General features: G+C 62.8%; 92 protein-coding genes and 4 pseudogenes. 40 read left to right on the forward strand and 56 right to left on the reverse strand.

The window, feature by feature from the left end; all coding sequences use genetic code 11:
• The first annotated feature begins 619 nt into the window (after positions 1-619).
• The 3 genes from JQ624_RS29285 to JQ624_RS29295 all read left to right on the forward strand — a co-directional run bounded on the left by JQ624_RS29285 (position 620) and on the right by JQ624_RS29295 (position 2200).
• Complete coding sequence (locus tag JQ624_RS29285; protein ID WP_212422380.1) at positions 620-910, forward strand: hypothetical protein; 291 nt, start codon at positions 620-622, stop codon at positions 908-910.
• 217 nt (positions 911-1127) lie between these two features.
• Positions 1128-1559, forward strand: coding sequence for a hypothetical protein (locus tag JQ624_RS29290; RefSeq protein WP_212422381.1), 432 nt, complete (start codon positions 1128-1130; stop codon positions 1557-1559).
• 419 nt (positions 1560-1978) lie between these two features.
• Entirely contained in the window at positions 1979-2200 is a 222-nt protein-coding gene (locus JQ624_RS29295) for a hypothetical protein (RefSeq protein ID WP_212422382.1), read from the forward strand.
• A gap of 8 nt (positions 2201-2208) precedes the next feature.
• Here the strand turns inward: JQ624_RS29295 and JQ624_RS29300 are convergent, their stop codons facing one another.
• Both JQ624_RS29300 and JQ624_RS29305 read right to left on the reverse strand, forming a co-directional pair.
• Positions 2209-2403, reverse strand: a complete 195-nt coding sequence (locus JQ624_RS29300) for a hypothetical protein (protein ID WP_212422383.1) — start codon at positions 2401-2403, stop codon at positions 2209-2211.
• Positions 2404-3080: 677 nt separating this feature from the next.
• The gene (locus JQ624_RS29305; protein ID WP_212422384.1) at positions 3081-3590 is read right to left on the reverse strand and encodes a hypothetical protein; all 510 of its coding nucleotides are present in this window, start codon (positions 3588-3590) and stop codon (positions 3081-3083) included.
• A gap of 125 nt (positions 3591-3715) precedes the next feature.
• Here JQ624_RS29305 and JQ624_RS29310 point away from each other — a divergent pair, with 125 nt between their 5' ends.
• Positions 3716-4198, forward strand: coding sequence for a hypothetical protein (locus JQ624_RS29310; RefSeq protein ID WP_212422385.1), 483 nt, complete (start codon positions 3716-3718; stop codon positions 4196-4198).
• Between the two features lie 8 nt (positions 4199-4206).
• Here the strand turns inward: JQ624_RS29310 and JQ624_RS29315 are convergent, their stop codons facing one another.
• Positions 4207-4548 carry a hypothetical protein gene (locus JQ624_RS29315; RefSeq protein WP_212422386.1) on the reverse strand — a complete coding sequence of 114 codons (342 nt, stop codon included), beginning with the start codon at positions 4546-4548 and terminating at the stop codon, positions 4207-4209.
• Positions 4549-5658: 1110 nt separating this feature from the next.
• On the opposite strand from JQ624_RS29315, the pseudogene JQ624_RS39760 reads away from it, so the two are divergent.
• The 3 genes and pseudogenes from JQ624_RS39760 to JQ624_RS29330 form a co-directional block, all read left to right on the forward strand.
• Positions 5659-5793: pseudogene (locus JQ624_RS39760) on the forward strand (PEPxxWA-CTERM sorting domain-containing protein); the annotation flags it as partial.
• A 294-nt stretch (positions 5794-6087) separates the two neighbouring features.
• The gene (locus tag JQ624_RS29325) at positions 6088-6480 is read left to right on the forward strand and encodes a hypothetical protein (RefSeq protein ID WP_212422388.1); all 393 of its coding nucleotides are present in this window, start codon (positions 6088-6090) and stop codon (positions 6478-6480) included.
• Between the two features lie 217 nt (positions 6481-6697).
• Positions 6698-7087 carry a hypothetical protein gene (locus tag JQ624_RS29330; protein ID WP_212422389.1) on the forward strand — a complete coding sequence of 130 codons (390 nt, stop codon included), beginning with the start codon at positions 6698-6700 and terminating at the stop codon, positions 7085-7087.
• A 45-nt stretch (positions 7088-7132) separates the two neighbouring features.
• On the opposite strand, the gene JQ624_RS29335 is transcribed toward JQ624_RS29330, so the two are convergent.
• The 3 genes from JQ624_RS29335 to JQ624_RS29345 form a co-directional block, all read right to left on the reverse strand.
• Positions 7133-7525: a response regulator gene (locus tag JQ624_RS29335; protein ID WP_249130163.1), complete on the reverse strand. Its 393-nt coding sequence runs from the start codon at positions 7523-7525 to the stop codon at positions 7133-7135.
• 95 nt (positions 7526-7620) lie between these two features.
• The gene (locus JQ624_RS29340; RefSeq protein WP_249130164.1) at positions 7621-9954 is read right to left on the reverse strand and encodes a PAS domain S-box protein; all 2334 of its coding nucleotides are present in this window, start codon (positions 9952-9954) and stop codon (positions 7621-7623) included.
• A gap of 170 nt (positions 9955-10124) precedes the next feature.
• On the reverse strand, positions 10125-10526 hold the full coding sequence (locus tag JQ624_RS29345; protein ID WP_212422391.1) for a hypothetical protein: 402 nt from the start codon (positions 10524-10526) through the stop codon (positions 10125-10127).
• Between the two features lie 164 nt (positions 10527-10690).
• On the opposite strand from JQ624_RS29345, the gene JQ624_RS29350 reads away from it, so the two are divergent.
• The gene (locus JQ624_RS29350) at positions 10691-10936 is read left to right on the forward strand and encodes a hypothetical protein (protein WP_212422392.1); all 246 of its coding nucleotides are present in this window, start codon (positions 10691-10693) and stop codon (positions 10934-10936) included.
• Here the strand turns inward: JQ624_RS29350 and JQ624_RS29355 are convergent.
• Positions 10928-11332: a DUF5413 family protein gene (locus JQ624_RS29355; RefSeq protein ID WP_212422393.1), complete on the reverse strand. Its 405-nt coding sequence runs from the start codon at positions 11330-11332 to the stop codon at positions 10928-10930. The two genes, JQ624_RS29350 and JQ624_RS29355, sit on opposite strands and share 9 nt — an antisense overlap.
• A gap of 458 nt (positions 11333-11790) precedes the next feature.
• On the opposite strand from JQ624_RS29355, the gene JQ624_RS29360 reads away from it, so the two are divergent.
• The 3 genes from JQ624_RS29360 to JQ624_RS29370 all read left to right on the forward strand — a co-directional run bounded on the left by JQ624_RS29360 (position 11791) and on the right by JQ624_RS29370 (position 13448).
• The gene (locus JQ624_RS29360) at positions 11791-12390 is read left to right on the forward strand and encodes a formyltransferase family protein (RefSeq protein WP_212422394.1); all 600 of its coding nucleotides are present in this window, start codon (positions 11791-11793) and stop codon (positions 12388-12390) included.
• A 205-nt stretch (positions 12391-12595) separates the two neighbouring features.
• Positions 12596-12949: a hypothetical protein gene (locus JQ624_RS29365; RefSeq protein WP_212422395.1), complete on the forward strand. Its 354-nt coding sequence runs from the start codon at positions 12596-12598 to the stop codon at positions 12947-12949.
• Entirely contained in the window at positions 12894-13448 is a 555-nt protein-coding gene (locus tag JQ624_RS29370) for a hypothetical protein (RefSeq protein WP_212422396.1), read from the forward strand. Before JQ624_RS29365 ends, JQ624_RS29370 begins: the two co-directional genes overlap by 56 nt.
• Before the next feature lie 85 nt (positions 13449-13533).
• On the opposite strand, the gene JQ624_RS29375 is transcribed toward JQ624_RS29370, so the two are convergent.
• On the reverse strand, positions 13534-13734 hold the full coding sequence (locus JQ624_RS29375) for a hypothetical protein (RefSeq protein WP_212422397.1): 201 nt from the start codon (positions 13732-13734) through the stop codon (positions 13534-13536).
• A 95-nt stretch (positions 13735-13829) separates the two neighbouring features.
• The gene (locus JQ624_RS29380; RefSeq protein ID WP_212422398.1) at positions 13830-14228 is read right to left on the reverse strand and encodes a RidA family protein; all 399 of its coding nucleotides are present in this window, start codon (positions 14226-14228) and stop codon (positions 13830-13832) included.
• A 160-nt stretch (positions 14229-14388) separates the two neighbouring features.
• Here JQ624_RS29380 and JQ624_RS29385 point away from each other — a divergent pair, with 160 nt between their 5' ends.
• Complete coding sequence (locus tag JQ624_RS29385; RefSeq protein WP_212422399.1) at positions 14389-15267, forward strand: DMT family transporter; 879 nt, start codon at positions 14389-14391, stop codon at positions 15265-15267.
• Positions 15268-15443: 176 nt separating this feature from the next.
• Entirely contained in the window at positions 15444-16868 is a 1425-nt protein-coding gene (locus JQ624_RS29390; protein WP_212422400.1) for a caspase family protein, read from the forward strand.
• A gap of 92 nt (positions 16869-16960) precedes the next feature.
• On the opposite strand, the gene JQ624_RS29395 is transcribed toward JQ624_RS29390, so the two are convergent.
• Positions 16961-17200: a BrnA antitoxin family protein gene (locus tag JQ624_RS29395; protein ID WP_212422401.1), complete on the reverse strand. Its 240-nt coding sequence runs from the start codon at positions 17198-17200 to the stop codon at positions 16961-16963.
• A 2-nt stretch (positions 17201-17202) separates the two neighbouring features.
• Complete coding sequence (cysK, locus tag JQ624_RS29400) at positions 17203-18180, reverse strand: cysteine synthase A (protein WP_212422402.1); 978 nt, start codon at positions 18178-18180, stop codon at positions 17203-17205.
• Positions 18181-18414: 234 nt separating this feature from the next.
• Here cysK and JQ624_RS38830 point away from each other — a divergent pair, with 234 nt between their 5' ends.
• A complete protein-coding gene (locus tag JQ624_RS38830) occupies positions 18415-18630 on the forward strand; it encodes a hypothetical protein (protein WP_249130165.1) in 216 nt (71 codons plus the stop codon).
• Positions 18631-18700: 70 nt separating this feature from the next.
• On the opposite strand, the gene JQ624_RS39765 is transcribed toward JQ624_RS38830, so the two are convergent.
• Both JQ624_RS39765 and JQ624_RS39770 read right to left on the reverse strand, forming a co-directional pair.
• Positions 18701-19024 (reverse strand): helix-turn-helix domain-containing protein, encoded by a 324-nt coding sequence (locus tag JQ624_RS39765; protein WP_409334386.1) that lies wholly within the window; start codon positions 19022-19024, stop codon positions 18701-18703.
• Positions 19025-19069: 45 nt separating this feature from the next.
• Positions 19070-19315: pseudogene (locus JQ624_RS39770) on the reverse strand (Ada metal-binding domain-containing protein); the annotation flags it as partial.
• Between the two features lie 55 nt (positions 19316-19370).
• Between JQ624_RS39770 and JQ624_RS29410 the strand changes: the two are divergent.
• Entirely contained in the window at positions 19371-20600 is a 1230-nt protein-coding gene (locus tag JQ624_RS29410; protein WP_212422404.1) for an MFS transporter, read from the forward strand.
• Here the strand turns inward: JQ624_RS29410 and tgt are convergent.
• Complete coding sequence (gene tgt / locus JQ624_RS29415) at positions 20597-21730, reverse strand: tRNA guanosine(34) transglycosylase Tgt (RefSeq protein WP_212422405.1); 1134 nt, start codon at positions 21728-21730, stop codon at positions 20597-20599. The two genes, JQ624_RS29410 and tgt, sit on opposite strands and share 4 nt — an antisense overlap.
• 277 nt (positions 21731-22007) lie before the next feature.
• Here tgt and JQ624_RS29420 point away from each other — a divergent pair, with 277 nt between their 5' ends.
• Positions 22008-23033: an aspartate-semialdehyde dehydrogenase gene (locus JQ624_RS29420; protein WP_212422406.1), complete on the forward strand. Its 1026-nt coding sequence runs from the start codon at positions 22008-22010 to the stop codon at positions 23031-23033.
• Positions 23034-23218: 185 nt separating this feature from the next.
• Here the strand turns inward: JQ624_RS29420 and JQ624_RS29425 are convergent, their stop codons facing one another.
• The 6 genes from JQ624_RS29425 to coaD all read right to left on the reverse strand — a co-directional run bounded on the left by JQ624_RS29425 (position 23219) and on the right by coaD (position 28013).
• Positions 23219-24520, reverse strand: coding sequence for a sorbosone dehydrogenase family protein (locus JQ624_RS29425; protein ID WP_212422407.1), 1302 nt, complete (start codon positions 24518-24520; stop codon positions 23219-23221).
• A gap of 296 nt (positions 24521-24816) precedes the next feature.
• Positions 24817-25893 carry a tRNA preQ1(34) S-adenosylmethionine ribosyltransferase-isomerase QueA gene (gene queA, locus JQ624_RS29430; protein WP_212422408.1) on the reverse strand — a complete coding sequence of 359 codons (1077 nt, stop codon included), beginning with the start codon at positions 25891-25893 and terminating at the stop codon, positions 24817-24819.
• A gap of 142 nt (positions 25894-26035) precedes the next feature.
• The gene (locus tag JQ624_RS29435) at positions 26036-26500 is read right to left on the reverse strand and encodes a peptidylprolyl isomerase (protein WP_212422409.1); all 465 of its coding nucleotides are present in this window, start codon (positions 26498-26500) and stop codon (positions 26036-26038) included.
• Positions 26476-26916 (reverse strand): hypothetical protein, encoded by a 441-nt coding sequence (locus JQ624_RS29440; RefSeq protein WP_212422410.1) that lies wholly within the window; start codon positions 26914-26916, stop codon positions 26476-26478. The genes JQ624_RS29435 and JQ624_RS29440 overlap by 25 nt, the downstream gene beginning before the upstream one ends.
• A 4-nt stretch (positions 26917-26920) precedes the next feature.
• Positions 26921-27463: a peptidylprolyl isomerase gene (locus JQ624_RS29445; protein ID WP_212422411.1), complete on the reverse strand. Its 543-nt coding sequence runs from the start codon at positions 27461-27463 to the stop codon at positions 26921-26923.
• Positions 27464-27515: 52 nt separating this feature from the next.
• Positions 27516-28013 (reverse strand): pantetheine-phosphate adenylyltransferase, encoded by a 498-nt coding sequence (gene coaD, locus JQ624_RS29450; RefSeq protein ID WP_212422412.1) that lies wholly within the window; start codon positions 28011-28013, stop codon positions 27516-27518.
• Positions 28014-28289: 276 nt separating this feature from the next.
• Here coaD and JQ624_RS29455 point away from each other — a divergent pair, with 276 nt between their 5' ends.
• Positions 28290-28547 carry a hypothetical protein gene (locus JQ624_RS29455; RefSeq protein ID WP_212422413.1) on the forward strand — a complete coding sequence of 86 codons (258 nt, stop codon included), beginning with the start codon at positions 28290-28292 and terminating at the stop codon, positions 28545-28547.
• 118 nt (positions 28548-28665) lie between these two features.
• Here the strand turns inward: JQ624_RS29455 and JQ624_RS29460 are convergent, their stop codons facing one another.
• Entirely contained in the window at positions 28666-29448 is a 783-nt protein-coding gene (locus tag JQ624_RS29460) for a GntR family transcriptional regulator (protein WP_212422414.1), read from the reverse strand.
• A gap of 124 nt (positions 29449-29572) precedes the next feature.
• On the opposite strand from JQ624_RS29460, the gene pcaB reads away from it, so the two are divergent.
• From pcaB to JQ624_RS29475, 3 genes are all read left to right on the forward strand, one after another.
• Positions 29573-30922 carry a 3-carboxy-cis,cis-muconate cycloisomerase gene (pcaB, locus tag JQ624_RS29465; RefSeq protein ID WP_212422415.1) on the forward strand — a complete coding sequence of 450 codons (1350 nt, stop codon included), beginning with the start codon at positions 29573-29575 and terminating at the stop codon, positions 30920-30922.
• A 45-nt stretch (positions 30923-30967) separates the two neighbouring features.
• Positions 30968-31963 carry a tripartite tricarboxylate transporter substrate binding protein gene (locus JQ624_RS29470; RefSeq protein ID WP_212422416.1) on the forward strand — a complete coding sequence of 332 codons (996 nt, stop codon included), beginning with the start codon at positions 30968-30970 and terminating at the stop codon, positions 31961-31963.
• A gap of 170 nt (positions 31964-32133) precedes the next feature.
• Positions 32134-32625, forward strand: coding sequence for a YHS domain-containing (seleno)protein (locus JQ624_RS29475; protein ID WP_212422417.1), 492 nt, complete (start codon positions 32134-32136; stop codon positions 32623-32625).
• 6 nt (positions 32626-32631) lie between these two features.
• Here JQ624_RS29475 and JQ624_RS29480 read toward each other — a convergent pair whose 3' ends face one another.
• Positions 32632-33909, reverse strand: a complete 1278-nt coding sequence (locus JQ624_RS29480) for a tetratricopeptide repeat protein (RefSeq protein WP_249130166.1) — start codon at positions 33907-33909, stop codon at positions 32632-32634.
• Between the two features lie 108 nt (positions 33910-34017).
• A pseudogene (locus tag JQ624_RS39775) lies at positions 34018-34518 on the reverse strand (adenylate/guanylate cyclase domain-containing protein); the annotation flags it as partial.
• A 292-nt stretch (positions 34519-34810) separates the two neighbouring features.
• Here JQ624_RS39775 and JQ624_RS39780 point away from each other — a divergent pair.
• Entirely contained in the window at positions 34811-36292 is a 1482-nt protein-coding gene (locus tag JQ624_RS39780) for an ATP-binding protein (RefSeq protein ID WP_409334383.1), read from the forward strand.
• 234 nt (positions 36293-36526) lie between these two features.
• Here the strand turns inward: JQ624_RS39780 and JQ624_RS29490 are convergent, their stop codons facing one another.
• Positions 36527-36775, reverse strand: coding sequence for an Ig-like domain-containing protein (locus JQ624_RS29490; protein ID WP_249130167.1), 249 nt, complete (start codon positions 36773-36775; stop codon positions 36527-36529).
• 94 nt (positions 36776-36869) lie between these two features.
• On the opposite strand from JQ624_RS29490, the gene JQ624_RS29495 reads away from it, so the two are divergent.
• Positions 36870-37031, forward strand: a complete 162-nt coding sequence (locus JQ624_RS29495; protein ID WP_212422468.1) for a hypothetical protein — start codon at positions 36870-36872, stop codon at positions 37029-37031.
• A gap of 587 nt (positions 37032-37618) precedes the next feature.
• Here the strand turns inward: JQ624_RS29495 and gyrA are convergent.
• The 3 genes from gyrA to JQ624_RS29510 all read right to left on the reverse strand — a co-directional run bounded on the left by gyrA (position 37619) and on the right by JQ624_RS29510 (position 41684).
• Positions 37619-40348 (reverse strand): DNA gyrase subunit A, encoded by a 2730-nt coding sequence (gene gyrA, locus JQ624_RS29500; protein WP_212422419.1) that lies wholly within the window; start codon positions 40346-40348, stop codon positions 37619-37621.
• 203 nt (positions 40349-40551) lie between these two features.
• Complete coding sequence (locus JQ624_RS29505; RefSeq protein ID WP_212422420.1) at positions 40552-40950, reverse strand: DUF2306 domain-containing protein; 399 nt, start codon at positions 40948-40950, stop codon at positions 40552-40554.
• Between the two features lie 242 nt (positions 40951-41192).
• A complete protein-coding gene (locus JQ624_RS29510; protein ID WP_212422421.1) occupies positions 41193-41684 on the reverse strand; it encodes a single-stranded DNA-binding protein in 492 nt (163 codons plus the stop codon).
• 512 nt (positions 41685-42196) lie between these two features.
• On the opposite strand from JQ624_RS29510, the gene JQ624_RS29515 reads away from it, so the two are divergent.
• From JQ624_RS29515 to JQ624_RS29530, 4 genes are all read left to right on the forward strand, one after another.
• Entirely contained in the window at positions 42197-42946 is a 750-nt protein-coding gene (locus tag JQ624_RS29515; protein ID WP_212422422.1) for an outer membrane protein, read from the forward strand.
• 226 nt (positions 42947-43172) lie between these two features.
• On the forward strand, positions 43173-43826 hold the full coding sequence (locus tag JQ624_RS29520; protein WP_212422423.1) for an outer membrane protein: 654 nt from the start codon (positions 43173-43175) through the stop codon (positions 43824-43826).
• 336 nt (positions 43827-44162) lie between these two features.
• On the forward strand, positions 44163-47147 hold the full coding sequence (gene uvrA, locus JQ624_RS29525; protein ID WP_212422424.1) for an excinuclease ABC subunit UvrA: 2985 nt from the start codon (positions 44163-44165) through the stop codon (positions 47145-47147).
• Positions 47148-47663: 516 nt separating this feature from the next.
• A complete protein-coding gene (locus JQ624_RS29530; RefSeq protein ID WP_212422425.1) occupies positions 47664-48215 on the forward strand; it encodes a hypothetical protein in 552 nt (183 codons plus the stop codon).
• Between the two features lie 314 nt (positions 48216-48529).
• On the opposite strand, the gene JQ624_RS29535 is transcribed toward JQ624_RS29530, so the two are convergent.
• Positions 48530-48856 carry a PRC-barrel domain-containing protein gene (locus tag JQ624_RS29535; protein ID WP_212422426.1) on the reverse strand — a complete coding sequence of 109 codons (327 nt, stop codon included), beginning with the start codon at positions 48854-48856 and terminating at the stop codon, positions 48530-48532.
• A gap of 186 nt (positions 48857-49042) precedes the next feature.
• On the opposite strand from JQ624_RS29535, the gene JQ624_RS29540 reads away from it, so the two are divergent.
• A complete protein-coding gene (locus JQ624_RS29540) occupies positions 49043-49606 on the forward strand; it encodes a hemerythrin domain-containing protein (protein ID WP_212422427.1) in 564 nt (187 codons plus the stop codon).
• 44 nt (positions 49607-49650) lie between these two features.
• On the opposite strand, the gene JQ624_RS29545 is transcribed toward JQ624_RS29540, so the two are convergent.
• Complete coding sequence (locus JQ624_RS29545; RefSeq protein ID WP_212422428.1) at positions 49651-50421, reverse strand: AAA family ATPase; 771 nt, start codon at positions 50419-50421, stop codon at positions 49651-49653.
• An 88-nt stretch (positions 50422-50509) separates the two neighbouring features.
• On the opposite strand from JQ624_RS29545, the gene JQ624_RS29550 reads away from it, so the two are divergent.
• Complete coding sequence (locus JQ624_RS29550) at positions 50510-50848, forward strand: hypothetical protein (protein WP_212422429.1); 339 nt, start codon at positions 50510-50512, stop codon at positions 50846-50848.
• Positions 50849-50852: 4 nt separating this feature from the next.
• On the opposite strand, the gene JQ624_RS39405 is transcribed toward JQ624_RS29550, so the two are convergent.
• Positions 50853-50984 carry a hypothetical protein gene (locus tag JQ624_RS39405; protein ID WP_283816976.1) on the reverse strand — a complete coding sequence of 44 codons (132 nt, stop codon included), beginning with the start codon at positions 50982-50984 and terminating at the stop codon, positions 50853-50855.
• 452 nt (positions 50985-51436) lie between these two features.
• Between JQ624_RS39405 and JQ624_RS29555 the strand changes: the two genes are divergently transcribed.
• Complete coding sequence (locus JQ624_RS29555) at positions 51437-52099, forward strand: outer membrane protein (protein ID WP_212422430.1); 663 nt, start codon at positions 51437-51439, stop codon at positions 52097-52099.
• A 125-nt stretch (positions 52100-52224) separates the two neighbouring features.
• Here the strand turns inward: JQ624_RS29555 and JQ624_RS29560 are convergent, their stop codons facing one another.
• The 3 genes from JQ624_RS29560 to JQ624_RS39410 form a co-directional block, all read right to left on the reverse strand.
• The gene (locus JQ624_RS29560) at positions 52225-53082 is read right to left on the reverse strand and encodes a PCC domain-containing protein (RefSeq protein WP_212422431.1); all 858 of its coding nucleotides are present in this window, start codon (positions 53080-53082) and stop codon (positions 52225-52227) included.
• A gap of 4 nt (positions 53083-53086) precedes the next feature.
• Positions 53087-54784 carry an acyl-CoA synthetase gene (locus JQ624_RS29565; RefSeq protein WP_409334384.1) on the reverse strand — a complete coding sequence of 566 codons (1698 nt, stop codon included), beginning with the start codon at positions 54782-54784 and terminating at the stop codon, positions 53087-53089.
• A gap of 97 nt (positions 54785-54881) precedes the next feature.
• Positions 54882-55010 carry a hypothetical protein gene (locus JQ624_RS39410; RefSeq protein ID WP_283816977.1) on the reverse strand — a complete coding sequence of 43 codons (129 nt, stop codon included), beginning with the start codon at positions 55008-55010 and terminating at the stop codon, positions 54882-54884.
• 89 nt (positions 55011-55099) lie between these two features.
• Between JQ624_RS39410 and JQ624_RS29570 the strand changes: the two genes are divergently transcribed.
• On the forward strand, positions 55100-55624 hold the full coding sequence (locus JQ624_RS29570; RefSeq protein ID WP_212422432.1) for a DUF3828 domain-containing protein: 525 nt from the start codon (positions 55100-55102) through the stop codon (positions 55622-55624).
• 54 nt (positions 55625-55678) lie between these two features.
• On the opposite strand, the gene JQ624_RS29575 is transcribed toward JQ624_RS29570, so the two are convergent.
• The gene (locus tag JQ624_RS29575) at positions 55679-56080 is read right to left on the reverse strand and encodes an SPW repeat protein (RefSeq protein WP_212422433.1); all 402 of its coding nucleotides are present in this window, start codon (positions 56078-56080) and stop codon (positions 55679-55681) included.
• A gap of 182 nt (positions 56081-56262) precedes the next feature.
• Entirely contained in the window at positions 56263-57207 is a 945-nt protein-coding gene (locus JQ624_RS29580) for a tetratricopeptide repeat protein (RefSeq protein ID WP_212422434.1), read from the reverse strand.
• 100 nt (positions 57208-57307) lie between these two features.
• Here JQ624_RS29580 and JQ624_RS29585 point away from each other — a divergent pair, with 100 nt between their 5' ends.
• On the forward strand, positions 57308-57580 hold the full coding sequence (locus JQ624_RS29585; RefSeq protein ID WP_212422435.1) for a GNAT family N-acetyltransferase: 273 nt from the start codon (positions 57308-57310) through the stop codon (positions 57578-57580).
• 43 nt (positions 57581-57623) lie between these two features.
• Here the strand turns inward: JQ624_RS29585 and JQ624_RS29590 are convergent, their stop codons facing one another.
• Both JQ624_RS29590 and JQ624_RS29595 read right to left on the reverse strand, forming a co-directional pair.
• On the reverse strand, positions 57624-58415 hold the full coding sequence (locus JQ624_RS29590; protein WP_212422436.1) for a fumarylacetoacetate hydrolase family protein: 792 nt from the start codon (positions 58413-58415) through the stop codon (positions 57624-57626).
• 157 nt (positions 58416-58572) lie between these two features.
• On the reverse strand, positions 58573-58950 hold the full coding sequence (locus JQ624_RS29595) for a DUF3597 domain-containing protein (RefSeq protein ID WP_212422437.1): 378 nt from the start codon (positions 58948-58950) through the stop codon (positions 58573-58575).
• 291 nt (positions 58951-59241) lie between these two features.
• Here JQ624_RS29595 and JQ624_RS29600 point away from each other — a divergent pair, with 291 nt between their 5' ends.
• From JQ624_RS29600 to JQ624_RS29620, 5 genes are all read left to right on the forward strand, one after another.
• Positions 59242-60153, forward strand: a complete 912-nt coding sequence (locus JQ624_RS29600) for a DUF2189 domain-containing protein (protein ID WP_212422438.1) — start codon at positions 59242-59244, stop codon at positions 60151-60153.
• Positions 60154-60362: 209 nt separating this feature from the next.
• Positions 60363-61178, forward strand: a complete 816-nt coding sequence (locus JQ624_RS29605; RefSeq protein WP_212422439.1) for a lytic transglycosylase domain-containing protein — start codon at positions 60363-60365, stop codon at positions 61176-61178.
• A gap of 565 nt (positions 61179-61743) precedes the next feature.
• Positions 61744-61896 (forward strand): DUF1127 domain-containing protein, encoded by a 153-nt coding sequence (locus tag JQ624_RS29610; protein WP_212422440.1) that lies wholly within the window; start codon positions 61744-61746, stop codon positions 61894-61896.
• Positions 61897-62084: 188 nt separating this feature from the next.
• On the forward strand, positions 62085-63518 hold the full coding sequence (gene trmFO / locus JQ624_RS29615) for a methylenetetrahydrofolate--tRNA-(uracil(54)-C(5))-methyltransferase (FADH(2)-oxidizing) TrmFO (protein WP_212422441.1): 1434 nt from the start codon (positions 62085-62087) through the stop codon (positions 63516-63518).
• Positions 63519-63522: 4 nt separating this feature from the next.
• The gene (locus tag JQ624_RS29620) at positions 63523-64626 is read left to right on the forward strand and encodes a serine/threonine protein kinase (RefSeq protein WP_212422442.1); all 1104 of its coding nucleotides are present in this window, start codon (positions 63523-63525) and stop codon (positions 64624-64626) included.
• 128 nt (positions 64627-64754) lie between these two features.
• Here the strand turns inward: JQ624_RS29620 and JQ624_RS29625 are convergent, their stop codons facing one another.
• From JQ624_RS29625 to yajC, 5 genes are read right to left on the reverse strand one after another with little or no spacing between them, the layout of a single operon-like run.
• Entirely contained in the window at positions 64755-65618 is an 864-nt protein-coding gene (locus JQ624_RS29625; RefSeq protein WP_212422443.1) for a phytoene/squalene synthase family protein, read from the reverse strand.
• On the reverse strand, positions 65615-66010 hold the full coding sequence (locus JQ624_RS29630) for an Mth938-like domain-containing protein (protein ID WP_212422444.1): 396 nt from the start codon (positions 66008-66010) through the stop codon (positions 65615-65617). The genes JQ624_RS29625 and JQ624_RS29630 overlap by 4 nt, the downstream gene beginning before the upstream one ends.
• A gap of 45 nt (positions 66011-66055) precedes the next feature.
• Positions 66056-67057, reverse strand: a complete 1002-nt coding sequence (gene secF / locus JQ624_RS29635) for a protein translocase subunit SecF (protein WP_212422445.1) — start codon at positions 67055-67057, stop codon at positions 66056-66058.
• A gap of 11 nt (positions 67058-67068) precedes the next feature.
• Positions 67069-68667, reverse strand: a complete 1599-nt coding sequence (gene secD, locus JQ624_RS29640) for a protein translocase subunit SecD (RefSeq protein ID WP_212422446.1) — start codon at positions 68665-68667, stop codon at positions 67069-67071.
• Between the two features lie 54 nt (positions 68668-68721).
• Positions 68722-69084 (reverse strand): preprotein translocase subunit YajC, encoded by a 363-nt coding sequence (gene yajC / locus JQ624_RS29645; RefSeq protein ID WP_057855867.1) that lies wholly within the window; start codon positions 69082-69084, stop codon positions 68722-68724.
• A 194-nt stretch (positions 69085-69278) separates the two neighbouring features.
• On the opposite strand from yajC, the gene JQ624_RS29650 reads away from it, so the two are divergent.
• Positions 69279-70250 carry an ATP-binding protein gene (locus JQ624_RS29650; RefSeq protein WP_212422447.1) on the forward strand — a complete coding sequence of 324 codons (972 nt, stop codon included), beginning with the start codon at positions 69279-69281 and terminating at the stop codon, positions 70248-70250.
• Between the two features lie 174 nt (positions 70251-70424).
• Here the strand turns inward: JQ624_RS29650 and JQ624_RS29655 are convergent, their stop codons facing one another.
• Positions 70425-71786, reverse strand: coding sequence for a peptidoglycan DD-metalloendopeptidase family protein (locus JQ624_RS29655; protein ID WP_212422448.1), 1362 nt, complete (start codon positions 71784-71786; stop codon positions 70425-70427).
• 109 nt (positions 71787-71895) lie between these two features.
• Complete coding sequence (locus JQ624_RS29660; RefSeq protein ID WP_409334385.1) at positions 71896-72540, reverse strand: protein-L-isoaspartate(D-aspartate) O-methyltransferase; 645 nt, start codon at positions 72538-72540, stop codon at positions 71896-71898.
• Between the two features lie 238 nt (positions 72541-72778).
• On the opposite strand from JQ624_RS29660, the gene JQ624_RS29665 reads away from it, so the two are divergent.
• Entirely contained in the window at positions 72779-73156 is a 378-nt protein-coding gene (locus tag JQ624_RS29665; protein ID WP_212422449.1) for a response regulator, read from the forward strand.
• Positions 73157-73239: 83 nt separating this feature from the next.
• Positions 73240-73533, forward strand: a pseudogene (locus JQ624_RS38840) (GIY-YIG nuclease family protein); the annotation flags it as partial.
• Between the two features lie 110 nt (positions 73534-73643).
• On the opposite strand, the gene surE reads toward JQ624_RS38840, so the two are convergent.
• From surE to JQ624_RS29730, 12 genes are all read right to left on the reverse strand, one after another.
• Positions 73644-74411 carry a 5'/3'-nucleotidase SurE gene (gene surE / locus JQ624_RS29675; protein WP_212422450.1) on the reverse strand — a complete coding sequence of 256 codons (768 nt, stop codon included), beginning with the start codon at positions 74409-74411 and terminating at the stop codon, positions 73644-73646.
• 96 nt (positions 74412-74507) lie between these two features.
• Positions 74508-74903, reverse strand: coding sequence for a hypothetical protein (locus JQ624_RS29680; RefSeq protein ID WP_312014517.1), 396 nt, complete (start codon positions 74901-74903; stop codon positions 74508-74510).
• 71 nt (positions 74904-74974) lie between these two features.
• Entirely contained in the window at positions 74975-76306 is a 1332-nt protein-coding gene (serS, locus tag JQ624_RS29685) for a serine--tRNA ligase (RefSeq protein ID WP_212422452.1), read from the reverse strand.
• Between the two features lie 175 nt (positions 76307-76481).
• Complete coding sequence (gene tatC / locus JQ624_RS29690; protein WP_212422453.1) at positions 76482-77303, reverse strand: twin-arginine translocase subunit TatC; 822 nt, start codon at positions 77301-77303, stop codon at positions 76482-76484.
• Complete coding sequence (gene tatB / locus JQ624_RS29695) at positions 77300-77815, reverse strand: Sec-independent protein translocase protein TatB (RefSeq protein ID WP_212422454.1); 516 nt, start codon at positions 77813-77815, stop codon at positions 77300-77302. The genes tatC and tatB overlap by 4 nt, the downstream gene beginning before the upstream one ends.
• Positions 77816-77934: 119 nt before the next feature.
• Positions 77935-78180, reverse strand: a complete 246-nt coding sequence (locus JQ624_RS29700; RefSeq protein WP_212422455.1) for a twin-arginine translocase TatA/TatE family subunit — start codon at positions 78178-78180, stop codon at positions 77935-77937.
• A 146-nt stretch (positions 78181-78326) separates the two neighbouring features.
• Complete coding sequence (scpB, locus tag JQ624_RS29705) at positions 78327-79079, reverse strand: SMC-Scp complex subunit ScpB (protein WP_212422456.1); 753 nt, start codon at positions 79077-79079, stop codon at positions 78327-78329.
• A gap of 17 nt (positions 79080-79096) precedes the next feature.
• Positions 79097-79924, reverse strand: a complete 828-nt coding sequence (locus JQ624_RS29710) for a ScpA family protein (RefSeq protein ID WP_212422457.1) — start codon at positions 79922-79924, stop codon at positions 79097-79099.
• Positions 79921-80943 carry a beta-N-acetylhexosaminidase gene (gene nagZ, locus JQ624_RS29715; RefSeq protein ID WP_212422458.1) on the reverse strand — a complete coding sequence of 341 codons (1023 nt, stop codon included), beginning with the start codon at positions 80941-80943 and terminating at the stop codon, positions 79921-79923. The genes JQ624_RS29710 and nagZ overlap by 4 nt, the downstream gene beginning before the upstream one ends.
• A gap of 54 nt (positions 80944-80997) precedes the next feature.
• A complete protein-coding gene (locus tag JQ624_RS29720) occupies positions 80998-82467 on the reverse strand; it encodes an SPOR domain-containing protein (RefSeq protein ID WP_212422459.1) in 1470 nt (489 codons plus the stop codon).
• A gap of 119 nt (positions 82468-82586) precedes the next feature.
• A complete protein-coding gene (argS, locus tag JQ624_RS29725; RefSeq protein WP_212422460.1) occupies positions 82587-84380 on the reverse strand; it encodes an arginine--tRNA ligase in 1794 nt (597 codons plus the stop codon).
• A gap of 9 nt (positions 84381-84389) precedes the next feature.
• A complete protein-coding gene (locus JQ624_RS29730; RefSeq protein WP_212422461.1) occupies positions 84390-85598 on the reverse strand; it encodes a deoxyguanosinetriphosphate triphosphohydrolase in 1209 nt (402 codons plus the stop codon).
• Between the two features lie 103 nt (positions 85599-85701).
• Here JQ624_RS29730 and erpA point away from each other — a divergent pair, with 103 nt between their 5' ends.
• Positions 85702-86031 carry an iron-sulfur cluster insertion protein ErpA gene (gene erpA, locus JQ624_RS29735; protein ID WP_212422462.1) on the forward strand — a complete coding sequence of 110 codons (330 nt, stop codon included), beginning with the start codon at positions 85702-85704 and terminating at the stop codon, positions 86029-86031.
• Positions 86032-86172 lie beyond the last annotated feature (141 nt).

The raw sequence follows: 86172 nt of genomic DNA on the forward strand, positions 1-86172 counted from the left end.
CTCGTGCCGCCCGAAAGCTTGCCGATCCTCCAATGGCTCGGTATCAAAACGTCAAAATCACTATGATGAACCACTAGGCTAGAAGTCCGCTACTGGGCGGCTAGACCTCATTTGGCGGCACGGCGCATGACGGTTCCGGACAACACGCGCGGGGCCAGGCCACTATTTGAACCGGGCGAGAATGGGAACAGGCGGTCGCACGGCGCGTTGAGGAAGGCGCCAGTCATCGTCGCCCCACTGACTTGGCGCATTGGAATGACGGCCCCGGCTATCTCCTCGCAGAGTGCTGGGGCCGTTTTTTGAGCGCGCGTGGACGCCTTAACCGGCATCTAAAAAACGGCCCCAGCGGGGGAAGGCTGGGACCGTAAGGGAAATGCGTCAGTATCCACTTGATAGCAACTGGCAGATTACGTCGTACGTACTCTTTTGGGTGTGCAATCGGATCTATTGGGGTGCCCCATCAGGCGCATTGGTTGCCCCACCGGATCGGCCGGCGCACGACGATGCTGCTAGCGCTGCAAGTTAATGCTGCATGAACGTACCATTCAGCCGGCTTGCAGAAGGAATTGCATAAGCTGGCGCACGCAGATTGAGCTTCTGCTCACCGGGAGGAATAGAAATGCTCCTAAACATCGCCAGCGTCGCGCTCGCGCTCCAGTTCGGAGTGCTTGATCACTCCCTGAACGAAAGCGTACCCTTGGTCCAGGACGTCCAGTACCGCGCCTATGCGCATCCGCCGCCTTGCGGCCATGGCTGGGATCTGAGTGCTCGCGACGGAATGTGCTATCCGAACGGCTACCTGGCCCCTCAAGATCAAGCCGCGCGACAATACCAGTACCGCAGGTATCGCGGCGACCGCTACTATGACGACGACTACTATCCACGTCGCCGCTACTACCGCGACTATTGAGGGGTCGGCCCGCCAGCGCGAACCAGCGGGCCTCGTTGCGTTAGAGCCGCCTCAGGTGTTCCCCTCGCCTCCGATCGGCACCAAGCCCGGCAATATCTCCACGAGATTGGCAATCAGAAAGTATTGCCATGATCGGGTATCTTCCAAGCGGCGGCCGAATAGCCGGCCCTCCACGACGATTCGCGTGCTAATTTCGCGAATCACCGGAGGTGTGAGCATGAAAGAAGACGTTCTTCGAAGGTTCTGGAGCTGGCCGCTCTGGGCGCGGTTCATAGTTGCAGCTAGCGTAGTCGGGCTGCCGATGCTTACCGCGTTCTCAAATAGTCTTGGAAGCAAGGCTGGCGAATACACTTTCAAGCAAGCAGAAGCTTATCTGCCAGCCGCCCCGGCTCCTGCCGCGCCGCCCCCGACAACGTCCGTTGCACCAGCACAACCCGCTCCTGCCATTCAGATGGGCAGCAAGAGCAGACTGGAAGGGCTGACGATCGACTTGGGAGCCAATGCCCAAGTAGGGATACTAAATGACGGCGTTACCGGGACGAGCTTCAAGGATGTCGCCATCAAGAACGTGGGGACAGCGGGGGTGGTAAACAGAGACTCTCGCGATCTTTCCTTCGAGCGGGTCGAAATCGAGATGCGCGCGAAATAGCTCTTGAAGCCATCCGCCGACTGGTAGAGCTGGGACTGAAGGCGAAGGGGAAATGAATCTCATTGCGGATTTCAAATCGCTATGACCGGTTTGCGCACGCTCCCCGACAAGGAATTAGCGATAGTCGTTCGTCGTGAAGCCGCCAGGTACATTATTGCCGCGGATACCTTGGCTGATCGTTCAAGCTTAGACCTTACTCACCCATGCTATTTCTTGAGGTGCCACGCCATCGAACTTTTGCTAAAAGCTACTCTCTTGGCTACAGGTTCAAGCCTTGCCCAGGCGGAAGCCTACAGCCACGATCTTGTTCGCGCATTCGAAGACGCCAAGAAACGTGGTCGGTGCTGGCCTGTTCTAATCCGCAGCGGCCTAAGTTCCGTTGTGATATGGTCCGCCGCTGGGTTTCGGAGGGCTAAGCTATGCCGATTTATCGATTGCTACAAAACCTACCGATGGGACCTGAGGAAATCAGCCGCCTGACGACGGCCTACGAGCAAGCATTGCGGACTATTGGCCTCGTCGACCGGAACGACCCGATAGCCGAGATCGTCGCCAAGAAGATAATCGAAATCGCGCAAACTGGCGTGCGTGATGCTGCGGATATTTCTGCGCTGGCGGTCAAGGAACTTGGAGTGCAGTAAGAACCGCCTCAGTTGGCGGCCTCTTTCATCCCAATCGGAATCCATTTTTCAGAATTCAGAAATTGCGCCCAGAGCACCCACTGCACTTGGCCATTGTCGAGGAAGCGAAGAAGTCCAGCGCGGCCATCATCGCGGATTTCGGCGATCACCGCCTGCCGACCATCCGCAATACTTTCGAAAGCCTGTCCAACAGCAAAGCGCATTGTCGGCCCCGGTGTGGCGACTCATTGGTGGCTTTCTCTAGTCTATCCCAATTTTTGGATAACCCTACCGGCCCGCGCCCCCCGGCATTTTCCGAGCGCAACCCTGCCGCCATAACGCGGCGCTACCACAATGAAAGTATCATGTTCCACAACAAATCTAATTTTGCATCAGCCCTTTCCGGTCAATATCGTCGACGTGGTTGCATGGTGCTTCATGGTTTAACTTTGCGTGTGAATGAAGAAGTTGATGTCGTCAGTCATTGTATGGCCTTGTCCAGTTCGAGTGCCCCGAACGTCAATGGATCTGGACTAGGAACACTTACGATCAATCGCCGTTAAAGCCGCAAACAAGAATGTGCGAGGCTGCGATGACAAGACCAATGATCTTACTTGGCGCTGTCGCCTTATCATTCCTGTCCGCACTTGCCAGCCCGGCGTCGGCGCAGCACGTCATTAGTAATCCGGGCTGGTGCGCCCAGTTCTATCCGAACGCAAATTGCCAGAACTACGGGCCCGGAAACCCCTACACGAGCTATGGTTGGCGGCGAGCGGGACATCGTGACTACTGGGGCCATCGCCATCACCGCCGCTATTGGCGCTGACGCCAGCGGGCGAGCCTATCCAGACTCTCGATTGGCGTGAATCAGGAAAAGCCGGGGCGAGCAGGCAAAGCCGGTTCAATTACGCGATTGGGCTATGCTTCCGGCGCTCTCGCGCGCGTTGCCGGCGACTTGTGGCAAGGCAAGGGTGAAAGCATCGACCAGCCGGCGTCGCCAGGGTTGCGTCAGCATCGATAGCTTCCCTTCTAGCAGCGCCGCCTTTTCCCGGGCGCCCATGCTTTCAGAGGTGGCTCTGAGCAATTCGGCCAGGAGCTTGTTCGTGCGCTCGCATTCCCTCTCAAAGTCGGCCCGATGGCCGTTCGCAATAGCCTTCGTCTCGATCAGTTCGGCCTGCAGGGTCTCAATTTTCTGCTTCAGGGCGGTGACCACCTGGTGACCGGCCTGTGCTTGCGGCTGACGGGCGATCGGGGAATGGCTGATTTCGGTGAGGTCGACGTGTACAAGCGTCTTGTTGTCGTTGGCGCGGGAACGCGGCCATCGATGTCGTTTTACCAGAGCCCGGGCAGCCTCCGCCGAAATTTTGAGCCTTTCGCCCAGTTCGGCATACGTCAGCATCTCGACGGGCATGATATTCGCTCCCGCTTAACCGGACGGTCACCCCCCGGACACGGCAGATGGTAGCGATTTATGGTTAAGCGTTGGTTTACTGCGGGTGGGCACCCTGACGCGGCCGGACGAGCCGATCATCCGGCATGCAGCGTTTCACCACGACCACGCCGTTCCGTCGCAACACGTGGGTGACACGTCGCACCTCAGGCGCGCGTGACACCCTCGTGCCGGCGCTACATCCGGCAACGATCCGCGTTGAAGCAGAACCACCCTATCCTCTGCGACGGCGCATCCCGAGCAGGTCGAGGCCCCAGAAGGCAATGAGGATCAGGGCGCACGTGCTCACGCCCAGCAACAGCACTATTGCTTCCAGCATGACCGAATCACTCCGCTGGTGTCACAAAAAGCATGCGCGCCGGTCGCGAAATTGTCATCATTCAGTTGCCGCCAACGTGCGGACGAAACCATTTTCTGGGGCCGACGAAAACATCCTGAAACAAAGGGCTGCCTATCTGGTTGTTAACAAAACAGGGACGGCCGACATGCAATTCATCTTCGATCTCATTTGGAACCAATCGCGCAGCAGATTCCTCGCCACAATCCATGAGCGGGAGGCCGGGCAATGATCGAGCTCTCAGCAGGTATCCTCGCCCTGGTCAGCGTGGGCATCTTCGCCGCCCATGCGCTGGATGCCTACCGCGCCGGCTAGGCTCGCAGCGGAGACCGCATCGGCACTAAAATTCACCTCGACGGACGCAGGCGTTACGCTGGCGGCCCGTGGTCGTTCTCTGTCCAGGTCCGTGGACTCGGGATCGGTGGCCCGTGAGCGCGCTTTTAGCGGTAATCCCAGTTGGTGGGCCTTGAAGGTCACCCCTCCCACGGTTCGATCCATTTTTTCGGCAATCGCCTGGGCTGAATACGTTCGAGCGAGAGTCTTGAGCTCTCTGACATCCTCGGCACTCCAGCGCTTGGCCATGTTATCGCTTTCCTCGTCCCGGGCTTAAATCGGGAAAATGTGGAAAGTTCCCTTGAGCGCTCCCGCCCGACCAATTTAACCGTAATTATGCCGATTGACCCCGGTTCTCTTGCCTGAAACTATGGGTCTCATTAAATGCCTCTATTAGCTTAATTAAATTCACCGGGACGATGTGGGCAAGAAAATAATCCGCCAGATGCGATCATTGTAAGCCCCGATCAGGGGACCATCGCCTTCGGAGGGTCCTTGTTGGTGGCGGCTTCCCAATCTTGGAGCGATGCCTCATGCATACGCGATCCAAAAGATATCTCCGGCGTCACCGCGCACGGTTGCGGGCGCAACGTCGCGCGTCATTGAAGCCATTCCAGTGTGAGGACCGCCTGGCCCAGCACATTGCCGTCGGCATGAAGAAACGCTGGCCCGAGATGTCAGGTTATTCACGCGCCCACGACCCGGGATCGAACCGCCCCCTGCCCTGACGCGGTCGCCTGCCATCCGGCCTGCAGCAAACCTGTCGTTGGCGACAGCCAGATCGGGATCTGTTGACGCACCATTAAGTAAATGTAATGGATGCAACCGACCCCGCGTGATTCCGTCCGCGGGACCGAGATTTAAATAATTAAATTAGGTGGTGGCATGATTAATCTCAAATTCAGGCGAGCGTTGTTTGCGTGCGCAATGGTTGTGGGGCTCGCCGGCGTTTCTGCCACCTCCGCACAGGCCGTCGTCGTCAATGCATTTACGAACAGCAGTTCGGGCGGCGCCGGCGTCTCAACCGGCGTCCTTTTGACGGTGGGTCAGATCTTCACCGTGGACGTCAATCCCAACGACCTCTGGAACGCCGGCGCCTTGCCGCGATGGTCCAATGCGGACGGATTGAAGGTAAAGCTGTTTGCGACGGGTGCCGACGAAAGTTTGCAGCCATTAGGAACACTGATCGGTGACATTTTCCCACTTTGGACTCAGGACGGCCTAACCACCGCTTACGGCACGCTGGTGGGCAAGATCGGAGCGGGCAACTTCTTCGCCATTGGCACCCATTTTTCCGGTCCGGCCAATGCGACCGGTGAGCTCAAATTCTACTATTGGGATTCCAACAACTGGGACAACACGCAGTTCGTGACGGCCACCATCTCTGCCGTGCCCGAGCCCTCGACCTGGGCCATGATGATCCTGGGGTTCGCCGGCATCGGCTTTCTGGCCTATCGCCGCCGCAACCAGGCGGTCGCACTTCGCAAAGCCTGATCCTCAACAAGGCTGATCCTCTACCGACATCCGTATTACAGGCCGCCTCCGGGCGGCCTTTTGTTTTCACGCCTCGGGGCGGCCAATCTCAGCTCCGCTGAATGCTCGGGTTGGTCTCCTCACTGTGCCGCTTACCGGCTGCCACAGGAACGTCGCGCTGGAAGGGCGTCCTAATTTCGCAAGCCGGCCGAGCGCCCCCCAGCATCGATATGGAAACATACAATCCCCGTCACCATTTCCAGAGCGGAGATCGGCCGCAGCGGAAGATTCAGTGTTCACCGGAGGGACCGAAAGATGTTTGCCAGCATTGCCGGCGTAGCCCTCGCGCTACAATTGGGAGTACCTGCCCAGGCGCTGAACGAAAGCATCCCCTCGGTCCAGGAAATCTTGGCCCAGGAAATCCGCTACCGCCGTCACGGCCATCCGCCGCCATGCGGTCACGGCTACGATCTCGATGAGCGGGACGGCAAGTGCTACCCGAACGGGATGGTGCCGCCGCAGTTTCAATCGGGCCGGTATTATCCCCTGGAGTACGGCGGCGGCCGGCGGCCGGTACCATGCGGTCACGGCGCTGACCGCGATATTCGCGACGGGCTCTGCTACCCGACGGGGACGGTGCCACGGCAGTATCAGGAAGGCCGCCCCGGCTATCACTATCGGCGAAACGGCTACTACGAAATGCGATAGCGCGGCGACGCCCAACATCTGTTCGTCGAGCAGTTGATATCCCGTGGCGGCCGATGCAGGTATTTGACTTCCGATACTTGAAATGCGTTCATCGGATATTCAGGGCGTGTTTTGATATATTCGTATGGACGCAACAGCAGCCCCTCGATCGTGATCGGGCGACCTGTCGGCGCGTCGTGGAAACGCCGGCAGCTTCTGGTGTGATCGGAGAAGGACCATGATCGTCAGCATTGCCGCCGCGGCACTGGCCGCTCAGTTGTGCATGACGCCTGGAAGCGCTGTTGCACCTGTGTCGCCTCAACCCGTGCAATACCGTGTCCCCGCCTATCCGCCGCCATGCGACCATGGCTGGGACCTGAGCGCGCGCGATGGCCTCTGCTATCCGAACGGCTATCTGCCGCCGCAGGATCAGGCCGCACGGCAGTATCAGCGTTACTATGGCGGCGGCCGCTACCCCGTGCCTTGCGGCCATGGCGCCGACCTCGATGTCAGGGACGGCCAATGTTATCCGAACGGAACGGTCCCGCCGCAGTATCAGCAAGGGCGCCAGCGATATTACGGTGACCGGTACTACCAGCGCCCGGGCCGGTACTACTATCGGGACTGAGCCCTCCGCTCGGTTGAAGCGGTCCCGATGTGGCTTGCCGGAGCGCTACGGCCGGCGCAGCACCGCGACAGCTTCGGCAACCACCGCGACCAGCGAAGCCATGGTGTACGGCTTCGGCAACCATCCGAGCGGGGCATACGGCTCGGCGCGCCCGCGTGTGTGCGCATCGTCATGCGCGGTCGCAAAGATGCAGCGAATGGCGAAGTCCTGGTACAGTTGCCGAGCGGCGTCGATGCCATCGCGGGTGCTGGCGAGACGGATGTCCATCACGGCGAGCGCCGGTTGCGCCTCGCCGGCCAGCACGACGGCTTCCTCGGCGGTCGTGGCCGGGCCGACCACCTCAAAGCCGGCCGCCGTCAGCGCGATTTCGTTTTGCATGGCGATCAGAAAATCGTCCTCGACGATGAGAACGCGCGGCGGGCCCTGCTTGACTTCCATCCGTCGGGCCTCTTCAGCCGGCGGCGGGTTCCGGTCCGGCCCGGGCTGCGATGAAAAATGCCCTGCGCGCTGCTGAGGCGTCATCGATCACCGCCCTAGATTTTCGCGGCGGGGAAGTCGAGGCACGCCCGCGAGGGATTTTTCGTGACGGAAAGCGTTCCGTGCAGCTGGCGCGCAAGGCCGAGCACGAGCTGGAGTCCGGACGAGGTCCTGCGTACCTCCTCCAGGTCGAACCCCTCCCCGTCGTCCTCGACGCAGAGCGCCAGCCGTCCGTCCTGATCGGTCAAGCTGACCCGGACGCCCTGCCTCGCGTGATCCTTGATGCCGTGCTTCACGGCGTTTGTCAGAAGCTCGTTCATGATCAGCGCGAGCGGCATCGCCACGTCGTTGGACAGCACGCCGCGCGCAACGCCGCATTCAATTCGCGCATCCGGCGGCAGCAATTGCCGGATGGTCTGGCAGACCGCCGGCAGGAATTCTTCCGCCGCGAAGCGGCTTGCATCGCTGCGGCCGTACAGCACGCTCTGCGCCGCCGCCATGGCCGCGATCCGCGCGCTGGCTTCGTTCAGGACTTTCCGCGCCTCGTCGCTGTGCGCGGTTCTTGCCGCGGAGAACAGCAGCGACTGCAGCATCTGCATGTTGTTCTTGGTGCGATGATTGAGTTCATCGAGCAGCAACCGCTGCTGGCTTTCCGCCTGCCGCCGCTCGCTGATATCCACCAGCATGTTGATGGCGCCGTTGATCTTGCCGGAAGAGTCCCGCAGCGGCGTCGGGAACGGAAGGAAGGGAACCCGCGTCCCGTCGGGCCGCTCGGCGACCGCTTCGGCCCCGCGCACGGCGCGCCCTTCCCTGAGCGCAACCGCCATCGGGCACTGGTCGTGCGGAAGCGGCGTGCCGTCAGGGTGGAACAGTTTCCACGTGACGCACCATTCGTCGCTGCCGAGCACCGGCGTCCGGCCGGAGAATTCGACGGCCGCCTCGTTGAAATAGGTAATTTTCCCCTGCGCGTCAGTCGTGTAGATCGCCGCCGGAATCGCCGCGAGCAATTCGGTGAGCCGCTGCTCGCTCTCCCGGAGCTTGCGTTCGGTTTCCTTGCGATCGGTGATGTCGCGAGCGATCTTCGATGCGCCGACGATACGTCCCGAGCCGTCGCGCACGGGCGAGACGGTCAGCGAAATGTCCAGGAGACTGCCGTCCTTCCGCCGGCGAACGGTTTCATAATGGTGGATGCGCTCGCCATTCCGTATGCGTGCGAGGATCCCGGGCTCCTCGTCTTCGCGCCCCGGCAGAAAAAGAATGGTCACCGGCTTGCCGATGGCCTCGGCAGCGGTATAGCCAAACAGGCGCTCGGCGCCTGAGTTCCAGGTCCGGATGATCCCGTCCAGATCCTTGCTGATGATCGCATCGTCGGAGGATTCCACGATGGACACCAGTTGCTGCGCCTGCTCTTCGGCGGCGTTCCGCGCCTGTTCCGCCCTCAATCTGGCGATGCCGAAGCCGAGTTGCCGCGCAAGCGTCAGCGCGACGTCGATCTCCGATTCGATGAAGCGATGCGGCCTGTCGTAATAGGCCATGAATTTTCCGGCGAGCCGGCCACCGATCAGGATCGGAATGAAAGCGACGGCGGCGATGTGTTCGCGCGCAACCGTTTCCTTGAGCGCATCCGGAAGAATGGAAATCTCGATATCCTCGAAATAGACCGGACGCGGATTTCTTTCGTTCCTGTCCCACGGCGAGTGGCCTTCGACGGCCATCCGGTACCCGTCCGACAGACGCCGCCATCCGACAAAACGCATCACGTCGCTGTCGTCGAACAGGAGAATGGAGGCGCGCTCACAGGCGAGCGCGGCGAGGATGGCGTCGAGGCCGGCGTCGTAAACGTCTGGAAGCGACGTGGCGTATTGCAGCCTTTCGGAGAACCGGAACAGTGCCGCCTGCTCTTCGCTGCGGCGCGCCAGCGCCTGTTCGGCCTGCTTGCGGGCGCTGATGTCATGCTGAACGCGCACCGCATAAAGGAAATTTCCCGACGCATCGCGAACGCTCGAGGACGTCACCTCCGCCCAGAAAAATGAGCCGTCGTTGCGGGCGAGACGCTTTTCAATGGTGTAGCGATCGATTTCGCCCGCGATCTGCCGCCTGAACTGCGCGAGATCCTGCGCGAGGTCCTGTGGCGACGTTTCGTCAAAGATCGAGCGGCCGAGCAGATCGGCCGCTTCGCGTCCCATCAGCTCGCAGACCTTCGGGTTGACGCGCAGCATTCGTCCGGCCTGGTCGATCTCGGCGATGCCCACGCCGACATGTTCGTAGGTGACAGCCAGCCGGTCTTCGTGCGCAGGCAGCCATTCTTCACGGGGCACTCGGGCGACGTCCGGGGCGGCGGACGGGCCTGGCGGGGAGAGAGTCTTGGCCGTCCGTTGCTGGATGTTCATTCCCGCCATCCCAAAGGGCAAATTTTGCGTCACACGATACTCGGCGTCAGCACATGATGCAGGACGACCGCTGAGCGCTAAGTCCGGCAAGAGAAAATCGTTCCCCGCGAGCGCCGAGCATCGAAATGTTCGTCTTCTGGCTCCTGGCGGGATGGACCGCAAATTGATCGCTAACACCCCCGGCAGATCCCCGTGAAACTGCTCACCTCCGGTCGCGCCCGCCGCCGAACCGGCGGTTTTCGCGGGTGAGCATGACGCGGGCCGATGATCCGCTGCGAGGCGCCGGTATAGGGCGGCGTCGCAAGGCGTGCGCGCGGCGCCGGCTGGTCGACCGATCCGTAGGAGACGACCGGCGGTGGAGGGTTGGGCCGGAGCGGCGGAACCCGCGAGGCATTGCCGATGCCGCTGGGATCGGAGAGCACGCTGGGATTGGCCGGGCCGAACGGCACGCCTGATATCGACGAATTGCCGGCCCCGGCCGAGCCGGCTGGCGGCGTCAATTGCGCGAATGCCCTGGCGGGGACGGCCAAGGCGAGCGCCACGAAGAGAACAAGCGCCGGATTGCGGGACATCGAGGTCTCTCCAGAAGCACTCAATGCAAACGATCCATGTGGGGCGCGCGTTCCCTTGCTTCCAGCGCTTCGGTTTTTCCTGCCGTCCGCCTTGCTACGGAGTAGGCGGCGGCAGGAGAATCAGACCTAATCATGGCGCGATCACGTTTTGAGATTCCGGCGGCATGAACCAGCCTGAGGTCCTCGATTCCGATATCCTCGCCCTGCAGCAGTGGCTGCGCGCTGCTTGGCAGCAGCTCGGCGATCCCTCCCTCACCACCTTCAGCCGGCGCGAGTTGCGCAACCAGATGAAGCAGTGCAGCGCCGACCTGCGGGCGCGGCTGCAGATGGCGGCCGAACAACGGTCCGAGCCGCTCCAGCAACCGGTCCCGACCTACTCCCGGCCGGAGCTGCGCATCCTGTCATGGTGACGGAACAAGGTCGGGCGCCTGCCGCTCCGCCGCCAGCCACGAACACACCGCCGACGGCACCGCGCCGATGAGGCCGAACAGCAGGACATCCGGCCCGTGGGCGAAGCCGATCCAGAACGTTGCTGCCAGCGGCAGGTAGCTGATCGCGTAGCCGAACAGCGCCGTGAGCGCGATGCGGCACGAGACGTTGCGCTTTGCCAGCGCATGGTCGAACCACGCAGCCAACAGCGCCGGCATCAACCCGACCAGATATATCATCGGCAGCATCATGATCTGGGCGACATCGAACGTGTTCGGGCTGCCCGCAAGCCAATTGGCAATCTGCAGCATCACCCAGACCGCGACGACGAAGCCGAGCGGCGGCGCTATGGCGGCAAAGATGAGAAGGCGTTTCATGCTGGTCGTCCGTGCTTGCTGATCCTGGCCCGAACCGTAGCGCGGCGCCGTTCGTTGCCGATGTGAGGCCACTCACGCTGGCCGGCGCCGCCGCAATGGGCCGAACGCACGCAAGCCGCCTGAAAAACCCGCCGCCATCGACGAGGCCAGATGGCTGGACCGGCAGCGCCCGTTACAGCCGATCCGCGTCTGGCGATCGTCCCGGGCGAGGCCGCGCCCTACCCGAATTGCGCCGTCAAGGGCTGGAGCCCTTATCCGTTCCGATTGCATCGGAACGGGGCTCGAGATTCTTGATTTGACGCGTTTTCTTGGCGCGAACCGGCCTCCACTTCGCTGGAAAACGCTTTGCCCGCGCCGCCCCGCCCTGTTGATAACCCAAATGCCCCGGGCCCGGCGTCGAAACAGGCCGCCATGGTGTGCTATCGGCATACCGGCCTGATTAACGACGGATAGAACACATGCGGATCACCCTGGTCGGTTCCCGCCATTTCGGCGTAACGACGTTCAACACGCTGCGCCAACACGGGGTCGATATCGTCCGCGTCGTCGTCCACGATGGCGAGGACCGGCTTGCCGCCACGGCGCGGGCCGCCGGAATCGCGGTCGTCGTGCAGGCCGATCCGAAACGCGTGGTCGCATCCGAAATCGCGCCCGATACCGACCTGATCGTGACCGCGCATAGTCACGCCCGCGTCACCCGGGAAGCGCTGGCCGCCGCCAGGCTCGGCGGCATCGGCTATCACCCTTCGCTGCTGCCCCGGCATCGCGGCATCGCCGCAGTCGAATGGACCATCAAGGAGGGCGATCCGATCGCCGGCGGCACCGTCTACCACCTCGCCGACCGGATGGATGCGGGCGCCATCGCCGCGCAGGAATGGGTATTCGTCAGGAATGGAGAGACCGCGCGCGAGCTCTGGGAGCGCGCGCTGGCCCCGCTCGGCCAGAAACTGCTCGCTGACGTCATCTTTCACGCCAAGACCCACAACAACCTCCCTGCCACGCCGCAGGAGGAGGAGTTCGCCACCCAGGCGCCGAGCCTGTCCGACGCGAAACACTGAACCCTACCTAAACACCTCCGATTCGACTGTTTAGCGCGCAAAACTGTGCCGAAATCGCAGCTTTTTTCGTTTCCCGCCCGGAACCAGATTCACCTTGATGTGTTTGAGATTGCGGGAACTTTCCACAGTGTTGCGGCGCACCCAAGTTTGGACACATTGTGACCAGATAAGGCACGTCATCACACACATTTCGGGGATTTGATCCATGCGTTCCAACCGCATCCGCAACTTGTTGTTTGTTTCGTTTCTTGCCTCCGCCGCGACCTTGGCCGCCGCTCCGGCTTCCGCCCAATCGCCCTATGACGGCCTTTGGCAGGTTACCGTTGTCACAAAAACGGGCAGTTGCGATGCGCAGACTACCTCCACCGTGAATGTCGCCGACGGCAAGATTTCGGGCGGTCCGGTTTCCGGCAGCGTCGGCAGCGGGGGACTTGTGCGAGTCTCGATCAATGGTGCATATGCGAACGGTCAACTCAGTGGCAACTCCGGATCGGGGAAATGGAATGGGGCTTCAGCTGGTGTCGCGTGCAGCGGTCGATGGGAAGCGTCCCGTCAGTAAGGCAAGCCAGACTTCAGAATTTTTCGCCCAGGCGCGGCGGCTGACATTCGCAGCCGTCGCGTTTTTTTTGGCGGCCTGCGCGGCGTCCACGAGCCACGCCCAGGCCAGCGCCTTCGCCGGCATGGGCGGCAATTGGCACGGCGGCGGCACCGTGTCGCTGGATGACGGTTCGAGCGAGCGGATCCGCTGCCGGGCGGTCTACAAGGTGACCGGCGCCAGCATGGACATGAGCCTCACCTGCGCCAGCGATGCCTACAAATTCAACTTGCTGGCCTCGGTGGTCGCAGCAGGCGGCGAAGTTACCGGCAACTGGAGCGAAACCGGCCGGAATATCGGCGGTAGCATTCAGGGCCGTGGCGCCAATGGCAGCTTCCAGGTGATCGCCCAGGCGGCCGGCTTCAGTTCCAACATCTCGTTGAGGACCGCCGGCAACAAGCAGTCGATCGCCATGAGGGCCGACAGCCAATTCCGGGCCGCCAATATTTCGCTGTCGAAATAGCTGCCGAAATAGCTCCCCTCAACTGTCATCGCCTGCCGCGAACGCGGGCGATCCAGTATTCCAGGGGCACGCGATTTGATCCCGCTTAACTCGTCTTTGGATTCTCGAGCTTCGCCGCGGTCTCCTTGATCGTCTTGGCGATCAACAAAGCCTGCTCCTTGTTGAACGCAAAATCCTGCACGCCCCGGTGCGTGGTCAGCGACAGCACCATGATGTCGGACTGGTGCTCGGGCCAGCCAGTTGCGAAGGCGGTCACGAAGTCTGCGGAGGTCGATCGACTGGTCATTGGCTCACGATATCCTTTTGTCTTTTCCGGCGCGCTTGTCGAAGCGGACAGCGCCTGGCACTTGTGATGTCTGGTTAGGCCTTGTCAGGCCTTTGTCAGCCCTTGGGCACGAAGGCGGTAACTTCGATTTCGACTTTCGCCCGGTAGTCGACCAGCCCTTCGATGTAGAGCAACGTCGATGGCGGAAAGTTGCGCCCGAGCGTTTCCTTCCAGGCCGCACCGATGCCCGCACCTGCGGCTTCGTATTCGCTGCGGCTGGTCAGGTACCAGGTCAGGCGAACGATGTGCTCCGGCCCGGCGCCGGCTTCTCCAAGCAGCTTGACGATACGCTTCAGCGCCGTGCCGACCTGGGCGGCCATGTCAGGGGCATAATCGCCCTTTTCGTCGCCGCCGGTCTGGCCGGCCAACACGATCCATTTGCCGGGGCCATCGACCTCGACACCGTGCGAGAAGCCGCGGGGTTTCGACCATTCGGCCGGTTGCAAGATACGCATGCGTAAATCCTCCTTGAGACTGCCGCTCTTAGCACTGAACCGGCAGCGGCTCCCACAGCGAAATTGCGACGCCGCGCATCGCTGCCCCGCCGCATATGCGCATTGCAAATTGTGGCGTGCTCGCCGATACCGGCCTGCCCCAACCCCGCAAGCTCCCCGAATGGACCGCCTACAATCCAAAACCCTGGCCGCACTGTGGATGGCCGGCTGGCTCTCCCTGATGCTGATCATAGCGATCGCCGGACGCGAGGCGGCGCGTGAGATCAACGTGTTCCAGCTCATGGAGATGCGTTCGGTGCTCGGCTTCCTGATGCTGTATCCGCTGATCCGCGCCAATGGCGGATTTGGCATGATGAAGACGACGCGGCTGCCGCAGCACGTGGCGCGCAACCTCATCCACTACGGTGCGCAGCTCGGCTGGTTCTTTGCACTGACGCTGATCCCGATCGGCCAGGTGGTGGCCATCGAATTCACGATGCCGATCTGGACCGCGATCCTCGCCGCGACGTTTCTCGGCGAGCGCATGACCATATGGAAGATCGCGGCGATCGCGCTCGGGATCGTCGGCGTCGTCGTGATCGTCCGCCCCGCCACCAGCGAGGTCAATCCGGGCCAGTTGATCGCACTGGCGGCGGCCGTCGGGTTCGGCGTTTCGGTCGCGATGGTGAAATCGCTCACCCGGACCGAGCAGACGCTCTCGATCATGTTCTGGATGCTGGTGGTGCAATCGGCGGCTGGTCTCCTCCCAGCGCTCTACGTCTGGACGTGGCCGCCAACCTATCTCTGGGGCTGGGTCGTGGTGATCGCGTTTTGCGGCACGTTCTCCCACTACTGCATGGCGCGCGCGATGCTGCATGCGGATGCCACCGTGGTGATCCCGATGGATTTTCTGCGGGTTCCGCTCAGCGCCGCCGCCGGCTGGCTGATCTATTCGGAACGCCTCGACCTGTTCACCGTGCTCGGCGCCGCGTTGATCCTCACCGGCAATCTGTTGAACCTGAAACCGAATCCCTCGACTAAGGCGTCCGCCCCAAGCTGAATTTTATTTGCCTGGCTGTGATCTAGATCACGCGACGGCGCGTGTCGCGACGGTAACGGATGGCTCCGGATTTGGCTGTCGCACTGCTTTTTTGTGGCGCGAAGCGGGCGGCTTTCTGTAATGTCCAGCCAGCGTTACAGCCAAAGCTTTTTATCGATTCTGCAGGGGGATTTCCTATGCGCTACCCAACCCTCATTTTGTCCGTCATCTGCATGGTCTTTACGGCGGGTGCCGCCAGCGCCGAGAAGCGTGTTGCCTTCGTCGTCGGTAACGGCGCCTACAAGAACGTCGCCCCGCTGCCGAACCCGTCGGTCGATGCGAAGGCGATGGCCGCGACCCTGCGCAATGTCGGTTTCGAAGTGGTCGAGGGCTCCAATCTCACGCGTGACAAGATGACCGAGCGGCTGCTCGACTTCGGCAAGAAGGCGCAAGGCGCCGACGTCGCGCTGTTCTTCTACGCCGGTCACGGCATTGCCATCTCCGGCACCAACTATCTGTTGCCGATCGACGCCGACATCAAATCCGAGATGGACGTCAAGCTCGGCGCCGCGATCAATATCGACCTCACGCTCGAGCAGACCATGGGCGACGCCAAGGTCAAGCTGGTGTTCCTCGATGCCTGCCGCGACAACCCGTTTGCCGCCAAGATCAAGTCGAACTCCGCGACCCGCAGCGTCAATGTGCAGACCGGTCTTGCCGAAATGAAATCCGGCGAAGGTACTCTGATCGCGTTCGCGACCGGCCCGGGCCAGACCGCGCTCGACGGCCAGGAAGGCTCCAACAGCCCGTTCACGCGCGCCCTCCTCGCCAACCTCACCCAGCCCGGCGTCGAGATCCAGCAGGCGATGACCAAGGTCCGCGCCCAGGTCAATGAGGAGACCAACAAGGGACAACTGCCCTGGGGTCACACCAACCTGATCGGTTCGGTCTATCTGAACGGCGCGCCCGCGCCCGGAGCCGTGGCGGCTGCAGCGCCGGCGGCGGGCGCTTCAAAGGCGTCGGACGTGGAACTGGAGTTCTGGCGCTCGATCAAGGATTCCAACAAGCCGGAAGAACTCAACGCCTATCTGACCAACTATCCCAATGGTCAGTTCCGCTCGCTGGCCTTGTCGCGCATTGCCTCGCTTGAGTCTGGTCCCAAACCCGATGCCACCCGCAACCTGACCACGGGTATCGATCCCGCGACCTTCAAGGAGGAAGCGAACCAGACCACCGAGGATCAGATCGGCCTCGACAAGGGCCAGCGCCGCGACGTGCAGCGCCGCCTCACCGGGCTCGGCTTCGACACCAAGATCAATGGCCAGTTCGATCAGGCTACCCGCGGCGTGATCACGCGCTGGCAGGCCGCCCGCGGCTATCCCAAGAGCGGCTACCTCAACAAGCTGCAGCACAAGGCGCTGCTGACCGAGATCGTCGCAGCCGCGCCGACCGCGAGTTCCGACGAGGAGCGTCCGGCCAAGCGCCGCGCCAGCAGCGGTGGCGGACAACAGCAGGCACAGCCGCAGCCCCAACCTCAACGCCAGTATCAGAGTAATCCCGGACCCGATCCGGCCGGCGCCGGGCGCTTCATCGGCGGCGTCGTGGGCGGCATGCTGCGCTAAGGGGCAAGCGACCCATCTACAAAAGGCCCGGGTTCATCCCGGGCCTTTTCCATTCTGCGCTTCGCAAAAATCAAATGCGTGCAGGCGGCGATCTATTTGCCCGCGGCCTTTCGCAAAGCTTCGTTCATGCGGTCCTGCCAGCCGGGGCCGCCTTCCTGGAAATATTCCAGCACATCCTGATCGATGCGCAGCGAGACCAATTCCCTCACGCCGGGAAGCCGGGGCGTCTTCGGCGGCGCTTCCGCCACCTTGGTGGTGGTGCGCTTGAACGCCGCCTCGGCCTCGGTGCGCGCGTCGTTCAGGGTTCTCGGCCGCCGCGGCTGGTCCGCCATCGCTAGATTCCTTCAAACAGTGCGGTTGACAAATAGCGCTCGGAGAATGACGGCACGATCGCGAGGATGGTCTTGCCAGCGCTCTCGGGCCTTTTGCCAATCTCCAGCGCCGCCGCGATCGCGGCACCCGAGGAGATACCGCCGGGAATGCCTTCCATGCGCGCCAGCGCCCGCGAGGTTTCGATCGCCGTCGGGCCGTTGACCTTGACGATCTCGTCGATGACCGAACGGTCCAGAATGTCCGGAATGAAGCCGGCGCCGATGCCCTGAATCTTGTGCGGCGTATGCTGCCCGCCCGACAGCACCGGGCTTTCCTCCGGTTCGACGGCCACCACCCGCAATGACGGCTTGCGCGGCTTGAGCACCTGCCCGACGCCGGTGATGGTGCCGCCGGTGCCGACGCCAGCTACAAAGAAATCGATGTTGCCGCCGGTGTCGTTCCAGATTTCCTCGGCCGTGGTACGGCGGTGAATTTCGGGGTTGGCGAGGTTCTTGAACTGTTGCGGCATTACCGCGTTGGGCGTGGTCCGCACCAGTTCCTCCGCGGTCGCGATCGAGCCCTTCATGCCTTGGGCTGCCGGCGTCAGGATGATCTCGGCACCGAGGAAGGCCAGCATCTTGCGCCGCTCGATCGACATCGACTCCGGCATCACCAGTTTCAGCCGGTAGCCGCGCGAGGCCGCGACAAAGGCCAGCGCGATGCCGGTATTGCCGGAGGTCGGCTCGATCAGCACGGTGTCGGCATTGATCACGCCGGCCTTCTCCATCGCGATCACCATCGCCGCGCCAATACGGTCTTTGACGCTCGCGGCGGGATTGAAATATTCAAGCTTGGCCAGGATGGTTGCGCTAACACCATGCGCCTGCGGCAATTTGCGCAAGCGGACGATCGGCGTGTCGCCGATCGCATCGACGATGGAGTCGAAAACCCGCCCCCGTCCCGGACGTTGCACTGCACTCGTGGCTGACGACGCATCCATCTCAACACTCCTGTGGCAATCATCTGCAGGGAATTGGCGGCCCTCGCTACTTAGGAGGCGGCCGCGCCGATGCGCAAGGTGGAATTGCCGGAGCGGCTAGTTCGCTGCATTGCAAAACAAGAATGTCGCTAAATATCGTGAAATCAACGCATTTGTGTTGCTACATCGTCAAAGATTTCGGACTATACTTTCGTCGTGAGCTGAGCCCGAGGTTCAGATCGCAAGGAGGTCACGATGGCAGCTATTGCTGAAGTCCGGTCGACCGTAGCGTTTAGGCCCGATCCGCGTGGCTGTGATTTGCCGACGTGCCCTGTGTGTGCGGACACTATGGTGGCGGCGGAAGCTTCCGCCTACCTCAACGACCACGTGATCAGCTATCTCTGGACCTGTGACACCTGCGGTTACGGGTTCGTGACCAAACATTCGGTCAAGAGGTTTGCCTGTAACTGACTCAAACTATCGTGGAGTAATGTCACCGCGCGCCCATTCGGCGCGCGTTTGTTTTTGGTCCCTGAAATTTCTAAACGTTCCGCAGCGCCCGCCGAATTTCGGTCGGGGGACGCTTGTACACCTCTGCAAAGACCGCATTGAAGCGGCGCAGGCTGCGGAATCCCGCCAGCAACGCAATCTCGATCATCGGCAATTTGGTATCATCCAAAAGTCGCTTCGCGCGCTGCACGCGTGCCGTCTTGGCAATCTGACCGGGGCTGGCGCCGAGATGCTTGTCGAATAGTCGGGATAGATGCCGCGGCCCCACCCCAAGGCTGGCCGCGAGCGCTTCGACAGGCGCGCGATCGAGTGCGCCCTCACTGATCAGCCGGACCGCACGTTCGACGGTCGCCAATGAGCCCTTCCATGCCGGAGAGAATGGCGCCGTCTCTGGCCGGCAACGCAAGCACGGCCGAAATCCAGCCCGCTCCGCCGCCGCTGCCGACGGATAAAAGGACACGTTTTCCGCCTTCGCGGGGCGCACCGGGCAGACCGGACGGCAGTAGATGCGCGTTGTCCTGACCCCTGAGAAGAACTGACCGTCAAAGCGTCGATCGCGGCTGACGCGCGCCCTCTCGCAGGCTGCTACGTCCAGACTGCCGACCCTGGTCCTTGCCGACGACCGAGTCCGAATGCGGCGAGCCATCGCACACTCCCGATGTTACGTCGCACCTATCTTATGTTTCGGGAGAGCGGAAACAATGGTCGCGGCAGGCCGCTTCTTTGGATGGTCGGTTGCCTGGTCAGCGTTCGCAATCGCCGTGTTTGCCTGGGGTATCGGCTTCTATGGCCCCTCGGTATTTCTGCAATCGCTGCATGAAACGCGGGGCTGGCCCATCTCGCAGATTTCGATGGCGGTCACCGGCCACTTCCTGCTCAGCGCGATCGTCATCGCCTGTTTGCCGGAGATTCACCGTCGACTTGGAATCGCCAAAACGACGTTCCTTGGTGCGGTCCTCACGGCGGCCGGCCTGATCTTGTGGTCCGGCGCGCGCGAGCCGTGGCAGTTGTTCGCCGCGGTAATCCCGAGCGGGGCCGGTTGGGCCATGACGAGCGGCGCTGCGCTGAACGCCATCGTGGCACGATGGTTCGATCGTGACCGGCCGATCGCGATAGCCCTTGCGTTCAATGGCGCCAGCGTCGGCGGCGTGCTGTTCGTGCCGATGTGGGTCTGGTTGATACGATCGATCGGATTCCCGTCCGCCGCGCTCCTGGTCGGCGGCTGCATGGTCGCTATGGTCGGATACCTCTGCGTCAGGTTCTTGGCCAAGTCCCCTGAAGACATGGGGCTTACGCCAGACGGCGACGCATCGCATCAGGCAGGCGCGAGGCCGAAGCCGAGACGGACGCGCATCGAGATCGTTCGAAGCTGGCTTTTCATTACGATTTCGGCAGCTTTCTCACTCGGGCTCTTCGCGCAGATCGGCCTGCTGGCCCACCTCGTGGCTCGTCTTTCGCCGGAGCTTGGAATTGAACAGGCCGGGCTTCTTGTCAGCCTGGCAACGGTATGCGCCGTCATTGGCCGGACCGCGGCCGGCAAGTGGATCGGCGAGCATGATCGTCGGTTCGTGGCTGCTGTCAACTTTGCCGTGCAGATCAGTGGTGTCCTGTTGTTGATCTTCGGTAGCGGATCGGCGGCTCTCACGCTTGGCTGCGTTCTGTTCGGTCTCGGAATCGGCAACCTGACCTCACTCCCTCCATTGATCGTACAGAAGGAGTTCGAACCCGCGGATGTCGCCACCGCGGTGGCGCTGATTATTGCGATCAACCAGGGGGTATTTGCATTCGCGCCTGCAATCATCGGCGCGATGCATGACACGACAGCCAATTATCAGTTGCCGTTCGCGCTCATTGCCCTGATCCAACTTCTGGCAGCGGCAATCATCCTGCTTGGCCGGAGGTCCACACGCACTCCGGCGACTTCACCCTAGCGCGGCGGTATATCGCCCTTCGCCCAGTCGGCGCGCGTTTGTTTTTGGAACGTCTCGAACGTACCGCCAGCGATCGCTTCGCGCATGCCCTGCATCAGGTGCTGGTAATAGGCCACGTTGATTTCCGACAGCAGCATCGCGCCGAGCGTTTCTCCTGACCTGACCAGATGATGCAGATAGGCGCGCGAAATGTTGCGCGCCGAGGGCCAGTCGCTTTCCTCATCTAACGGCCGCGGATCGTCAGCGTGGCGCGCGTTGCGCAGGTTGATCTGGCCGAAGCGGGTGAACGCCATGCCGTGGCGCCCGTTGCGGGTCGGCATCACGCAGTCGAACATGTCGATGCCGCGCGCCACCGCCTCCAGCAGATCCTCGGGCGTGCCGACGCCCATCAGGTAGCGCGGGCGATCCGCCGGCAGCGCCGGCGCGGTTTCCTCGATCATCGCAAGCATCACCGCCTGCGGCTCGCCGACCGCGAGCCCGCCGATCGCGTAGCCGTGGAAGCCGATCTCGACCAGTCCGCGCGCGTTGATGTGGCGCATCTCGGGAATATCGCCGCCCTGCACGATGCCAAACAGCATGTAGCCCTCAGGCGCGGTCTCGAACGCCCGCTTGCTGCGCTCCGCCCAGCGCAATGAAAGCCGCATCGCGCGCTCGATGTCGTCGCGCGCCGCCGGCAGCCGCACGCACTCGTCCATCTGCATGGCGATGTCGGCGCCGAGCAGCCGCTGCACCTCGATCGAACGCTCCGGCGACAGCTCGACCTTGGCGCCGTCGATATGCGAACGGAAGGTCACGGCCTTCTCGCTCACCTTGCGCAGGTCCGACAGCGACATCACCTGGAAGCCGCCGGAGTCCGTCAGCATCGGACCGTTCCAGCCGGTGAAGGTCTGCAGGCCCCCCAATGCTGCGATCCGCTCGGCGCCCGGCCGCAGCATCAGATGATAGGTATTGCCAAGCACGATGTCGGCGCCGGCGCCGCGCACTTCGCGCCAGTGCATGCCCTTCATGGCGCCGGCAGTGCCGACCGGCATGAAGGCCGGCGTGCGCACCACACCATGCGGCGTGGTCAGGCGGCCGGTGCGGGCGGCACCGTCAGTAGCGAGGAGCTCGAAATGGTTGGGAAGGCTCATGGGTGAGCTTATTGCGTGACAAAGCCACTCCGTTCAACCCGGTTTGGAGCGATTTCCGCCCAAAACCCGTTGACGGCGGCGCTTGTCTGCCGCATAAGTCCGCGCCATGACGACTTCGACCAAAGCGACCGCGAAAACCAAAGCACCCTCCGGGGGCTCGGGAGCCGTGCGCGCGTAGTCGAACGATCGCATTATCTGGACCGAAGCCCCGCCTGAAAAGGACCGGGGCTTTTTTATTGCCCGCAAGCCATGATGCTCAACCAAAGAGGATAGACCCGTGAGCTACGAACCCGTTGTTGCCATTGCCGGCGTAACCGGCGCGGTCGGCGCCGAATTCATCGCCACCATGGACAGGCGCGCCTTCCCGGTCCGCAAGCTCAAGGCGCTGGCCAGCGCCCGCTCAGCCGGCAAGACCATCGGCTTCCGCGGTGAGCGGATCGTGATCGAGGAGCTCACTGAAAAGTCGTTCGAGGGCGTCGACATTGCGCTGTTCTCGGCTGGCGGCGGCACCTCGCGGAAGTTCGCACCCGCTGCCGTGAAGGCCGGCGCGGTCGTGGTCGACAATTCCTCGGCGTTCCGGATGGATCCGAGCGTGCCGCTGGTAATCCCGGAGATCAACGCGGGCCGCATCCGCGACCACAAGGGCATCATCGCCAATCCGAACTGCTCGGCGATCACGGCGCTGGTACCGCTATGGCCGATCCACCGGCAGAACCGCATCAAGCGCATGATCGTGTCGACCTATCAGGCAGCGAGCGGCGCAGGCGCCGCTGCGATGGAAGAGCTGATGGAGTCGACCCGCGCCTATCTCGACGGCCGGCCTTTCACGCCCAAGGTGATCCCGCTCCCCTACGCCTTCAACGTCTTCAGCCACAACACGGCGATCGACCCCGAGACCGGCTACAACGACGAAGAGACCAAGGTGATCAAGGAGACCCGAAAGATCTTCGAGGACGATCAGATCGCCATCGGTGTCACCTGCGTCCGCGTGCCGGTGCTGCGCGCCCATTGCGAGGCGATCACCTTCGAATGCGAAAGGCCGATCACGGAAGCTGACGTGCGCGCCATCCTGGCCAACGCACCGGGCGTCAAGATCGTCGATGACCGGGCGAAGAACTACTTCCCGATGCCGATCGACGCGTCGGGCCAGGACGATGTTCTCGTCGGCCGCATCCGCAAGGATCTCAGCGATGCCTCAGGCCGCTCGATCTCGATGTTCGTGTCGGCCGACCAGCTCCTGAAGGGCGCCGCGCTCAACGCGATCCAGATCGCGGAGCTGTTGCCGCAGCGCGCGATGGCGTGAGTTGGCAAGACTGTAGCAAACGTTAAACCCTCATGGTGAGGAGGCGCGTAGCGCCGTCTCGAACCACGAGGCCCGGCTGGTGCCATTCATCCTTCGAGACGCCGCTCCGCGGCTCCTCAGGATGAGGTCTGACAGAAGTAGCGGGTGGGCACGGGCGCAAGTGCGCCTTTGCCCACTCTACGCACCTACGCACCCGTCACGCGCCAGATGACGTTGCCGACATCATCAGCCACCAGCAGCGAACCATCAGGCCCGAGCGTGACGCCGACCGGCCGTCCGTAGGAGACCTTCTCATCGGGTGCGAGAAATCCGGTCAAAATATCCCGCGCCGGGCCGGAGGGCCGCCCGTTCTCGAAGGGGACGAAGACGACGGCGTAGCCGCTCAGCGTGCTGCGATTCCAGGAGCCGTGCTGGCCGATCACCATGCCGTCCGGAAAGCCCGGCAGCGTGCCTGATGGCATCCAGCATAGACCGAGCGAGGCAGTGTGCCCGCCGAGCGCGTAGTCCGGTTGAATCGCCTTCGCGACCATGGCCGGATCCTGCGGCACCCGGTCGTCCACCGTCTGTCCCCAGTAGCAATAGGGCCAGCCGTAGAAGCCGCCGTCGCGGACCGAGGTCAGATAGTCCGGCGGCGTCTCGTCGCCGAGGCCGTCGCGCTCGTTGACGACCGTCCAGAGCACGCTTGTGTTGGGCTCCCATGCGAGCCCCACGGCGTTGCGCAGGCCGCTGGCAAAGATGCGGCTCGTACCGCCGGCCAAATCGAGCTCATAGATCGCGGCGCGGCCTTCCTCCACTTCCATACCACCCTCGGCGATGTTGCTGAGCGAACCGACGCCGGCATAGAGTTTTTTGCCGTCCGGGCTCGGCAGCAGGCTCCGTGTCCAGTGCCCGCCGGGTTTGAACGCGACGAGTTTCCGCCCCTCGGCAGTGATACGGTCCGCGCCCCCGGCATAGGGAAAGGCGACCACGCCGTCGGTGTTGCCGACATAGAAGGTGTCGCCCACCAGCGCCATGCCGAACGGCTGGCTCAGCCCTTCCATGAAAGCCCCGCGTCCTTCGGCAACGCCGTCACCATCGCGATCGCGCAACAAGGTGATGCGGTTGGCGCTGACGCCGAGCGCTGCGGCACGCCGCATCGTCGCCTGCATCGCATAATGGAACACGTTCCTGATTGGTCCTGCGATCTGGGTCGCCTCGGCGACGAGGACGTCGCCATTGGGCAGCACGTTGATCCAGCGCGGGTGGTCCAGATCTTTCGCAAACGCATTGACCTTGAGTCCGGGGGCTGCGGTTGGCTTTTGCCCGTCGCTCCAGCCCTGCGCCGACGGCATCTTGAGCGTCGGGATGGCGCCTTGCGGCTTCGCCTCTGGAATCTTCGGCACATTGCCCCAGGCCGGCTCCTGCGCGGCTCCCTGCAGCCGCCGCCACAGCAGCGCCGCAGCGCCGATCAGCGCGACGACGCGCGCGAAGATATCCGACATGCTCATGAAGTTCTCCAGATGATCGCGCGCACCCTATCCGACGCCAGGAAGCGTTGGAACCTCATCGTCGAGATACGGCGCATGCAGAGCACCCGCATGGTGGCAACGGTGCAACAGCGCACGCGAGATGCGTGGAAGCCGGTAGTTATACGATCTTGGCGGTAGCGGCCGAATCGAAGAGACAGATAGTGGCGCTTTATTGTCAGAGCGCTTCCTCCCTGAACCTTTGCCCGCCGCAGTGGCGGGCTTCTTTTTCAAGATGCCGGAACCCATGCACAGCGGCGAAGACGCCCGGCTTTGCCTCAATCCCGCGCGCGAAACAGCAGGCAGGCGTCCCCGTAGGAATAGAACCGGTATCCACGGGCGATCGCATGCGCATAGGCGCGCTTCATCGTGTCCAGCCCCGAGAACGCCGACACCAGCATGAACAGCGTCGAGCGCGGCAAATGGAAATTGGTCATGAGAATATCGACCGCACGAAAGCGATAGCCCGGCGTGATGAAGATCGAGGTCTCGCCGTCGAACGGCTGAATGGTGCCGTCTTCGGTTGTGGCGCTCTCCAATAGCCGGAGCGACGTGGTGCCGACCGCGACGATGCGTCCACCGCTGGCACGCGCGGCGTTCAGCGCCGCGGCGGTATCGGCCGAGATCGATCCCCACTCGGCATGCATCCTGTGTTCGGAGGTCTCCTCCACCTTGACCGGCAGGAAGGTCCCTGCCCCGACATGCAAGGTCAGCCGGTGCAGTTCGACACCGTGGCGGCGCAGCGCCGCTTCCAGCTCCGGCGTGAAATGCAGTCCCGCCGTTGGCGCAGCGACCGCGCCTTCATTCGCCGCGAACATGGTCTGGTAGTCGGCCGCATCGCGATCGTCGGGCGTGCGCTTGGAGGCGATGTAGGGCGGCAGCGGCGGCGCGCCGAGATCGGCGATGGCCTGATCGAGCGCCGGCCCATGAAACGAGAACGACAGCGTAATCTCGCCCTCGTCGCCCTTGGCCTCGACCTCGGCGTCGAGATGGCCGAGCAGGCAGACCTTGCCCTCATTGCCGAAGCGAACGACATCACCCGGCGCGAGTTTCTTCGCCGGCCTGACCAGCGCGCGCCAGCGCGAGCCGTCCAGCCGCTTGATCAAAGTCGCCTCGATCTTCGGCTCGGTCTCGCGACCGATACGGCGTCCCTTGAGTTGGGCGGAAATCACCCTGGTGTCGTTGACGACAAGCTGGTCGCCGGGCTCCAGCCATTGCGGCAGATCGGCGACGCTGCGGTCGCGCAGCACGCCGTCGGGCTGCACCACCAGCATGCGCGCGGTATCGCGCGGGCTTGCGGGCCGCAGCGCGATACTGGTGGCGGGAAGTTCGAAGTCGAAGAGATCGGTGCGCATCGGCCTTTTTGCCGGAGCGCCGGTTCCTCATCCTGACGGGCGCGTTAGCGCGTCTCGAAGGATGAGGCCCGTGTGCTGCAGCGTCCGTGGCCTCATGGTTCGAGACGCCTGCTTTGCAGGCTCCTCACCATGAGGGACTAAATCAAGCCGCGTCGACGGCCATGTGCGCCTTGACGATCTTGTCCGGATTCTGCACCGGCTCGCCGCGCTTGATCTTGTCGACGTTCTCCATGCCCGAGGTGACCTTGCCCCAGACCGTGTACTGGCCGTTGAGGAAGGAGGCGTCGTCGAAGCAGATGAAGAACTGGCTGTCGCCGGAATCCGGGCTCGCGGCGCGGGCCATCGAGGTGGTGCCGCGGACATGCGGTTCCTTGTTGAATTCGGCCTTCAGCTTCTTGCCGGAACCGCCGGTGCCGGTGCCGTGCGGGCAGCCGGTCTGCGCCATGAAGCCTTCGATGACGCGGTGGAACACGATGCCATCGTAAAAGCCGTCGCGCACCAGTTCCTTGATCCGGGCGACATGGCCCGGCGCCAAATCGGGCCGCATTTCGATGGTGACGGGGCCCTGGGTGGTTTCAAGGATCAAAGTATTTTCTGTATCAGCCATGCTCTTTTCTCTTCAGGTTTGGGTGGACGTTTGCGGGATCTGAAAGTGACCGCGAAAGGCCGGCCGGCAACCGCACCGCCCAGTCCCTCGGTAAATGGCAACGGCGCACAGCGTTGCAATGTTTCCATTACGGCAATTCGGTAGGCGATCCGGTCGTTGTCGCCGGCGTTTGCGGATTCATAGGTAATCCTGGGTTGACCGAGAATGGCGCCCTCGCGGTTGAAACTGACAATAACCGTAATGTCCATCGGGTTGGCGCGCGAGGCAGGCGGCGGCCGCCAGCAGGAATACAATTTGGCAAAGACATCCTTGATGGTGTCGAGTTGCTGCGGCTGGGCCGATGCGTGCGCCGCCGACGCAAGCCACACCAGAAAGGCGGCAAACCAGACAAATGGCTTGCGGCGCGGCGACGCCATGGCCTCACTTGACGTCGGATGCGACCTGCACCTTCACCATCTTGTCGGGATCGACCACAGGTTCGCCGCGCTTGATCTTGTCGACCACGTCCATGCCCGACACCACCTCGCCGATCACGGTGTACTTCCCGTTCAGCGAGGCGCCTTCGGCGAACATGATGAAGAACTGCGAATTGGCGGAATCGACGCTGGCCGCGCGCGCCATGCCGACGATGCCGCGCTTGAACGGCACGCTGGAGAATTCGGCCGTGAGGTTCGGATATTTCGAACCGCCGGTGCCGTTGAAATTCTTGCCGTCGCCGGTCTGCGCCATGAATCCCTCGATCACGCGATGGAACGGCACGTTGTTGTAGTAGCCCTCGCGCGCCAAGAGCTTGATGCGCTCGGCGTGCTGGGGCGCAAGGTCGGTGCGCAGCTTGATCACGATGCGGCCCTTGGTGGTGTCGATCACGATCGCATTCGCCTTGTCGAGATTGGCGGGCAGCGGCTGGGCGATCGCGGGAGCCGCAAGGAACAGCGCGGCGAGAACGGCGAGAATGCGGATCATGAAAGCTCCGGTCATGTGAAAACAGGAAAACGTGTTGTCGCGTACCAGCGGTTTAGCCCGCGAACTTGGTCTTCAGGCTGGCTGCGACCGATGGCGGCACGAAGGCCGATACGTCGCCGCCCATGGCCGCGATTTGGCGCACCAGTGTGGCGGTGATCGGGCGGACGGCGACCGAGGCCGGCAGGAACACCGTATGCACCTCCGGCGCCATGGTCTCGTTCATGCCTGCGATCTGCATCTCGTAGTCGAGATCGGTGCCGTCGCGCAGGCCGCGGATCATGATGGTGGCGCCGGCCTGTTGGGCCGCCGTGACCGTCAGATTGTCATAGGTGGTGCAGTCGAAGTCGCAGCCGGCCTTGGCCGCGATCGGGCCGAATACCGCCCGGACCATGTCCAGGCGCTCCTCGGTCGAAAACAGCGGTTTTTTGCCGGGGTGGACGCCGATGGCGACGATCAGGCGGTCACACAGGCCGACAGCGTTCTGGACCACGTCCAGATGGCCGTTGGTGACGGGATCGAATGAGCCGGGGTAAAGCGCGATGCGGGGCATAGGCCCGTCCTACCCCGCCCCGGGCGGCCGGGCAAGCCGGGCAAGGTTCCCTCCGACGCGGCTTTTTATTTCGGATCGGCCAATGAACCAGTCGTGGGGCCCGGGCGTCTCCCCTGGGCGAGCCGGGATTGTTTCTTCCGCCAATGGACGACGAAACAAAACTCGGCCGGGACGAAACCATTTTCGCAGCTGGCGAAGACCGCCGGAAACTTGCGCTGGCTACAAGTCCATCCAACGAAACGACGGGGCCGCCAAGGCCCATGACAGGGGACCGTCATGATCAAGGCTTTTTCCGCAATTGCTGTTGCTGCGTTCATTGCCGCCGCGCTGACCATATTGCCCGGCTTTGCCCCCCAGGTCGAAGCCAGTGTTCCGCAGGCGCTTGCCAAGGGTGACCGCCTCGATATCCGCACCGTCGGCAAGGATTGCTCGCAGCAGGCCTGGCCGAATTTCGAGGCTTCCTGCCTCCGCGCCGCCGGTTCCAAGTCGGTGGTTCGGGAAGCCCGCCTGGTTACCGCCGACCGTACCCCGTAACGGCGCAGCTTTCGTTCCGACCAACCTCCAAGGAACCGCAGTATTGGCGAGTAGGGATGCCCCCCTACTCGCCATTTGCGTTCTGGCCGCGTTGGCCTAGGCCAAATTCCCGCCGGCCTCAGGAACGCGATCTTGTCTTGCCGGAAGATCGCGTCGCGCTGCCCTCTGCCGTTCCCGGATTACCGACGCGCTTGAGCACCGATGTCACGACGTATCGGCCGGCCGGGTGAATGCTTTCCGATATTTCGAACAGGCGGCCGTGCGAATCCAGATATCGGCGGATGACTTCGAGCGCGGGCGATCCGGCTTCTGCTCCCAGCGCCTTGGCAAACTCGTTCGGAACGACGGTCGCCGCAACGGTCTGATGCACTTCGGAGGCGATCACGCCGTAACTGTCTGCAATCATATCGCAGACCAGGCGGCGATCTTTTCTGATATTGCTCACGGCGTCCGCATAGCTTTCCTCGACATAGCAATCGACCCAGGCCAATGGCGGGCTCCTGGGCTTTGTCGATGCGCGAACGTAGGCGATCCGCAGCCAGCGCGACCCCGGCTGGCAGCCGAAGCGCCGCGCCGCCTTGCGGTCCATCACGACGGTGTCGATGCTTCTGATGTCGCGATCCGTCGCAGCAGCCAGCGCCACGAGATCGCTCAATGAGCCGAGCGTCTGCTGAAAACTCTCCTGCGGACGTTCGCGCGTCTCCACCCGCGTGCCGGAGCCTTTTCGACGCGACACCGCCCCAAGCTCCGTGAGCCGGCGCATCGCCGCACGCACGGTCTGCCGGCTGACATCGTAGCGCGCGGCAAGCTCCAGCTCGGTCGGTACCAGGCCGCCGATGGGGTACTGGCCCCGGTGGATCGCCTCCAGCAAATCGCGGGCGATATCCTCGTAAATTGGCATGTCGAACGGTTCTCGCGGTCGGTGTGTTGCTTAGCACGACTGGAGCGGACCGACACCGCCGCTTGACAAATTTGTACGTATCAATCATATGGCCGTACATATTAACGGGAGGTGAAACAGCCGCATGGCCAGCACCATGTTCGACAGCGTCCTCTATCGCGACGTGTTTTCGACGCCGGCCATGCGCGCGGTGTTTTCCGACGAAGCTCAGCTCAAAGCCTATGTGCAGGCCGAGGTGGCGCTTGCCGTGGCCCAGGGCGAAGCCAACGTGATCCCGCGCGAGGCGGCCGAGGCGATCGCGCGGCAGGCCCCGGCGATCGTGCTCGATAGCGAGCAGTTGAAACGCGACACCGAGAACGTCGGCTATCCCATCGTAGGCCTGGTGCGCCAGCTCTCGCAGCAGCTCGGCGAGGCCGGCCGCTACGTGCATTGGGGGGCGACGACCCAGGACATCATGGACACGGCGACCGTGCTGCAATTGCGCGAGGCGGTGGCGCTGATCGAAGCCCAGCTCGCCGAGGTCATGGCCACGCTTGCCGATCTCGCCCGCCTCCATCGCGATACGCCGATGGCGGGGCGGACCCATCTTCAGCAGGCCCTGCCGATCACGTTCGGGCACAAGGTTGCGATCTGGCTTTCGGCGCTGCAGCGCTTGGCCGATCGGCTCGAACAAGCCAAGCCTCGCGCGCTTCAGGCGCAGCTCGGAGGCGCGGTGGGGACGCTGGCCTCCCTCGGCGACCGGGGACTGGATGTGCGCGCCGCCTACGCGCGCGCCCTCGGTCTCACTGAGCCTGACATCACCTGGCACGTCGCCCGCGACGGGCTGGTCGAAATGGTCCAGACGCTTGCCGTGATCTGCGGCGCGCTCGGCAAGATCGGCTATGACGTCATGATCTTGATGGCGACCGAGATCGGCGAGGTGTTCGAGCCCTTCGCCTCGCATCGCGGCGCATCCTCGACCATGCCGCAGAAGCGCAATCCGATCTCGTCGGAAGTTCTGCTGGCAAACGCAAAAATGTCCCGCGACGCCGCTTCGCTGATGCTCGACAGCATGGTGCAGGATCTCGAGCGCGCCACCGGGCCCTGGCACTGCGAATGGCTCGCACTGCCCCAGGTCTGCTTTCTCACGGCCGGATCGCTGGCGCAGGCGCAATTCATGCTTTCCGGCCTGATCGTCGATCAGGCGGCGATGAAGCGAAACCTCGATTCGACCCGCGGGCTGATCGTGGCTGAAGCGGTCATGATGGGGCTCGCGCCGGCGCTGGGCCGCCAGCAGGCGCATGACGAAGTCTATGCCGCCTGCCGCGAGGCGTTCGACCGTAGCGAAGCGCTCCTCGATGCGTTGCTGCGACGGCCGGCGATCGCATCCGCCCTGCCCCGCGACCGGCTCGCCGCCTTGTGCGAGCCGTCGAATTATCTCGGAACGGCCGGGGCGATGGTGGACCGCGTGCTCGCGCGTCACATCAAACGATAAGCAAACGATCAACGCAAAATAATCAACACTTGGGAGGATCTCTTCATGGCGTCCCGAATTCTTGACCGCCGCGCCGTCACGTTCGGCCTGGCAGGCGCACTCTGCATGCCTTCGATTCTTCGTGCGCAAACGAACTATCCGGAAAAACCGATCACCGTCATCGTGCCGTTCGCCGCCGGCGGGCCGACCGACGCGATCGCGCGGATCTATGCCGAATTCCTCTCGCGTGATCTCGGGCAAACGCTCGTGATCGAAAACGTCGCAGGTGCCGGTGGAACGATCGGCTCGACCCGGGCCGCGCGCGCGACGCCTGACGGCTATACCATCCAGATCGGCCAGGCCGGCACGCATGTTTCCAGTGTCGGGCTCTACAAGAACCTGAAGTACAACCCGATCACGGATTACGAACATCTGGGATTGCTCGGCGACCTTCCGCAGGTGCTGATCGTCAAGCGCGACCTTCCGCCTGATAACTTCAAGGCATTCGTGGAATATGTCCGCGCCAACGAGGCCCAGCTCAACGTCGGCACCGCCGGCCCCGGCTCATCGGCGCATATGGGCGCCGCCATGCTGAACGTGCGACTCGGAACGAAAGTCAATCTGGCCTCGTATCGCGGAACGGGTCCGGCGATGAACGATCTCATCGCGGGCCAGATCGACTACATGGTCGAAGTGTCACTCACCGCGCTGGCCCAGATTCAGGCGAAAACCGTGCGGCCGCTGGCGGTGTTCCGGTCGGCGCGGATTTCCACCCTTCCCGAGGTGCCCTCCACCAACGAGTTCGGCGTCGATGGCCTCGACTTCCCGGTCTGGCTCGGATTCCTTGCGCCCAAGGGGACGCCGCAACCGATCGTGGAGCGGTTGAACGCCTCGATCCGCAAGGCGACCCGGGATGCGACCTTGCGCGCCCGCCTCGCCCCGCTCGGTCTGGAAATGCCGGAGGAAGCGACCAATACCCCCACCGGCTTCCGCAACTACGTCCAGTCTGAAATCGATCGCTGGGTGCCGCTGATCCAGAAAGCCGGCCTGACGATTGATTGACGTCTGCGCGTAGCCCGGATGAAGCGGAGCGAAATCCGGGACAGTCTCGCCTGCGGATAGGCTGATCCCGCCCTGAACGGACTCGAGGACGTCTCAACTGGTTTGGCTTGTCGTTGGCGCATACTAATCATAAAATGTGGGTTCATCCGCTCTCAGAAGAGGAGCGAGCAATGAAACAACTCGGAGTTTCACTGACTCTAGCTGGCTTTGTTGCAACCCTGTTGCTCGTATCAGGCGCGGTTGCGCAAACCACCCCCGATCGCCTCGCCCTTAAAGGCTATGACCCGGTGGCCTACTTCACCGAGCAACGCCCGATGCTCGGCAATACGCAATACCAACACGAGTGGGACGGCGCCATCTACCGGTTTGCGTCGGCCAAGCACCTCGAAATGTTCAAGGCCGAACCTGATCGCTATCTACCGCAGTACAATAATTGGTGTGCGGCGTCGGTTGCGAAAGGCGAAAAGGTATACGGCAATCCGGAATGGTGGCTGGTGGTTGACGATCGCCTGTATTTGTTCGGAAGGCCGATCGGCCCCGATCTGATGAAGGCTGATCGAGCGGCGATGAAGAGCCAAGCTGACGAAAATTGGTTGAAAGTCTCTCGCCTGCCGACCCCGCCGGTACCGGACTACATGCGCGGCGCGGGTGAGCCAAGATAAGCGGGCTTACAAGCCGGCCGCCTTCAAGCCGTTCTGTAGATACGCGGCGTGGGCGGGATCCTTGAAGCGGGACCCGACGTTGTCCGTATCGAGAAACGGCAGGCGGCGGCGGAGCGCCTCGACATAGCGCGCCGCCTGCTCCTTGCGTCCGAGTTGCGCGGCCGCCGCGGCGGCCGGCAAATTGAACATGGGAAAATCCGGATAACGCGCGAGCCCCCGTTCGGCGATGCGCAGGGCATCCTCGTGCTGGCGCGCGAGGTAATAAGCCAGAGCCAGATCGAAAACGTGGTTCGGCTCAAGCGTGGGATCGAGTTTCAGTGCCAACTGGAGCGAGCCGATCGCTTCGGCTATTTGACCCGAGAATGATTGCAATCCCCCCCATACCGCCAAGGCATTGGCATCGCTCGGATTGATTTCAATCGCGCGTTTGAGCGCGTGCTGTGCCTGATCGTATTCAGCGCGCGCAAGATGAATGCGACCAAGGGCGCGGTATCCGTCGGGCTCGTCGGGCGCCAGCGCGATCGCTTTGCGTGCTTCAGCAGCGCCGCGCGCAAGTTCGCGATCGGTGAATTCCGTCCAGCCCAGAACCGCTTGCGAGTAAAGCGCCTCGGCCAACAGAGCCCGCGCCATGGCATAGTTCGGATCCAGTTCGATCGCCTTGGCGACCAGCTCGCGAAAACGCCGGTTTACCGTGCGGGTCGATGCATGACCGAGGGCGCGGGCGCGCAATACGAGGTCGAAGGCGTTGGGATTCGGCTTTGGCTGGTCAAGCGATCGCCGGCCTTCGACCATGGCGATGTTAGCGGCCAGCGTGCCCGCGATCCGACGCGCGATGGTGTCCTGAAACTCAAAAATATCGGCAAGCTCGCCATCGAAGCGATCGCTCCACAGGACCGTGCCGGTTCGCGACTCGGTCAGTTGCGAGGTGATGCGCACCTGGCTGGCGGAGCGCCGCACGCTTCCTTCGACAAGGTAGGTTGCGCCCAGTTCGGAGGCGATCTCTTGCTGCGTCGCCGGTCTTTTCTTATAGGGCAGCACAGCATTGCGGCCGATTACGCGCAAGGTGTTAAATCGGCCGAGGGCATTGATGACCTCTTCGGTCGCACCGTCGACGAAATAATCTTGGCCGTCGTCGCCGGTTTGATTGGCGAAGGGCAGCACCGCGATGATCGGCATCGCGGTGACGGCAATCGGCTTTGATGGGGCGGAAGTCCGCGCGACATCGGGCCGGTCGCGGAACAGAGCAACCCATGCGACCGTCGCCAGGATCGCGGCGACCGTCATCGCCGCGCCCGCTGCGGCTCGCATCGACCATCGCCGTTTCCGCTCGGTTGGTGACGTTAGCGCATCGGCGGTAGCCGCCACCGACGGCTCGATTCGATAGACCCTGATGGGATTCGAAATATTCTTCAGGCTCTGCTCGCCGGCGTCGGCGATGGCAATATCGAGCTTGCCTCGCACCTGCCGGTATGCGTCCTCGGACAGGCAAATGCCGCCCGGCGGCGCGATCTGCTCAAGCCGCGCCGCAATATTGACGCCGTCACCGAACACGTCGCCCTTGTCGACGATCACGTCGCCGATATGGACGCCGATCCGAAATTCGATACGGTTGCCGGCCGAGATGTCCCGGTTGCGCTTTGCCATTCCGCTCTGCATCGCCACGGCGCAAGAGACTGCCTCGACGATCGACGGGAACCTGAGCAGGAGGCCGTCGCCTGTGGTCTTGACGATGTGTCCTTTGTGCGCGGCAATGAGCGGATCCATTAACTCCTTGCGATGGCCTTTCAACGCCAAGTGAGTGCCTTTTTCGTCCGTGCCCATTAGGCGCGAATATCCCACCACATCGGCCGCGACGATCGCAGTAAGATGACGCTCAATAGGAGCAGTCGACACAATTGAGGTTCCAGAATTGAATGACTGAGCATTGTAGCGCCATTCGCCACTAGAGTGCAGTACGTGTTTCTCGACATATCGCTCCCGCTCTCACTGACTCAGGGCAAGCGAGACCGCTGGTGGCCCCTTCTCGGATGCAGCCAGCTCCGGTGAGCATCTGCTTTAACGCGAGCAGCGGACGCGGCAAGAACCCAGCCGTGACTTCTGTTTTGACACGTGCAGACCACGGATGCCCTTCCCCTTTGCCGGCTTAAGCCGGTACGATGGCTTATCCTGAGGCTTGGGACAGGCAATGAAGGCAGGCGACAGACCAACCAGGTCGCGAAGCCACGCGACGACCACGGCAAAGCGCCGCCAGGCTCCAAAAGGGCGCGTCTCCAGCCCAGCAAAAACCAAAATCGAAAGCCCCGCCCAAACCGAAGCCGAACGGCTTTCTCTCGAACTTCAGGAAGCCAGGGAGCGGCAGGCAGCGACAGCCGAGGTCTTGAGCCTCATCTCGGACTCGCCGACCGGCATCCAGCCGGTGTTCGACAGGATCGTCAGGAACGCCGCGCGGCTGTGCCAGAGTGTGCTGAGCGCCGTCTATCGCCGGGAGGGGGACCATGTCCATCTGGTCGCCTACGACCAGTTCTCGGCGGAATCGGTGGCCGCGGTGCGCAAGGCCTACCCGGCCCCGCTGACCAGCAAAAACCTGATCTCGGTCGCCATCCGCGAGCGCCGCGTCGTGCACGAGGCGGACGTGCTCATCTCCGGCGGATACAGCGAGCTGCAGCGAACGTCGGGCTATCGCAGTATCCTCGTCGTGCCGATGCTGCGCGACGAGGTCGCGATCGGCGCCATCGCGGTGATGCGGCTGGAGCCGCAATTATTTCCCAAGGCGCAGGTCGAACTCCTGAAAACCTTCGCGGGTCAGGCGGTCGTCGCCATCGAGAATACGCGGCTGTTCACCGAGGTCCAGGAACGCACAAGGCAACTGTCGCAATCGCTCGAGGATCTCCGCGCCGCGCAGGACAGTCTCGTCCAGACCGAGAAACTGGCCGCGCTGGGAAGGTTGGTGGCGGGGGTCGCTCACGAGCTCAATACCCCCGTCGGTACCAGCCTGACTGTCGCCTCCGCATTCCTGAACAAGGCGGATCGATTTGAAGCCGATGTCGCCAGGGGCGGCGTGCGCCGGTCGACCTTGGCTGAATTCATTGCGACGGGCCGGGAGGCAGCATCGCAAATCATGACCAACCTCAACCACGCGATCGATCTGATACAGTCGTTCAAGCAGGTGGCGGCGGATCGCAACGTTTCGGACCGGAGAGCCTTTGATCTCGGCCAGGTGACCGAGCAGGTCATCAAAGGACTGCGGTTCGGGCTGCGCAGAAATCTTGTGGTCAGCGTCGAATGCGAGCCTGATCTGGCCATGAACAGCTATCCCGGACCTTACGGCCAGGTGCTCACCAACCTGGTTATCAATTCCGCGGTGCACGCCTATCCGGACGGCGCGCGAGGATCCGTCCATATTGCGGCGCAGGCGTCGGGCAAACACAGCGTTGAAGTGCTGCTTTCAGACGACGGCTGCGGCATGAGCCCGGAGGTCAAGCGCCAGGTGTTCGATCCATTTTTCACGACCCGCCGCGACCAGGGCAGCACTGGCCTCGGATTGCACATCGTCCACAACATCGTGACCAATCGCTTGGGGGGCCGGATCAATCTGGAAACCAGACCTGGCGCGGGAACGAAAATCCGGATCATCGTGCCACGCGAAGCGCCGTTTGCCGCAGAGTGATGCGCATCAAACGAACTGCCCGCACCGCCGGCCAGTGTGATGAATTCGTGTCGTCTCATGCGGAATCGAGCGAAAGTCGGAATCGGGGGGTGAGCGACCACTGCGCTCATCCGCCGATTTTGGCGACGCGTCGGTCCGCCATCGTTACGATCTAGCCGCTGTTGCCGTTCTCGCCGTTCTTCGTCGTCACCGATATTCTCGACCGACACCACGAGATGTCGGCAAAGCGCGACGCTATTGAACCGTTGCGTTCATGGTGATGACGGACGTGCCGGAAGCCATCGGACTTTTACCCGTCGCCTGAACGGCGAAAGTATCGGTGCCTTTATATCCAGCCTTCGCTGTATATTGGTAAGTGGATACGTTGAGCTTCTTCAATGTCCCGTGTGCGGGCTTTTGTGAAATGGACGAACTCTTCATCACGCCCGCAATTCTGATGGGAAATAAGCAACTTCCCCCGGAAGCGACGTTAAAATAGCCCATCGAGTTTATGCCCCAACCTGACAATGTTCCCGATATTGGGCACTCAGAAGCGGCCCGCGCCAACGAGACAGATACTAAACCTGGAGCCGCAACGATGAACGCCAAAGCGATAACTTTTGATGTTCGCATGATGTCCTCCCGTTTTTTCAGCTTTACAAAATCTCCTTCTCCTGCGGGCTTCGCTTGGATCAAAGAAATGCTCGAACTATCGCGTCGCTTCCGCAGCGCCGATACTTCCGGCGTGAAGTTTGACTGATCTGCCGACCTTAAAGTGGTGCTCCCTTAAGTAAGGTTTTTGACATCGGCGCGACCGAGGGACTGTCAATCTGAGGCGGGACCTGGCGCAGCGTCGTTGATCGTCGGCGAACCGACGCCACTCCCAAGGCGCTGACGCTCTTGACCGCAGGCCCAGCTCAAGGCCGCCTAGCAGCCGCTAGGCTCAAGTGCGATGCGGCCGTTTTATACAACCCATTGATCTTGTCCGCCACGTTGGATTTCATCAGGTCGGTCGCGATCATTGACTCTTCAACGTAATCACATTTGGCGTACTCAAACTCGCCTAAGTCAAAATTCAAGCGTGCCGGCACTGCCTCAGAGGCCAATAGATCGCCGGGCCAAAACCTGAAATATCTCGCTTTGGGAGATGGCCCAACTCAACAACTGAACGAAGGAGAGAATGATGCGCTCACTCTTACTCGCTGCGCTCGGCATCACTGCGTTCTCCGCTGCACCTGTCGAGCGCAGGTACTCGATCATCGACAACTATGTAGAACGCACAAATTGTCGTCGTCAGGCCAGGAACGGGCGTTCCAAGCCGTTTGAGCCTTTTGCAATCCCAGGGCGCTAACCGCCGTTCCCGCTCTCGCCGTTTTCCCCGTCGTCGCCGATATGCTCGACTGACACCACGTGCTCGTCTTCAGCCGTATCGAACACGATGACGCCCTGCGTGGAGCGGCCGGCGATGCGGATGTCCTCGACCGGGCAGCGGATCAGCTGCCCCTTGTCGGTGACCAGCATGATCTGATCGCTGTGCTCCACGGGGAATGACGCCACCAGCTTGCCGTTGCGGTTGTTGACGCTCATCGCGACGATGCCTTTGCCGCCGCGGCCGGTGGTGCGGTACTCGTAGGACGAGGTGCGCTTACCGTAGCCGTTGACGGAGACCGTCAGCACCACCTGCTCCTGCGCCGACATTTCCGCGTAGCGCTCCTGCGAGAGCTGGAGCGAACCCGAAGTCTCCTCGCCCTCGGCATCAACAGGCTCTTCCGCTGAGGTTTCACCGGCGACCGCGCGGCGCATCTTCAGGTAGGCCAACCGTTCGTCCGACGTGGTCTCGACATGGCGCAGGATCGCGAGCGAGATCAGCGTGTCGTTCTGGGCCAAGGCGATGCCGCGCACGCCCATCGAGGTGCGGCCGGTGAAGACGCGCACATCGGCGACGGGGAAGCGGATGCACTGGCCGCCGGCGGCCGTCAGCAGCACGTCGTCGTGTTCGGTGCAGATCTGCACGTCGACGATCGCCTCGCCCTCCCCGAGCTTCATGGCGATGATCCCGGAGCGGCGGACATCGACGAAGTCGGACAGCTTGTTGCGGCGGACGGTGCCTCCGGTGGTGGCGAACATCACGTCGAGATTGCCCCAGGAGGATTCATCCTCCGGCAGCGGCATGATCGTGGTGATGCGCTCGCCCTGCTCCAGCGGCAGGATGTTGATCAGCGCCTTGCCGCGCGCGTTGGGAGCTGCCACCGGTAGCCGCCAGACCTTCTCCTTGTAGACCTGGCCCTTCGAGGAGAAGAACAGCACCGGCGTATGCGTCGAGGCCACGAACAGCCTGGAGACAAAATCCTCGTCGCGGGTCTGCATGCCGGCACGGCCCTTGCCGCCGCGGCGCTGGGCGCGATAGGTCGAGAGCGGCACGCGTTTGACGTAGCCGGCGTGCGAGACGGTGACCACCATGTCCTCGCGCTGGATCAGGTCCTCGTCCTCGACCTCGCCTTCCTGCTCGATGATGACGGTCTTGCGCGGAGTGGCGAACTCGCCCTTCACCGCCGCAAGCTCTTCCTTGATGATCGCCTGCACGCGCGCGCGCGACCGCAGGATCTCGAGATAGTCGGCGATCTCCACCGCGAGCTTGTCGAGCTCTTCGGAAATCTCCTCGCGGCCTAGCGCCGTCAGCCGCTGCAGGCGCAGTTCGAGAATGGCCTTGGCCTGCTCCAGCGACAGCCGCGCGGTGCCGTCGGGGGCCATCCGGTGCCGGGGATCGTCGATCAGCGTGATCATCGCCTCGACGTCCCGCGCCGGCCAGTCGCGCGACATCAAGGTGTCGCGCGCGGTGTTCGGATCGGGTGAGGTTCTGATAACGCGAATGATCTCGTCGATATTGGCGACCGCGATGGCGAGGCCGACCAGGATGTGAGCGCGGTCGCGGGCCTTGTTGAGCAAGAATTTCGTGCGCCGCGTCACCACCTGTTCGCGGAAGGCGACGAACAGCGTCAGAAAGTCCTTCAGGTTCATCGTCTGCGGCCGGCCGCCGTCGAGCGCCACCATGTTGGCCGGAAAATTCGTCTGCAGCGGCGTGAAACGATAGAGCTGGTTCAGCACCACGTCGGGCACGGCGTCGCGCTTCAATTCGACGACGACGCGGAAGCCGTCGCGGTCGGATTCGTCGCGCAGGTCGGAGATGCCCTCGATCTTCTTCTCGCGCACCAGCTCGGCGATGCGCTCGACCATGGTGGCCTTGTTCACCTGGAACGGAATTTCGGTGATGATGATCGCTTCGCGATCCTTGCGGATGGTGTCGATGGTCACCTTGCCGCGCATCACGATCGAGCCACGGCCGAGGTGATAGGCCGAGCGGATGCCCTGGCGTCCGAGGATGATGCCGCCGGTCGGGAAATCTGGTCCGGGCACGATGTTGATGAGGTCGTCGATGCCAAGCGCCGGATTGTCGATCAGCGCCACGCAGGCGTCGATGACTTCGCCGAGATTGTGCGGCGGGATGTTGGTCGCCATGCCGACGGCGATACCACCGGCGCCGTTGACCAGAAGGTTCGGGAATTTCGCCGGCAGCACCGTCGGTTCGCGGTCGCGGCTGTCGTAATTGGCTTGGAAATCGACGGTGTCCTTGTCGATGTCATCGAGCAGCGTCTGCGCGATCTTGGTCAGGCGGGATTCGGTGTACCGCATGGCGGCCGCCGTATCGCCATCCACCGAGCCGAAATTGCCCTGGCCGTCGATCAGCGGCACGCGCATGGAGAAATCCTGCGCCAAACGCACCAGCGCGTCATAGACCGACTGGTCGCCGTGGGGATGGTATTTACCGATGACGTCGCCGACGGTGCGCGCCGACTTGTTGTACGACTTGTTCCACTCGAAGCCGTTCTCGTGCATCGCGTAGAGAATGCGGCGATGCACGGGCTTGAGCCCGTCGCGCGCATCCGGCAGCGCCCGCGCCACGATCACGCTCATGGCGTAATCGAGGTAGGAGCGTTTCATCTCGTCGAGAATGGAAACGGGACGAATATCGGAAGGCTCCGGCGGCTCGCCGGGTGTGTTATTTTCAGGGTCAGACAAAGGGGAATCCGGTCAGTTCTCAGCTGAGAATCATATAGCGCATCGGGGGTCCGATAACCACCCCGAAGCGCTCCGGACTGGATGTTTTTCCGCTCGTTTTTTCATGGACTTACCGGATCGGAAGCGGCTTCGATGGGGTGCGCGGGAATGCGCATTTTCAGGCCCTGAAAAGCGGGCGCTGGAACACCTTTTCCGGCATCGGCCTAATGGCCGAAAACCACCGCATGCATGATCCGGCCCGGCAGCAAGGTGAACAGGCCGGCAATGATGAGCGCGCCGAAAAAGATCGACATCATCGCCTTGCGGTGACCGCTGACATTGTGCCGGCGGGCATGCAGGACCGCGAGCACCAGCATGATCGGCACGAAGATCGACAGCAGGTGGATCGGGCTGAACGGCCCAACCATGCGGATCTCATGGATCCATAACGCGCTGATCGCAACCGCCGCCATCAGCACCACCCAGATCCAGCCGACGGTCCGGTGCGGCAGCGTCCCCTTGGGTGCTGCGAACTGCACGATGCCGAGCACGAACGCCGCGATGGCCGCGAAGGCGTGCAGCGGGATCGTCCCGGGGGCCTCCAGCAGTGGTGCGAGGCTCATGGTGGGCACTCCAGATCCGGTTGGCGTTCGATTGAATACCCGGAAAGGCGTTAGATCGACCTGTTAATGTTAATATCATTAACATCGATCAATGTCAAAACCCGGAACCCGATTCAATTTCGACTTAAAATCAATGGCTTGAAGATTGTTTCGGCGAATGGAGTCCAGCCCCGGCCCGACTCACGCACAAAGGCGTTCCCGGCGCACCTGCGCCGGGATTCCGGGCACCAAAAGATCCGCCCTCAGAACGGAATATCGTCGTCCATATCGCTGTTGCGCGCGCCTGCCGCGACCGCCCGCCTCGGCGCCGAGCTGACCGGCCCGCCGGAACCGAAGTCACTTCCAGCATCGTCGGAGCCGAAATTGCCGCCACCGCCGCCGCTGCGGCCGTCGAGCATGGTCAGGGTCGAGTTGAAGCCCTGCAGCACGACTTCGGTCGAGTATTTCTCGACGCCGCCCTGGTCGGTCCATTTGCGGGTCTGCAGCGCGCCCTCGATGTAAACCTTGGCGCCCTTCTTCAGATACTGTTCGACAATCTTGCAAAGCGGTTCGGAGAAGATGACGACGCGATGCCACTCGGTCTTTTCCTTGCGCTCCCCGGTGGCCTTGTCGCGCCAGGTTTCCGACGTCGCGATGCTCAGATTGGCAATCGGCCGCCCGTCCTGTGTCCGCCGGATTTCAGGATCCTTGCCGAGGTTGCCGACCAGAATCACCTTGTTCACGCTTCCCGCCATCGCCGCTCTCCACTCGATATCGCCGGCAAAAATCACTGGTCCGGCCGCTTCCGTGCAGCCGCCTTCAATTCTTGACCTGTCGCTGGTCCGCCTTCCGCGTCCGTTTCCGGACATCTGGAGCGACCCTATACGCTCGCAAGCCCCGCCGACTTAGCGATCCCTCGGCAAGTCGGCGGTTATCCACATATAGCATCGCCCCGGCCAATGTTCCAGCTTTGTTCCGGGAATCCACGTCGCCATGGGCTGAACTCGCTACTCAACTGTATGGCGACTTAGGTTCGCCACAATTGAGTCCAGAAAACGCCAAAATGGAACCGAAAGTTCCGCCCGCTAACGTGAATAACGTAACCATATCATCAGCTTGTCTCGATGTTTTGGTTCACGAGTGTTGCAGTTCGGTGACGCAATTTTCGAGCGAGTCGCGCTATAAAACTCACCTAGCGGCGCGGCGCTCGCGTCATCACGGCAACGCTTCGGGACCAATGGAAGCGGGCAAGAGCTGGAGATAGAGGATGAAGAAGTTTCTGTTAGGTACGGTTGCTCTCATCGCGTTCGCGGCACCTGCGGCGGCCGCCGACCTCGCTGCGCGTCCTTACACCAAGGCCCCGCCGGCACCGATCGCCGTCGTGTACGACTGGAGCGGCTTCTACATCGGCGCCAATGGCGGCTGGGGTACGAGCCGCAAGTGCTGGGACTTCGTGGACCCGGCCGGCGCTTTCGTTGCAGCCGAGGGTTGCCATGACGCAGACGGCGGCACCGTCGGCGGCCAGATCGGTTATCGCTGGCAGGCAGGTACCTGGGTGTTCGGTCTTGAAGGCCAGGGCAACTGGGCCGACTTCCAGGGCAGCAATGCGAGCCTGTTCTTCCCCGGAGTCAGGAACGAATCGCGCATCGATGCGTTCGGCCTGTTCACGGGCCAGATCGGTTACGCCGCCAACAACGTTCTATTCTACATCAAGGGCGGTGCGGCCGTTACGGCGGATCGTTTCCGCGCCTTTGATATTCCCACGGGCATCGTGGTTGCCACCACCGGCGATGACACACGCTGGGGCGCCAGCGTCGGCGCGGGCATCGAATTCGGCTTCGCTCCCAACTGGTCGGTTGGCGTCGAATACAATCACCTGTTCATGCAGGACCGCACCCACACCTTCGTCGACCCGACCGGCGCCTTCGTCGGCGACGACCGGATCAGCCAGGACGTGGACATCGTCACCGCTCGCATCAACTACCGCTTCGGCGGCCCGGTCATCGCGAAATACTGATCGCTGCTTTCAACCAACCAAGACCGAAAAGGCCGGCTCAACGCCGGCCTTTTTGTTTGGTTGTACCGCGGGACAGTCCGCACCCGCTTCGGTTGCATTGCGCATACATTTGCCGCGGATGTGGTTTTTCGGCGACAGCATTTTGGGATGACTTCGCGCTATATGCGCAGGCAACCTGAAATTGACTACTCCGGTAGTTGCGTTGGAAATGCCGAAAGGAAGAAACGTGAAGAAAATTTTGTTGACGACGACCGCCCTGATCGCGCTTGGGATCGCCCCCGCGGCCGCCGCAGACCTTGCCGCACGGCCATACACCAAAGCGCCCGCTATCGCGCCTGGGATCAACTGGTCGGGCTTCTATGCCGGCGTCATGGGCGGTTATGCCTGGGGCGACGACGTCAAGGGCGGCTTCGGCGGCGGCACCGTCGGTTACAACTGGCAGGCGCCCGGCAGCATGTGGGTTTGGGGCCTCGAGATCGACGCCGCCGGCGCAAGCGTCAAGGATTCGATAACGGATTTGTCCCTCGGCTTTCCTGTAACCGCGGAAGAAAAGATCCGCGCGTTCGGCAGCGTCACTGGCCGCGTCGGCGTGACCGCGGGCGCAGCCCTGTTCTACGCCAAGGGCGGCTATGCCTGGGCTGACAATCGCCTCTCGGCCACGGCGCTGGGCGTGACGTTGTTCGATGAATCCAAGGTTCACTCCGGCTGGACGGTTGGTGCTGGTGCCGAATATATGTTCGCACCGAACTGGTCGGCCAAGGTTGAATACATGTATGCCGACTACGGCTCTGAGACCTATTTCGCCGGAACGCCGTTCGCCGGCGATCTCGGTCTCACCACCCACAGCGTCAAGGGTGGCATCAACTATCACTTCAACTGAAGCAGCAAGGTCGGTGGGGAGGGCTTGTCTCGGCTGACCCGGATTCTCAAGGTTTGATAGCGAAAGGCCGGCCTCGCGCCGGCCTTTTTTTGTGCGGAACTGCTGACTGCTGCTGCCAAAAATCTTTGTTTGACGCGTTTTCCTGACGTGAACCGGTGCCCACATCGCTTGAAAACGCTATCGACCAAACAATCCGTTGATGATTCGCGCGCGGCACTGGAAATCCCTCGTCGTTCTTCCTATGTTCCAGCATTCTTTAATCGGCGCCTGAGCCCGGTCCTTGACCGGCAATGCGCGCCCAACGTGGCGCGCGTCTGCACGCCTGGAAATGCCGATATGGATGAAGTGCTCAGGGCGAAGCGCCAACCACCCGCCGGCTCCGCATTGCGTGCGATAACGATCCGCGGCGCGCGCGAGCACAATCTCAAGAACGTCGATCTCGAAATTCCAAGAGACAAGCTTGTCGTGTTCACCGGCCTGTCCGGCTCCGGCAAATCCTCGCTCGCCTTCGACACCATCTATGCGGAGGGCCAGCGCCGCTATGTCGAATCGCTGTCGGCTTACGCGCGCCAGTTCCTCGAGATGATGCAGAAGCCGGATGTGGACCAGATCGACGGCCTGTCGCCGGCGATCTCGATCGAGCAGAAGACGACGTCGAAGAATCCTCGCTCGACCGTCGGCACCGTCACCGAGATCTACGACTATATGCGCCTGCTGTGGGCGCGCGTCGGCGTGCCCTATTCGCCCGCCACGGGGCTGCCGATCGAAAGCCAGATCGTCTCGCAGATGGTCGACCGCGTGCTGGCGTTGCCCGAAGGCACCCGGCTCTATCTGCTGGCGCCGGTCGTGCGCGGCCGCAAGGGCGAATACAAGAAAGAGCTCGCCGAATGGCTCAAGAAGGGCTTTCAGCGCGTCAAGATCGACGGCACCTTCTATGAGCTTGCGGAGGCGCCCACCCTCGACAAGAAATTCCCGCACGACATCGACGTGGTGGTCGACCGCATCGTGGTCCGCCCCGACATCGGCCAGCGCCTCGCCGAGAGTTTTGAGACCGCGCTGAAACTCGCCGAAGGCCTCGCCGTGATCGAATATGCCGATGCGCCGGCAGGTGCTGCGGAAGAGAAGAAGTCCGACAAGAAGACCGCCAAGATCCATGACAAGAGCGGGCCGGAACGGATTTTGTTTTCGGAAAAATTCGCCTGCCCGGTTTCCAGCTTCACCATTCCCGAGATCGAGCCGCGGCTGTTCTCGTTCAACAACCCCTATGGCGCGTGTCCTGCCTGCGGCGGCCTCGGCGTCGAGCAGCATATTGACGAGGACCTCGTCATTCCCGACAAGGAGACGACCTTGCGCAAGGGCGCGATCGCGCCCTGGGCAAAGTCGTCGTCGCCCTATTACATCCAGACGCTGACGGCGCTCGGCAAATTCTACAAGTTCACGCTCGACACCAAGTGGAAGGACCTGCCGAAGAAGACGCAGGCAGCATTGCTGCATGGCTCCGGCGACGACGAGATCAAGTTCTCCTATGAGGACGGCGTCCGTTCCTACGACACCAAAAAACCCTTCGAGGGCGTCATCACCAACCTCGAGCGCCGCTACCGCGAGACCGAGAGCGAATGGGCGCGCGAGGAGCTGGCAAAGTATTTCTCCGACATTCCCTGCGCCGGCTGTAACGGCCATCGCCTCAAGCCCGAGGCGCTGTGCGTCAAGATCGGCGGCAAGCATATCGGCGAGATCTCGGAGCTGTCGGTGCTTCGGGCCGGCGAATGGTTCGAGAGCGTGCCGAAGGCGCTCAACGCGCAGCAGAACGAGATCGCCACGCGCGTGCTGAAGGAAATCCGCGAGCGGCTGTCGTTCCTGCTCGACGTCGGCCTGAATTATCTCACGCTCTCCCGCGCCTCCGGCACGCTCTCCGGCGGTGAAAGCCAGCGCATCCGCCTCGCCTCCCAGATCGGCTCGGGTCTGACCGGCGTGCTCTACGTGCTGGATGAGCCCTCGATCGGCCTGCACCAGCGCGACAATGCGCGGCTGCTGGAAACGCTGAAGCGGCTGCGCGACCTCGGCAATACCGTGATCGTGGTCGAGCATGACGAGGACGCGATCCGGCTCGCCGATTACGTGCTCGACATCGGCCCCGGCGCCGGCATGCATGGCGGCCACATCGTGGCGCAGGGCACGCCAGCAGAGATCATGAAGAACCCGAAATCGCTGACCGGCAAATACCTCACCGGCGAAATGTCGGTGGCGATCCCTGAGCGCAAGCCGCCGAACCACCGGCGAACCATCAAGGTCGTCAACGCCCGCGGCAATAACCTGAAGAACGTCTCGGCGGAAATTCCGCTCGGCCTGTTCACCTGCGTCACCGGCGTCTCCGGCGGCGGCAAGTCGACGCTTTTGATCGATACGCTCTACAAGGCGATCGCCCGCAAGCTGAACAATGCCAGCGAAGGCGCAGCCCCCCACGACCGCATTGAGGGGCTGGAGCATATCGATAAGATCATCGACATCGACCAGTCGCCGATCGGCCGCACCCCGCGCTCGAACCCCGCGACCTATACCGGCGCCTTCACGCCGATCCGCGAATGGTTTGCCGGCCTGCCCGAAGCCAAGGCGCGCGGCTACGAGCCCGGCCGCTTCTCCTTCAACGTCAAGGGTGGCCGCTGCGAGGCCTGCCAGGGCGATGGCGTCATCAAGATCGAGATGCACTTCTTGCCCGACGTCTACGTCACCTGCGACACCTGCAAGGGCAAGCGCTACAACCGCGAGACGCTGGAAGTCCTGTTCAAGGGCAAGAGCATCGCCGACGTGCTCGACATGACGGTGGAAGAAGCCGCCGAGTTCTTCAAGGCGGTCCCGCGCGTCCGCGAAACGTTCAGGACGCTGCACCGCGTCGGCCTCGACTACATCCATGTCGGCCAGCAGGCCACCACCCTGTCCGGCGGCGAAGCCCAGCGCGTCAAGCTGGCGAAGGAGCTCTCAAAACGCGCCACCGGCCGCACGCTCTACATCCTGGACGAACCGACCACGGGGCTCCATTTCCACGACGTCGCAAAACTATTGGAAGTGCTGCACGAGCTGGTCTCGCAGGGCAACACGGTGGTGGTGATCGAGCACAACCTCGAAGTCATCAAGACCGCCGACTGGGTGATCGACCTCGGCCCTGAAGGCGGCGACGGCGGCGGCGAAATCGTCGCCTGGGGTCCGCCGGAAGACATCGTGAAAGCGCCGCGGAGCTACACGGGGAAATTCCTGGCGCCGGTGCTGAAGAAGGCGGATGGCAAGCCAAGGAAGAGCGCGGGAGCGAGCGAGGCGGCGGAGTGATGTTGACAACCATTGGTTGCTTACATCAAACTGGTGCATTACGAGTGCTGTCCCCAAGCGCGAAACATAAGGCGCATCTTGCCCGTCGCTTCTCAATTGGCAAGTCGCAGAACAATAATTAGACGCCAGTGGGGGGAAAGCATTCTGGACGCGATCGAAAGAAAGTTTGAGCATTCATGCCTTTGTTAGCTTTCTGGGAATCCAATCCAGACGAAGTAGGCCAAACTTCGATCGAACAGATGTTATCAGGGCACAATAAACGCGATCGGATTTGACGGAATTTGGACTTCGCCTGAGGGACATTCGATAGTTGCTGAAGTAAAGACTACAGACGCATATCGTATACCGCTTGATACGATTGCCTCCTATCGGCAACGCCTGCTAGGCAGCAAGGAAGTAATTGAACCTTCGTCGATCTTAATCTTGGTTGGCCGACAAGATACAGGAGAGCTTGAGGCGCAGATACGGGGCTCGCGTCATGCGTGGGACATCCGTGTTATCAGTGCAGACTCCCTCGTGAAGCTTGTGCACCTAAAGGAAAACTCTGACGACCCCGAAACGGGACGAAAGATTCGCAGCCTTCTCACACCGATGGAATTTACGCGTCTGGATAGTTTGGTCGATGTGATGTTTGCAACCGTCACAGACGTCGAGGCAGGCATAATTGAAACCGTTGTCGATAAGATAGATGATACGACAACCAACTCAATCAAAGATACTTTCGTCACGCCAAGCGGGTGGGAGTTCACTGACACAGCGATGCTAGACGCAAAGCGGGCGAAAGCGATCGAGGCGCTCGCCAAAGTCATCGGGACGAAGTTTATAAAGAAGAGCCGCGCTCTGTACTGGGATGCTTCACACGAGAGTAGGCTCGCGTGCTCTGTTTCTAAGCGTTACACTAAGGGTGCTTATCCATATTGGTATGCGTACCATCCTCAATGGGATCAATTTCTGAGCGAAGGTAAGAAATCGTTCTTCGTACTGGGGTGTATGGATTTGCCGCATGCCTTCGCAATTCCGCTGGATATCCTGCAAGAACTTGTCGGCGTTAAACACGACGACAACTGAACGGAGCACCTATTGGCATATACATTTGGTTGAAATAGGCAGTGGTTCAATTGCGCTCCAGCTACCAAAAGTATCCCGGCAGCTACCGCTTGATGATTTTCGTATCTCGCTTGACTAGTCTTTCTAATGGTGATGGCTTGCGGCAACGAACGGGCGGAACCGTCGCGGAGCACGCAGCAAGCGCAGGGCGGATTAGCGAAGCGTAATCCGCCACTTCGACAGTCATGTTCCGTGCCCCTCAGCTCAACCGTGCTGTCGATACTGGGCGCTTTACCGTTCGCAAAACTGAAAGCCGGTCGCTGCGAAAGCTCGCCCTACACCGTCCAATAATGCGGATGCGGGCGCGAGCGGTCGCCCCAGTCGAAGTCGTCTTCATCGAGCTCGGACGGGCCGGCGCGCAGGTCCTCCAGCGTCAGCTCGACCGTGAAGGCCTGACGCGCTGGATCGAACCGGAGTGCGTCCCACCGAACTGGATGATGGTGGTGGCTGGCGAGCAGACCGCCGGTTTTTATCACGGCATAAGCGACAGCTCCGCTCACCTTGTCCAGCATCAGTCGCTCGATCGTACCGAGCTTTGCGCCGTCTCGCCCGTAGACGTTCGCGTGCTCGACGCGATCACTGGGCACCAGGGTATGAGGCATGGCGTCCTCCCTGTTTTCTTGTTCGGCAGGCATTATAGCACGAACAAGCCCGGCATGCGCGGACGTCCAGTCTGCCGCGCTGCACCAAAGCGCCAAGGGCTCTTTCCGTTGCGGTTTTGATCCAGCGCAAAATACCGCGACGGTTTTGAGCCTAGCCTTAATGGGCTCACGCTGTGGATCACGGCAATGATCATCGAGCTGCTAACCCGGGAACACCGTAATATCGAACGCCTGCTCGCCGTCCTCGAACACGAGCTGGACATTTTCGATCGCGCAGACCGGCCGGACTATGAGGTTATCCGGGCCATCATTGCCTATTTCGAAGTCTATACCGAGATGTACCACCACCCTCAGGAAGACCGGGTCTTTGCCAAGCTGAAAATTCGCGACCCCGTGGCCGCAGCGAAAGTCGGCGACCTCGCGCGTGAGCATCAAAAAGGGGCCGAGCGTTTGCGTCGCGTCGCAAAAGCGGTCGACGGTGTGCTCGCGGATCGCGAATTCCTTCGCCAGGACGTGGACGCCATCGTTCGCGATTTCCTGGAGCACGAGCGGCGTCACATCGTGATGGAGGATCGCGATTTCTTCCCTGCGGCCCTGAAGGCATTGCGGCCTGCCGATTGGACCGAAATCGCTTCGGCCTTGTCCCCTCAAAAGGACCCACTGTTCAGCGATGCCACGGAAACGAGGTTCGAGGCACTACGAGCACATATCTTGCAGTTGGAGCAGGAGGCTGAAGCCGAACGACGTTAGTCGCGCGCGAACGGGCACCGCGGGTCAACGCCCTGTTCCACGCCTCACTCCTCCATTACCGCTTCCACAAACCCCTTCGGGTCCTGGCAAAACTCCCGCATGACCCTGTAGTGATCGGTGTCCTTCACCGTCACCGGCTCAAGCCCATATTTGGTCAGCCGCAGCAGCCGCGCGTTGGGATACGCCATCAACATAGGCGAATGCGTGGCCATGATGATCTGGCAGTGGCCGATGTCGTCCATTCGCCGCATCAGCTTCAGAAACTCGATCTGGCGCGCAGGAGACAATGCGGACTCCGGTTCGTCGAAGATGAAGATGCCCTGCCGCTGGCAGCGCTCTTCAAAGAAGCGCAAGAAACCCTCGCCGTGCGAATGGGACAGGAAGTCAGGCGGGGGCGGCCCGAATGGGTCATCCTTGGCCGCCTTGTCCAGGTATCTTGCAACTGAGAAGAAGCTCTCCGCGCGGAAGAACCATCCATTCGTAACCTTGGGCAGCCAGCTTGCGCGAAGTGCAGTCGAGAGGCTGCCGCCCATCTTCTCCAGCGCGTCCGAATGGTCGACCGGCATATAGCCCTTGCCGCCACCGGCTTCGTCATAGCCTGCAAGCACGGCGATGCCTTCCAGCAGGGTGGATTTTCCGGTCCCGTTCTCGCCGACGATAATCGTGATCGCGCGATCGAAACTCAATTCGAAATTGTCGCGGAGCAGCGGAAGACAGAATGGATAGGTCTCGCGGTCGGTGATGCGCGAGGGCTCGAGCCAGATGCGCTTGAGGTACGGCGCCGGCAGATTGATCGGCCTGTTTCGTCGTGCCATGCGCTCTTATCCAACAACTGACGCAGTCCAGCGCTCCAATGCCAGCCTAACTCTCTGGCACAGTCTTCGGAACGAAACAAGAACATTCTTGAGCGTGCAGTTCATGCCCAACACCACCTACACCCTCTTCCGCAACGCTATCCTCGGCGAGCAACAGGTCGTCTGCCGCTATGATGGCCGCTTCCGCGAATTGTGTCCTCACATCATCGGCACCAACAAACGCGGCGAAGACGTCGTGCTGGCCTGGCAGTTCGCTGGCGAGAGCAGCGGGCCGTTGCCGCAATGGCGATGCCTGAAGCTCGCCAACGTCAGTGACGCGCGCCCGCGCTCCGGCGGCTGGCACGAAGGCGGCTCGCATCAGACGACGCAGACCTGCGTGAGCGAGATCGACCTCGACATCAATGTTCACGTGCGAAAGTTACGGTGACCGGTCACCTGGCGTTCGGCAGGCTGACGTCCGGGCCGACCGAGGCCTCTTCGACGCTCGGCCATGCACGGACGATTTCGACGAAATCCCGCGGCGACACGCCCGGCGGCAGGATCACCTGCATGTAGCGCCGCAATTCCTTCTCGGGCTTGGATAGCCCTGACTCGTCGGCCTCGGCCAGGGCCGCACCTTGTAGACGATGCTTCGCTCGCAATGATGTGGATAGGCCGTGATGTACGGAACACCCGCGTAAGGCTGCATCACAAGCTTGATCGAACGAACGCAGTCACCGCTCTTTCGCAGATCGAGAACGCATTCCGCTCCACACGTCGCCGCACTGCCGTCGAAATAGCAACCTGCCCGCGCCAATGCGCGGACGCGCTTCGGTCCAACTTTTGCCGGCATACGCAACGTATGGTTAACTCACAAGTGAACGTTCTCACATCCGCCGGACGTCGCTTGCAGACGGCTCTCACAGGGCGCGTTCGCGTCCTCTTTCACAAAACGATGCGTCACCACGCCGGTGCGATCGGTTCGCTATGGAGCCCGCAGGGGGTTATACGAATGTTCAACTTTAGGGGACAAGAAATGAAACGACTACTTCTAGCTGGTGTGGCCCTTTCGGTCGCGACTGCGGCCTCGGCCGCCGACATGCAGGCGCGGCCCTACACCAAGGCGCCCCCGGCGGCGGTGGTTGCGGTGTATAATTGGTCCGGCTTCTATATCGGCGCGATGGGCGGCTATGGCTGGGACAGTGGGAACAGTAGCGGCGGCTTCGGCGGCGGCACGGTCGGCTACAACTGGCAGCTCCCAGGCAGTCAGTTTGTTTTCGGTATCGAAGTCGACGCCGCCGGCGCCAGCATCAAGGACAGCCTCACCGCAGACATCGGCGGGGGCGTCCTGGCCACGGAGGAACTCAAGATCAACTCGTTCGGCAGCGTGACCGGCCGAGCGGGCTTCGCAATGGATGCGGCCCTCATCTACGCCAAGGGCGGTTTTGCGTGGGCCAACAGAAAGGATTCCGTTTCAGTGCCAGCGCTCGGCGTGGCGATTTCGGATAGCCAGTCCCACACGGGATTCACCATCGGCGGTGGCCTCGAATATTTGTTCACGCCGAACTGGTCGGCCAAGGGCGAGTACATGTACACCAGCCTCGGCAGCAAGACCTACAATCTGGGCGGCGACCTGTTTGACTCCGGCACCATCGACTTCCACACCATCAAGGTCGGCGTGAACTATCACTTTAGGTGAGACGACTCGTGTCGCTGCGTAGGGTGGGCAAAGCGAAGCGTGCCCACCATCCAGCACACGAACCTGAGAGATGGTGGGCACGGCGCTCTCGCGCCTTGCCCACTCTACGGGCCCTCACTCTGGGTTCACACCACCTCGAGCACCAGCTCCATCGTCATCAGCACCGGATTGTCGCCGCGCATCAGCCGGCCCTCGGCGATGCCGCCGAGATAATCGACCAGCGCGATGTCGAGCTCCGCCTGCAGCGTACCGTCCGCGCCGGGCGCGACGATGCCGGCCTTGATCGCAAGCTCGGTCGCAAACGGCACAACGGTTCGGCCATCGGTGAAATGCGCGCCGATGGTGGAGCCGACGCCGCCGTGAATCCGCGCGCGCAGGATTCCGTGCTGCCGGCAGAAGGTCTCCAGCGCCACAGCAAAATCCTGATTCGGCCGCAGCCGCAGTGCGAAGGCGCGGCTGTCGGCCTTCACATCCGTGCTGGCGCGCGCGACGGGGCCGAACAATTTGAAATTGGTCTCGGGATCGGGCTCGGCCGCGAAGACAGCGCCGTCGATGCCGAACGCTTCCACCGCGAACGATTCGGCGACGACGCTCTCCTCGGGCAGAATGTGGCCGCCGTGCAGATGTCCGTCGGTCTCGGTCCACAGCCCGTGACAATGGAAGAACGGCGCGCCGTCACGCTCGCCGAGCGTCATCGCGCCGAGCTTCAGCCGCGCGATGCCGGAGGGGCGAAACGTGTCGCTGTAGAACGCCGCATTGGCGCCGGTTTTCGACAGCGCCGGCATCACATAGGCAAAGGGCCCAAGCGCCCCTCCCCGCATGCCCAACACGCCGCCTGAAAAGCCCGCTTCGGCAAAACCGCGGCGCGCGGCCTCCAGCAGCGGCAGGCCGGCGGCAAGCGTGAATGAAAATGCCCGGCCCCGCGCCTCGACGCATTGGATGCGTTCGGGCGCGGGCGGCCCGGGCTGCGCGATGCTGCGCATCGCCTCAGCTACCCGTCTTGGAGACATTGTCATCGGACGCGTTTTCGTCACGCGAATCGGACGCCACTTCGCCCGAAAACGCTTTGGTCTCAAGCAACCCTCGCGCCTCGAGCTCGTCGCGGACCAGCCGCTTCGGAATCTTGCCGTAGCCGGACTTCGGCAGCGCCTCCCAGAAGAAGAAGCGCTTCGGCATCTTGTAACGCGGCACCTTCGGCGCCAGGAACGCCGCCAGCTCCGCCTCGCTCACGGCGCTCGCGCCCTCGCGCGCGACGCAGACGGCTACTCCGACCTCGCCCCAGAACGGGTCGGGCACGCCAAGCACGGCGACCTCGCCGATCGCGGGATGGGTGAGAATCTTCTCCTCGACCTCGCGCGGATAAATGTTGGAGCCGCCCGAGATGTACATGTCCGAGGCGCGGCCGGTGATGTAGACGAATCCCTCCTCATCCATATGACCGAGATCGCCGGTGCGAAACCAGCCGTCGCGAAACGCCTTCGCGTTGGCCTCGGGGTTGTCGTAATAGCCGGCGAATACGGCCGGACCGATCACGCAAATCTCGCCGGTCTCGAAGGGTTTAAGCTCGCGTCCGTCGTCGCCCTGGATCGAGACCTGCATGCCCGTACGCTCGAAGCCGCAGGTGCCGATGCGGGCCTGCGGGCCGTCCTCGGGATCGTGCAGGCTGGCCGGCATGACCGTGATGTTGCCGGTGACCTCACCGAGCCCGAAATACTGCACCAAAACCTTGCCGAGCTTACCCAGCGCGGCCTTCTGGTCCTCGCGGTACATCGGTGCGCCGGCATAGATCACGAAGCGCAGCGAGGAATGATCGTATTTGTCGACCGCGGGATGCTCGACCATCATCTTCAGGATGGTCGGCACCGTAAAAATGTTGCTGACGCGATGCGCCTCGATCAGCCGGAACGCTTCGGCGATGTCGAATTTTTCCGAAGGCAGCAGGATGGTCGGCACGCCACGCGCGGCCTGCACGAGCTGGTGCACGCCGGCGCCATGCGACAGCGGCGCAACCACCAGCGAGGCATCCGTCTCCGTCGTACCCGGCATCAGGTCGGCGAGATGATTTGTCACCACAAAGGCCATCTGGCCGTGGGTGAGCACCGCCGCCTTGGAGCGGCCCGTAGTACCCGAGGTAAAGAAGAACCAGCAGGGATCGTCGTAGTCGACCGCGGCATTCTCAACCCTGGCGCCGGCCTGCAACGCGATCACCTCGCCCACCGCCTTCTCGCCGAACGTGCCCTCGCCGATCCGCCAGATGAATTCCAGCGCGGGATTGGCGGCAGCCTTGGCGTGGTCCGGGAAATCGCCATGGCATAGAAACGCCTTCGCGCCGGAGGCGGTGGCGAGATAGGCGACCTCATCTGGCATCAGGCGGAAATTGGTCGGCACCCAGACCGCGCCTAATCGAAACGCTGCGAACATCGACCAGAACATCTCGTCGCAATTCTTGGAATGCACCAGGATGCGGTCGCCCTTGACGACCCCCCGTGCGGCAAGGCCCGCCGCCAGCGCGGAGACGTGGCCGTCGATCTCGCGCCAGGTCCAGGGTCTGTCGCCCCAGATGAAGCCCGTGCGGTCGCCATGGCGGCGGGCATTCTGGGTCAGCATATGCGCCAGGTTCATCACGCGGCGCGACATCCGCGCCAGGCCGCCGCGCGGGGTGGGAATAGTCACGGTTTCAGTCACAGGGAATCAACCTACGCTTTGAAAAACAGACATAGAACACCTCATGGCAACGATAGCAGAAAGCCCGGCGCCTGCTCAAATCCGCCGCGGGCCGGCGTCACCGCATGCCCGTCCCCTTGCAACGCTGGCACTTGACCACCCTGTCGCCCTTCTTCAGCAGGCCCTTGCCCTCGCAATTCTTGCATTTCTGCTTCTTCTTGATGTTGGGGCCTTTTTCATTGGCCATGATAAATCTCCCGGCAGGCGTTGCACGCTCACCATAGCCAGCCCCGCACTCCCGTCCATAAGCCCGCACAAACGATTTGAGAGATCACCATGGTTACCCGTCGAAAGCTGATATTGTCTGGCGCAGCCGGCCTGCTAGCCGCCACCTTGCCGCGCGCGTCGCTGGCGGCGCCGGACGATCCCGTGGGCATCGTGACCGCCATTTACACCCGTGCCGCCAAGGGCAAGGGCGATGGTGGCGGCGTGTTTGTGTTCGAGAACAAGGCGGCAAAGGCAAAGCATCTGTCGAAATCACTGATTGCGCTCTGGGCCAAGGCGGACGCCCGCACGCGAAAGGGCGATGGCGGGCCCGTCGATTTCGATCCCGTCACCAATTCGCAGGATCCGGACGTAAAGTCATTCAAGGTGGTCGCAGAGAAGCAGGAGGCCGACAAGGCTGTCATCGCGGTCACGATCGATAGCCAGCAGGGGCCACCGCCGAAACCGGCCGACCGGACCATCCGCTATGATTTCGTCCCCGAGGCCGGCGGATGGAAGATCGACGAGATCAAGGGTGCCGTCGACGGCAAGGCGTGGTCGCTCCGCGCCATGCTCACCGATTTCCTCAAATATTAGGCCTTGAGCGGTGGCCCTGCCGATCCCGCAAGACCGGCAGGCCACCATCGCAAATTACTGCGGATGGTCGGCCAGCTCCTGGTCGCTCAAGCGCCAATCCTGCCAGAGCTGAAGCGCACCCAGCAGGATGACGATTGCACCGAGAGCGATATGCCAGGCGCGAAGCAGGTCGTCACCGGCGTAGCCCAGGAAGAAGGGCGAGGCGATCAGCCAGAGGCCGAGCGCGATTTCGCCTACCTCCTCCCAGCGCTGCAGTGCGACATATTCGAGCTGGGCCAGACCGAAGACCAGCATGCCGACCACGAACGTATTGAGGATCATGGTGCTGCGTTCGGCGTCCATCACCTCGTGACTGGAGAAAGGAAACCACGGCGATACCACGATCAGCACGCCAATCAGCATGCCGAACCAGTCTTCCCACGTGCGATGCTTGCTGAAGAAACCAAAGCCCGACATTGTAGACCTCCCCTTGAAAAGAGGCATACGTCGGCGGCCGCGATCACGGCATTTTTCGATATCGAGCCCAAGACCCGGCCGCTTCGGCGGCGTATGTCATCCGAAAGACGTAGGAACCGCGCAACCCGTTGCAAGGCCCGGCTGCAAAGATCTTGCGAGCGCGAGCGCGGGCGCGCCGCACCCTATTGCGCTGCACCGAGCCGCTGCAGGCTTTCGCTTGCGGTGCGCAGGCCCGGACTGATCTCCAGCGCCTTGCGGAAATCGGCAATCGCGCCCGCCTTGTCGCCGAGCCGCATCTTGGCCTGGCCACGGTTGTTCCACGAATAGGCGTCGGCCGGATCGTATTGCAGCGCCTTGTCGTAATCGGCCAGACCGCCTCTTGTGTCACCCTGGAACAATTTGATCATGCCGCGATTGCGCCAGCCGCGGGCGTCCGTCGGCGCCAGCTTGACCACCTCGCCGTAGTCGGCAGCGGCACGGTCGAGCTGCTCGCTGTCGCGATAGGCATTGCCGCGGTTGATATAGGCCAGAACGTCGGGCTTTAGCTTGATCTCCATGGTGTAATCCGCCACCGCACGGACCATGTCGTGTTTGCGGTGATAGGCATAGCCGCGATTGCCGTAGGCGATGGCAAGCGCCGGGTTGTGCTTGATGGCGGCGCTGAAATCGGCGATCGCGCGGTCGAGGTCGCCCTTGTTGAACCAGGCATCGCCGCGGTTGTTGTAGGCCAGCGCGAATGCCGGATCGACGCGGATGGCTTCATCGTAATCGGCCATCGCGCGATCGAGATCGCGCTTGAAGGCGTAGACGCGGCCGCGGTTGGTGAGTGCGCAGGCTGAAGTCGGATCGAGCCGGATCGACTCGTTGAGGTCGGCGAGCGCCGCATCGTACTGCCGCTTCTCGGTCAGGCCGTGCCCGCGGAAGCAGTACGCAGCCGCAAGCTTGCTGCCGGTTTCGCTTTTGGCATCGATGACCGCGCTGCACGCGGCCACCTTGTCGTCCGGCGGCGTGGTCACGCTGATGCAGGTTTTCCAGCTCTGGTCGGCCTGGGCAGACGCGGCAGGCGGTTGCGCTGATATCACCGCAGTGCCCAGCAATGCAGCGGTCAAACAGGTCAAAATGCGCATATCAGCCAATCCCCGGCGAGCCAGTTCCTCCTTCGTCGCTGGTTTGCATCGGCGGGTTCATGCCCCTAAATGAAACGGTGAATCATCTGGGAATCGCCGCATGGCCGCTGTCCGCGACAACAAGGCTCAAAACCGCTTCGAACTCGACGTCGACGGCGCTATGGCATTTGCGAACTATCGCGTCACGCCCTCGGCGGTCATCATCACCCATACCGAAACGCCCCGCGCGCTGCGTGGCCGTGGCATTGCTTCCGAACTGGTCAGGGGCGCGCTGGAGTTGATCCGCGCCGACGGACGCAAGGTCATCGCCGGCTGCGGTTTTGTCGTGGATTATCTGCGCCGAAATCCGCAGTTTGCCGATCTGACGGGGTGAGCCGGCCCCCGCCATCGCGAGGGCAATCACGATGGGCGGCCCGTCAAACGATCCGGATCGACATATCCGGCAGGCCCTCGAGCTTGCACAGGAGCACGTCACCCTTCACGACCGGGCCAACATTTTCCGGCGTGCCTGAATAGATGATGTCGCCGGCCTTGAGTTCAAAGGCTTCCGAAAGCTTGGAGATCTGCTCCGCCACGCTCCAGATCATGTTGCGCAGATCAGAGTTCTGCTTGGTCGTGCCATTCACCGCGAGCGAGATCGCGCCCTTGGTGAAGTGTCCAGTCTTGGCCGCGGGGTGAATCGGCCCGAGCACGGCGGAGCGGTCAAAGCTCTTGCCGATTTCCCATGGCTTCTTCTCGTCGCCCATCGCGCGCTGCAGATCGCGCCGGGTCATGTCGAGGCCGAGCGCATAGCCGTAGACGTGGTCGAGCGCCTGCTCCGGCGAGATATTGGTACCGCCCGATTTCAGCGCCGCCACCAGTTCGACCTCGTAGTGATAGTTCTTGGTGAGCGAGGGATAAGGATGATCGCCGACTGCGCCGATAGCGACATTCTGGATCGCGTCGGTCGGCTTCTGAAAGAAGAACGGCGGCTCGCGATTGGGGTCCGAACCCATTTCGCGCGCATGCGCGGCATAGTTCCGTCCGATGCAATAGATCCGCCGCACCGGAAACACGTCGGTCTCACCCACAATCGGGATGGTCGTCGTGCCAACCGGAAAAATCGATTTCGGGCCGGCCTGCGCTGCGGCCGCGCCGCCTTGCACGGCCGTGCCGGCCAGCACCAGCGCGCCCGTTGCCAGGATGGTCCTGCGATCGACGTTGCTCATTGGCCTCCTCCTTGTCTTGCGAGTCTTCTTGTCCTCCCGCATCTACAGCGTTTTCGTCGCGAAGTGGATACTTTGCGCGTTGTTGCATTGCAATCGCACCAAAGAAAGAAGGCCCGCGTGACTGCGGGCCTTCGCATGCGTGAACCGGACGAAAGCGTCAGTGCTTGATATCAGGCGGCAGCTTGCCGCCATTGGCGGCCAGCTTGGTCATGACCTGCTTGTGCAGCCAGATATTCATGCTGGCGGAATCGTTGCTGTCGCCGGTATAGCCGAGCTCCTTCGCGAGTTCCTTGCGCGCGCCGAAGCTGGAATCGATGTCGAGCGCCTTCATCAAGTCGACGATCGAGGTCCGCCACTCCAGCTTCTCGCCCTTGGCCTTCACCGCTTGGTCGAGGATGGGCGCGACGTCGACGGTTGCGGCCGGTGCAGCAGCCCCACCGGACGACCCGGCGCCTGCGGCCGCGCCGCCGCCGGCGGGCGCGGCGTCTGCTTTGGTGCCGAAAATCGCGCTCATGATTTTTCCGAAAATGCTCATCGTTCGCTCCCAATGACTTGAAGGGGGGTGAGTCTCTGGCGGCACTGTCTGACCGGCAGCACCACGCCGGGATCGCCGGCAAGTCTAGCCAGCCGGATGAAGCTTGCCAATGAAACATTCACCGAAGCGTGAGTGCGTTTGTCGCTGTTTGGGAGTACGCTGCCCGCTCAGTTCGCGGCATGGCCAATTCCCCATCCCGTCTTCGCGTCTGGCCTGGTCGTGATCGTTTTATGAACGGCGCATTGGCGTCTTTCGATTGGCGCACATGCGACCGCGAGGGAGACAGCGACCATGGCCACCTACCACGGCAATGTCACATCAATGGCGCCGAGCGGACCAGAGACCGCCGCCGCGCCTGTTATCCGAACCATCGGCCTACCGGAACTCCATCGGGCCTTGCAGCGCGGCTGGGAAGATTTCAAAGCCGTACCAAGCCACGCCATCATCCTGTGCATCATCTATCCCGTGCTCGGACTGATGCTGGCGCGCGCCGTGCACGGCTATTCGGTGCTGCCGCTGCTGTTTCCGCTCGCCGCCGGCTTTGCCCTGCTCGGCCCGTTTGCTGCGCTCGGCCTCTACGAAATGAGCCGCCGTCGCGAACGCGGCGAACAGGCAACCGCCTGGGACGCGCTCGAGGTGGTACGCTCGCCATCGTTCGCCGCGATGCTTGGGTTAGGTGTGCTGTTGCTCGCGCTGTTCGTGACATGGGTGGCTACCGCGCAGGCGATCTATATCGCCGCGTTCGGCTATGCCGGCGCGACCGGCGTTTCCGATTTCGCCGAACGCGTGCTGACGACGTCGCAAGGTTGGTGGCTGATCGTGGTTGGCTGCGGTGTCGGCTTCCTGTTTGCCCTCATCGCGCTGTGCATCAGCGTGGTGTCGTTCCCGTTGATGCTCGACCGTCACGCCGGCGCCGGCGATGCGATGGTGACCTCGCTGCGCGCGGTTGCACGAAATCCCGTGCCGATGGCGGCCTGGGGATTGATCGTCGCGGTGCTGCTGGTTGCAGGATCGTTGCCGGCCTTCCTTGGCCTCGCCGTTGTCATTCCCCTGCTCGGGCACGCCACGTGGCATCTCTATCGGGAGACAATCGAGCCGGAACTCAATCCGCAGCCGCTTCCGCCCCGCGCGCACCGCGAACGCAAGCCTGCTGCCGATTTCCCGGCCAATCTGTTCCCCTGGCGGCGCAAGGATAGCGCATAAGCTTGCACGGAACCCGATCGATCACACCGCTGGTCGAACCGACCGGCGGTGTCGTCGTTCACTGCGCACTAACGATGAATTGAGCATCTTCAACGGAAAGGCATTGAAGGCTACGACATCAGCCTTGTTTTGGCCGATCTTGCTTCGAACATTCGGCGTGGCTTGGACACTAACGTCGATGACGCATCGATCGTGGAGCGAACGGCACGATGATCTCTCGCTTTTCTCTGCGCGCTCTGACCGTGGGCGCCCTGTTGCTGACTTCCGCGGCGCCGGTGTTCACGGCGCCCTGCGGCACGGGTCCGTTCGAAGCATGGCTGGAAGATTTCAAGAAGGAAGCTACCTCCAAAGGAGTCTCGGCATCCGCCATACAGGCTGGCCTGACCGGCATCACGCTCGACAAGAGCGTGCTGGCCCGCGACCATTCGCAGAAGGTGTTCAGCCAGACGTTTGAGGAATTCTCCGGCCGCATGGTTCCGCCCCGGCTGACCCGCGGCGCCAACATGCTCAAGCAATACGGCTCGGTGCTCGGGCGCATCGAACAGGCTTATGGCGTGCCCGGCGAAGTGCTGGTGGCGATCTGGGGCCTTGAGACCGATTTCGGCGTCAACATCGGAAAATTCCCGACGCTGCGCTCGCTGGCGACGCTGGCCTATGATTGTCGTCGCACCGACCTATTCAAGGCCGAGTTGATGGACGCGCTGCGCATCGTCGAGCGCGGCGATATCGCGCCACAGGATTTGCGCGGCGCATGGGCGGGCGAAATCGGCCAGACCCAGTTCATGCCGTCGTCCTACATCAAGTTCGCGGTCGATTTCGACGGCAACGGCCGCCGCGATCTCCTGCGCAGTCCCCCGGACGTACTGGCTTCGACCGCCAACTTCCTCGCCAGCCACGGCTGGCAGCGCGGCAAGGACTGGGAGCCCGGCAGCGCCAATTTTGCCGCGATCAAGGAGTGGAACAAGAGCGAGGTCTACGCCAAGACCATCGCCTACTTCGCGACTCAGCTTTCGCGGGCGCCCTAGCAAGTTTCCAAAGGGCCGGCTGCTGCGACCGCCCCCCGAGACGCGCACCTGACGCCGGCCAACACGATCCCCTCGCCCGCCCGGCTGACGGTCGAAATGGCCCGTCATGCAGGTTGGCTGCACAGTCCCAAGCCGCACAGACAAGTGCAACTTCATTGCTTATAATAATGAATATATATTCATTTTTAGAGCAACGCATGCGATTCGTGCATAAGAAAATTCCACACTGCTAAGTCTTTTCGCACATTTTGTTCGACTTGCCTGCCCCGCTGGCATGTATTCGCTCTCCCCCATCGACGCTCGATCGACGACAAGAGTTATCTCGGAATTACGATAAACCTGCAAATTTGCGGCGTTAGTTGCATGTGCGGGGCGCGCTGTCGGGCGCGAAGGCAGACCGATCTGACCGCTATGCTGAAAGGTTAAGTCACCCTTATTGTCGTCATGCATTTTAGGATTAGCTGCATCGCAACATAGGAACTTCTGCACTGCGGAATCTAGTCTATATTCATTTCAACGATGAGGCCGACGTCAAAGGCTGAATCGTAACTTCAAGGAGACTACGATGCTACTCTCGCTCATCCGCATGATCCAGGCGTTCCGGGATTATCAGCGCAATGTCAGCGAACTGTCCCAGCTCAGCGATCGCGAACTCGCCGATATCGGCCTCGATCGTGCGGACATTCCGCGCGTTGCAGCCGGGAACTATAACGGCTGATCTCTGTTCAGCCGCCTGACGAACGGATAACGCCCGCTCCGCTGCGGGCGTTGTCGTTTTCAGCCTTCAGTTTGACGCGTTTTCTTCACGCGAACGGCATCCACCCACGGATCAAGTCCGAGGGCATGCGTCGCTCGAAAACGCTATGGTAGGTGCGCTTCGCTTGAAAACGCGCTAACCCTGCGCGCATGATTTCCTCCACTTCCCAGACTGACGCCGTCCATGTGATTGGCGGCGGCCTTGCCGGCTCAGAAGCCGCCTGGCAACTCGCCAATGCGGGCGTTCGCGTCGTCCTGCACGAGATGCGCCCGCTGCGGATGACCGAGGCGCACCGCACCCAGGGCTTGGCCGAACTCGTCTGCTCCAACTCGTTTCGCTCGGACGACGCCGCCAACAACGCCGTCGGCCTGCTGCACGCCGAAATGCGCCGGCTGGGATCGCTGATCATGCGCTGCGCCGACGCCAACCAGGTGCCCGCGGGCGGGGCGCTGGCGGTCGACCGCGACGGCTTTTCCGCAGCCGTCACCCGCGCCCTGCACGACCATCCCCTGATCGAGATCGACCGCGCCGAAATCGCCGGTCTGCCGGCGGCCGAATGGGGCAACGTGATCGTCGCGACCGGCCCCCTCACCTCGGCGCCGCTGGCGGATGCCCTCCGCGAACTCACCGACGAGAACGCGCTGGCGTTCTTCGATGCGATCGCGCCGATCGTGCACAAGGATTCCATCGACATGTCGGTGGCATGGTTTCAGTCACGCTACGACAAGGTCGGGCCCGGCGGCACGGGTGCCGACTACATCAACTGCCCGATGACGAAAGAGCAGTACGATGCCTTCGTTGCCGCGCTGCTGGCCGGTGAGAAGGTCAATTTCAAGGACTGGGAAACCAACACGCCCTATTTCGACGGCTGCCTGCCGGTCGAGGTGATGGCCGAGCGCGGCCATGAGACGCTGCGCCACGGACCGATGAAGCCGGTCGGGCTGACCAATCCGCACAACCCGATGGTCAAGCCCTACGCCATCGTGCAGCTGCGGCAGGACAACAAGCTTGGCACGCTCTACAACATGGTCGGCTTCCAGACCAAGCTGAACTATGGCGCGCAGCAGCGCGTGTTCCGTACCATTCCGGGCCTCGAGAACGCCGAATTCGCCCGGCTCGGCGGCCTGCACCGCAACACCTTCCTGAACTCGCCAAAACTCCTCGATGGACAGTTGCGCTTGCGCGCACAGCCACGGCTGCGCTTTGCCGGCCAGATGACCGGCTGCGAGGGCTATGTGGAATCCGCCAGCATCGGCCTGATCGCAGGCCTTTACGCCGCGGCGAACGCACGGGCGCAGTCGCTCGAACCGCCGCCCGTGACCACGGCGCTGGGCTCGCTGCTCGGGCATATCACCGGGGGCCACATCGAGACCATTGAGGCCGGCACGCGCTCATTCCAGCCGATGAACATCAATTTCGGGCTGTTCCCGCCACTTGCGAGCCTGCCGACCAAGAAAGCGGATGGCACACGGCTGCGCGGCAACGAGAAGACGGTGGCAAAAAAGCAGGCGCTCAGCGCCCGCGCCCTCGCCGATCTCGATCGCTGGATCGCCGATCATCTGCGCGTAGCGGCGGCGGCGTAACATCATGAGTTTGCCGAAAGACGACGCCGCGATCCTGTCGGCGCGATGGACCGAAGGCGTGCTGCTGAAGCGCGACGTGTTCTCGACCGTCGAACGCGGCCGCTTTCGCGATGACGCCGGCGAGGTCGATGCGGTGCTGCGCCGGCTCGATCAGGTGCCGCTGTGGTCCTATCCGCTCGCCCGCCATCTGTTTGCCCGCGAGCGCCGCGCGCTGGCGCTGGCGCGCGATCTCGACGTCGGCCCGAAACTACTCTGGGCCGGCCGGCAGGCGCTGGTGCGCCGCTTCATCGACGGCGTCGCGCTGCATCTGGCAAAACCCCATGGCGATATCGCCTATTTCCGTTCCGCCAAGCTCGCCCTTCGCAAGCTGCACCGCGCCGGCATCTGCCATAATGATCTCGCCAAGGAGCAGAACTGGCTGCGCGGAAGCGACGGCCGCGCCTATGTGACCGATTTTCAACTGGCGGCCTGCTTCAAGACGAGAAGCCGGCTGTTCCGGATCGCGGCCTACGAGGATCTGCGCCATCTGCTGAAGCACAAGCGCAGCTATGCGCCGCAGGCGCTGACGCCGATGGAGCGCAAGATTCTCGCACGCAAATCCTTTGTCGCCAGTGTCTGGCTCAAGACCGGCAAGAAGGTCTACCAGGCCATCACCCGCGGCCTGTTCAACTTCACCGATCGCGAAGGCGGCGGCCGCCGCCTGGTCAACGACGCGCCTGTCCTGATAGAGCTGATCAGGAAGAATCCCGACGTCCGCGACACCGCCATTGTCGCGTTCGCCGACCGCCGCACCGGCGTCGGATTGTACGCCTTTGTCGAGGCCGACAAGGTCGCGCTGGAAAAGCAATTGCGCAGCGAACTTTCCGCCGCCAAGGGCGTCAAGCCGCCGGAGCATATCCAGGTGGTGCATGCCCTGCCGCGCGACGCCGCCGGCAAACCGCGCACGGAGATATTGCAGCTCGTCGCCATGAACCAGCTCGACCTGATCGAGCCGCTGATCACGAGCGACGTCGACCGCGCGTTCCTGAAGGACATTCTGGAGAGCCGGAAGAATTTGCGGGACCGATTCAATTTTGAGTCGGCCGATATGGATCGTCCGTTGAATTGATTCCGATTGTCGTCACCCGCGAAGGCGGGTGACCCAGTATTCCAGAGACGTCAGTGATTGAACCGATAGGCCGCGGCGTAATGAATACCCCGCTTTCGCGGGGTATTCCTGTATGCGCGGCAAGCTTCCTACCCGCCAAATTCCCGCGTCCGTGACGCACGCCACAACGTCCACAAGGTCCGCAACCGCGATGTCGTGTGCGGCGTGAAGGGATCGACGTCAGCACGCGACAAGCGTGTCAGATCGCGACGGACCAGCGCCAGCGGGAGGAACACCGGTCGCACGTGCGGCGGCACATGCGTGAGCAGTTCGAAGGCCGTGCCGAGGTGCTTTCGGGCCTCTCCCGCCAACTGGTCGATCGCGGCACGCGTCCGCGGCGTCTGCTTGCCCGAAAAGACTTCTTCCATGCCGCTGCCGTGTTGCTGCAGCAATTGCAGCGGCAGGAATAGCTGGCGCCGTGCAGCATCGAGCGGCAGCATCGCGACCACCTGCGCCATGCCCTGGGCAAGGCCAGCATGGCGCGCGAGATGGTCAATCACGGCCGACGGCTGCGCCGCGATCCGCGCGCCGAGCGAGAACAGCGCCGAGCAGGTGTCGGTGACATACCCCTCCAGCGCCGCCATCGACGGCATCGGATCGTTGTAGAGGTCGAACTGATGCTCCTCGATCAGCCGCGACAGCGGCTCAACCGGCAGGCGGAATTCGGCGATCGTCTGCAACAGTTCGGCCGCGACCGGATTACCCTCGACGCCGCCATGGCCGGCGCCTTGCAGCATGTCGGTCCACCATTGCAGCCGCATCTCGCCCGGCAGAGGCTGGCTGACCTGCTCGCGCACCCGCGATATCTCGACATTGAAGGCATAGACCGACAGCAGCGCACGGCGCTGGATCTGTGGCAGGAACAGCGTCGACGCATAGCGGCCAAAGTCATGCGTGCGCACCAGATCGGTGCAGAACGCGGCGGAATCCTTCGACGTCGCCGCCCCGCTCATGGCACCGCGATCAACGCCGCCGCGACCCGCCGGCGCTCGCCCAGCATGATGTTGTAGGTGCGGATCGCTGGTCCCGTCTGCATCGCATCGAGCACCACGCGCACGGCGCGCAACGCCTCCCGGAGGCCCCGCGGCGGCACCCAGACGTCAGTGCCGGTGCCGATGATCAGCGTGTCGATTGAATTGGCGGCCTTGAATACGCGCGCCAGCGAATATTCGTCGATCTCCGCAGGCTTCGTCACCTGCCAGGCCCAGATCGCATCCGGCAGGCATAGCAGCGAGCCGCGATGCGACATGTCGGCGAAGGCGAAGCCACCCTTCCCGTAGGCTTCGATCGGCGCCGACCTCGGAAGATGCGGGGCGTCCGAGGATGTGGTTGCTCGATTTGGCATGATCTTTTTCCGAAAACCGGTTCCCACTTTTCGGGATCATGCCGACTACTTCTTCGCAGGCTTATCCGGCGCGTCGCGATGCTCGCCAACGCCGAGATAGATCAGGATCGGCGCGGCGATGAAGATCGAGGTGTAGGTGCCGACCAGCACCACGCCGAACATCATGACCGCCGTGAAGCTGTGAATCGCGTGGCCGCCGAACACCAGCAGGGCCAGCAGGGCCAGCGTCACCGTGACGTGGGTGATGATCGAGCGCGACAGCGTCGAATTAATGGATTCATTGAGGAGCTGCGGCATCGGCATTTTCTTGTAGCGCCGCAGCATTTCCCGGATGCGGTCGTAGATCACGACCGTATCGTTCAGGGAGTAGCCGAGAATGGTCAATAGCGCCGCGATACTGGTGAGGTCGAAATCGACCTGCGAGATCGACATGAAGCCGATTGTCAGCACGATGTCGTGGACGTTGGCGATCATGGCGCCCAATGCGAACTGCCATTCGAACCGGAACCAGAGATAGATCAGGATCGCGAAGATCGCGAGCATCAGGCCGAGCATGCCATACGCCAGCAATTCGCCGGAAACGCGCGGGCCCACCACTTCGACACGGCGGTAGTCGACGCTGTCTCCGAGCGCGCCGCGGACCTTCTGCACGGCCTGCTGCTGCGCGGCGTCGCCGCCGGGCTGCTCGGCAACCCGGATCAGCACATCCGAGGGACCGCCGAATTGCTGCAACTGAATGTCGCCGAGCCCAAGCGTGCTCAGTGTCGCGCGCATCGCGCCGATGTCGGCGGGACCGGACTTGTTCTGCACTTCCAGGAGCGTACCACCCCTGAAGTCGATGCCGAAATTCAGCCCGTGGGTGAAGAACAGCACGATCGCCAGAATCGAAAGCGCGGCCGAGATCGGAAAGCTGATGCGGCGAAACCGCGTGAAATCGAAATGCGTATCGTCGGGAACGATGCGCAACGGCGGCAGCAGATCGAGCACGGCGACCACGGTCAGCACGGCGATCAGAATGCCAAGCCCAATGAGAACGAATTGAGTCACGAGTGAGATTCCTAGATCGGCACGGTCTTCGGCCGTTTCCATCGCACCCAGCCGGCGACGATCAGGCTGGTGAGGGTAAAGGCGGTGAAGACTGTAGTGATGATGCCAATGCCGAGCGTAACGGCGAAGCCGCGCACCGGACCGGTGCCGATATAGAACAGCACCGCGGCGGCGATGAAGGTGGTGATGTTGGAGTCCAGAATGGTCGACAGCGCCCGCCTGAAGCCGGCGTCGATCGCCGAAATCGCATTGCGTCCGCCGCGCAGTTCCTCGCGGATGCGCTCATAGATCAGCACGTTGGAGTCGACCGCGATACCCACCGTCAGCACGATGCCGGCGATGCCGGGCAGCGTCAGCGTGGCGTTGAGCAGCGACAGGATGCCGAAGATCATCGCGACGTTGATCGCGACCGCGATGTTGGCGAACACGCCGAACAGGCGGTAGGTCACCAGCATGAACACGATCACCATGATCGAGCCGACATAGGCCGCCAGTTCGCCCTTCTCGATCGAGTCCTGGCCGAGGCCCGGACCGACGGTACGCTCCTCGATCACAGTCAGCGGTGCCGGCAGCGCGCCTGCGCGCAAGAGCAGCGCCAGTTCGTTGGCGGCCTGCACCGTGAAGCTGCCGGAAATCTGCCCCTGCCCGCCGGTGATCGGCTCGCGGATCACGGGCGCCGAGATGACCTTGTTGTCGAGGATGATGGCAAAGGGCAGCCCGACATTCTCCGACGTCGCCTGCGCAAACTTGCGCGAGCCCGAACTATTGAACTTGAAGTTGACGATCGGTTCATTGGTGCGCTGGTCGAAGCCCGGCTGCGCATCAGTGAGGTCGCCGCCGGATACCAGCACCTGCTTCTTGATGACGTAGGGCACCTTCGGCGATTGCTCGCTCATCAGGATTTCCGAATCGGCCGGCACGCTTCCCCGTTGCGCCTGATCCGGCGACACCGACGAATCGACCATGCGGAATTCCATCTTGGCAGTCTGGCCAAGGATGCGTTTCAACTCGGTCGGATCCTGCAACCCCGGCACCTGAACCAGGATACGGTCGGTGCCCTGCCGTTGAATCAACGGCTCGACGGTGCCGAGCTGGTTGATGCGGCGCTCGACGATCTGGATCGATTGTTCGATTGTTTGCCGGACGCGCTCGGTAATGGCGGCTTGCGGCACCACGAGGCGGATCAACCCGCCGCCGGCGTCCGAAACTTCCAGGCTGCGCTGCCCGCTGGAGCCAAGCAGACCGCCCAGCGGCTGCGACAGTTCACGCAGCTTGGGAAGCGCCGCCTGCAGGTCGGTCTCCTTGACGCGGACCTCGACCGCGTCGGCGCGCGCGGAAAGGCCGGTATAGCCAATCTTGGCCTCGCGCAGCACGCGACGGACTTCGTCGCGCACCTGATCGAGCTTTTCCTTCTTCACGTAGTTGGAATCGACTTCGAGCAGCAGGTACGAACCGCCTTGCAAATCGAGGCCGAGTACGATGTGGCGTTGCGCCCACACCGGCCAGGTCTTTACCCGCTCCTGGGGAAAGAAGTTCGGAACCGCGAACAGGCAGACCACAAGCGCGGTCAGAATGATCGCCAGCGCCTTCCACCGCGTGAAATACAACATCGAGTTGACCCGTCAGATCCAGGAAAATACGCCGCGACAAACGCAGCGCGCAAATCAGCTCGCGGACGTCTCGTCCTTGGCCTCACTCTTTTCCTTGGCCGGCTCGCCCTTGGCGCGGACGCCTGAAATCATCTGCCGCATCTGCCGCACGCGGACGCCGTCCGAAATCTCGAACTCGATCTGGTCGTCGTCGACCACCTTGGTCACCTTGCCGACCAGACCGCCCGAGGTGACGACCGTGTCGCCGCGGCGGATGTTTTTGACCAGTTCCTGGTGATCCTTCACCTTCTTCTGCTGCGGCCGCAGAATCAGGAAATACATGATCACGAAGATCAGCGCGAACGGCAGCAACGACATCAACATGCTGTTGGCATCGCCGCCGGCCGCAGCCTGGGCGTACGCAGGGGTAATCAGCATTCGAACAATCCTCGTGAGACGGAAAAGAACCGGCCATGCCTGGGCTTAGCGCCTTGGGCAAATCGCCGGTCCGGGCAAATTCGCGCGGACTATAGCGGCGGCGGGCCCAATTGCAACGTGGCCGGCCCTCTCATTTAGGCCGCTTGCGAGACCTTCCAAGGCCCGTTAAGGCTGCGCCGTCAGGAACTCCGGAAATGTCGAAAAAACCCAAGAAATCAGCGTCCCGCGCCACTCCCAAGGCCGCCTCGCGCGCACCAGCGAAAACCGCGACAAAACGTCCGGCAAGCACGCTCGACGGCGCCATCGCCGGGCGGATTGCAATCGCGCTGGAAGCCATCGCCGGCCACCTTTCCGCGGCCTCGCCGGCGGCGGGAAGCCCAAAGTCGTTCGGCACCGCCGACGCCTTTGTCTGGCATCCGGACGGACGCCTTTCGCCGGTACCGCGCGTCAGCCGGGTCGACCTCGGCCTGCTCAAGGGCATCGACCGGATGCGGGACATCCTGATCGAAAACACCGAACGCTTTGCCGACGGGCTGCCCGCGAACAACGCGCTGCTGTGGGGCGCGCGCGGCATGGGCAAGTCGTCGCTGGTAAAGGCCACTCACGCCAATATCAACATCGACCGCAAGCCGGCCGACCGGCTGAAGCTGATCGAGATCCACCGCGAGGATATCGAGAGCCTGCCCGGCCTGATGGATCTCCTGCGCAGCTCGGATTTCCGCTTTATCGTGTTCTGCGACGACCTCTCCTTCGACGGCAACGACGCCTCCTACAAATCGCTGAAGGCGGTGCTGGAAGGCGGTATCGAGGGACGTCCCGACAATGTCATCCTCTACGCCACCTCGAACCGGCGGCACCTGCTGGCGCGCGAGATGATCGAGAACGAACGCTCGACCGCGATCAACCCGGGCGAAGCGGTCGAGGAGAAGGTGTCGCTGTCGGACCGTTTTGGTCTCTGGCTCGGCTTCCATCGCTGCAGCCAGGACGAGTACCTCGCCATGGTCCGCGGCTATTGCGGCCATTTCGGCATCAAGATGGGCGACGAAGAGCTGGAGCGCGAGGCGCTGGAATGGTCGACCACGCGCGGCTCGCGGTCGGGCCGCGTGGCCTGGCAGTTCACGCAGGAACTGGCGGGACGGCTGGGCGTGAGGCTTTCGGGGAAGTAGCGCATCGCACAGACGTCGCCACGCTCGCCGCTCGTCATCCCCCGCGAAGGCGGGGGACCCAGTACGCCGCGGCTTCACGGCTCAATCGCACGTGCTCTGGAATACTGGATCGCCCGGTCTTTGACCGGGCGACGACAGTTGTGGTGTGTCGATGCTGCTGTTCGCAGCAGCCCGTCACGCCCCGTTCAGGAATTGAAGCGGGTCAACCGGAGAAGATCCTTTGCGGATCTCGAAGTGGAGCTGCGGCGACCCCACCTCACCCGATTGACCCGATTTGGCAATGATCTGGCCGCGCTTGATCGTATCGCCGCGCTTTACCAGCAGTTCACTCGCATGGGCATATGCGGTGACGTAACCGTTGGAGTGCCGCACCAGAACCAGATTGCCGTAACCCTTGAGCTCGTTGCCGGAATAGGCGACCACGCCATCTTCCGCCGCCTTCACCGGCGTACCTTCCGGCACGGCCAGGTTGATACCGTCATTCGATTTGCCGTTGGTCTTGGCGCCGTAGCTCGTGATCACCTTGCCGCGCACCGGCCAGCGGAAGGTCGGCAGCGCGCCGGTGGCTTCGCTTGATTTGACCGACGCCGCTTCGACGACGGGCTTTTCTTCGACGACATTGGTGGTGGCAGACGCCAGCCGCGCGCTCTGCGACGGACCGCCGGCTGCGGCCATCTTGGTGGCCGGCGCCGCAAGCGGGGCGACCGGCTGGGCAGGTGCGGCGGCGACGGGCTGACCGACTGGCGCGGCGGCCGCGGATTTCGAACCGGGCACGGTGAGCTTCATGCCGAGGCTGAGCTTGGCGGACTGATCGAGATTGTTGGCCTTGGCGAGTTCGCCAACCGGGACATTGTTCCGGCGCGCGATGCTCATCAGCGTATCGCCGCGATTGACGATATGGACGCTCGGCGGTGCCGCCGCAGCGGCAACCGGCTTGCTGGCCGCCGGCGCGGCCGCAGCCACTGCGGTCTGCCGCGGAATGATCAGTTGCTGGCCGGGCGACAGCACGCGCGGACCCTTGTAGCCATTGGCCTGCAGGATCGCTGCGGCTGAAACGTTGTAGCGCTTGGCCAGAATCTCGAGCGTGTCGCTGGTGCCAACGATGATCGTGGTGCCGCTCTGCGCAGCCGGGCGTGCGGCTGCGACCGAGCGCGGCGCTACCGTGGCGGTGGTCTCGATCGGCGAATGGGACGGCGGCGCATAGGACGAAATCCCGCGCCCTCCTCCCGACACCCCGCCCGAACTGGCCGGATAAGCGTGCGGCGCAGCGACGGCGGGCGCCGGCAAGGCCTGGGACTGATATTGCGGCGCGGACGCATGCGGCCGGGAATATTGCGGCAGCTCGCGGCGTTCGACGGCAGGCGTACGTACCGAACCGGTGGCTTCGGGCTGCGAGGCAAAGGGATTGGAGAACGAGCTATCGGAAAAGCGCGTCTGCATATCGGCGCTGCAGCCGGCAAAGCCGACCGACATCAGCGCCAGCACCGCGACCTGCGGCATCCGACGCGAGCGTAGCAACTCGGCGACACGGGACATGGTTACTCACTCGTACGCAACAAAATACTGTTTTGAGTAAACACGTGCCGAGTAAATAACCGCTTAACCCTTGGAATAAGATGTTGGCGGGAACCGCCAATCCGGGATTCTACAGCTCGCGCGCAATTCCCGGCAGGGCCGGGACGAAGCGGACATCGACCAATTCCTTGCGCTCGAACCCGCTGTCCGTCCTGGTCACCCTGACCAGCGTCTGGGTGCCATGATGGGGGCCGACCGGTGCGATCAGGATGCCGCCGGACTTGAGCCGCTGCTGCAGGGTGTCCGGGATTTTCTCCATCGCGGCGGTGACAATGATGCGGTCGAAATCGCCGGCGCCCGGCGGTATGTCGAAGCCGTCACCGTACATCACCTCGATATTGTAATAGCCGAGCGCCTCGAGCCGGTCGCGGGCCGTGTCCGCCAGCGTCCGGTAGCGCTCGATGGTCAGGACGTGCGCGCATAACCGCGACAGTACCGCGGCCTGATAGCCGGAGCCGGTCCCGATCTCGAGCACCTTGTGGCCCTTCTGCAGCTGCAGTTGCTCGGTCATGTAGGCCACCACGAAGGGCTGGCTGATGGTCTGCCCGCAGGCGATGCCAAGCGCACTGTCGCGGTAGGCATGACCGCGGTCGCCAGCCGCCACGAAAACCTCCCGCGGCACCTCTTCCATGGTGCGCAGCACCGCCTGGTCGCTGATCCCCCGCCGCCGCAGGGTGAGCTGAAACATCATCTTCTCGGGCGGTTCTTGCGACATTGCGGTCTCGCGGCGGGCTCAGGCCTCGCCCGAGATGTAATAGCGTCCGCGCGCTTAAGGAAGAATTTCCTCAAGATTTCGGTTCCGGGTGGGGGAACCGTTGTCGCGGCCCCGGCGTTAGGGCACCGCTAATAGGTCGACGGAGTCTTTGCTTCAAAGCGTGCCGGTTCATGTCGACATTGCGCCCAGGGGTGTTTTTTGCGAACCTCAAAGCCTTGGAAGGGCAAGGATTCCCCTCATGATAGCGACACGGCCGGCGGGCTGTTCTGTTTTCCTCGTTGAAGACGAGGTTATGATCCGGATGATGGTCGCTGACATGCTGGAAGAGCTGGGCCACAGCGTAGCTGCCGAGGCCGGCGAAATCGGCGAAGCGGTCAGGCTGGTGCAATCGACCGACTTCGATCTCGCCATTCTCGACGTCAACGTCAACGGCAAGGTGATCACGCCGGTGGCCGAGCTGATCACGGCGCGCAACCGCCCGTTCATCTTTGCGACCGGCTATGGCTCCTCCGGCCTGCCCCAGGAATACCGCGACCGCCCCGCGTTGCAGAAGCCGTTCCAGCTGGAAACGCTGGCCCAGGTCATCGCCGCTACGATGAAGAGCGCGCCGGTTTAGTCCTGAATCTTCTGGCAACACTGCCGGATAGACGTCATCCTGAGGTGCGAGCGCTTGCGAGCCTCGGAGGAGGACGTCGGTCGGTGGGGATATTTGTTTACATGCTTCGCTGCTCTGACGGCTCGTACTATGTCGGAAGCGCCACCGGAGAGGACCTCGGTCCTCGTATCGATCAACACAACGCTGGAGCGCATCGGGGATAAACCTATTCGCGACGACCAGTTGTTCTTGTCTGGTCAGAGCACTTCGATCGGATAACAGACAGAATTGCCGCCGAACGCCAACTCAAGGGCTGGAGTCGCGCGAAGAAGGAAGCGTTGATAGGCTCTGATTGGACCAAAATCAGTCAGTGGGTGCGCCCAGAAGCCGGTGAACCGCATCCTTCGAGGCTCGCCAAGAGGCTCGCACCTCAGGATGACGCCACTAACAGCCGCGCGACTTCCTATCGGCGACCGTCCCCGGATTTCGCCGCGCTCCGCTACTGGCGTCACTTCAGCGTCGTCGCCAGCGCTTCCGAGAACGCTTCATCGGTGCGATCGAGCCGCAGCGGCGTGACCGATACGTAGCCCGCCGCAAGCGCCGCAAGATCGGTGCCTTCGGCCGGCGTATCCATCATCGCGGCGCGCTCAAAGCCGATCCAGAAATAGGGATTGCCGCGGCCATCGTGGCGCTTGTCGACTTTGAGGAAGCCGAGATTGCGCTTGCCCTGACGCGTCACGCTGATGCCCTTGACCTGGTCGGGCGTGCAGGCGGGAAAATTGACGTTGATCACCGTGTTCTTCGGCACGCCCGCATCGATTACCTTGCGCAGGATATCCGGACCGAATTTCAGCGCGGTGTCCCACAGCGGCGCGTGGCGGGTCTCGATGGAAAACTCCTGACTCAGCGCAAATGACGGGATGCCCAGGATCGTGCCTTCAAGGGCGCCGGCGATGGTGCCGGAATAGACGACGTCCTCGGCGACGTTGCGGCCCTTGTTGACGCCGGACAGCACCAGATCCGGCATCTTGTCGCCGAGGATGTGGCGCGAGCCCATGATCACGCAATCGGTCGGCGTGCCCCGCACCGCGAAATGGCGCGGACCGACTTCGCGCAGCCGCAAGGGATCATTCAGCGACAACGAATGCGAGACGCCGGACTGATCGAGCTCCGGCGCCACGATCCAGACATCGTCGGACAGCGCGCGGGCGATCTCTTCGACGATCTTGAGGCCCGGGGCATGGATGCCGTCGTCGTTGGTGCAGAGAATTCGCATCCGTCAAAATGCCTTCTGGTTCAGCTCGAGGCAGGCTCTTGCCTTTGGCCGTCGTCTTATCCGGCTATCGCAGCCGTGGCAAACCGGCCGATTTCTTCATGTTTTCCTCATCCAGACGCGCCAAGGGCGCGCGAATCTGGCGCCGCCGTCGATTTTCATCTGCAGGTCTGGCGATACCTGTTTGGGCGGCTCGATGGGTAGAGGCGGCAGGTTCACGGCCTCTGGCGGTGCCGGAGGCGGCGGCTCAACGGTAGCGGGCCGCCCCGGCTTCGGCGAAGGCGGCGCGATGGGCTCAATCGCTGAAACCTGCGGCGCAACTCCCGACGTCGATACCGCCTGCGGATGTCGCGTTCGCGCAACCGCCAGCCCCTTGTCGAAATCCAAGGCGTTAAGCCACTCCTTGGCGCGCATGCGCGCGATCAGATCGTCGTCCCACAGGCGCGCCACTTCGATATCGAACGCGCCCATCAGCCGCTGGTCGATCAATTGCATCCCGTGGCCGGTAACAGCCCATTGCCTCCCGATCCAAAGGATGTCGCGATGCAATGCCATTTTGCTTTGCGCTATTTGTCCCGCTCGATGGTCTTGAGCCCGCCCATATAGGGCTGCAGCACGTCGGGTACCGCAATGGAGCCGTTTTCCTGCTGATAGGTTTCCATGACCGCGATCAGCGCGCGGCCGACCGCCGTGCCGGAGCCGTTCAGCGTGTGCACGAACCGCGGCTTGCCGTCGGGCCCGCGCGAACGCGCATCCATCCGCCGCGCCTGGAAGTCGCCACACACCGAGCAGCTCGAGATTTCACGATAGGCGCCGCCCTCGCCCTGCCCCGGCATCCAGACCTCGATGTCGTAGGTCTTTTGCGCCGAAAAACCCATGTCGCCGGAACACAGTGTCATCACGCGGTAATGCAGATCGAGCCTGCGCAAGACTTCCTCGGCGCAGGACAGCATGCGCTCGTGCTCGTCGCGGCTGGTCTCGGGCGTTGCGATCGAGACCAGCTCGACTTTGGTAAATTGATGCTGGCGGATCATGCCGCGGGTATCGCGGCCCGCCGCGCCCGCTTCGGCGCGGAAGCACGGCGTCAGCGCGGTCAGCCGCATCGGCAGTTCTTTTTCGTCGACGATGGATTCGCGGACGAGGTTGGTCAGCGAGACCTCGGCGGTGGGAATGAGACCCAGACGCTCAGTCTTCAATCGTTCGTCGGGCGCCGCAAGCAACTCGCCCTTGATGGCCCAGAACTGATCGTCCTCGAATTTCGGCAACTGGCCCGTGCCGAACATCACGTCGTTGCGCACCAACAGTGGCGGGTTGATCTCGGTGTAACCATGCTCGCCCGTGTGGAGATCAAGCATGAACTGACCGATTGCGCGCTCCAGCCGCGCCAGTCCCTTCTTCAGTACCACGAAGCGCGCGCCCGACAATTTCGCGGCCGCCTCGAAATCCATGTAGCCGAGCGCGCCGCCGAGGTCGTCATGCGGCTTCGGCGTGAAGGCATAGCTGCGGATCTTGCCGTAGACGTGGCGCTGCACATTGCCGTGCTCGTCTGCGCCTTCGGGCACGTCCTCAAGCGGCAGGTTCGGAATCGCGGCAAGCTCTTTCGCCAGCTCCTCGTCGGCCGTCTTGGCTGCCAGCTCAAGCTCCGGCATCGTGGTCTTGAGTTCGGCGACTTCCGCCATCAGCCTGGTGGCGCGCGCGTCATCCTTGGCCTTCTTGGCCTCGCCGATTTCTCTCGAGGCCGCATTGCGCCGCGCCTGCGCCTGCTCCGACGCCAGGATCGCCGTGCGGCGTTTCTCGTCGATCGCCAGCAGCGCAGCCGACAACGGCGCCAGCCCGCGGCGCTTCAGTCCGGCGTCGAACGCCTGGGGGTTGTCGCGGATCGATTTGATATCGTGCATTGGGCCATTCCTGAATCGTGCCGATAAAGGCGCGATCCCAGTACCACACCGGTCATCACCCGCGAAAGCGGTGATCCAGTATTCCAGAGCAGCAGTCATAGAACCGGCAGGCCTTGGCGTACTGGATTCCCCGCTTTCGCGGGGAATGATGGCCGATTGGGGCGAGAGAACCGGCCTATTCCGCCGGGTTGGCTTCCGGGGGCGGGCTGGCGGGCGGAGGCGTGGTCGAGGCCTGCGCGGCCGCGGCCTTCTTTTCCACCATGCGGACCGCAATGATCGCGCCCTCGTAGAGCGCCAGCAGCGGTATCGCGAGCGAGGCCTGGCTGATCACGTCGGGCGGCGTTAGAACGGCGGCGATCACGAAGGCGATCACGATGAAATAGCGCCGCTTCTCGCGCAGCATCTTCGAGGTGACGATGCCGATCCGCCCCAGCAGGGTCAGGATGACCGGCAGCTGGAACGCGATGCCGAAGGCGAAGATCAGCGACATCATCAGCGACAGATATTCGCCGACCTTCGGCAACAACTGGATCTGCGCGGTCTCGTCGCTGCCGGTCTGCTGCATGCCGAGCGAGAACCGCACCAGCATCGGCAGCACCACGAAGTAAACCAGCAGCGAGCCGAGCACGAAGAAGAACGGCGTGGCGACCAGGTAAGGCAGGAACGCGCCGCGCTCGTGCTTGTAGAGGCCGGGCGCCACGAACATGTAGATCTGCCCGGCAACGATCGGGAACGAGATGAAGGCAGCGCCGAACATCGCCAGTTTCAACTGGGTCAGGAAATATTCCAACAGCGCGGTGTAGATGAATTTCGAATTTTCGGGCCCGGCGACCCAGACGAACGGCCAGACCAGCACGTTGTAGATCTGCTTGGCGAAGAAGAAGCAGAAGATGAACGCTATACCGAAGGCCAACAGCGCCTTGATCAGCCGTGAGCGCAGCTCGATCAGGTGATCCATCAATGGCGCCTTGCTGGCCTCGATATCCTCGATGGTCATGACGCTTTGGCGTCCTTGAGAACGTCAGGCGCCGCGGGCGCGATATCCTGCGCCGCCGCCTGAACTTCACGCGTGATCGCCAGCGGTTCGGACGCCGCCGCATGCGCCTCGGCTTCCACAAAGGTCTCCGTCGTCGGCGCGGCCGCCGTCGTCGGCGTGACGGGTTCGCCGATCGCGGCCGCTACCTGCGCATCGTTGGGTGTGGCGGCAGGCTTGTCGATGTCGCCGATCTGCAGGGCATCGCCGACATCCTTCTGCAGCGATGTCATGAGGTTGCCGGGGGACAGCGCTGTCGCGGTGTCCTTGACCTCGTCAAAGCTCTTCTTGAGGTCGGCCATTTCGGCCTCGCGCATGGCCTCCTGGAACTGGCCCTGGAATTCGGCGGCCATCTTGCGCGCCTTGCCCATCCATTGCCCGACCATGCGCAGGACGCCCGGCAGCTCTTTCGGGCCGATGGCAATCAGCGCGACCACCGCGATGACGACCAGTTCACTCCACCCGATGTCGAACATGAATTTTTCCGCTCGCGCGAGACGTCCGCGCCCCAATCCATCATAGCCAAGATTTGGAGCTGCCCGCGCCTTTTCTCAACCGGCGTCCTTCAACCGACGCCTGGTCCAAGATCCCTGGTTCAGACGGCCTTGCTGCCGACATCCGTTCGTGCCGCCGTCGGCGCCGGCGTCGCATTGTGGTCAATGGTCTTCACCGGTTCGGCGGGCTTCTCGGCAGCCGTCTTGTCGTCGTCCTGCATGCCCTTCTTGAAGGCCTTGATGCCCTGCGCGACATCGCCCATCAGGTCCGAAATCTTGCCGCGGCCAAACAGCAGCAGGACCACTGCGATCACGACGATCCAGTGCCAAATGCTAAGCGAACCCATCCTGCAACCCTCCAAAAGAGACGGCCGGCTTCCGGCCAAGCTTTGGCGGAAGGTAGGCCCGAGAGGTGTCAAAAACAAGGACTTAGGCCGCGGCAAATCGCTGTCGCGGCTACGCATTATTGCTATTGTTAACCCCGATTGCGGGGCTAGCCGGCTGAGCCTTCAGAACCGGCTCCACCGCCCTCTTCGGGGTCGGCGACCGGCGCCAGCAGGAGTTCCAGAGTATCGCCGGCGTCGAGCGGATCCTCGTCCTCACGCAGCGCCACGTCGTCCGACGGCGTCGGAACGCTGAAGCCGGAAGGCAGCCGCGAATCCAGTAGCCCCGTACCCTTCAGCTCTTCCAGGCCCGGCAGGTCGCCGAGCGCTTCCAGGCTGAACTGCGACAGGAACGCTTCCGTGGTACCGAAGGTCAGCGGCCGGCCCGGCGTCTTGCGGCGGCCGCGGGGACGGATCCAGCCGGTTTCCAGGAGCACATCCAGCGTTCCCTTGGACGTGATCACGCCACGGATCTCCTCGATCTCGGCGCGCGTCACCGGCTGGTGATAGGCGATGATCGCGAGCACCTCGATGGCGGCCCGCGACAGCCGCCGCGTCTCCGTGCTTTCGCGCGTCATCAGCCACGACAGATCGCCGGCAGTGCGAAAGGTCCATTTGTTGGCGACGCGCACCAGATTGACGCCGCGCGGGGCATATTCCGCCTGCAGCTGCGCCAGTGCCGCCTTGACGTCGACGCCATCGGGCATGCGCTTGGCCAGCGTCGCCTGATCGATCGGCTCGGCGGACGCAAACAGCAACGCTTCGAGAAGCCGCAACTCCTCGGGCCGTGCCTCAACTTCGGTATTCTGGTCGATGGGATGATCCTCGGCATCTTCCATGCGTTTTTCCGCCAGGCTTGCCATGGCTAGGTCTCCTTCCACTACTCGACCGTCATATCCGGCGCGGGCATCGCTGCCTGCGGCGGACGCTTACGAAAATACAGCGGCGCGAACGCCTCTTTCTGGTTCAATTCCATTTCGCCTTCCCGCACCAGTTCGAGCGCTGCGGCGAAGCTTGACGCAAACACCGTCGCCCGCTGCGAGGGATCGACCACGTAGCTGAGCAGGTAATCGTCGAGGCAGCTCCAGTCCTCGGACTCGGTCATGCCGACCAGCCGCTCCAGCGAGGCGCGCGCTTCGGCTAGCGACCACACCGTGCGCTTGGCCAGATGCACCGTCGCCAGCACGCGCTGCTGGCGCTGCGCGGCGTAGGCGGTGAGCAGGTCGAACAGGGTTGCCGTGAATTTGGGGTGACGGATTTCGGCAATGGTTTCCGGATTGCCGCGCGGAAAGATATCGCGCTGGAACTGCGGGCGGTTCATCAACCGGTTAGCGGCTTCGCGGATGGCCTCGAGCCGGCGCAGCCGATTGGCAAGCGCGGTTGCCATCTCCTCGGCGCTCGGCCCGTCCGGCGTCGCCGGTTCGGGCAGCAGCAGCCGCGATTTCAGGAATGCGAGCCAGGCGGCCATCACGAGGTAATCGGCCGCGAGTTCGAGGCGAATCTTTCGCGCGGCCTCAATGAACGTCAGATACTGGTCGGCCAGCGCCAGGATCGAAATCTTGGCGAGATCGACCTTCTGCTGCCGCGCCAGCGTGAGCAGCAGGTCGAGCGGACCCTCATAGCCCTCGACATCGACAACGAGCGAAGGCTCGCCGTCGGTGATCTCGGCGGGCCGTCCGGTTTCAAACGATAGAATCTCAGCCGTCATGCCGTTCCTACCCGATCCGTCAACGCATCCAGTTCAGCCCGTGCCGCCTGCCGGTCGAAGGGCTCAGGCTCTCTACGCAAGGCCAGTGCCCGCCTGGCGCGATCCAGCGCCTCATCAGCCAGTTCCGGCGTCTCGTGCGCCACGTCGTGCATCTCGTCGAGCTTGCCGTTGCAATGCAGGACCATGTCGCAGCCGGCGTTGAAGATGGCACGGGTCCGCTCGGCGATCGATCCCGCCAACGCATTCATGGACACGTCATCACTCATCAACAAGCCTTGGAACCCAATTACGCCGCGAATCACCTGCCGGATGATTGTCGCAGAAGTCGTCGCCGGTTGGGCGGGGTCTAATGCGCTAAACACAACATGTGCGGTCATCGCTATCGGCAGGTCCGCCAGCGGTTGAAAGGCAGCGAAATCGGTCCGTTCCAGCTCTTCCCGCGACGTATCAACGGTCGGGAGCCGGAGATGGCTATCCGCGGTGGCCCTTCCGTGGCCGGGAATGTGCTTCAGGACCGGCAGGACGCCGCCCTGTTGCAGCCCCTCGGTGACGGCGCGGGCGATTGCCGCGACCTTGGCCGGCTCGGTTCCATAGGCCCGGTTGCCGATTACGGCGTCGGCCCCGGCCACCGGCACGTCCGCCAGCGGCAGGCAATCGACTGTTATCCCGAGGTCGATCAGGTCGGCCGCGATCAGGCGGGAGCTCAGCCGGGCGGCGTTGAGGCCCAGCGCCTTGTCGAGGTCGTAGAGCGCGCCGAAGGTGGCTCCGGGCGGATAGACCGGCCAATGCGGCGGCCCGAGCCGGGCCACCCGCCCGCCTTCCTGGTCGATCAGCACCGGTGCATCCGCCTCGCCCAAACAATTCCGCAATTCCCCAACAAGCGCCGATACTTGATCCGGCGCTTCGACGTTGCGTTTGAACAGGATGAAGCCCCATGGGCGCTCGGCGCGGATGAATTCGCGCTCCGCGGCGGTCAGTACGGTTCCGGATACGCCGGTGATGAAGGCCCGTGTGCTCATGAGGGGCCGATTAGGCCCCTCACGGCACCGGGGTCAAGGAAACCGCAGATAATTCTACGGGATAAAGCACTGTCCCCCGGCGGCCTTCAGCTCGGTGCAGAACTGGACGGCCTCCTGCCGGGTCCGGTACGGCCCGACCATCGCGCGATACTTGGTCTTCCCATCAGCCAGATCCACCCGCCTGATCACCGGCGACCGGGAACCGAGCACTGACGCGTACTTGCCTTGCGCCACACGGAACGACTCCCTGGCGGCGGACTCGCTGTCCTGCGACGTCACCGATACCAGAAAGGTGCCCCCACCCTCGGCAGCTCCAGCCGGCGCGGCTTGCGCCGGGTTGGTCGCAGCCATGCGGGTCGGCGGCTCCGATTCGGACGCCTGCGGCGCAAGCGACATCGGCGAATTGGCGCTGGCATTGGCAGACGCAGGGTTACGCGCCGGCGGGGCAGCGGGAGCCGCGGCCGGGCCAGCAGCGCTTCGCGTCGGCGGCTTCGGCGGCGGCGCGCTGGCGCCTGCCGGGATGCCGCCATTGTCGGCGGCGTCGCCCTTGACGGCGAGCGTCTTGATCCTGCGCGGCTCGTTGTTCGGCATCGTGCCGTTGGCGGCCGCAGGCATAGGCGCCGACGGAGAAACACTGGCGGCCGGCGGCGGGTTGGCGTTCTGGTTCAGCGGCGGAAACACCACGCGCGGTCCGCCGGACCTCGAATTGACGTCGACCGGTGTCTCTTCGCGCGACACCAGCTTCTCGCCGCCATCGCCCGACAGCATGCGGTCAGGGGTCTTGGCGCCCGCGTCGGACGGCGCCGGCACCACCTTGGTCGGGCTGTTGTCGGCCCTGATGATCGGCGGCTCGCCTGAGCGGGGCGAACCGACAAAGGTGCGGTAGGCAAAGGCAGCGCCCGTCCCCACCACGGCCAGCGCCAGCACGGCGGCGACCGTCATCAGGCCGCTGGAGCGCTTCTTCGGCGCGGGCTCTTCCTCATATTCACCCTGGTAGGCGTAGGGATCGTCCGGGTAGGCCGGATCGCGTTGATAGTCGTGCTCGCCGGTCTCTAACCGTCCATACAGCGCATCGTCGTAGCGCGACGGGTCCTGCTGCGGCTCGTCGGCGTATTGTTGCTGAGGCTGCTCGTAATAGTCCTGCGCAGGCGGCGCTTGATGCGCGGACGCCTGCGGCGGCGGGGCCGCGTAGCGATGCAGCGGATGCACCGGCGCCGGCTGGTACTCCGGCTCGTCATCGTATTCCTGCGGCAGAGGCGACGGCGGCGGCGGCGGCGGGGTTTCGTGGCGCGCGCGCTGCATCCATGCCGGCGGGCTCGGAGGAGCATCGGGCCCTTCTTCCGGTGGATCATACTGCGGTGGGCGCACGTTGGCCCGCGACTGCAGCGGGCGCGGCGCGGGCTTGGCCGCGGCCCCCAACGGGTCGCTCTGCCCAATCAGCCTTGCGAGCTCCGCAAGCGGATCACTCTCGCCGCGAGCCTGGTCGGCGGAGGGAAAAGGTCGGTCCTGATATCGATCAGCCATCGTGATGATGCATCCCCTTCGGGACAGCGCCAAACCCGCCATGTCAAACAAACCATGACGAGTGTGGCCCCTGCCAGATACCCTCACGAACCCCCATTCGTGAAGGCCTTCGCCCCTGCCTACCGCATCTCGGTCGGGGCGTGGACGCCGAGAACGGCTAAGCCCGATGCCAGAACCGAGACGACGCCCTGGACCATCGCCAGTCGCGCCCTCGTGATCTCTGCATCATTAGTCATAATGAAGCGTAAATAGGGCAAATCCCGCCCTTTCGTCCATAACGCGTGAAATTCACTGGCCAAATCATATAGATAAAAGGCGATTCGGTGGGGCTCATGCGCCACCGCCGCCGATTCGATCATTCTGGGGTAGAGCGCCAGCCGTTTCAAGAGGTCGAGTTCCACCGGGTCGGTCAATCGCTCCACCGGGGCGTCCACCAGCCAGGCGCACCGGGCCGCATCGTCCTCGGGCAGCTCCGGAACCACCTCGCGGGCATTTTTGAAAATTGAATGTCCGCGGGCATGCCCGTACTGGACGTAGAAGACCGGATTATCTTTCGATTGTTCGAGCACTTTGGCGAGGTCGAAATCGAGCACGGCGTCGTTCTTGCGGAACAGCATCATGAACCTCACCGCATCCGAGCCGACCTCATCCACCACTTCGCGCAGCGTGACGAAATCCCCGGAGCGTTTCGACATCCGCACCTGCTCGCCGGCACGCAGCAGGCGGACGAGCTGCACCACCTTGACGTCGAGCGCGGCTTTGCCGCCGCTGACGCCCTTCACCGCCGCCTGCATGCGCTTGATGTAGCCGCCATGATCGGCGCCGAACACGTCGATCATGTCGAGGAAGCCGCGATCGACCTTGTTCTTGTGGTAGGCGATATCGGAAGCGAAATAGGTGTAGGAGCCGTCCGACTTGATCAGCGGACGATCGACGTCGTCGCCATAGGCGGTGGCGCGGAACAGCGTCTGGATGCGGTCTTCGTAGTCTTCGACCGGCTTGCCCTTCGGCGGCGGCAGGCGGCCCTCGTAGATGTCGCCCTTGGCGCGCAGGAAATCGATGGTCTCGGTGACCTTGTTGTTACCGGTCTCGACCAGCGAGCGCTCCGAGAAGAACACCTCGTGCTTGATGTTGAGCGCTGCGAGATCGCCCTTGATCATGTCCATCATCATGGCGATCGATTTGGCGCGCACGATCGGCAGCCATGATGCATCCGGCATCGCCTTCAGCTTGTCGCCATACTCGGCCGCCAGCGCCTGCCCGACCGGTACGAGATAATCGCCGGGATAAAGCCCTTCCGGAATCTCGCCGATGATCTCGCCTGTTGCTTCGAGGTAGCGCAGATAGGCCGAGCGCGCGAGCACATCGACCTGCGCGCCGGCATCGTTGATGTAGTATTCGCGCGTGACGTCGTAGCCTGCAAAATCCAGCAGGCCGCACAGCGCGTCGCCGAACACGGCGCCGCGGCAATGGCCGACATGCATCGGTCCGGTCGGGTTGGCCGAGACGTATTCGACATTGACCTTGGCGCCGTGGCCGATCGCGCTCTTGCCGTAGGACGCGGCCTCGCGCAGCACGGTGCGCAGTTCGTCGGCCCAGACCTCAGGCTTCAAGGTGAGATTGATGAAGCCGGGACCGGCGACCTCGACGGTAGCCACCAGATCGTCGGCGCGCAATTTTTCCGCGATCTTGTCGGCGAGTTCGCGCGGCTTCGCCTTGGCGTCCTTGGCCAGCACCATCGCGGCGTTGGTCGCCATGTCGCCATGGCTGGCATCGCGCGGCGGCTCGACCACGACGCGGGAGAAATCGATGCCGGCGGGCCATTGGCCCTCGGTCGCGAGCGCGGCGCAGACCGCCTGCACGCGCACCAGCGCGTCGGCGAACAAATATTGTGAAGCTGGCTTGTCGGACATGGCCGCCGCCTAACGCAAATCCGGGGTCGAGTCAAAAAGCCTTTGGTGCTCGATTAAGGCGAAACGGTCGGTCATTCCGGCGATGAAATTGCCGATCCGGCGCGCCCGCTCGCCCTCGCCCTCACGCTCCGACCCCTCGACCCATTCGGGCGGCAGGTCGCCCGGGGAGGTCTGGTAGCGCGCGAACAGGTCAAACAGGATTCCTTCGGCCTCGCCCATCACCCGCATGACGCGGGGGTGGCGGTACATATGCAGTTTCAGGAACGCCTTGATCGCGGCCTCCTCCTCCGCGACCATGGCCGGAAAGGCGATCAGCGGCTGATGGTGGTGGCGGACGTCATGCGCCGATTGCGGCTTCCCCTCCGCAAGCCGCCTGCCCGCCTCCGACATGACCGCCCCGATCATGTAGGAAATCAGTTCGCGCACCAGTTCCGCGCCGCGCCTGGCATCGTCCAGATTGGGATAATGCCGGTCGATCTCGGCGATGATCGCCTGGGTGAGCGGCATCACCTTGAGGTCGTCGACGCCGAACAGGCCGGCGCGCAGGCCATCGTCGATGTCGTGGGCGTCATAGGCGATATCGTCGGCGAAGGCCGCGGCCTGCGCCTCCAGCGAGGCGTAGCTCCACAGCTCCAGATCGAATTTTTGATTGAACTCGGCGATGCCGACGGGAATGCCGCTTTCGCGGTATGGCCCGGCCGGGGCCCCGTCCCGCTCCGTCAGCGGGCCGTTGTGCTTGACGATACCCTCGAGCGCTTCCCAGGTCAGGTTCAGCCCGTTGAACTCGGGATAGCGATGCTCCAGCGAGGTCACCACCCGCAGCGCCTGCGCGTTGTGGTCGAAGCCGCCATGGGCGGCGAGGCATTTGTCGAGCGCCCGCTCGCCGGCATGGCCGAACGGGGGATGGCCGAGGTCATGGGCCAGCGCCAGGGTTTCGGTCAGATCCTCGTCGAGGCCGAGCTGGCGGGCCAGCGCGCGGGCGATCTGCGCCACTTCCAGCGAATGGGTCAGCCGCGTGCGGTAATGGTCGCCCTCGTGGAACACGAACACCTGCGTCTTGTGCTTGAGGCGTCGGAAGGCGGTGGAATGGATCACCCGGTCGCAATCGCGCCGGAACGGGCTGCGGGTTCGGCTCGGCGGCTCCGCAAACAGCCGGCCGCGGCTCTGGTCAGGGTCGCAGCCATAAAGCGCGCGGGGGGCAGCCATTCCGACCGACACGATTTTTTAGTCCTTATCCATTTGATTCCGCGAGATTACGCACTTAACTATGTCTGACGCCCCATACCAAATGAATTGGGTATGACGGGCCGGAGAGCATGCCATGACCACTGCCATCACCGTCAGCGAGCGGGCCGCCCGCCGCATCGGGGAAATCCTCAAGAGCGAAGGCGACGGCGCCATGCTGCGCATCTCCGTCGAGGGCGGCGGCTGCTCCGGCTTCCAGTACAAGTTCGACGTCGACCATGCCAGGGCCGAGGATGACCTCGTGATCGCGCGCGAAGGCGCAGTGGTGCTGGTCGATCCGGCCTCGGTGCCGTTCCTCGCAGGCTCCGAAGTCGATTTCGTCGACGATCTGATCGGCGCGTCGTTCCGCGTGGTCAATCCGAATGCGACCGCGTCGTGTGGCTGCGGGACCAGTTTTTCGATCTGAGCATTGAGGGGCGAGTTCGTTCGCCCAATCGCGATCGTCATACCCCGCGCAGGCGGGGTATGGCTTCACGTTTGAAGTGCAACGGTTGATTTGAGTTCGGAGAATGCCTCTGCGGGTGTCTTGAAGTCCAGGCATTTGCGG

Origin of the sequence: Bradyrhizobium sp. AUGA SZCCT0283, assembly GCF_018130385.1 — a bacterium.
In the GTDB taxonomy this organism is placed as follows: domain Bacteria; phylum Pseudomonadota; class Alphaproteobacteria; order Rhizobiales; family Xanthobacteraceae; genus Bradyrhizobium.

Bases quoted from the DNA above. Each gene is read 5' to 3' on its own strand.
- JQ624_RS29285 (WP_212422380.1), top strand. From the start codon at position 620: ATGCTCCTAAACATCGCCAGCGTCGCGCTCGCGCTCCAGTTCGGAGTG.
- JQ624_RS29290 (WP_212422381.1), top strand. From the start codon at position 1,128: ATGAAAGAAGACGTTCTTCGAAGGTTCTGGAGCTGGCCGCTCTGGGCG.
- JQ624_RS29295 (WP_212422382.1), top strand. From the start codon at position 1,979: ATGCCGATTTATCGATTGCTACAAAACCTACCGATGGGACCTGAGGAA.
- JQ624_RS29300 (WP_212422383.1), bottom strand. From the start codon at position 2,403: ATGCGCTTTGCTGTTGGACAGGCTTTCGAAAGTATTGCGGATGGTCGG.
- JQ624_RS29305 (WP_212422384.1), bottom strand. From the start codon at position 3,590: ATGCCCGTCGAGATGCTGACGTATGCCGAACTGGGCGAAAGGCTCAAA.
- JQ624_RS29310 (WP_212422385.1), top strand. From the start codon at position 3,716: ATGCAGCGTTTCACCACGACCACGCCGTTCCGTCGCAACACGTGGGTG.
- JQ624_RS29315 (WP_212422386.1), bottom strand. From the start codon at position 4,548: ATGGCCAAGCGCTGGAGTGCCGAGGATGTCAGAGAGCTCAAGACTCTC.
- JQ624_RS29325 (WP_212422388.1), top strand. From the start codon at position 6,088: ATGTTTGCCAGCATTGCCGGCGTAGCCCTCGCGCTACAATTGGGAGTA.
- JQ624_RS29330 (WP_212422389.1), top strand. From the start codon at position 6,698: ATGATCGTCAGCATTGCCGCCGCGGCACTGGCCGCTCAGTTGTGCATG.
- JQ624_RS29335 (WP_249130163.1), bottom strand. From the start codon at position 7,525: ATGGAAGTCAAGCAGGGCCCGCCGCGCGTTCTCATCGTCGAGGACGAT.
- JQ624_RS29340 (WP_249130164.1), bottom strand. From the start codon at position 9,954: ATGAACATCCAGCAACGGACGGCCAAGACTCTCTCCCCGCCAGGCCCG.
- JQ624_RS29345 (WP_212422391.1), bottom strand. From the start codon at position 10,526: ATGTCCCGCAATCCGGCGCTTGTTCTCTTCGTGGCGCTCGCCTTGGCC.
- JQ624_RS29350 (WP_212422392.1), top strand. From the start codon at position 10,691: ATGAACCAGCCTGAGGTCCTCGATTCCGATATCCTCGCCCTGCAGCAG.
- JQ624_RS29355 (WP_212422393.1), bottom strand. From the start codon at position 11,332: ATGAAACGCCTTCTCATCTTTGCCGCCATAGCGCCGCCGCTCGGCTTC.
- JQ624_RS29360 (WP_212422394.1), top strand. From the start codon at position 11,791: ATGCGGATCACCCTGGTCGGTTCCCGCCATTTCGGCGTAACGACGTTC.
- JQ624_RS29365 (WP_212422395.1), top strand. From the start codon at position 12,596: ATGCGTTCCAACCGCATCCGCAACTTGTTGTTTGTTTCGTTTCTTGCC.
- JQ624_RS29370 (WP_212422396.1), top strand. From the start codon at position 12,894: ATGGGGCTTCAGCTGGTGTCGCGTGCAGCGGTCGATGGGAAGCGTCCC.
- JQ624_RS29375 (WP_212422397.1), bottom strand. From the start codon at position 13,734: ATGACCAGTCGATCGACCTCCGCAGACTTCGTGACCGCCTTCGCAACT.
- JQ624_RS29380 (WP_212422398.1), bottom strand. From the start codon at position 14,228: ATGCGTATCTTGCAACCGGCCGAATGGTCGAAACCCCGCGGCTTCTCG.
- JQ624_RS29385 (WP_212422399.1), top strand. From the start codon at position 14,389: ATGGACCGCCTACAATCCAAAACCCTGGCCGCACTGTGGATGGCCGGC.
- JQ624_RS29390 (WP_212422400.1), top strand. From the start codon at position 15,444: ATGCGCTACCCAACCCTCATTTTGTCCGTCATCTGCATGGTCTTTACG.
- JQ624_RS29395 (WP_212422401.1), bottom strand. From the start codon at position 17,200: ATGGCGGACCAGCCGCGGCGGCCGAGAACCCTGAACGACGCGCGCACC.
- cysK (WP_212422402.1), bottom strand. From the start codon at position 18,180: ATGGATGCGTCGTCAGCCACGAGTGCAGTGCAACGTCCGGGACGGGGG.
- JQ624_RS38830 (WP_249130165.1), top strand. From the start codon at position 18,415: ATGGCAGCTATTGCTGAAGTCCGGTCGACCGTAGCGTTTAGGCCCGAT.
- JQ624_RS29410 (WP_212422404.1), top strand. From the start codon at position 19,371: ATGGTCGCGGCAGGCCGCTTCTTTGGATGGTCGGTTGCCTGGTCAGCG.
- tgt (WP_212422405.1), bottom strand. From the start codon at position 21,730: ATGAGCCTTCCCAACCATTTCGAGCTCCTCGCTACTGACGGTGCCGCC.
- JQ624_RS29425 (WP_212422407.1), bottom strand. From the start codon at position 24,520: ATGAGCATGTCGGATATCTTCGCGCGCGTCGTCGCGCTGATCGGCGCT.
- queA (WP_212422408.1), bottom strand. From the start codon at position 25,893: ATGCGCACCGATCTCTTCGACTTCGAACTTCCCGCCACCAGTATCGCG.
- JQ624_RS29435 (WP_212422409.1), bottom strand. From the start codon at position 26,500: ATGGCTGATACAGAAAATACTTTGATCCTTGAAACCACCCAGGGCCCC.
- JQ624_RS29440 (WP_212422410.1), bottom strand. From the start codon at position 26,916: ATGGCGTCGCCGCGCCGCAAGCCATTTGTCTGGTTTGCCGCCTTTCTG.
- JQ624_RS29445 (WP_212422411.1), bottom strand. From the start codon at position 27,463: ATGATCCGCATTCTCGCCGTTCTCGCCGCGCTGTTCCTTGCGGCTCCC.
- coaD (WP_212422412.1), bottom strand. From the start codon at position 28,013: ATGCCCCGCATCGCGCTTTACCCCGGCTCATTCGATCCCGTCACCAAC.
- JQ624_RS29455 (WP_212422413.1), top strand. From the start codon at position 28,290: ATGATCAAGGCTTTTTCCGCAATTGCTGTTGCTGCGTTCATTGCCGCC.
- JQ624_RS29460 (WP_212422414.1), bottom strand. From the start codon at position 29,448: ATGCCAATTTACGAGGATATCGCCCGCGATTTGCTGGAGGCGATCCAC.
- pcaB (WP_212422415.1), top strand. From the start codon at position 29,573: ATGGCCAGCACCATGTTCGACAGCGTCCTCTATCGCGACGTGTTTTCG.
- JQ624_RS29470 (WP_212422416.1), top strand. From the start codon at position 30,968: ATGGCGTCCCGAATTCTTGACCGCCGCGCCGTCACGTTCGGCCTGGCA.
- JQ624_RS29475 (WP_212422417.1), top strand. From the start codon at position 32,134: ATGAAACAACTCGGAGTTTCACTGACTCTAGCTGGCTTTGTTGCAACC.
- JQ624_RS29480 (WP_249130166.1), bottom strand. From the start codon at position 33,909: ATGACGGTCGCCGCGATCCTGGCGACGGTCGCATGGGTTGCTCTGTTC.
- JQ624_RS39780 (WP_409334383.1), top strand. From the start codon at position 34,811: ATGAAGGCAGGCGACAGACCAACCAGGTCGCGAAGCCACGCGACGACC.
- JQ624_RS29490 (WP_249130167.1), bottom strand. From the start codon at position 36,775: ATGGGCTATTTTAACGTCGCTTCCGGGGGAAGTTGCTTATTTCCCATC.
- JQ624_RS29495 (WP_212422468.1), top strand. From the start codon at position 36,870: ATGAACGCCAAAGCGATAACTTTTGATGTTCGCATGATGTCCTCCCGT.
- JQ624_RS29505 (WP_212422420.1), bottom strand. From the start codon at position 40,950: ATGAGCCTCGCACCACTGCTGGAGGCCCCCGGGACGATCCCGCTGCAC.
- JQ624_RS29510 (WP_212422421.1), bottom strand. From the start codon at position 41,684: ATGGCGGGAAGCGTGAACAAGGTGATTCTGGTCGGCAACCTCGGCAAG.
- JQ624_RS29515 (WP_212422422.1), top strand. From the start codon at position 42,197: ATGAAGAAGTTTCTGTTAGGTACGGTTGCTCTCATCGCGTTCGCGGCA.
- uvrA (WP_212422424.1), top strand. From the start codon at position 44,163: ATGGATGAAGTGCTCAGGGCGAAGCGCCAACCACCCGCCGGCTCCGCA.
- JQ624_RS29535 (WP_212422426.1), bottom strand. From the start codon at position 48,856: ATGCCTCATACCCTGGTGCCCAGTGATCGCGTCGAGCACGCGAACGTC.
- JQ624_RS29540 (WP_212422427.1), top strand. From the start codon at position 49,043: ATGATCATCGAGCTGCTAACCCGGGAACACCGTAATATCGAACGCCTG.
- JQ624_RS29545 (WP_212422428.1), bottom strand. From the start codon at position 50,421: ATGGCACGACGAAACAGGCCGATCAATCTGCCGGCGCCGTACCTCAAG.
- JQ624_RS29555 (WP_212422430.1), top strand. From the start codon at position 51,437: ATGAAACGACTACTTCTAGCTGGTGTGGCCCTTTCGGTCGCGACTGCG.
- JQ624_RS29560 (WP_212422431.1), bottom strand. From the start codon at position 53,082: ATGCGCAGCATCGCGCAGCCCGGGCCGCCCGCGCCCGAACGCATCCAA.
- JQ624_RS39410 (WP_283816977.1), bottom strand. From the start codon at position 55,010: ATGGCCAATGAAAAAGGCCCCAACATCAAGAAGAAGCAGAAATGCAAG.
- JQ624_RS29570 (WP_212422432.1), top strand. From the start codon at position 55,100: ATGGTTACCCGTCGAAAGCTGATATTGTCTGGCGCAGCCGGCCTGCTA.
- JQ624_RS29575 (WP_212422433.1), bottom strand. From the start codon at position 56,080: ATGTCGGGCTTTGGTTTCTTCAGCAAGCATCGCACGTGGGAAGACTGG.
- JQ624_RS29580 (WP_212422434.1), bottom strand. From the start codon at position 57,207: ATGCGCATTTTGACCTGTTTGACCGCTGCATTGCTGGGCACTGCGGTG.
- JQ624_RS29585 (WP_212422435.1), top strand. From the start codon at position 57,308: ATGGCCGCTGTCCGCGACAACAAGGCTCAAAACCGCTTCGAACTCGAC.
- JQ624_RS29590 (WP_212422436.1), bottom strand. From the start codon at position 58,415: ATGAGCAACGTCGATCGCAGGACCATCCTGGCAACGGGCGCGCTGGTG.
- JQ624_RS29595 (WP_212422437.1), bottom strand. From the start codon at position 58,950: ATGAGCATTTTCGGAAAAATCATGAGCGCGATTTTCGGCACCAAAGCA.
- JQ624_RS29600 (WP_212422438.1), top strand. From the start codon at position 59,242: ATGGCCACCTACCACGGCAATGTCACATCAATGGCGCCGAGCGGACCA.
- JQ624_RS29605 (WP_212422439.1), top strand. From the start codon at position 60,363: ATGATCTCTCGCTTTTCTCTGCGCGCTCTGACCGTGGGCGCCCTGTTG.
- JQ624_RS29610 (WP_212422440.1), top strand. From the start codon at position 61,744: ATGCTACTCTCGCTCATCCGCATGATCCAGGCGTTCCGGGATTATCAG.
- trmFO (WP_212422441.1), top strand. From the start codon at position 62,085: ATGATTTCCTCCACTTCCCAGACTGACGCCGTCCATGTGATTGGCGGC.
- JQ624_RS29620 (WP_212422442.1), top strand. From the start codon at position 63,523: ATGAGTTTGCCGAAAGACGACGCCGCGATCCTGTCGGCGCGATGGACC.
- JQ624_RS29625 (WP_212422443.1), bottom strand. From the start codon at position 65,618: ATGAGCGGGGCGGCGACGTCGAAGGATTCCGCCGCGTTCTGCACCGAT.
- JQ624_RS29630 (WP_212422444.1), bottom strand. From the start codon at position 66,010: ATGCCAAATCGAGCAACCACATCCTCGGACGCCCCGCATCTTCCGAGG.
- secD (WP_212422446.1), bottom strand. From the start codon at position 68,667: ATGTTGTATTTCACGCGGTGGAAGGCGCTGGCGATCATTCTGACCGCG.
- yajC (WP_057855867.1), bottom strand. From the start codon at position 69,084: ATGCTGATTACCCCTGCGTACGCCCAGGCTGCGGCCGGCGGCGATGCC.
- JQ624_RS29650 (WP_212422447.1), top strand. From the start codon at position 69,279: ATGTCGAAAAAACCCAAGAAATCAGCGTCCCGCGCCACTCCCAAGGCC.
- JQ624_RS29655 (WP_212422448.1), bottom strand. From the start codon at position 71,786: ATGTCCCGTGTCGCCGAGTTGCTACGCTCGCGTCGGATGCCGCAGGTC.
- JQ624_RS29660 (WP_409334385.1), bottom strand. From the start codon at position 72,540: ATGTCGCAAGAACCGCCCGAGAAGATGATGTTTCAGCTCACCCTGCGG.
- JQ624_RS29665 (WP_212422449.1), top strand. From the start codon at position 72,779: ATGATAGCGACACGGCCGGCGGGCTGTTCTGTTTTCCTCGTTGAAGAC.
- surE (WP_212422450.1), bottom strand. From the start codon at position 74,411: ATGCGAATTCTCTGCACCAACGACGACGGCATCCATGCCCCGGGCCTC.
- JQ624_RS29680 (WP_312014517.1), bottom strand. From the start codon at position 74,903: ATGCAATTGATCGACCAGCGGCTGATGGGCGCGTTCGATATCGAAGTG.
- serS (WP_212422452.1), bottom strand. From the start codon at position 76,306: ATGCACGATATCAAATCGATCCGCGACAACCCCCAGGCGTTCGACGCC.
- tatC (WP_212422453.1), bottom strand. From the start codon at position 77,303: ATGACCATCGAGGATATCGAGGCCAGCAAGGCGCCATTGATGGATCAC.
- tatB (WP_212422454.1), bottom strand. From the start codon at position 77,815: ATGTTCGACATCGGGTGGAGTGAACTGGTCGTCATCGCGGTGGTCGCG.
- JQ624_RS29700 (WP_212422455.1), bottom strand. From the start codon at position 78,180: ATGGGTTCGCTTAGCATTTGGCACTGGATCGTCGTGATCGCAGTGGTC.
- scpB (WP_212422456.1), bottom strand. From the start codon at position 79,079: ATGGCAAGCCTGGCGGAAAAACGCATGGAAGATGCCGAGGATCATCCC.
- JQ624_RS29710 (WP_212422457.1), bottom strand. From the start codon at position 79,924: ATGACGGCTGAGATTCTATCGTTTGAAACCGGACGGCCCGCCGAGATC.
- nagZ (WP_212422458.1), bottom strand. From the start codon at position 80,943: ATGAGCACACGGGCCTTCATCACCGGCGTATCCGGAACCGTACTGACC.
- JQ624_RS29720 (WP_212422459.1), bottom strand. From the start codon at position 82,467: ATGGCTGATCGATATCAGGACCGACCTTTTCCCTCCGCCGACCAGGCT.
- argS (WP_212422460.1), bottom strand. From the start codon at position 84,380: ATGTCCGACAAGCCAGCTTCACAATATTTGTTCGCCGACGCGCTGGTG.
- erpA (WP_212422462.1), top strand. From the start codon at position 85,702: ATGACCACTGCCATCACCGTCAGCGAGCGGGCCGCCCGCCGCATCGGG.